Genomic DNA, 115,343 nt, shown 5'->3' with positions numbered 1-115,343 from the left:
CATTTGCAAGGCGTACGGTGATACGGTCTTCTAATCCATCTTTTTTGACTTGCTTACGTGCTGATTCATAAGGACCTTGAACGACTTCGCCAGCAACTGCATATTCGATTTTTCCTCTTAATATCAATGCAACGGGTAAGTAAGCGTGATCTGATCCAATGTCTGCTAAACGAGCGGATTCAGGGACAAAGTCACCCACTGCGGCTAAGCGCTGAGATAAATCTAAATGGTTCATAGCTTCACTCCTTCTAGATAATTATAGCATTTTCCAAATAAAATAAGGAGACTAGGAATAAAAAAATTCCCATATCTCCTTAAAAAATATACCTTTTCGTTCTATAAAACAACATTTTCTTATTTTTGAAAAAATGTTGTTGGTTATTTGTTCAATAAAACATCAATAATCGAATCTCCAGGAACTTGCGGTGGGATAGACATCGTCATGATCGGCATCTCAACTAATGTAAATTGGACTTTGTCACCGATTTTTAATTCATTTATGTCCACGCTTATTTTTTCAGCAGTAGCATTTAAGATCACTCCGTCATTGCTGAATGACGTTCCCATATTCGCTGGATCTTCTTTGGCCATGACATCGACGAGTTTCAACTGAAGCGTTTCTTCTTCTGCTTCTACTTGAGTAATACTTTCAATCGTTCCGACAAATATGCTTTGTCCCTCCGTTTTCGTACTGCTTGTTTTTACTGTTTGACCCGCATCAATCGAATCAACAGAACCTGTGTTGCTATCTGCGCTACCGCAGCCTGCTAAAAGAAAAAATAGACCAACTACAGATATACTAGAAAAAATAGCCCTCATAAAAAATCCTCCGTTTAAGTTTCTGCATTACTTGTTGCGGTGATTGTCTCCGGTCATTTCTGTCCATATAATGATTCGCTGACCTGCTTTTACTACTAGGTCAAATGTCAGTTGGACTTGTCAATTGTTCAACCATTGCGTCGGTTGCGACCAGTCATTTCGATTTCTTTTGTCAAATAACGTATGCGTTCCATTATCCGTTTCGCTTTTAGCGGCTCTTCATCTCCACGTTGAGTGACGGACAAATGCTGTTCCAATTCATCCATTGTAAAATTCGATGAGAAGAAGGTTGGTAACTGTTCTTGCATCCGATATTGAAGGATAACACCGAATACTTCGTCTCGTATCCAACTACTCATCGCATCTGCACCAATATCATCGATCATCAAAATAGGTGAACGTTTCACTGCATCTAACTTTTCTGCCACTTGATCTTTTCCGATTGCCTGTTTCATCTCAACGGCAAATGTCGGAAAATGGACTAGCGTCGTGGTGAATCCAGCAATCGCTAATTCTCTCGCTGTTGCTCCTAATAAATATGTTTTTCCAATACCAAAACTTCCTACTAGATACAGTCCTTTATGATACCCTTTTGGATCAGCAGTATATTTCTCTACAAAATCTAGGGCTTCTAAGCTCGCATATCCTCGTCCATCTGTACGTTCAAAGTTTTCAAAAGAAGCCGATTGAATATCTTTTGGCATATCCATTGCTTTTACTCGGCTTCTGATTTCTTCTTGTCTTTGCCGTGCTAACAATGCTTCCGTTGGTACATAAGTGACATCCACATAATGAAAATTCAACGTCAGCTTCGGCTCATAGCCGGGAGCGATCATCGTTGGATCGTTTTTTTGATATTTACGCTTTTCTTGCACGAATTCATACAATTTAGCGTAACTTTTTTCAATATCCGCTTGTGTCAATTCTTCTTGGTGTGCGCTTAGAAAAGCTTGAACATCCGCATCATTTAAGACTTCAGCGATCATTTCAGCATACTTTTCTTGATAATTGCGTTTGCTGATGATCCTCTTCAATTCTTTGCCTACGTCTTCCATTAGATGTCACCCTCCTTTTTTGCCAGGTATTCTTTAAAACGGCGGTCAATCTCTGCTTTTTTCTCGCTGCTGATCTGTTTTTCATCTTTTGGCTGGTTGACCCAATCAGGAAGCTTTTCCCGTCGAACATTTCGCTTGCCAGTTTGATAATTTGTTTGCTTCTTTTGTTTTGATTGTTTTGCTTGATTACTTATTTGCCGAATGTGCTGGATCGCTTCTTCTGCTGTGGCGATTTTCTTTTGTGCCCATTCATTTGCCACTGTATTTACATAACTGGCATTTAAGCTAGCATTATTCTTGATAACTAGTACATAATTCAGCAAAACATTGATCACGCTACTGGAAAGACCTGATTGAGAAACAAGATCTTGCAGTAACCAGTTTTCTTGTTTAGAAACATATCCGCCTTTTTCTGACTTGATTGCTTCCAGATATTTCATCGGTGGAATGCTCTGTGCTTCTTTTATCAGCTGAAGCGCTGCGTTTGTCAAATGTTCGTTTGACGAGGGTTCATTACTGTTTTCAGAAACCGCAACTGTTTCTTTTGTTTGCTTCACCGGACGTCTCTGCATTGCCAAAATGGCTTTTTGCAGTTCTTTTTCAGATACTTTTTGTTCACTAAAGTCATAAGATTGACTGATCAGTTCGCCAAGTGTCAATTCATCGAAACCGTAAAGCTGATGATACATGTCGACTTGTTTGATGATTGGATCATCAAGACTTGCAATATGTTTTTTTGCCAGCCAATCATTCAAAAACTGCCAATCGAATGTCGAATCTGCTTCAAGTAATGCTACCGATTCAGATTCTTCAAAAGATTTATTCAGTGATTCGATGTTTTCTTGATTAGCAGCGTACACTGCTTCATTGAAGCGATAAACATCTAAAAATTTTTTTGTGATTTTTTGATATCCCTCTGCTGTATGCCTTTTAGGTTCAAACAATTTGGTAAGCTTCTGGAATCGTCGTTCACCAACTTTTTCCAGAAGAAGAAAAGCCAGAACAGAGTCTTTGAAAAATGCTTTAGGAATGAGTGGTTCTAACAGCTCATAAATAAAACGAGGTCCCAGATCACTATCTTCTTTAAAATAAACATCCAGTAAGCCGATTCCTTCTAGCTTTTTTCTTGCATCATAAAATTGCGGGATACCACAGCCTAGACTACTAAGCAGATCTGCATGCATCCCTTCAGGACCTTTGCCAGATTCTTGAGAGATTTCTGATAACAGGGTGAAATAGATACTCAAGGCTTCTCCGCCGATTAGTGGCTGATAAAGATACAGCAAGGCGTTCTTGCTGTCTTCTCTCAGCGGAGCCGCTTTTCTTCCTTGGTAAATATTTTTTGGTTGAAGCTCTTTCCAAGCATTTTCCAAGGAAATGCCTCCTTTTTGTTTCTTAATTGTTTTCTTTATTGTTTTCTTTATTGTTCTCTTTATTATTTTCTTTTGCTTTATCCACGATATCTTGCAATTCTTTTAAGAAAACAGACATATCTTTGAACTGGCGATAAACACTTGCAAAACGAATATAAGCGATTTCGTCTAAATCAACTAAATCTTCCATCACATATTCACCAATTAGATTCGTCGATACTTCGTTTTCTCCGAGACTGCGTACGCGGTTTTCGACATGGTTGACGATTTGTTCCATTTGTTCCATAGCTACAGGTCTTTTTTCTGCTGAACGGATGAGTCCTCTTAAAATTTTATCGCGATTGAACTCTTCGCGTTCCCCGTTTTTCTTGATTACTAATAACGGAGCAGCTTCAATTCGTTCAAATGTAGTGAATCGGAACGAACAATTCTCACATTCGCGACGGCGACGGATCGCACGTCCATCATCTGCTTGACGGCTGTCGATTACTCGTGAATTATTATGTTGACATCTGGGACATCTCATTTTGTCTCACCTCTTGCATCGCATTTTTATATAAAGGGTGTGTCTTTCTTTACAACTAGTTGTATTATAACACGAAACAAATCACAAACGCGACTGTCCTACCAAAAAAACACGGATATAAGAACAATTTTTTCTACTTTCATGCGTAATTGTGTTCCCTGTCCTTACCAAATTTCAATTTTCCAATACTGATCACCTTGATTACTGAGAAATAACTTACACAAAAGCTGATTTAGTCATCTAGCACAAAAAACTTGAAGCAGATGAACACCTTCTCATCTGCTTCAAGTCACATCTCGATTTTTTACTATTTTATAACTTCTCTTCGATTCCTGTATAGTGTTTCATTCGCTGTTCCTCGATTTTTTGCTCATCGGGAATGTGGTCACTTTCTGGGAGCGGTGTTTTACTACGATCAGGTGTCGGATTTTTTCGTTCTTGAGTCAAATCTTGCCGCTTCGCTTCTTCTTCTGCCTGCTGGTCTTCTATTTCATCGATTCTTGCTTGGTACTGCTTTTCTTTTTCTTCTGCTGTTTCTGATTGCGTACGACCTTCATCGATTAGATTTTCTTTATTGAGTATCTCGCCGATTTTTTCTTTTGCGTTACCTACGACTTTATCCTTTTGATTTTTTAATGATCCCATCGCTATCCCTCACTTTCTATACTCAGGATAGCAAAATTGACACAGATACTCAAAGAAAGCGATTAGCAAAAAGCCAATTTTCGATTTGTCCCACAAGTTTTTCTTTTGTTCCATTGTTGTCGAACAAAATATCCGCACGCTGCTTTTTTTCTTCGATTGGAAGCTGACTACTAATTCTCTGCTGCGCTTGTTTTAGCGTCAGTTGATTACGTTTCATCAAACGCTGAAGCTGAGTTTCTGGCGTAGTATAAACGACAGCTACTGCATCCATATAGTGGTCATAATGACCTTCGTAGAGCAATGGGATATCTACAATTACTAAAGGATGATTGGAACTTAGAGAGGCGATTTGATCTTTTATCGCTTTTCGGATAAACGGATCTAATAGCTGATCAAGTTTTTGCCGTTTTTCCTTTGATGGAAAAACAATCATCCCAAGTTTCCCTCGATCTAGCTGCCCATCAGACTGCAATACCTCTTGGCCAAACACTGATACAATTTTCCTCAGAGCAAGCGTTCCAGGCTCAACAGTTTCTCTGGCAATCACATCGCCATCGATCAAAGGAAATCCATGAGACTGAAAGACTTTGGCTGCCGTACTTTTACCGGTAGCTATTCCACCCGTCAAACCTAAAACAAATCCTACTTTGCGATTTTTAGCCTTTGACAATTCGGACAATAGTGCGTCCCCCTTTGTGCCACTTTTGTTTTCACGATCGGCGTCCCACAACGTATACATGGTTTGCCAGTTTGCTGATAGACATGCAGTGCTACTTGAAATCCGCCTGATTCTCCTAATGCATTCAAATAACTGCGAATCGTGGTACCTCCGGCTTCTATTGCACGATCCAAAACATCAATGACCGATAGACGTAATTGTTCTACCTCTTTGGGGCGCAGTGTGTTCGCCGGTTGTTCTGGATGGATCTTCGCTTCCCATAATGCTTCATCTACATAAATATTACCTAGACCAGTCACTAGACGTTGGTCTAGCAGCAATGGCTTGATTGCTTTGTGGGACTTTTTCAGTCCATTTGCAAAATCTGCTAATAAGAAGCTATCTGGCAAAGGCTCAGGTCCCAATTTCATGATTCCTCGGTAAGTTGCACTTGCTCCTTTTTCGACGATTGTCATACGACCAAATTTTCGTACATCGTTGTAGCGAAGTTGGCTTCCATCCTCAAAAAAGAAAAGTACATGCGTATGTTTATCGATTGGTGTATTTTCTTTCGTAAATTGATATTTTCCTTCCATTCGCAAGTGTGAGATCAGTTCATAATGATCGAGATGAAAAATTAAAAACTTCCCTCTACGTCCAATGGATTGGATGGTTTCGCCAACAAGAGAAGCCTCAAAGATGGGTGTCTCTGGTTGCTCGATGATCTTGGGCCACAAGACCTGAACTTTTTGAATCGTTTTTCCTACTACTAACCGTTCCAATCCTTTACGAACGGTTTCTACTTCTGGTAATTCTGGCATTTTTTCTTTTCACCTTCATTATATTGCTCTGTCTTAAACAATGTTTATTTTGCTTCGTACCACGTTTTTCCCCAACTGCTGTCAGTGATCAGTGGTACATGAAGAGAAACAGCTTGTTCCATAACTTCCTTCACCAATTTATCTAATGATTCAAGTTCTTTTTCCGGTACCTCGAAGACAAGTTCATCGTGAACTTGTAACAGCATCGTAGCTTGAAGACCTGCTTCTTTTAATCGTTTATCCAATTCGATCATCGCGATTTTCAAAATATCAGCAGCACTTCCTTGGATTGGTGTATTGATAGCTGTTCGTTCCGCAAAAGAACGGATATTGTAATTTCTTGAATTGATGTCTGGCAGATATCGACGGCGGTGATACAGCGTTTCGACGTAGCCTTGGTTTTTTGCTTCGCGTACGATTCTTTCCATATATTCTTTGACACCTGGGTATTTTTCAAAGTACGTATCGATGTATTGCTGTGCTGCTTTTCGGCTGATTCCTAGATTTTGTGAAAGTCCGTAATCAGAGATGCCATACACGATACCAAAATTCACTGCTTTTGCCTGCCTACGCATATTTGGTGTGACATCCTCTGCCTTTTCGATTCCAAATACACGCATCGCTGTGCTGGCATGGATATCTTGACCTTCTAGGAAGGCAGCTTTCAAATGTTCATCATTTGAGATATGCGCAAGTACGCGTAACTCGATTTGTGAATAGTCAGAAGAATAAATCAGCCAGTCTTTTTCTCTAGGAACAAATGCCTGACGTATCTTTCTCCCTTCATCTAATCGAATCGGGATGTTCTGCAAATTAGGATCAACAGAGCTTAATCGTCCTGTTTGGGTCAATGTCTGGACATAACGGGTATGCACTTTCCCATCTGATTGGATCACTTTCAGCAGTCCCTCGACATAGGTAGATTGAATTTTTGCAATTTGACGATAGGTGAGGATATCCTCTACGATTGGTGCTTGTTCACGAAGCTGTTCCAGTACATCTACAGCTGTGGAATATCCAGTTTTTGTTTTTTTGATAACGGGTAATCCCATTTTTTCAAATAAGATCACTCCTAATTGCTTTGGTGAATTCAAATTGAATTCTTCGCCGGCTTCTTCGTAGATTTTTTGTTCGATCTCTCTTAAGCGAGCAGAGAACTCGCCCTTCATTTCTTGTAAGCGAGTCGCATCTACTTTGATCCCGCTTATTTCCATCTCTGCCAAAATGATAGACAATGGCAGTTCCATTTTCCGGAAAAGATCTTCTTGGTTTTTATCTGCCAGTTCTTGGCTCAATTTTGGTGTCAACGCATTGATTGCAGCTACTTTTCGCGCTAAATGAGCAAAAAAGAGTTCCTCTTCTTCTGGTAAACCTTTTTTCGCCCCTTTGCCGTATACAGCTTCATCTGATTGGATATCGTTGTATCCGTAATGAGCAGCTATTCCTTCGATATCTGTGCTTTTTTCATTCGTATCGAGAAGGTATGCACCTAGCAAGACATCAAAATCGATTCCTTTCGTTTTTCCAGTATAGCGGTTTAAAGCAACATAAGTTCGTTTCGCATCATATACCTTTTTCAGCCGAGTCGGATCAGTGATCCAAGAATGGAACGCTCGGTTTTCGAATACAGATAGATCGTTCGTGACATAAATTTTCTTTTCTGTCCCCCACGCTACTCCGACGATTTCCTCTGTATGATAATTGTCGCCCATCATTTCCACGTACAACGCCATATCCGTAGTAAACATTTCCTCTTTGAATTCATGAATGACTTCAAACAAAATATCATCCATTTTTACTTCTTCTTCTACGATATTCAATTTAGAAAGGAACTGATTGAAATCCATTTCTTTATAAAACGGAACGAGTTTATCGAGATTTTTCCCTTCATACTTCAATGAGTCGATAGAGACATCCACAGGCGCTGAAGTATTGATGGTCGCCAATTTTTTCGATAAGAAAGCCTGCTCTTTGTCATTTATCAGATTTTCTTTCATTTTGCTTTGCTTCATTTCATCGATATGTTCATAAATTCCTTCGACTGAGCCATATTGTTTCAATAGCTTGATAGCTGTTTTTTCACCGATTTTAGTCACACCGGGAATATTGTCAGAGGCATCTCCGGCTAGTCCCTTCATGTCAATAATCTGTTTTGGCGTCAACCCATCATATTTTTCCGCTACATGTTCAGGTGTATAGCTTTCGATATCGCTGACACCTTTTACAGTGATATCCACTTTTACTTCTTTACTAGCTAATTGAGTCAAATCCCGATCACCTGAAAGCACGACGACATCAAATTGATCTTTGTCTACTTTTTCTGCCAAAGTACCGATAATATCATCTGCTTCATAATTGGGCAATTCGTAATACTGTACCCCTAGTCCTGTCAACAAATCACGTATATATGGCATTTGTTCTTTGAATTCGCCAGGTGTTTTGGATCTTCCACCTTTGTACTCCGCATACATTTCTGTCCGAAAAGTCGTTTTTCCTGCATCGAACGCAACCAGAACATGAGTCGGTTGCTCTTTTTGCATAACATTTTCAAACATCGTATTGAATGCATAGATTGCATTTGTATGAAGACCGTTTCTATTTTTGAAACGTTCAAGAGAATTGTGAAGCGCAAAGAATGCGCGAAAAGCCACACTGTTCCCATCAACGAGTAATAATTTATTTTTTGTCATCTTCTTAACTCCTTACTGTAAAGTTCTTATTCATTCTAACAAAGAATCCTGCGGAATGCGAAAAGAAAAAGCGGGACCATACCAAATAATTCGGTATAGCCCCAACTGATGAATTTTTTTCTTTTTTAGTTGTTCCGTCCAAAGATTCTCAGAAACGCCAAGAACAAGTTGATAAAGTCCAAATACAGCTTCAATGCCATGAATACAGCAATTCCACTATGTGCTGTTCCGTTTGTCTGGACATAGATATTACGGATGCTTTGGTTATCATAAGCTGTGATCCCTGCAAAGATGACGACTAACAGTAGGGAGATGAACAGCTCAACTGCGCTACTTCTCAAAATGAAGATGTTCAAGACTAGTGCAATGATCACTCCGATTAAAGCTGCCTGTCCTGCTCTTCCAACCCCGCTAAGATCTCTTTTTGTTGTTACTCCGACAACAGACATCCCCATGAACATCAAAGTAGCTGTCAAGAAAGCTTGCGTTACTGTTCCAATATCGTAGTATGCAAGAGTAACCGCTAATGTTACGCCATTCAAAAGAGAGTAGGCAATAAAACCACCGATTGCTAAGCTCGGATTCTTTTGTGCTTTTACGCCTAGAACCATTACTAAAATCAGTTCAACGATCCACAGACCCATAAAGCCTAATGGAAAGTTATTGATAAAAGTTGCTAGTTGCAAAGGAAATACCCAAAGAGCCAAGTAAGAAGTGACTGCGCTAAGGGCAAGTCCCATACCTAAAAAGCCATAAACTTTTGCATAAAAACGATTGATACCTGACATTGATGTACTTGGATTATTCATTTAATTCACCTTCACTTTCGATTGCTATTTCCAATTCAGGAACTTGTGGCGGTTGGACCATAACAACAGCATCCAACACACGATCTTCGTTCGTGTTTTCCGCTTCTACAGAAATCGTCACCACATCCTTCATCTTATCTACTTTTATGACCTCAAACTGAAAAGTCAGTGTTTCATAATGGAAAACTGGTTCAATAAAATTGACAGAAAAATTGACAACATGTGATCCTGGTCCAGGAAGATGCTTTGAAATTGCACTTGTGATGATCCCCATCAGCATCACTGATGGAACGATTGGCTGATGATATTCTGTTTTTTGTGCAAAGTCATGTTGGATATACAAAGGATTTGCATCATTCGTCAATCCCAAATACAGCAAAAGCTGGTTATCTTCAATAGATTCTGTTAAGGATAACGAGTCGCCTTCCTCGATTTCATTTATTGTTTTTCCTAGTTTTCTCGGCTTACCTATGTTCAAGATAGAAACCCTCCAGTTTATTTTTAATCATACATTATTGTACCAAAAGCAGCGCAAAAGGCAAGTTCTGCTCCTTTGATTTAACAGATTCCTATAGTTTAAAGAGGTCGTGAAAAAGCTGTCCTGCATCAAGTAATAAGAACAGTCAAGAAAAAACAGCTTCTCATGTTTTTGATTTGGCTGGGCTTATTACCGCAGATGCAAGCTTTTGAACGCCGTTTATCAAAAGTTGTAAAAAAGGGAGCATGACAAGAATTTTGCCACTCTCCCTCTTTCTATTTTTATAAGGACACTGCAGTAATTGTATTACAGTACATTTTTCGTCGTGCTGCTTAAAAGTTTTTCATACGCTTGTTCAAATTTTTGAACATCTCCAGCACCCATGAAGATTACTACTGCATCATGATAATCTAATAATGGAGATACATTATTTTCTTTGATGACTTCTCCACCTTTTTTGATTTTCGCTCCAAGGTCTTCAATCTTAACGTTTCCTTGTTCTTCCCGAGCCGAACCAAAAATATCGCATAAGTAAACTTTATCAGCTAAATCAAGTGCTTCTGCAAATTCATCCATCAATGCAATCGTACGCGTAAACGTATGGGGTTGGAAAACTGCAATTATTTCTTTATCTGGATATTTTTGGCGTGCGCCATCGATCGTTGCTTTGATTTCTGCAGGGTGATGCGCATAATCATCGACTACAGTCATGTCTGCTACGATTTTTTCACTGAATCGACGTTTTACTCCTGGGAAAGTCAGCATTTCTTCCGCAACTTCCTTCAGATCCAGTTTTTCGAAATACGCGACTGCAATAACACCTAAAGCATTTAAAATATTGTGTTTGCCGAATGCTGGTACAGTGAAATGTCCAACAAATTCATCCCCATGATAGACATCAAAAGCAGAACCGGATGTTGTACGTTCGATGTTTCGTGCTTGGATATCATCATTTTCTGTGACACCATAATAATAAATCGGCACATCTGCTTCTAATTTGCGTAAATAAGCGTCATCACCGTACGCAAAAATAGCTTTTTTCACTTGTCCAGCCATTGTTTGGAAAGCTGTAAATACATCGTCGATACTTGTATAATAATCCGGATGATCAAAATCGATGTTTGTCATGATCGCATAGTCTGGTGAATAGGCAAGGAAATGACGGCGATATTCACAGGCTTCAAATGAAAAGAATTCCGCTTGCGGATCACCATGCCCTGTCCCGTCTCCAATTAGATAACTTGTTGGACGGACACCACTCAATACATGAGAGAGCAGACCAGTCGTACTTGTTTTTCCGTGAGAACCTGTTACAGCGATACTCGTATAGTTTTGGATAAAATGACCAATAAAGTCGTGATAGCGAATCACTTCCAAACCTAATTCTTTTGCTCGCTGGATTTCTTCATGTGAATCAGGAAATGCATTTCCTGCAATAATCGTCATACCTGGTTTTACATTCTCTGCGTTAAATGGCAGAATCGTGATATTTGCTTTTTCTAAATCTCTTTGTGTAAAGAAATATTTTTCAATGTCCGATCCTTGGACATTTAAACCTTGTTCATGTAAAACAAGAGCCAAGGAGCTCATTCCTGAACCTTTGATACCAACGAAATGATACAATTTATTTTGATTTTCCATTTGAATCCTCTTCTCTTATCTAGCGTCCATTCTTTTAGCTATTACATTCAACACGCTCCTCATTATCTTATAAACGATTGAAAATTTCAACCAAATTTATTTAGAAAGGAGGATTCGTCTGCTAAAAAGGTCATGTACGGGAAAAATCCGTTTTTATTGACTGTTTGATTCTTGTATAAGAAGACCAAACTTCTTCTGATATATCAATATGAGGAATAAAATCTTTTCCTTTCGGACCATAGCCATTCTCATCGTCGTGGAGTCGCTCCATTTCTCCTAACACCAGTGCATAGAAATATTCCTTCGGCCATTGGTGGTTCAGTTCTTTTACTGTAAAGATGATCTCCTCAGAAAAGTGAAGGATTTCCGGCACAAATGGCACAGCATTTACGAAAACAGTTTGTTCATTTTGCCATACTTTCTCAAAAGTTGCTCGAGTCCTGCGTTGCAGTGTCGGATCATTCATCAATAGGACTTTTTCTGGTACAGCATCTAAGGAATGAAGAATCTCCAGTGAAAAAGTGGCGTTCTCTCCAGAATTTGTAGACTTCGATTCTATCAGGAAAGCCTTATCGGGCAAATCATAGACTTCTTTTAGATACTGACGACAGATTTCACTTTCACTCATGCCTTCTTCAAAATGAAATCCTTGCTTTTCAAAATTCTCATAAAGGATCCTAGTCGCATGACCCACACCGCCGACCAAAAACAAACGTTCTACTTGACCATTTACATACATTTGTGCTGCTTTATCAGCTAAGATAGGAAGACCGTTTCCAGCTAAAATAAGTGTAGGTGCCGACAATTTCTCAAAATCTTTCTCATCAGGTGCGGCTAAAAAGGCTAATAACTGATTCCAGTCTTTTAGATTTCTCTGCTCGTTTTTTTCCAAAAACGCTTCATCCTTTCATCTGATTTTTTATACTTCATTGAGGCTTTCTCTCTTTGTCTCAATCCATTTGATTTCCCCATGACATCTTCCACAACGATATTTGTGTACATCGATTCTTCTTTTGCGGCAGATTGTGGCAGAACAATCTTGGCATTGATAATATTCGATCTTTATCTGTTTCTTCGTCAAGGCTGGCGCATAGCGCAACCCGCCTGTTTTTTTCAAAAGATACTTGAAATCCATATCTTTATGACGATATCCTCTTCCAGTGAGATGAAGATGATAATGGCAAAGTTCATGTTTGATGATTCCTGTAATCGTTTCTTTGTCTGACTCTTCAAACAGCTTTACATTAAAATCTAAATGATGATCGTTTAAATGATAGCGCCCGCCAGTTGTACGCAAGCGTGGATTGAACATAGCTTGGTGCTTGAAAGGACGCTGGAAGCTTTTTAATGATATCTCTTCTACTAACTGCTGCAGTTCTTCTTGTGTCAATTTTTGTTACTCCTCATTGTTACTCTTCATAAGGGGAAAGCATCGTCAAACTGATTCTGCCTTTTTTCGTATCAACTTGTTCTATCCAAACCGTCACGATATCTCCGACTGACACGACGTCTGTAGGATGCTTGACAAATTTTTTGCTGAGTTTTGAAATATGGACAAGTCCGTCTTGTTTCACACCGATATCGACAAATGCGCCGAAGTCGATGACGTTACGGACCGTTCCAGTCAATTCCATCCCTGGTTTCAAATCTTCCATACTCAACACATCTGTACGCAATAGGGGCGCTGGCATCTCATCACGCATATCTCGTCCAGGTTGTGTCAGCCCAGCTAAAATATCGGCTAACGTTTCTTCTCCGACTGATAAACTTTCAGCCAGTTTCTCCGCGGATAACCGTGTCAATTTTTCTACTGCTTCTTCTGTCCCAAGCTCTTTTTCTGAAAGATGGACGGTCATTAATATGTCTTTCGCAATAGAATAACTTTCGGGATGGATACCGGTGTTGTCCAAAATGTTTTTCCCACCAGGAACTCGCAAGAAGCCGATTGCTTGTTCATATGCTTTTGGTCCTAAACGTGGCACTTTTTTCAGCTGAGTTCGTGCAGTAAATTCTCCATTTTCTTCACGATAACTGACAATGTTTTGGGCAGTCGTTTTATTCAATCCTGATATGTGCTGCAAGAGCTGTGGACTAGCCGTGTTCACATCCACGCCTACTTGGTTGACCGCTGTTTCCACGACAAAATCCAATTGTTCAGCCAAACGTTTTTGCGAAACATCATGTTGGTACTGTCCTACACCGACAGCTTTAGGATCGATCTTGACTAATTCAGCTAAAGGATCTTGCAGACGACGGGCAATAGAAACAGCACTTCTTTCTTCTACTTGTAGATGCGGGAATTCTTTTCGTGCAATTTCGCTAGCGGAGTAAACAGAAGCGCCAGCTTCATTAACAATGGCGTAATAGGCTTTATGGTCGGCTGATTTCAATTGCTCAGCCACAAAAAGTTCTGATTCCCGACTGGCTGTTCCATTCCCGATAGCTACCATATCTACTTGATATTGATTGATTAATTGGATAAAAGCTGGACCAGCAGCTTCCCTTTTCGCTTGTGCTGCAGGTTTATGCGGATAAATGACTTCGATTGCCAAAACTTTTCCTGTCGCATCTACGACTGCTAGTTTACATCCAGTACGATAGGCAGGATCAAATCCCAGTACGACTTTACCTTTTAGCGGCGGTTGCAACAAAAGATTGCGAAGATTTTCTCCAAAAATAGCGATGGCTTGCTCATCCGCTTTTTCAGTCAATTCATTACGCAGTTCTCGCTCGATTGCCGGCTGTATAAAACGTTTATAACTATCTTGATAGGCTTCTCTTACAAAGGAAGAAGAAGGAGAGGCAGGGTTTTTCACTAATTGGCGATCCAAGTAAGCTAAAATTGCTGCTTCGTCTACTTGAAGGAATACTTTGAGAACCTCTTCTTTTTCTCCTCGATTAGTGGCCAATATCCGATGAGAAACCATTTTATGGACAGGTTCTGCAAAGTCATAATACATTTCGTATACGCCTTTTTCATCTGCTTGCTCATCCTTGACTTGGCTGACATACATGCCTTTGTTATACGTATAAGACCGAATCCAAGTCCGAAATTTTGCATTATCGCTGACTTGTTCAGCAATGATCTCATGCGCACCTTGCAACGCTTCTTCAGCAGAAGAGACTTCTTTTTCTTTATCGATATATTTTTCTGCTTCCGATTGCACCTCTCCATCTGTAAGCTGCATCAGCCACAGCGCGAGTGGTTCAAGTCCTTTTTCTTTAGCAATCGTTGCTTTTGTCCGTCGTTTCTGTTTGTATGGACGATATAAATCTTCCACTTGTTGCATTTTTACGGATTGCGTGATTTCTGTTTCTAACTCAGGGGTCAGTTTCCCTTGTTCATCGATCAGCCGAATCACTTCGTTTTTTCGTTTTTCTAAGTTTTCAAGATAGGCATACCGCTCTTCGATTTCACGAATCTGGACTTCATCAAGACTTCCCGTCATTTCTTTTCGATAACGCGCAATAAAAGGAACGGTGTTTCCTTCATTTAACAAATTAAGTACAGTCGTCAATTGCTTGGGACGATAGTCTGAAAGCTCTTTTTGTACAAGCTGAATGATTGTCTGGTTCAAATTTTCCGTCATTAAAATGCCTCTTTTCTGCTAAAAATTGCTTCTTTATTCTATCATACTTTTTATCATGGGTTAAACTGTTGAAAGAAACAATATTCTCTATACAAATAAAAAGAGCCGCAACAAAGTCGCAGCTCCTTCATTCTTTCCATTCGTCAGATTCCTTGCCAAGATCCTTCGTTGTTCTGATATTCAATGTCTTGAAGGATACTTTCCTTGTCAAAAACAACCCCATGCAATGACCCTCCGAATACAGCTCCACCGTCCATTCCGATTTTATGATCCTGAATCCAGAGGTCTGTTGTCTGCATATCTCCATGGAGCATTGGTGTAATCGTATGTCCAAATACAATTGTCTTACCTGTATTGTTTTTCCCTTCATGAAAGGGTTCCCGTATCCAAATAAAGTCTCTTGGACTTGTCTTACGCCAGTCTTTCTTTGTCAAATCCACTCCAGCATGGACAAACAGATAATTTTCCCATTCATAATACAAGGGGCGCTGGACTAAAAATTCAATCAGTTCTGGGTATCTTGATTGGATCATCATTGAGATTTCAGTCGGGGAGTATTCCTCCGACGCACCTGGGTGAAGTAGGCTTTCAAATGTTTCTTTTCCACCATTTCTGATATAAGGCGCATACCAGTCCTCCGGCGCTTGCAGAAATTGCAAAAAATATTCTTCATGGTTGCCCCGGAGATAAATGGCTCCTGTTTCTTCGACTAATTGCTTTCCTAATAGAAAACATTCCTTTGTACGAGGTCCTCGATCATTGAGATCTCCTAATAAAACAAGCTGATGGATCGTCGGATCATAATAGTGAATAAGTTTTTCAAAAAGATCATATTTACCATGGACATCGCCAATAGCATAAATCAATGATTTCATGTGGATCACCATCCTCAACGATAGTATAGCGCATATCGGAAATGGTCGACAATCAAAACTATTGTTTTCTATTTATTTAAAGCTGCAAATCGCAGTTCTGCTTCTTCTGGAGAGATTCCATGGTCTTGAACATAGCGGTTGCGTGGATGTTTCGCACACTCTACGCTACATGCTCCTAAATGTTTTTCTTCATTTTCAATAGAAGCAAGAATCTGACGATTGCACTCAGGATTGCTACAATTGATATATCGTTCACATGGTGTTCCGTCAAACCAGTCGCGACCGACGATTTGTTTATCTACTTGGTTGATATCGACAGCGATCCGTTCGTCAAACACATACATCTTGCCGTCCCATAATTCCCCTTTAACTTCAGGATCCTTACCATAAGTAGCAATACCGCCATGCAGCTGTCCGACATCTTTGAATCCTTCACGGACAAGCCAACCAGAAAACTTCTCGCAACGAATACCACCAGTACAGTAGGTCACTACCCGTTTTTCCATAAATTCTTCTTTGTGCTCGCGAATCCAGTCTGGAAGCTCTCGAAAACTGCGTATATCTGGGCGTACAGCCCCTCGAAAATGCCCCAAGTCATATTCATAATCATTCCGTGCATCAATCACCACTGTCTGTTCGTCTAAAATAGCTTCTTTAAATTCTTGCGGTGAAAGATAAGCACCTGTCACTTGGTTTGGATCAATGTCCTCTTCTAGCTTTAAACTTACAAGCTCTGGACGGTATCTTACAAACATCTTCTTAAAGGCATGTCCTTCGCTTGGATCGATCTTGAACATCGTATCAGCAAATCGAGGATCAGCTTTCATTGCTTCCATATAGGCAGTCGTGTTTTCAACGGTTCCAGACACAGTACCATTTATTCCTTCTTCAGCTACTAGAATACGACCTTTAAGATCTAAAGATTTGCAAAAGGCTAAATGATTTTTGGCAAATTCCTCTGGTTCTTCTATTTTTGTATAATTGTAATAAAGCAGTACTTGATAATCCATGTATTTCTTCCTTCCTTCTTTTCGTTCCTAAACAGTATAAAGAAGGCGTTCGCATTTGACGATTTATTTGCTTGTGTATAATTACGCATGCGTTTTTTTATTTACATAATATTATTATTTGAATTAAAAAGACTTTGCTTTTCTGTTTCGCACAGAAAAACAAAGTCTTTGTTTCTATTATTTACCTGTAACCGCAAAGTAATTGCCATCAGGATCAGCAAAGTTGAAGACATATTCTTCTCCAAGCTGTACCATATCACCTAATGTGACTGATTGCGTCTGCATTTTTTTATATAGTCCAAAGATATCTTTGCTGTAAAACATCAAAGATGGGGCACTAGTAGCTGTGCCAGGTGAATGGGACTCAACAAACGCTCGATCATATAACACGAATGAGGTTTGACTGTCCTCAACTCCTACTTCAATTACAAGCGTCCCATCCATTTCTTGACGATCTTTTTCCGCAAAGCCAATTGCTCTCCAAAACGCTACATTTTTTTCTACATCGTCCACATAAAGCATGATTTTTATTTCATTCGTAAACATCTGTTTCCTCCTAAACGATCTGTTCTAACATTCCCCACTTTGTCAGTTTACCATAGGAAAATGGGGAAATCTACGAAAGCCCTCAACAGAATCATCCTACTTAAATACGCTTTTCTTTAATAATAAATAAGTTGGTTGTTTTTATTATTCACGCTTTCACTTTTCGGAATAAATATTTTGTACTTATATGGAATGAATAAAAAAACATACTAAGAGAGGAGAACATCATTTATCAATGATGTTCCCCTCTAATCTTAGTATGTTTTTAACTATGCATTCACATCGATCACTTTAGAATCATCATTGATGACATCGCGATCTAAATCTTTGATGCTTGCACTTGTCACGATACCAGCTACCATGCTACCGCTGACGTTTACTGCTGTGCGTGCCATATCGATTAATGGTTCAACAGAGATAACTAACCCAACGATTGCTACTGGCAAGTTCATTGCCCCTAAAACGATCAGTGAAGCAAATGTTGCGCCCCCACCGACTCCAGCTACACCAAAAGAACTGATTGTTACAATTGCCACAAGCATCAAAATAAATTCCAAACTAAAGACATTCACTCCAGCTGCTGGTGCGACGATCGTTGCCAACATAGCTGGATAAACGCCAGCACAGCCGTTTTGTCCAATAGACAAACCAAAACTTGCTGAGAAATTAGCTGTTGCATCATCTACTCCTAAAGCTTTTGTCTGAGTCTCGATGTTCAATGGCAAAGCTCCAGCACTTGAACGTGAAGTAAACGCAAAGCTCAATACCGGAAAGGCTTTTTTGAAATAGTTGATTGGATTAACTTTTGCACCAATCAAAATCAGTGAGTGGACAATCAAAACAGCAAGCAAGGCTACGTAAGATGCAACGACAAATTTACCTAAATTGACGATAGCTGCAAAATCACTTGTTGCCAAAACGTTTGTCATCAAAGCAAATACCCCATATGGTGTCAAACGCAGAACAAGCGTCACGATCCGCATAATGATTTTATACAGACTGTCGACTAAATCTGAAAAGAATGCTGCTTCTTTTGGCGCTTTTCTTTTCACACCTAGATAAGCGATACCGACAAAGGCTGCAAAAATAACGACTCCAATCGTACTAGTTGCACGGCTACCTGCTAAATCAGCAAATACGTTTTTAGGGATAAAGGATAAAATCTGCTGCGGAATCGATAAGTTTTCAACCGTTTCCTGACGTGTCGCCAATTCAGAGATCCGTGCTGTTTCTGCTGCTCCTTGTGTGAATTTAGCTCCTTGAAGACCGAACAGCATCGTTGAACCGATTCCGATCAATGCTGCAATAGCTGTTGTACCAAGTAAAGAAGTCAGTACAGTTGCACTAATTTTCCCCAGCTTTTCAGAAACTTTCATTTTTGTGAATGCACCAATGATCGAAATGAACACTAGAGGCATAACTAGCATTTGCAAGAATGATACATACCCTTGTCCTACGATCCCGATCCATTCCATTGATTGAGTAACGACTTTGTCTTCTACACCAAAGATCAATTGAAGCAGACCGCCAAAGACGATACCAACTCCTAATGCTGTAAAGACGCGTGTTGAAAATTTTGTATGGCGCTTTTGCATACGATAGAACACATATAATAATGCCGCAAAAACTAGAACCACTAAAACTGTGATGAGTGTTGTCATTTTTCTCCTCCTCATATTATTAATGACAAGTCCATCGAAGGAAGTAAAGGTTCCCGAGAATGATTCTTCAACCATCCTCCTGAAAAATTTTTTTCAGTGACTTTTACATTTTAGACGATTTTTATCGAAATGACATTCTTTTTGCTTACAATTAGTAATAAAAAAACATACCTGCGATAGATTAAAACTATCGCAGACATGTTTTTACTGTCTATTCTTGTTTTTCTGATTGAAAATTCAATTTTACCCCAGGCTGATCCAAGGCGATCTCTGTCACCTCATAAGACATCCGGCGTACGATATCAAATAACGGTGCTACTAGCTCGTCCACCTCTTCTTGTGTGACATCATTTTGTCCTTCAATTTTCCGATTGAGGATATGATTGATCTGACTCACACTTCCAGATAAAACATATGTATCAAACACTAAACGGAACTCTAAGCGTGCTCCTACGATGCTATGTTCTTTCGGATAGTTTTCGATCGTTTCTTTCAAAGGCGAGAAGCCCACTTTCAAATCTGTTTCTACTTCTTGGTTCGGTAATCTCATATCATAATGAAATGCTTCTACTACTTCTTTTTGTCTTCTGATTTCCATATAATTTTATCACTCCTTTATAAAAATTATAACATATCTCCTTTGTAAGGGGATACTATTTTTTTACGTTACTCTGCAAGGATAGGATTTCATTCAAATTTCCTACCACATGATCTGCAGGAATCTCCCCCAGAAAATGATCAATATCGTAAAGACAAGTAACGACTCCTGCGTTTTTCCCCGCTTCGATATCTAAACGGCGATCGCCGATCATCATCGTGTCTGTTCTTTCTAAATGAAAAGTATCGATCAAATAATTTAACGATGCTGGATTCGGTTTACGAGGAAAATCCTGATCAATCCCTACTACTTCCTCAATCAGATGGGCTAATTGATACTCTTTCAGCAGTTCCCATGTCGATTCTGTCAAACGGTGGGTCAAGATGAAGTGACGTCCTCCATTGATTTTTAGACTTTCAAGTACTTGTTTCGTTTCTGGAAATGGACGGGAAGCTTCCTTGCTTTTTTTCTCATACCGATGAAACCATTCATTAAATTCATTGGCGTCCAAATTTGATTCATTGATCAAATAACTGGTGGAATATTTTTTCATTTTGAAGTAGATTTCTTTTTTATCCATACTGATACCAAAATCTTTTAGTGCTTGCCATGCACCATCTACCATTGCGGGATACGTATCAAACAATGTACCATCAAAGTCCCATATATAATTTTTCATGTTCTTTTTGTTCCATTCCTTTGCTTCTTTTTTCTATCTTTCACTATAGATAAATACGTTGATTAAAGTATTGTTTTCTCTAGAATCGTCAAATCGTCTGCTAATGTATATTGGATTGGTTGTGCGTTCGGGATATCAATTGTATCCATTTGATCCTCAGGAATATTTTCTAAATATTTTGTCAGTGCTCGGATGCTATTCCCATGACCCACAACTAGTAAATCTTTCCGATCTTTCAGTTTTGGTGCCAGTTGATCTTGCCACAAAGGAATGATCCGATTCACTGTCATTTCTAGACTTTCTCCGTACGGAATCAAATATGGATCCAAATGATCATATCTGCGGTCAAATCGGTTTTCTGCGGTTAACGGCGGAACTTCTGTATATCCTCTGCGCCATTTCTTTACTTGATCTTTTCCGTATATTTCTTTCATCTGATCCTTGTTTTTACCAACAAGATCCCCATAGTGCCGTTCATTCAGACGCCATGTTTTTACTATAGGAAGCCACAACTGCCCCATTTCTTCTAGTGCGGCTTGACCGGTAAGAATCGCGCGTTTTAAAACAGAGGTGTAAACCGCATCGAATTGAAGACCGGCTTCATACATTTTTTGACCGGCTACTGCTGCTTGTTCTTTTCCTTTTTCTGTTAAGGCGACATCTAGCCACCCTGTCCAGTAATTTTCAAAATTTGCTTCGCTTTCGCCATGACGCAATAATACTAATTTCATTTTTTTCTCCCTTAAACATTCGTTTCGAATTTTATGCCACATGTTTTGCATGTCACGCGTATTCGTCCTTTTCCTCTAGGCGCACGCTGCTTTTGATGACAATTCGGGCACTCAAAAAAAGTATAGCTTTTTCGTTCCGTTTTAGCTTGCTTTTTGTTTCTCATCTGATGATATTTTTCTTTGACTTTATCAAAATATTCCAAATAACGTTGATTTTCATTTAGTCTAGGATAGATTTTTTTTGATAGAAAACGAAATAGCATCCATCCGAAAAAGACGATGAACAACAATTGCCCGATCCTATATGGCAACCACCGACTTAGTAAACTAAAAAAAAGTGCGATAATCAATAGAACACGATTCAATTGATCAAATTTTGCATATCTTCCCTGCATAAGTTTTTGATAGTTCTGCTGAAACCGTATCAGTCTTTCTAACCATGTTTGCATCCTGTTATCTCCTCCATCATCTATCATTCATTATGACAAAAAAATCAAAAAAGAAAAAGCCTTAATTGGCCTTTTCCATTGCGACTTGATGAAGGACATTCCGATTTCTGGTAAAGTCGATCACAATCACTTTCTTTTTATCTTCTCTGTTGACTACACGGAATGTGTCCGTCAATGGCAAAAACAGCTTCTTAGATGGTAGCTGTTGCATACGTATAAAACGATGGATCATCGTAATCAATTGAGGGAATTGAATGGACGTATGAAGCAGATTTGGATATTTTTTCAACAGTTGAGTCGTTTTGATCAAATTCCGTTTTTTACTGATTACTTTTAAAAAGCTTTTTAGAATCTTTTGCTGACGTCTAAAAATAGAAAAAGAATTTTCATCATCTATTTGATAACGCATTTGTTTCTGTAGTTCTGCTGCAGTCAAATGAATCTTCTCATCGTTCGTATCGATCATCAAACCTTCTGGGAATAGCTCAACGACTGCTCGATCCCAAGATTCAAGAGAAAGCTCGATATAATCTTTTACCGGTAATTCCAATTCTGCCTCAAAAAAGTGCAAAACAGCCGATAGCCCTTCTGCTTGATAAATTTCTCCTAATGTTAGTCCCTCTAGATGGAACTCTGGTGAAAAATGCAGCAATGTTTTATTTTCCTGCAATTGAACATATAGAAATGTTGACCGCTCAATCAGAGTATCTTTTAAAACAACTAAAAAATTCATTTTTCTCCCCCTTTTTTCATCATTTTTAAAATAGCATATTTTGAAAAGAAAGTCTGATGCTTAGAGAAGAATTTCATAAAAATTTACTATTTCATAAGTATTCACGAAAAAAACATAAACAAAAAAGCGGAAATAACGTTCATCCGCCTTCTTGTTTAGGTTTATTTCTTCTTCAAATGCTTGTCTATGATTCAGGATTTTCTCTATCGTTAGTTTCATCCAAAAGTTCCTGCATCCCGATAATTTCCCGATACTGATGAATCTTAGTGATACCAATTACTTTATCTACATCAATACTAAAACAAATCCCGTTACCTGGAACATCGATGTTGATGCCTTGACCAATCGCATCCATCACTTGATTCGTCAAACTATCTGGTACTAATGTCAAAACAACATCTTTTTCTGGCGAGATGTCCAAACCTAAAAATTTCCCTGAATCATGTACACCAGAACCACGACCATGCAAGATTGTTCCGCCAGCTGCACCTGCTTCTTTTGAAAAGTCGATGACATCTTCACCTGTTCCTCCGTCCACGATCGTCACAATCATGTGAAGATTCAATGCTACAAGATCTTTCATTTGCTTTCCCCCAATTTTCGCAATCTTTCTTTTTCGATTCTGTCTTTTTCATCTTTTCGTTTATAAATATATCCTAGTACTAAAGTGGATAATATTGGTGTCAATGCAATCATTGCAACCACACCAAACCCATCAATGATCGGATCTCTTCCCTCAATTTGTGCAGCGATCGCCACGCTCATTGATAAAATAAATGTCGAACACATCGGACCCGTTGCTACTCCACCGTTGTCAAAAGCCATTGCTAAAAAGATCTTGTCCACTTTTCGTCCTAAAATAAATGCTAGCCCATATCCTGGGATCAAGAAATAATAAAGAGAGAATCCGACGAGCAAACGCCACATAGACAATCCTACTGCTGCGCCAATCCCAATCGAAATCACCATCAGCATGATTTTCGACCGGATCCTCCCTTCACTCAATTCTTCAACCTGTTTTACCATTACATGAATCGCCGGCTCAGCAAACCCTACTAGGAACCCCATCAAAAAGCCAAGGGGAACCAATATATAATTATAGGGCAATCCAGCGATCGTACTACCTAAATGCTGTCCTACCGGAACGTAAGCCATATTGACTCCGTGCAGGAAAAGAATCAACCCAATAGTCGTTATCAAGAAGCCTTTCATAATGTCAAAGAAACGCTTCTTGCGCATACGAAAACTAATGATATTCATCAAAACAAATAGAATCACGATAGGTGCCACTGCTAAAATAACTTCCATAGTAACGATCTCGATACCATCTATCACTTGCTGCCAGAAACTCATTGGAAGATCACCCCCAAAATCATTACGGCAAGAATTGGCCCTAATGAAGCAATACCAACCATTCCAAAGCTGTCATTTTCATTTTTCTTTTGTTTGATCATACTAGTCATCCCTCCGGCAAGGGCCAAGATAAATGGAACAGTTACTGGACCAGTAGTCACTCCCCCCGAATCAAAAGCAATCGGCATGAATTCGGAACTAGTGAAAAACGAGGCGAACAAAACGCCTATGTAGCCTATAGCCATCAATTGATAATAGGATAGCTTGAATACGACCCGAAGCAGCGCAAAGGCTAGAAATACTCCAGTGCCGACGCTGACGATCCCAATCAGCAACACTCTGCCAATCTCTCCGTCAGATATATCATATACTTGTTGTCCCAAAACTTGCACGGAAGGTTCGGCAATCGTGATCACGATCCCGATAGCAAACCCCAAACTGACCAAAACAGCCAAACTTTTCTTTTTGATCATATATTTCCCTACTAGATCTCCGACTTCCATCATGGAATAGTCTGCCCCAAACAAAAAGAGCGTCATTCCGATCATCATGATAGCCGCACCTACCAAGAATGAAGCGAGGTCTTCTCCTTCTAACGGCGCAAAAACAAACGTTAAAATGACAATCAGGACGGTCATCGGCAATATGGCAGCAATCACTTCTTTAAAATTTTTTAGCATGTATCCTCCTCCTTTACTCTTTAAGTTTACCTTAAAATGAAAGAGTTTTCGAGTATAAACTTAAAACGTTATCATTTAATTTTTCTCACCATAAAATAACACACGTCCCAAAAGTATCTTTTTACTTGGAAAAGATGACTTTGTAGGGACGCACTTACTGTTGTTTTTTATTTTACAGAGCCGATCATTCCTTGAACGAATTGCTTTTGCAAAACAAAAAATACGATGGCAGTTGGTAAAGTAGCAATGACTAATCCAGCCATGATCATTCCATAGTCTGGTGTATAGGAAGCACCCATAGCAGATAAAACAAGCGGGACCGTCCGTTTATCAGGAGACTGCAAAGCCACTAAGGGCCATAAATAATTGTTCCAGCTGCTCATGAATGTGATGATTGCTGCCGCTGCATAGGTATTTTTAGCCGTCGGCATATATACTCTAAAAAAAATACTTAGTTCTTTTAGACCGTCTAATCGAGCTGCTTCTACTAGATCTTTTGGAAAGGATTTAACATTTTGTCGGAAGAAGAAGATCAAAAAAGCAGTGCTGATAGATGGTAAGATTACAACTAAGAAACTATTGATTCCCAAAATCGTTCCGTTCAATTGTGAAAACATTCGATACAAAGGAATCATCAATGCCGCAAAAGGAACCATCATCGATAGCAGTAGAATATTGAAAATCAAGTCTTTTCGCTTGCTTTGATAAATCTCAAATCCATATCCTGCCATTGACGAAATCAGCAATGCAAACACAGTGGTCACTAGAGCGATCATTGCTGAATTCCAAAGGGAACGAGTAAAATTCAGTTCATTGGAAAACAAATTTTGAAAATTGATGATCAAGTTACTGCCAATCTTTATTTTTCCCGATGTGATATCCACGGGTGTATTCGTCATTCCCAGAATCATCCAGACAAAAGGGAAAATGGAAATAAATGATAGGATGCTTAATGCTGTATACTTTAATGCTGACCCAATTGCCGAACGAAGTCCTAAGGCTTGTTTTTTGACGTTGGGGTGTGCAATCGTTTCTTTTTCTACCATGCTTTTCATCGACTCTCTCCTCCTACTTTCGTTTGGATTATCGACAATATCACAATAAAGGCAACAATAACAAAGGAAACTGCTGCCGCATATCCAAAATTAGGCGTGAATTTATAACTCAAATTATAGATGTATTGAGACAGGGTGGTCGTTGCATTTGCTGGACCCCCGCCAGTAATATTTTGTACTTCATCAAAAAGCCGCAATGCCCCGATCGTCGAAGTAATGGAAGTAAACAAAATAATCGGTTTTAAATTCGGGATCGTCACTTTGATAAATTGCTGCCATTTAGAAGCACCATCAATAGATGCTGCTTCATAAATCTCCGAATCAATATTTTGCATGCCTGAAAGGAAAAAAATCATATTGTATCCAGTCCAACGCCAAGTGATCGAAAGAATGATCAGAACTTTCGCCCAAATTGGATGAGTCAGCCAGCCAATCGGTGTATCAATCATACCAATGCCCAACAACAAGTTGTTTACAAGGCCAGATTGAGAAAATAGACTTTTCATGATCAGAGAATAACTGACCATCGAAGTGATACACGGAAGAAAAATAGCTGTTCGAAACAACCCTTTATGTTTCAGCTTTTTATCATTTAAAAGGTTGCAAATAAAAAGCGCTAGAAACAGCATGATTGGTACTTGAACTAGTAAATACAGGAACGTATTGAAAAAAGCTTTTTTAAAAGTAGCATCTGTCAGCATCCGCTGATAATTACCTAATCCGTTAAATGTCATATTGACAGGGGGACCACTTTGAAAAGACGTGATCAAAGCCAAAACCATCGGAATAAAAACCATGATCGATATCAAAATGACTGGCAAGATTAAAAAAGCATGCCCGTTTTTGAATAAATCTTTCTGCTTCATTCTTTTCCCTCCAATTCTATCATTGATTATCTACATGAAAAGACAAGAAAGACAACGTCTGTAAAGCAGCCGCCATCTTTTTTGTCTTTTCGGTTGTCTGATAAAAAAGCAAAGAAATTTGCTTTTTCATCACCAATCAATTAGCCAACTGTGCTTCTACTTGTTTTTGTGTATCCGCTAGTACCTTGTCTGTCTCTTCTCCATTGATGTTTCGATGAAGAGCTTCGGCTACGACTGCTTCAATTGCATAGGTCTCATGTCCGTAATTCACTTCTGGAATTTCTGATGTTCATTTGGAAAAATCATCAAATACCTTTTGGCCACTGTAAAATTCTGAAGCTTCTTGATAAGCTTCTTGTTCATTTGCACTAAGCATCGTAGACACCAGTCCGATTTCTTTCGCAAGAGTGCCCATCAGTTCTTCATTCGATGCAAACGTTGCTTCGAGGAAATCTTTCGCTGATTCTTCTCCAGCTACTCCTTTGAGCACATACCAGCCAGCTCCGCCAAGGTTAGAAGCTTGCGCTTTTTGTAAATTTTCTGGCAGTGCAGGTATTGGCGCAATCTTCCATTTTCCAGATTGGTCTTCTGCTCCTTGGATCGTTGAAGAATACCAAGCGCCAGTTGGGCTAGAAGCTACTGCTCCTGATTGTATCGCAGTTACTCCAGCATTCCAGTCAGAAGTTTGTTCGACTAAGTCTTCTTTCAAAAGAGTGGCAAATAATTCAAGACCATACTTTAAAGATGCATTGTCTTGGATCGTGACCGTCTCCCCATCTTTGGACGTATACCATTCTCCCGCCTGTTGCATCATCATTCTTACTCGACTAAGATCAGAAGGATTGACTTCAGCGATTTTCTTTCCCGTCTTTTCTTTGACATCTCGCGCCACTTGAATATACTCTTCCCACTTCAGATTCTCCATATCCTCTTCTGTATAGCCTGCTTCAGCCATCAGATCCGTACGATAGAAGTTTGCTGTTACGCCCGAATCGAAAGGAACACCGTATATTTTTTCTCCTACTTTGTTTACCGCAAATTTATACGGTGCAAAATGATCTTCCTTTACAATAGCAGACAAATCAGCGAATGCATCTGGATAAGAAGTCAAATAGCCTTGTATCCTATAATCTTCAATCAAGACGATATTGGGCAATCCTTCTGTATTCCCACTTGCTAAAGCGGTGTTCAGTTTCTGAACGATATCATCCTGAGACATCGTAACAACTTCTATCTCTGTTTCTTCGTTCTCATAAATTTTTTTTGCTTCATTCACTGCTTTGATATTGAATGTCTCATCCCACGCCCAGACAGTGACTTTTTCTTCGTTGTCTGCTGTGCTACTAGCACTTCCACATCCTGTTAAGAAACCTGATGCTGCCGCTAAACAAACGACTCCAGCAATTAACTTTCTGATGTTCATTTTTATCCGCTCCTTTTCCATCCATTAGTTGTTTATGTTTACTACATTCATCATACCAAAATTTGAAAACGGTTTCTTTATTATCCAGATACTTCAAAAATTTCTCCTAAAATAATAAAAAAATACAAATCAACTATGACAAAAGGAATAATCTTAGCATCTAGACCAAAGATCGAAAGGGTGGAGGTTTCTTTAAAATAAAAATATCCTTGCATTTTCTCCTAGAAATAAGTATTTTTAAATTACAAGACTATTCTTAAGGCGGGTAAAAAAATGCCAATACGCGTAATTCTTATCGATGATGAACAGACGATTTTAGACGGAATGAAACAGTTGATCAATTGGTCTGAGCACGGGTTTCAATTAATAGGAACTTTTTCCAGCCCATCGAAAGCGCTTGACTTTTCTTTGGCACATGCAATCGATATCGTGGTCACAGATGTAATGATGCCTGAACTAAATGGAATCGAATTATCGCGGCTATTAAAACAGCAACAACCTGAAACACAGATCCTTATCCTCTCTAGCTATGATGAATTTGATATGGTTAAAGATTCTTTTAAAGAAGGCGTCGCTGATTATCTTTTAAAGCCTCGATTGAGTCCTGATTTTTTTCTAAATTCCTTAACTGCCGTTTCACAAAAAATCAAAAAAAAGCCCAATCACCGATCGTTATGAGCAGATCTGCGAGAATCTTTCACAGCAGATTGCTGGACAAACTCGTCCATTGCTTGACCCTCTTCTTTTTGAACACACCTTGTTTTTTCTGTTATATACCGAAAAACGGCCATTCAGTTCAAAACAAGGCTCTAAACAAAAACAGTCGATTATCCATTCATTGATGGATAGCGACGATTTGTTTACTATTTATCCCTTTTCTACCTTTTCGGAAGAATCCGGCTATGTGATCAATACTGATTCCAAAAATACGCTTAGGAAGTTTGTTCAAAAGTTTCGTCAAGAAATTTTTCCAGGTGATTTTTTTGTTGTTTCTGACTCTTTTGCAATCCAAGATATCAATGAAATATTCCAAGAAATCAGAAATTGCACCAAAGGACAACGTTTCTATCATAAGGCAAAGAACCTTGCTTATCAGCATGAACTTCTTCCGTTATCAACCAACCACGAGCAGCAAGCAAGTAGCTATTTAACAAAAATCGTTCATAAAGACTACGCTTTAGCTGTCAAAGAACTTGAGGGTTTCTTCACGACAATATTGGAACAGCCTATTGATCCAGCTTATTTGAAACATGAGGCAATCAATCGTTTCTATGCATTACTCAACGCTTTGGCTGACGAATATGTTGGGAATGAAGAACTTTCTTTGCTCAAGATCGCCCTTCCTTCTTTATTAGCCGATGCTGAGTATTTCGAAGATTTTTCTATTCTTGTCAAAGAAACACTTGAGAAACTCACCCACTTTTCTGCAAATGCAATAAAAGACAATTTCGATATCTTGACTTTGATCTACGAGTTCGTCCAGGAAAATTATGAGAAAGAAATCAATTTACAACTTCTATCCGAAAAATATCATTTTTCATATAGCTATCTCTCAGCTATCTTTACTGAAAAATTTGGTATCAACTTTTCAAAATATCTAAAAAAAGTCCGTATTAGTAAAGCCAAGCTCTTTTTAACGGAAACACGGCTTACTTTGACGGAAATCTGTGAGAAAGTCGGCTATACCGAACTGGGTTATTTCTCCAGAGTTTTTAAAGAAGAGACAGGAATGACACCTTCTCAATACCGTAAAGGAACTTTTGTAAAATGAGAAAAAAAATCAAAGAGCATGAACTCTTTACCAAACTTCTGTTCATTTTGTTCATCGGTCTTTTTCTGCAGGCCATCGTCATCTCTTTGTTTATTTATCATCGATCAAGGCATGCCTATATCCAGCTGTTCAATCAATCGAATGATGTGGTACTAAAAAAGATCCAATCTGAATTTGAAAGCTTGAATGATGCAATCGAGAATACATTAGCCGCTTTTGATTCCAACCCAGCTGTCGAAAGCTATTTTTCCAATGGTCCAGTCCAACATATGGAACAGCTTCAGCAACTAAGAACAATCCAAAAAATGAATGACTCGCTTTCAAAAATCCATCCAATGATCGATTACGATATATTGATCTTTGGAGAAAATGGAAGAACTTTTGTCGGAAATGACATGCTCACTGCCGTATCTGCCGATTCTTTTTTTCAATCTGCGATTGCCCAGAGAGTGAATGAACGTGCTGCGGATACACAAATGCTTTTTGCACAATACGGATTGACTCTTCGAGATAAGAAAGCACCCAGCGTCTTTTTTGTCAAAAAACTGAAAAACACATTGAATCATATTTACGGATATGCTGTTTTATCGATCTCATCCAAGCAACTAGCGAATCTTTTTCAATCTGTAGTAAATCCTGAGATATCGAAGATCTCCTTCATGAACGAAGAACAGACGATCATCGCATCAAATGAAGAAAATACAATTGGGAGCCGATCAATGATTTTCAAAAAACTAACAGTAGGTGAAACAACGATTTCAAATGGACAGCAGTTGACCCGTCTTCCTTTGTACCGCCAGGATTGTACATTACTCAGTCAAGTCGATCTTCATTCTTTGTCTAACCAAATGGGCGTGATTTTTCCGATTATTTTGTATAATATCGTGACACTTGCTTTTGCTGGCTCATTGGTATTTATGTATTTGGATCGACACACAAAATCGATCTACTGCTTGATTGATTCGCTAAAACGGCTAGAGGAAGATGGCTTAAAAGCTACTGTTCCTGTACAAGGAAGCCATGAAGTCCAATTGCTAGGGAATACGATCAATCAATTGCTAAGTAATGCTCAGCATCATTATGAACAGACGATCCAAGACGAAAAGAAGAAACGTTCGCTTGAAATCCAAACTATGCAAGCACAGATACAGCCCCATTTTATTTATAATACGCTGACTAGCTTGAAATTTTTGATTTGGCAGAAAAAAACAGATGAAGCAGTTCAAGGAATCGACAGTTTCATTACTTTACTAAGAAGTACGATTGGGAAAAAAGAAGAAGTGATTCCAGTCAAGGAGGAAATCAAAAGCGTACAAAGTTACATCGATCTTTTGAGTATGCGATATGGCGAAAGAATCTCGGCTAAAATAATGATTCCTGATGAACTGCAGTCATTATCTATGCCGAATATGATCCTTCAACCAATTATCGAAAACGCCTATCTTCATGCTTTTCACAATAAAACGCAAGGATTCATCACGGTGTACGGCAAAACAAAAAATCAGCTTCTTTTATTCGAAGTGATTGATAACGGCGATGGCTTCGATACTGAAAATACCAAACAAAAAAATGATCATTTCTCAGGAATCGGCATCAGCCATGTAGATGAGCGGATACGCCTAATGTATGGCGATGCATATGGCTTAACGATCCAATCAGTGATTGGGACAGGAACGACTGTAACGATTTGTCTACCGCTTCTTCCTAAAAATCAATCAGAATATCAAAAATAAAGAATAGCCAAGCACTGATTTTTTTATTTTAAGTTAAATAAATCAATCAGTATTCTTGACTTTCATCTACGCGTCTATTCTACTGTCAGCACTGGATAACAGCCCAATATTTGACTTTCTCCTCCGAGCATCTTGATTTCTTGGAGCGCATTCTCTACTAATGTCATTGGACGGTCCAACAACAAATCGATCACGAAAAAATATTCTCCCAAACTGGTTTTCAATGGTCGGGATTCAATCTTACTTAAGTTGATCTCCCGCCATCCGAAAGCTGCCAGCATTTTATGAAGCATCCCTGGCCGATTAGCAGGTAGTGTCAAGATGACACTCATTTTTACTGGAGCTGGCTGCTGGCTGGTCATCTTTCGGTCACCTATGATCCAAAAACGTGTCTGATTCAACTCATTATCTTGGATATTCTCAGCTAAGATCTCCAATCCAACATGCTGTGCTGTTTCTAATGAAGCAATCGCTGCTGCGTCTTCTTTCGGATGTTCTGCTACATACATTGCTGCAGCAGTTGTTGATTCTGTTGCTACTAAAGGTACATTTGGATAATGCGTTTCTAAAAACTGTTGTGATTGTGCTAGTGCTTGGGGATGAGAAAGGATTTTTGTAATCTTTGTTGCTGGATTGCCTAAAAGCTGCTGCTTGATAGGAAGAACGATTTCACTTTTAACTTCGACTTCTGGATGTTTGGAAAGAAGATCGATTGTGTGATGAACAGATCCTTCCAATGAATTCTCTACAGGAACGACAGCCAGATCGACTTGTTTGCGAAACAAAGCGCGCAAACAAGCAGGGATCGAAGCATACGCAGTCAATTGTTCTGTAGGAAATAGCTGACAAGCCGCCTGATAAGTGAATGAACTTTCTGGCCCTAGATAGCTGACGTTCATATGCTTTTGATCCTTTCTATAATGGTATCGATGATCTTTTCTGGTGTTTGATTGGTCGTGTTGATTCGATGTGTCGCACTTTCTTCATACCAAGAAAGTCGTTGTGCCAATAATGCTTTTATTTCTTCTCTTGTTTTTCCAAGAGCTAAAGGTCGAATAGCTGTTTTATCTTGTTGGATACGATCTACTAGACAGTCCGCTTCTGCCTCTAAGTAAAGAACAATCGGCTGTGTTTTTAAAAAACGCCGATTTTCTGCACTTTGGACAATCCCTCCACCAGTCGCGATAATTTTATCTTCATTTGACAGCTTTCTTAAAATATCTGACTCTACTTTTCGAAAGCTTTTTTCACCGTAATAGTGAAAATATTCGGCAATCGACAATTGGATATGTTCCTCAATCTTTGTATCTAAATCTACATACTCTTTTTGTAAACGTTGAGCTAACCCTTTACCGATTGTTGTTTTTCCAGCGCCCATGAAACCAATCAGCAAAATGCTAGCCATGAGCTTCTCCTCCTGACACAAGTTCTGCTAAATCGTCAAAAAATGCCGGATAAGAGATTGAAACAGCTTCAGCTCCTTCTAGTTCGCAAGGTCCATCAGCTATCAAAGCAGCTACTTGCAGCATCATACCGATTCGATGATCGCCTCTGCTGGACACTTTTGCGCCCTGCAGAGGTGTCGGCCCATGGATGATCAGACCGTCTGCTGTCGCTTTTATCTTTGCTCCCATTTTCTGTAATTCTTCTGCCACCGCATCAATTCTGTTGGTTTCTTTTACTTTTAATTCTTCTGCGTCTTTGATGATCGTGATTCCTTCTGCTTGAGTAGCCACCAAAGCTAGAATAGGCAATTCATCAATCAGACGTGGAATGATTTCTCCACCAATCGTTGCTTTCTTCAAATGACTCGTCTTGACACTTAAATCAGCCGATTGGTTCTGTTCATTGTGATTCGTCTGGGTAATCGCTGCGCCCATCTCCTCCAACACATCTAAGATACCGGTTCTTGTTGGATTGACCCCGACATTTTTTAACAACAGTTGGCTTTCCGGAACAAGAAGCCCTGCTGCTAGAAAGAAAGCAGCCGATGAAATATCGCCTGGAACAGTTATCTGTTGACCAGTTAATTTTTGTGGTCCTGTTACCGTGATTGTTTTACCTTCTACTGAGATCCTTCCGCCAAATTGACGAATCATTTCTTCCGTATGGTTACGGGAACGTTCTTTTTCAACGATTACGGATGTGCCTTCTGCTTGTAATGCCGCAAACAGCAAAGCAGATTTGACTTGCGCACTGGCTACAGGCATATTGTATCGGATAGGTGATAAAGAGTTGGTTCCTGTCACAGTGATTGGTAGATACTGCTCATTCTCTTTTCCTTGCAAGTCAGCGCCCATCTCGCGTAAAGGTTCCATCACTCGCCCCATTGGACGTTTAGACAACGAAGCATCCCCGAACAGAGTAGTCGTAAAAGGCTGTCCAGCCAAAATACCCATCAATAAACGTATGGTCGTACCGGAGTTTCCCATGTCGATTGATTCGGTTGGTTGGACAAATGAGTGGCTACCGCGACCATGAATCTTGATCATCTCTTCCTCTTCTTCGATTTCAACGCCTAATTGCTGGAAGGCATGTAAAGTACTCAGACAATCTTCTGCGCGCAAAAAATTTTGTATAGTCGTCGTTCCTTCCGCAATTGCCCCAAACATGATGCTGCGATGAGAAATTGATTTGTCTGCTGGTATCCTAACAGTTCCTCTTAATCCATGTATTTGTTGTAATAATTGCATTTATCCAGCCTCCTATTTGATCCAGCAATGATAACTGGTATTAGACATAATGATTCTTTTTGCTTGTAACAAATCCTGTTGGTTTTTAAAACTGATTTGCAGTATTCCTAAAATATCTTCCCTGGTCTCTTGGATCTTCAAATTAATCAAAGAAACTCCCGCTTTTCCGATCAGTCCAGTTACTTCTGCAATAACGCCAGGTTCATCTGGCACATCGATAAATAAATCAAAAAAGGCAGGAATCGCGCCTTGCTTATGGACAGGCAACTGGTCTCGACTTTCTTTTGCCCGATTGAAAAAAGAAAAGATTTCCGATTGGTTCTCAGTCATGATCCATTCTGCTATTTGTGTCATTTCTTGTTGCCAATCTGCCAATCGTTCCAATAATATCTGCTTATTGCTCAACAAAATATCTGTCCACATGACAGGATCTGAGGAAGCGATCCTAGTGATATCTCGAAAGCCTCCTGCTGCCAGTTGTTTGGCTCGCGGATATTCTTGATTGAATTGTTCTGCCTGATTGACTAAACCGGCTGCCAGAATATGTGGAAAATGACTTAGCATTCCTGTTATACGGTCATGTTCTCCTGCTGTAAGAGTTACATATTTTGCTTTGGTTCCGCAAAATAGTTCTTGCAGTTTTTCAACATCTTTTTTCGTCTTTTCCAAAGGTGTAAAGATGTAATAGGCATTTTCAAATAGTTTAGCATCGGCTGCCTGTATACCTGATTTATGAGAACCAGCCATTGGATGTCCACCGACAAACCGAAGATTTTTCTGCTCAGCAGATGTCACGACTTGCTGCTTCGTACTGCTGACATCCGTAATGATGACGTGATCAGACAAGTTGATTCTTTCAAGGACATCAAGATAAGCTAAGGTTGTACGGACGGGAACGGCTAATAAGATAACGTCTGCTTGTTCTGCACCTGTTTCAAAATCATTTGCAACGTAATCAACGATCTGCTGTTCTACTGCTTGCTCACGGGTTTTTGACTGACTATCCCAACCAACTACTATCAGTTCTGGATTGGTCTGACGAATACAAAGTGCCATAGAAGCACCAATCAGTCCAAGCCCCACGATAAAAACATGTTGTGCCATCTTATTTGCCCCCTTTTTAATAATGTTTCAAGTAGTCACGGTACTCCTTCACTGCAGCTTTCAACTCAACAAGCGAATCACTTGGGAATTTTGACAATAGCTCTGTCGCTACCACAGTAGCTACAACATTTTCCGCAACGACGCTAGCTGCAGGAACTGCTGTACTATCCGAACGTTCTACACTTGCTTTGTAAGGTTCTTTTGTATCGATATCAACACTTTGAAGTGGCTTGTACAATGTAGGAATGGGTTTCATGACCCCGCGAATGACAAGTGGTTCGCCATTGGTCATTCCGCCTTCGAAGCCGCCTAGATTATTGGTACGTCGGAAATAGCCTCTTTCTTCTTCCCATAGGATCTCATCCATCACTTCTGAGCCTGGTAATGAACCAGAAGTGAATCCGACCCCAAATTCTACGCCTTTAAAGGCATTGATACTAACCACAGCTTGTGCGATTTTGGCATCTAGCTTCGTGTCCCATTGTACGTAGCTTCCTAATCCAGCTGGAACGCCTCCAACGAGCACTTCTACAATTCCTCCGATCGTATCTCCATTTTTCTTTGTCTGATCGATCAAATCTTTTATTCTTTGCTCAACTGCTGGATCAACAACTCGTACTTCTGACGCTTCAGAAATTTCTTTGATTTCTTGAATCGAGATATTTCCAGGTATTTCTGCTTGGATTCCACCAAAACAAATCACGTGTCCTGCTACGATGATGTCAAGTTCTTCCAGAATTTTCTTGGCAATTGCGCCGATTGCTACACGCATGGTCGTCTCTCTTGCAGAGGACCGTTCAAGCACATTCCGAAGATCTCGATGATGGTATTTCATACCGCCTACCAAATCCGCGTGTCCTGGACGCGGACGTGCAACTCGCCGCAGTGATTGGTCTTTTTCAGGCACTTCTGCTACAGACATGACAGTTGTCCAATTTTTCCAATCTTTATTTTCTACCACTAAAGTGACAGGTGAACCAATTGTTTTGCCGTGACGGATGCCAGACGTGATCCGAACACGATCTTTTTCGATCTTCATCCTTCCTCCTCTGCCGTAACCAGCTTGTCTGCGAGCGAGTTCATGATTGATTTCTTCTTCTGACAGAGGTAATCCTGCTGGTAGTCCTTCAATAATCGCTGTTAATTCTGGTCCATGGGATTCTCCCGCAGTCATATAACGCATTTTACAGTCCTCCTAAGTAATCTTTGAATGTCTCTGTGGGAACAGGAACGATTTTTGCTTGCCCAATCTTTTCTAGCAAGATGATATTCAATTGGCTTCCTCTTGCTTTCTTATCATGGGTTATCGCGTGGAATAATTCATCTGGATGACTTAGATCGTACGTAATCGGCAGATAGAATTTTTGAAGTATCCTTTCTAAAGCAGCTGTCGATCCAGTTGGAGACAAGCCGATTTTTTCTGCATGAGAAGTGATGGCTACCATTCCAATAGCTACTCCTTCTCCATGACTGACTACCCCATATCCTGCTGTATTTTCAATTGCATGGCCAATTGTATGACCAAAATTTAAAATAAGTCGATTTCCTTGGTCAAAGACATCTTCTTCCACTACTTTTCGTTTGATTTCCAACGTAGCAGTAATGATTGGAACAGCATGTTCCAGAAGATCTTTTTCGTCTTTCAGCTCGTTCAGCTGTTTCCAAAGCGTTGCATCTGCTATAGCTGCTGATTTGATGATTTCAGCGATTCCTTCTCGTAAACGACGTACCGGCAAAGTTTTTAGAACCTCAGGATCAATCAATACACCAGCTGGCTGGCTAAATGTTCCGACAAGGTTTTTCGCTTTGTTTGTATTGACTGCTGTCTTCCCGCCAATACTAGAATCTACTTGTGCAAGTAGCGTAGTCGGAATTTGAACGAAATGGATCCCACGCATGAACGTCGAGGCCACGAATGCGGCTAGATCACCCACCATTCCTCCACCAAGTGCAAGTATCCCATCGCTGCGGGTAAAATCATTATCTGCTAAAAAATCGTATAACTCAGCTGCTTGTTCTAAAGATTTACTGGTCTCACCCGCCGGTACGATTGAAAGGACTGGTTCAAAATTAGCTTGTCTCAATTGGAACATGATTTTTTCTGCATATAGTGGAGCAACGTTTGTATCAGTGATCACAGCTACTTTTTGAGGTCTCCAAATCGTTTGAAGCCATGATCCAGCCTGTTCTAGTGCGCCTTTTTCAATATGAATATCGTATTTTTGGTTATCAACATGTACAGTAAGCATTCATTTCACTTCTTTCTTTTAAAAAGCTGGAATTAATCGAGTGTCTGAATCTTCTCCATTGCTTCTTTCATGATCGCAACTTCTTTCATCATGCGTGAGTAAGTCTTTTCATTCAACGATTGGGGACCGTCTGACCAAGCATTTGCAGGATCAGGATGGATCTCTACGATCATGCCATCTGCTCCGCTTGCCACACCCGCACGAGCCATTGGTGGTACAAGATCCCAAATTCCTGTACCATGACTTGGATCAACAATCACAGGGAAATGAGTTAATTTTTTCATCAATGGGACAGCACTTAAATCAAACGTATTACGTGTCGCTGTTTCGTAAGTCCGAATCCCACGTTCGATAAAAATGACAGGAGATTTGTCTTCGACTGCAATGTATTCTGCAGCATTAAGCCATTCATTGATCGTACCGGAAATTCCACGTTTCAATCCAACAGGTTTACCTGTTTTACCGACAGCAGATAGCAGTTTAAAATTTTGCATATTACGTGCGCCAATCTGTAGGATATCGCTGTACTCAGCCACCATGTCGATATGCCCTTCATCCATCACTTCAGTAATCACTTTCATTCCAAATTCATCAGCCGCTTGATGGATGTATTTCAATCCTTCTTCTTCTAAACCTTGGAAAGCATATGGAGAAGTACGTGGTTTGAAGGCACCACCTCGCAGAATTTTTGCGCCCCCGGCTTTGGCCATTCGCGCACATTCTCTGATTTGGTCTAATCCTTCGATAGAACAAGGACCAGCCATCGTCACGAAACTGCCGTCACCAATTTTTACTCCGTCTACATCCACGACTGTATTGCCAGGATGGAATTCTCGAGAAGTCAATTTGTATGTGTTTAAAATACGCACAGCATTTTCTACTCCTTCATAGCGTGTAAATGCTCCTTCTTGTAAACTTCGCGTATCACCTTTTAGTCCAATCACTACTCGTTCTGTTCCTTGATCGATTGAGACTTTGAATCCTTCTTTTTCGATATGATCGACGACTTTTTTTATTTGTTCTTCCGTTGCTTCTTTTTTCATAATTACTATCATTGTTTTTCCCGCTTTCTTTTGTTTACTTATCTATCTTGGCTGATTTTCTCTACTTTTTCAAGGTGGTTTTACATTAATTCCTACTAAATGACCGTGTCCTGTTGTTCTCATTTTCGCTCCTTCTTTCCTACTTATGACCCAGATAATCAACAAAAAAAGATGTCCCTGTAGGAAATTGCCTCTACAGTGAACATCTTCAACGAGCCTTAAAAAGCGCTGCAAAAATATAAAATAGCCACTATAGATGAATTTCTCTACGTGGCTGTAAGTCGTGTTTAAAAATCTTTAGCCATCATAGATACAAACCTGGTTTGTTTGTACCCACGAAGTCATGAATACAAACCTATCTAAAATAGCTAAAGTAATACGTATTCAGTTTTGTAAGTTTTCTAGATTTCATAAAAAATCGCTCCAAACTGATGTAAGAATTGTACCTAGTATAGACATAAAAAAATCGACTGTCAATCATTTTTATGAAACTTTTTTTAATTTTCTGATAGTTAACTTTGTTTTTCAGAAAAATAACAATTGGTTTTATTAAAGAAAATAGTCATGAACAAAAGTATCTGAGAACTTTTTTACTCTCTTGTTCATGACATATAGAATAAAGCAGCTTTGTCTTGTACACTCCGTTTTTCAAATAATAATCTAAAGATTGCTACTGAATAATAAAGCCGATTTCATGGTCCTCTTCGCTGCTGATTCGGTAAGGTGACTCAATATCCGCTCCCCAGCTATTGATACCCCCGACTCCTCTTACTTTTGCAAAAATCGTAAGAACCGTTCGTCTTTCTGGCGGTAGTTCTTCTATATGTGTTGCCTGTTCCAGTTCTTCTGCTTTGAATGGTAAAGCGGAAAAAGCAAATGGCGTATCCTGCTGTTCAAATCGCAACGAAAAATCTTCTTGATCTTTATCCGTATTATCCAACGTTTGATTTCTTGTTAGTTCTACCCATTTCGTTTCCATATGCATGCCGCATTCTTGGGGAACAAGGTATGGGGAAACGGGGAGTCCTGCCACTTTATAAATACCTTCGACACCACCAGCCATCCGATCCGGATATGTTTCCCCTGATAGGCCTTCATACTCAAAAAATTTTGCTTTCGTTGGCATAATGAACCTTAAACCCAATGCGGGTAATTCCGGTAATCCTTTTTGTCCATAATAATGCATATTGACAAGCATTTTACCCTCTCCAGCGATTTGGTAGGAAATTGTCACTTGGGTTTTTGGTACTGTGTTGATTTCCAGTGTAAAAATGATTTCAACCGTTTCAGCGTATTCATTACTTGAATATTGATTATTTACTGGAGCAATCGGCAAATCGATCTTTTTATTGTCCACCAGTACTTCTATTTCTTTGACTTTTGGATACAATCCGGCTCCTAACCACATACCGGATTTAAATCCAAATCCGCTACCTCTGTCATTATCGGTCGTTGCTCGCCAAAAAACTGGAAGTGTTTCCCGGTATAGCCATTCTTTTCCGTTTTTATTGAGCGATTCCAGTCCGCCTCTTGTATAAGAAAAAATATAATGCGTATTCCCCGATTTGACACCTAATGTACAGTCGCCGAAAACGATTGCAACTTTTTCCGTATCCATATGACTTTTATTTACTGTATTTTTCATAATAATATCTTACCTCCTGCATGGCGGGTTTTTCTTGTCCATCTGCAAAAACGATCCCATTCCCTGAGAATTCATAGTCACTTGGTTTATCGTCAAAGTCACCGCCATAGCGCATCACTTCTCTACCAGTGATTGGATCAGTCACTTGGATCGCCTGATCTTTAAAATCCCATATATAGCCTCCTTGGTACATTTCATAACGATCAAGCAACGTCATGTAAGAATCCATTCCACCTAACGAATTCCCCATGTCATGCATATACTCGCATAGGATGAACGGTTTTTCCGCTTTATTTTCAAGGTAGTCAATGATCTCTTCTGGTGGCGCATACATGCAGCTTTTTACATCTGAAATCGAATCTTCGAATGCTGGATTTGGAAAATTCCCTTCATAATGGACAAGTCGATCGGGGTCTACTTTTTTGAAGTAATCGTTCATTTGTCGAATGTTTTCTTCTGCATAAGATTCATTTCCAAGAGACCAAAAAAGAATACTTGGATGGTTTTTTAATGTTTCGAAATTCGTTTTTGCTCGATCAAGAACAGCCGCCTGCCACTGAGGTACTGCACCTGGTACGTTGTAAGAAGGCTCAAATGCGCCCATTTTTTGCCATGAGCCATGGGATTCGAGGTTCGTTTCCGCCATCACATGGATTCCTGCTTGGTCGCATAAATAATACCAAGTGATCTGGTTGGGGTAATGAGATGTCCGTACGCCGTTGATCTTTGCATTTTTTATGATAGCCAAATCTTTTTCCATATCTTCTATAGTGATGGCGCGTCCTTTTTTCGGATGCCACTCATGTCGATTTACTCCGTTGATGATCATTCGCTTTCCATTGAAGTATATGATTTTATCTTTGATTTCGATTTTACGAAAACCGAAGGAATAGTCAATATATTCTGTTACTCTTTTTTCTTCGTCTATCGTCTCCAATTCAAGCTTATATAAATTGGGCTGAAAATGCCCCCACAGTGCCACATTTTCAAATCCATCGATGCGAATCGTCATTTGCTCTTTTAACGGATATTGCTGTTGATAGATTTCCTTCCCATCAGGATCTAGTATCGCTACATTCAGCTGACTGTTTTTGGCTACTTGCTCAAAAGACAAATCTACTTCAAGTTTGCCATTTTGACATTTGTCATCTAAGCGAGGTTTGATCCAAAGATCTTCTAAATGGTTTTGTCCTCGAGCAACTAAGAAGACATCTCTGAAGATCCCAAAAAATCGGAAAAAGTCCTGATCTTCCAAGAATGCAGCTGTACTTCTTTTGTAAACCTCCACAGCTAGAATATTTTCTTCTTCCAAATAAGGTGTTAAATCAAATTCAGACGGAGTGAACGAATCTTCGGCATACCCGATAAAATGACCATTCAACCAAATAAACATTGCTTGTTCTACACCAGCAAAATGAATCGAGATTTGTTTTCCCTTTAGACCTTCTTCTAATCGAAAAGTCGTCAAATACGAACCAACCGGATTGTCTTTAGCAGCTGAAAAGATCCCTTCCGCCTCTTTCTCAGGGCTTGTCGTGAAAGGGGGACGGCGAAATACATGTCTCTCCCACGGATACATCGTATTGATGTAATGGATCTTGTCATAATTTGCTAATTCAATATGACTAGGAACAGTGATTTCATCAAAAGAACAGGCATCAAAATCTTTTTTATAAAATGTTTTTGGACGTACCGAAGGATTTGGCGAATAACAAAAACGCCATGTTCCATTTAAAGACTGTTTAAGGGAGGATGTGGTTTCTACTTCTTCCCTTGTTGCATAGCAAACATGATCGCTATGTGCATTTGATTGGTTCACTCTAAAAACTTGTGGATCATCTAACCATTTTATATTTGCTTTCATACTTTTTTCCTTCTCTCTCATAACTTTTTGAAATGAAGCAGTTCTGTTTGGAAATCACCTTGAAAATCGGGGAAGTAAAGTCCAACTGTCATCAATTCGGCCCCCGAAAATATCCGCTTCGAGGTCTGTTCCTGATAAAGTGCCTCATCATCTAACCCCATCAGATATACTTCATGGAACGCTGGTTGAGCTGAAGCTAGTATCCTCCCTAAAAACACAATAGCTTCATCTTGTTTAGGAGACACAAACATCCATGCGGCAATATTTTCTTCAAAAGGACTCGCCAAACGATAATAATGGCCATACTGGATCACCGGACGAATCGTTTAATAGGATATAATTTGGTCTTTGACTTGCTTTTTTTCTTCAGGAGACAACTTTGTCAAATCCAGTTCATAACCAAAAACAGCGCTCATAGCTGTTTCTCCTCTTGTTTTCAACGAAGTAGATCTGTCGGTCTGATGATTTGGCACAGCTGATACATGAGCTGTGATGGACGAAATCGGATAAGCAAGACTTGTTCCATATTGGATTTTCATACGCTCCACTGCATCCGTGTTATCACTTGTCCATGACTGCGGCATATAATAAATAAACCCGGCATCAAACCGTCCACCTCCACCAGAACAGCCTTCCCATAAGATTTCCGGATAATCAGTTGTCAAATGTTCAAGTAGTTCATAAAGCCCGAGCATATAACGATGCGCTACTTCTCCTTGTCTCTGTGGGTCAAGGGTAATCGAATAGACATCTGAAAGCGAACGGTTCATATCCCATTTGATGTAGTCAAGAGGAATCGTATCTAAAATCTTTCTCATTTGTTTCTCAATCGTCTGCCGAACATCTAACCTTGTAAAATCCAGTACATGTTGTGATCTGGAAGCAGAAGGCATTCTACCTGGCTCCTGCATAAGAAAATCAGAATGTGTTCGATACAGTTCAGAATCAACCGAGATCATTTCAGGTTCAAACCATAAACCAAATTTCAACCCTTTGCTATGAGCATAATCTGCTATTTCACGTAATCCATTTGTCAACTTGCCTTCATACTCGAACCAGTCTCCTAATGAAGAATTGTCCGCATCTCTTTTTCCAAACCAGCCATCATCTAATACGAACATTTCGATGCCTAGCTCCTTTGCTTCATCAATGATCGCCTTGATTTTTTCACTATTGAAGTCAAAGTAAGTGGCTTCCCAGTTATTGACCAGAATCGGCCGTTCAGCAAATTGATGACGACCTCTTGCGATTCTTTCACGTAGCAACTCATGGTGGATCTGACTCATTTTGTTCAATCCCTGACTTGAGTAAGAAAGGATCATTTCAGGTGTTTGAAAAGACTGGCCTGCATTCAATTCCCACGAAAAACGATGGCTGTTGATCCCACCGACGACTCTCAATTGATTGATTTGATCTTTTTCAAGTTCGAAAGAATGGTTGCCGGAATAAACAAATTGAAGTCCGATCGCTTCTCCAGTATTTTCTGTCGTATGATGATGAACTAAAGCAATAAAGTTATTCATATGGTGACTGCTCGTTCCTCGACGGCTTTCAAATACTTTTGTTCCAGATAAAACAGATTGCCGTGAAATCTGTCTTTCATTGACATGTGCTCCTGGCAAAGCAATGACTTCATCAAATCGCCTAGTATGGGCAAAGTCTAGCTGGAAACTAGCTGCTTTTTCTAGTTTGATTGTTTCTCCGGTTTCATTTCTTATCTTTACAGATCGTGTGATCACTGCTCTATCAGTAAATATGGTATAGAACAAATCGAAATAAATCGCTGTTTCTCTATCCTTAAGTGAAATCATCAACGTTTGTGCCTCTGACTTGTCCATCACATAAGTTTGAGGCAAGCCTTCGATCTCTGGCTTCCCATCTGTAATATAATGGCTGTCATATCTCAGATCCAGTAAGTCTGACCCATTCTTGCGCTGAATGATCGATGCGGGCGTTCGAAAGTCCATGCTGCCATGAGAAGAGTATTCTTGCGGTAGTGTATCTTTCGACAGAGACCGGTCAGTATTTAAGGGAACATTTCCTGAAAATCCACGATCTCTTCGGGGATAATTTTTATTGTCTTTGTACTGCTTGACTGGTTTGCCAAAATAAATATGCGCCAATACATTGCTTTCTTCTATCTTTATCAGATAAGAAAGAAATGTATTTCGTAAATGGAAGACTCGGCTCTTTTCATCAAATAAGATGAAATTTTTATCTGTTTTTCTATGCGTAATATCCATCATTTCACTCCCATCAAAACGGAAACCGTTTACTTTTTTTATAATTCCTGTATACTGTTTACTAAACAATTTTGTCAATAGAAATTTTTTATTTTTTTGAGGAGTGTGTAAAAATGGTTGGAATTAGAGATGTCGCACGAAAGGCAAATGTCTCTCCTGCTACAGTTTCCCGCGTGTTGAATAACGATCAGACGATCCATGTGGCTCAGGCTACTCGGCAACGGATAGTAGAGGCAGCTGCTGCGTTGGATTATGACATCAGTACTCGTAAATATATCAAAAAGAGAATGCCTTCGATTGGTGTGATCTCTACGATCGGCAAAGCGAGCGAAGAACAGGATATCTATTACAAACATTTGCGAGTAGGGATGGAAGAAGAAGCTCGCCGTCTGCATTTAGGGATGAATCGAATCTATAATCTATCTGATAATCCTAAACAATGGGAAGATCTAGATCAGTTAGGTGCGGTGATCGTTGTTGGGACTGTTACGAAAGAATCGATTACCGCTTTGTTAAAACAAAACATGCAAATAGTCGTCGTGGATAACCCTGACATCCAGCAAGAGGTCGATATGGTCTATGCAGATCTTGAACGGATGACTAAAACCGTACTGGAATTGTTCTTAGAAAATGGCCATAAAAGAATAGCCTATATCGGGGGATATAAAGTCAATATGGATGAATTCGGTGGTAAGCAGATTTCTATAAATGAAAAGAGGATGCGTGCCTATCAGCATTTTATGATCGATCATCACTTAGAAAAATATATGTCTTATCGTCTAGGTGGCTGGACAGAAAAACAAGGTGAGGTACTTGCGACTAATCTATTAGAAAATGAATCCCCTCTTCCTACTGCCATTCTTGTCGGGAGCGATCCAATGGCAATCGGTGTCTATCGGGCATTGAAGCAAAAAAACATCCAAATTGGAGAAGAGATTGTTGTAGCAAGCTTCGATAATATCGAGACAATTGCAAACCTCTCCCCTAGCTTGACCAGTGTTCAAATCAATGCAAAATCAATTGGGCAAGCAGCTGTTCGAATGGCATTGGAGCGAATTGACGGTATACGTGATGAACCGATCATTTTGACTTATCCCGCGCGATTGATTGTTCGGGATAGTTTTATCCCAAGAACAAAAAAATATTGAAAAAGAGGTTGTGAAAAAGCCGCTTAGTTTCTTCATACTCAAAACTAAACGGCAGGATCACAGCCTCTTACTTATACTTATTCACAAAATCCAATGTCTGCTGGTAACAATTTTGCGATTCTTTTAACGTGTAATCAAATTGATATTCATGAGTAATCTCTTTTTTTGTATCTGTATAAAACAAGGATTGCACGGGTACTTTTAATTCTGTCAATCGGTTTTCTAATGCTTGACCTTGTTCTTGGAATGAGTAAGCATTTCCGTCAGTTATATACGTTGGCGGAAATTCCTTAGAAACATGGTCAGCCACACTGGCTTCTTTCAATTGCTCACTCGTTTTCCAATCTTTTGTTCCAATCAACGACCACGCAACGGTTTTGACGAAAAACTTCATAAATCGATCATCCGAATGCTGCTGTGCTGTTAGCTTCAAATCAACAGGTCCGCAATAAGAAATGGTTCCTTTCAGACTATCTTTTGGAAGTAGCTGTTTGATTTTCATTTGTTTAGCATACGCGTCATTCGTTTGTATAGCTGCATATTGCAATGCGATTTGTGAACCTGCACTATCTCCACCAAAAAATAGTTGTTCCATGTCTAGCAATTTGTCGTCTTTTTCTTCAGCTAATAAATCTTTGATCAGTTCATTCACTTGAAGAACTTGATTAGGGTATTCTGAATCAGGCGCTAATTCATAATTCATCGCAACTACTGCGATGTTGGCGTCTGAAACTAATTTTGTCGCAAATTCTTTGACACCCGATTTATCTCCGCCGACGAATCCTCCACCATGTACCCAAAATAGAACAGGAACAGGCCCCTTGCTGTTTTTTGGATAGTAGATGTCATAGGTATTCTCTTTATACTTGGACTCATACGTCAAATCTGTTTTTTTCGCCACGTTTTTTTCTGCTTGATCGAACGTTTTTTTATCAGTGATTTGAACAGTATTTGAAAACATATGGTTGATCAAGAATGCTCCAGGTCTGGGGGAAAGCTGGAAGGCAAGAAAGATTGCAAACGCGATCCCAAGAATGATTCCGAAGAACCATCCGATAAATTTAAGAATTTTCTTTTTCATAAGGCTCCCTCAGTAGTTAGTATTAAGCATTCTGATTATACCATAGTGTTATTTCCTATCAAGCTCTCCTAGATGATTTAATGATTTTACCCAAACTTCTTCTGCAATGCTTTTGACAAAAGAAATTTTTTCCATTGTTCTTCAAACAAAACATTTTCTTCTGTTGAAGCAAATCCACATTGAGGACTTAAGCACAAACGATCCAAAGGCAGATATCGTGTCGCTTCGTAGATCCGGTCAATCACTTGCTGGTGCTCTTCCAGTTCGCCATTTTTCATTGCAGTCAAAATCTAAGACAACTAATTTATCTTCAGAGACTTTCTCTAAAAGAACAAAACTCCCAGCACGTTCACTATCGTATTCTAAATAATAGGCACGGACATTTTCTTGAGTAAAATAATGGGTCTGCTACGTCGTCATAACCTCCTGATGCCGCCCAAATCGAATAATAATTTCCGCGTCAAACATGTATATTTAGTGTTGAATCATTTGAGAATATGAAAATAAAAATCTTTTTGATCAATCAATTAATCAAATTGAAATAACGAAAAATCTGAGACAGAATGACGTTCATTCTGACCCAGATTTGATTTTGCACAACTCAAAAGTCCTTATTGGCAAATCGCCAAAATAATGTAGACTAACTAAAAAGACTAAGAAACAATAACAAAAGTTAACGCTTCTTAGTCTTTCTTTAGCACGTCTATTTATTAAAGATTTTAGGGCCTTTTCTCATGTTTTTACGATCATTCTTAGGTGTTTCCATTTGTTTGGATCGGCCTCCACCTTGTTTCTTTTTGATCAATTCTTTCATTTTTTCTTTTTGGTCCATTTTTATTCTCCTTTAACGAATGAAGCGACTAATTCGATATGATGGGTTTGCGGGAAAAGATCTACAGGCTGAACTTTCTTCACAACATAACCTGCTTCTGCAAATAACTTAGCATCTCTTGCAAAAGTTGCTGGATTACAAGAGATATAGACGATTCGTTCTGGTGACATTTCGATTGCTGATTCAATAAAATGATGATCTAATCCTTTACGTGGAGGGTCTACTACGATCACAGATGGTTTGACCCCTTTTTCTTGCCATTTTTTCATGACTTTTTCTGCTTTTCCGACTTCATAATGAACATTTTCGATTTTATTATTTAAGGCATTGAACTGTGCATCTTCAATTGCTTCTGGAATAACTTCCATCCCATATACCTTATCTACTCTGTCAGCTAGAGACAATCCGATTGTACCTATTCCTGAATAAGCATCGATCACAATGTCTTTTTTATCCAACTCGGCAAATTCGATGGCTGTTTGGTACAAATACTCTGCTTGTTGAGTATTTACTTGATAAAATGACTTCGCTGAGATTCGATAGGTTTTTCCTAATAGCTGATCTTCGATATAGTCTCTGCCGTATAAAACTTTTTCTTTGTCTCCTAAAATCACATTTGTTTTTTCTTCATTGATATTTTGGATGACCGAAACCACTTCTGGCAATTCTTCATGAATGGCTTCAGCAATTTCCTTGGATTTAAAGAATTTTTCTTTACGAGTAACTAAAACGACCATCATTTCATGGGAATAATGACCACGACGGATAATGATGTGACGAAGCTGTCCTTCATTTTTTTCTTCATTATATCCTCGTACTTGGAACCGTTGCAAGATATCTCTGACTACTTTGATTGCTTGATCGATGACAGGATCTTGGATATAAAAATCTTCGATAGGGACTAGATCATGGCTATTCTTTTTGTAAAAACCGGTGGCTAACTGTCCATCGATACGGCGAACAGGGATCTGTGCTTTATTACGGTAGCCAAATGGTTCTGCCATTCCGACCGTTGGAAGTACAGGAACTTCTGGCATCTTAGCAATCTTCGCCATTACATGCTCTACTTGTTTTTGTTTGAAGACAAGCTGTTGTTCATACTTCAAATGGGCTAAAGGTGCGATACCTGTGCGAAGTAATGTATTGTTTTCTACAGGCTGACGATCAGGTGATTGTGTAATAAATGTTTCGACTTTTCCATATCCAAACTTATTGCCTGCTTTTACTACTAGTATTTCTACTTCTTCTCCAGGGAGTGCATTTTCGATAAATAATGGATAACCATCGATTTTTGCTACCCCCATTCCTTCATAACTCAAGTCGACGATTTCGACTGTATATCGTTCGTTTTTCTTTACTATTTGCTGTTCTGTCATATTTTGCTCCTTTAAGCCTATTTTTCAATCCTACTGAACTCTACTATAAATCAGCTAATTACACAACTAAAACCGGCACTGACCTTACTACGTTCAGCACCGGCTTTTGATTAATTCTTTTGATTAGGTGTTTCGTCTGCTATTTTTCCGTCACCGTCGATATCTTCATCCGTTAAACGTTCGACTTCTTTTACAAATTCTTTGCTAACAACCTCTAATTCTTCTTCATCTGTGCCTGTGATTGCTTCATCAGGAATCTGATCGGTATTGGCAAAGAACTCAATATGCTGATGAAGATTTTGGAAATGCATCGGTGCTTCCCCGCCATATTCACCATCTAAGTTGATCATTACTGGTCGATTGATATCATCTTCTGTTTCGACGAACAAACTGCTTGTTTTGGTATAGATTACTCTTGGATCATCGACATGTCGACCGCCATTCAGCATGAGTGCCGCAATATGCAAGATCTCAAAGATATTTGCTGTCTTCACAATGATTAAAGAAAACTTCCCATCATCCAATTTGGCATCTGGCGCGATCTGTTCGAATCCTCCAACAGAGTTCGTCAGCCCTAGGAAAAACATCGAAGCATTTCCGATATATTCCCCTTCATCATACTTCAAGCGCATTTTGATGGGCTTTACTCGAGGGAGCATCTCTGCTCCTTTTGCAAGATAAGCAAGATAACCAAAAATACTCTTTAGTTCTGATGGAACTTCATAAGTCAATTCTGTCAAATAGCCACCGGCAGCGATATTGATGAAGTAACTGTTATCAGAAAGGCCGATGTCCATTTTTACGGTTTGATGCTTTTTAATCACTTCTGCTGCTGCTTTAATATTATCTCTAGGAATTTTTAATGCTCGAGCATAGTCGTTCGTTGTACCAGCTGGGATGATGGCCATTTTAGGACGGTGTTCAAGCGGAGCGATTCCATTAACCACTTCGTTGATTGTACCATCGCCACCAGCTGCCACTACTAGATCAAAACCTAGTTCTGCGACTCTACGTGCTTCATTCTTGGCTGAATCAGGTTCTGGTGTAGTTGCATAGGCGCTGGCTTCAAATCCTGCTTCTTCTAATGCCTGTAGGATATCCGCCAAATTTTTTTTCAATAATTCTTTTCCCGAGGTGGGGTTATAAATTACGCGTGCTTTTTTCATTTTCAGCCTCTATCGTTTCGCTAATTCATCTTTAAGTAGCTTGTTCACGACACCAGGATTTGCTTGTCCTTTAGTTGCTTTCATGATTTGACCGACTAGGAAGCCAACCGCACGATCTTTTCCATTTTTGAAATCATCGACAGATTGTTGGTTGTTATCCAAAATTTCATTAATGATTGGCAGTAGTTTGTTCGGATCAGATAATTGCACCCAACCATTTTTTTCAACTACTTCTTGGGCTTCTCCGCCATTTGTGATCAATTCACGGAAGACTTTTTTGGCAATTTTTGAGCTGATCGTTCCATCGGCGATCAAACGAATCATTCCTGCTAAGTTCTCAGGTGTCAATTTTGTCTCAGCTAATTCCAGTTTCTCACTGTTCAAGTAAGCAGAAACTTCACCCATCAACCAGTTAGATGCTTGCTTGGCATCTGCACCATTTTCCAAAACAGCTTCAAAGAAATCAGACATTTCTTTTGTAAGTGTCAATACCATTGCGTCATACTCTGGAAGACCAAACTCACGGATATAGCGTTCGCGACGAGAAGCTGGCATCTCAGGCAAACTAGCTTTTACTTTTTGAATCCATTCGTCATCGATCACGAATTTCGGGATATCAGGCTCTGGGAAGTAACGATAATCACTAGACCCTTCTTTGACACGCATCAAAACTGTTTTATTCGTTGTTTCGTCAAAACGGCGTGTTTCTTGTTGGATTTCTCCTCCTGAAAGAAGAACTTTTGCTTGACGTTTTTCTTCAAAAGCTAAACCTTTTTTCACGAAAGATAAAGAGTTCAAGTTTTTCAATTCTGCTTTCGTACCGAACTCTTCTTGTCCATAAGGGCGAAGAGAAATATTGGCATCACAGCGCATAGAGCCTTCTTCCATTTTCACATCGCTGACTTCTGTAAATTGGATAATTGATCGCAATGCTTCTAGATAAGCGTATGCTTCTTCTGGTGAACGCATATCAGCTTCAGAAACGATTTCGATCAAAGGCGTGCCTTGTCGGTTCAAATCAACGTAAGAATAACCGCCAATACCATGCATGTTTTTTCCAGCATCTTCTTCTAAATGGACACGTTCGATCCGGATTTTTTTCTTTTTACCTTCTACTTCGATTTCAATCCATCCGTCATGACCGATTGGTTGATCAAATTGGGAAATTTGATATGCTTTTGGATTATCTGGGTAAAAGTAATTTTTCCGGTCAAAATGAGTATCTTTAGAGATTTCACAGTTTAATGCCAAAGCTGCTTTCATCCCGAATTCCAGCGCAGCTTTATTCATTACTGGCAGCACGCCTGGATAACCCCAGTCGATCACGTTTGTATTGCTGTTTGGTTCTGCACCAAAATGAGCTGGCGCTGGAGAGAAAATTTTTGAGTTGGTTTTTAACTCGACGTGGACTTCTAGTCCAATGACTGTTTCAAAATTCATTCGTCTTTCCCTCCTAAAATAGCTGGTTGTTGTGTGTGGAATTCTGTTGCTTGTTCAAACGCATATGCCGCTTGATACATCGTTTTTTCATCAAAATAATTACCGATGATCTGCAATCCAACTGGTAATCCTTCTGATAAACCTGCCGGTACAGACATACCTGGAAGCCCAGCCAAGTTGACAGGGATCGTTAAGATGTCACTCATGTACATTGTGATTGGATCGTTAATGTTCTCACCGATTCCGAATGCAACTGTTGGTGAAGATGGCCCGATGATCAAGTCATAATCTGCAAAGACTTTTTCAAAATCTCGTTTGATCAATGTACGGACTTGTCCTGCTTTTTTGAAGTAAGCGTCATAATAACCCGCACTTAAGGAGAATGTACCTAACATGATACGGCGTTTTACTTCTTCACCGAATCCTTCTGAACGTGAGTTGACATATACATCATCTAATGATTTCACATTTTCAGAGCGATAACCGTAGCGGATACCATCGAATCGTTGCAAGTTGGAACTTGCTTCTGATGAGGCAATGATATAATAAACAGCCACACCGTATTTTGAATGAGGCAAGCTGACTTCTTCCACAACAGCACCTAATGAACGGAATGTTTCTGCTGCTTTCAATACAGCTTCTTTTACGCCAGGGGCCACACCTTCGCCTAAGTATTCTTTAGGTAAAGCAATCTTCATTCCTTTGATGTCGCCTGTCAGTCCCTCTGCAAAATTAGGAACTGAAACGCCTGAAGAAGTACCGTCTTTTTCGTCATAACCGCTGATAGCTGTCAATGCTAATGCATTATCTTTCACCGTACGGGTCATTGGTCCAATTTGGTCAAGAGATGAAGCAAAGGCAATCAAACCAAAACGTGAGACACGGCCATAAGTAGGTTTCATCCCTACGATGCCGTTAAAAGCTGCTGGTTGGCGGATACTTCCCCCAGTATCACTACCTAAAGAAACTGGAATTTGTCCAGCTGCAACTGCTGCTGCAGAACCACCAGAAGAGCCACCAGGTACTTTTGTTGGGTCCCAAGCATTTTTTGTTTTCTTGAAATAAGAAGTTTCTGTACTTCCACCCATAGCAAATTCATCCATGTTTAGCTTACCAACAGGGATCATATCTGCTTGATAGATTTTATCCATGACCGTTGCATCATAAATTGGTTCAAAATTGTAAAGGATCTTAGATGCAGCGGTTGTCAAGATATCTTTTGTTACGATATTATCCTTGATACCAATTGGAATACCAGCAAGGACGTTGCTTTCATCAATCCCTTTTTCATCTAAAGCTTTTGCCTGTTCCAATGCTTTTTCTTCGTTCAATGTAATGAATGCTTCGACCTCAGGCTCTGTTTCTTTGATTCGTTCAAATGTTGCTTTTGTCAAATCTTGTACAGTGATTTCTTTCGATACAAGCATATGATGCAGTTCTTCTAGAGAACGATTGTGTAATTCTGTCATTATGCGCCAGCCTCCCCATTATCGATGATTGCGGGTACTTTGATAAAGCCGTCTTCTGTTTCCGGCACATTTTTCAATAATTCATCGCGGTTCCATCCAGCTTGCGCCCGATCTTGTCGCATCACGTTTACTGTTTCAACCACATTCGACGTAAATGGAACACCTTCTGTATCTACTTCTTCCAGCATTTCAACCATATCGATGATTTTACCTAATTGGTCGGTAAAACTTGCAAGTTCTTCATCTGCGAACGCAAGTTTTGCTAATTTGGCAACGTGTTTCACTTGTTCTTCACTAATCGCCATACTACCCCTTCTTTCTAAACGAGTTAAAAACTTTGCTCTCTATTTTAACACAAGAGTGCCGTGTCTGAAATTGTTTATTGAAATTTGTCTGAAAAAACTCATTTTTCATTCTTCTACTGAGCGACTTTTAGCCAATGCATCTGCCATTTGATCTTCTGTCCAAACTTCGATTCCTAATTCTTGTGCTTTGGTCAGCTTGCTGCCAGCATCTTCTCCTGCTACCACGATATCCGTTTTTTTCGATACGCTACCAGTCACTTTCCCGCCAAGATTTTCGATCGTCTCTTTTGCTTCTTCACGAGTAAATCGTGTTAGTTTACCAGTAAGGACTACTGTTTTTTCTTTAAAAGGAGACTCGACTTCTTGCAATTGGGCATTTCGAAGCCCTTTGTATTCGAAATTGACGCCTGCTTGTTTTAATTCATTCATCAATTCATGGACTTCTTCGTTACTGAAATAAGTGACTACACTGTCGGCAATGATATCACCGATCGTATCAAGCGCAATAATCGACTCATAGTCACTTTTACTCAATGTTTCTAGATCACCGAAATGTTCTGCTAAAATTTTTGCTGCTTTCGCTCCGACATGTCGGATTCCTAACCCGAAAATCAACCGCTCGACCGAATTATCTTTGCTGTTGTCGATTGCTGTCAAAATATTATTTGCTGATTTTTCTTTTATTTTGTCCAACGTCAATAACTCTTCTTCTGTCAATTTGTAAAGATCAGCAACATCTGCTACTAGTTTTTTATCATACATCTGTTCAAGTACGCGCGGCCCCAACCCATCGATATTCATCGCATTTCTTGAAACAAAGTGGTTCAAACCTTCTTTCATTTGAGCAGGGCATTTAGGATTGATGCACCGTAAGGCTACTTCTTCATCCAAATGGACAAGTTCACTTCCACAAACTGGACAATGTGTAGGCAATTGGTATTCTTCGCTGTCTTTAGGTCGTTTATCTAACACGACTTGCGAAACTTCTGGGATGATGTCTCCCGCTTTATAAATCAGAACTGTATCTTTCAAGCGGATATCCTTCAACTTAATATAATCACCGTTATGCAGGCTGGCACGGCTTACTGTCGTTCCTGCTACTCGGACTGGCGTCATGATAGCTGTTGGCGTTACTACCCCTGTTCGACCGACTGTCCATTCGATGTTTTCGATTAGCGTTTCAACTTCTTCTGGCGGAAACTTGTAAGCTGCTGCCCATCTCGGTGCTTTGACAGTAAAACCAAGTTGATCTTGTAGCGAGAATTCATTCACTTTGATGACGATTCCATCGATTTCATAGGGCAAATCCACACGTTTGTCATGATATTCTTCAATGTATGACCACACTTCATCAATCGAATGACATAGACGTTTTTCCCGATTCGTGTGGAATCCAATTTTTTCTAGCTCTTCTAGCGCATCATACTGGGTTTTTGCTTGCATAGGACCGAAATCAGCTACTGTGTATAAAAAAGTGTCCAGATTTCTTTTCGCTGTGATTTTAGAATCTAACTGACGCAAAGAACCAGCTGCGGCGTTCCGAGGATTCGCAAAGATATCTTTTCCCTCTGCTTCTCTGTCTTGGTTCAATTGGACAAATGACCGTTTTGGCATGAAACATTCGCCTCTTACTTCGATGTTCATTGGTTCTTTTAATTTGATTGGGACCGACCGGACAGTTTTTAGGTTTTCAGTGATATTTTCTCCTACAGTTCCATCCCCGCGAGTCGCACCTCTCACGAAATTTCCATCTTCATAACGCAAAGAAACGGAAAGTCCATCTATTTTTAGTTCACAGCAATAGTCAACTACACGTCCCACTGCTTTTTGTACACGTTGATCAAAAGCTATCAGCTCTTCTTTGCTGAAAACGTCGTTCAAACTGTAAAGCGGAATATCATGAGTGACTTTTTCAAAACCTTCTAATACTTTTCCGCCTACTCGTTGAGTGGGAGAATCAGACGTGATCAAATCAGGATATTGTTCCTCGATTGCTACTAATTCTGCGTATTCTTTATCATAAACATAGTCTTCCACTGTTGGTTTATCTTCTACGTAGTATTCGCGAGACCATTGGTTCAGTCTTGTACGAAGTTCTTCTGCTCGTTTAGCAGCTTCGTCAATCGTCATTTCATGTTCCATCATTTACCCTCCACTACTAAGCTTTTTCAATTGGCGCAAAGGCAGCCAAAAGACGTTTTACTCCTTGACTTGGGAAAGCCACATCTAGTTCTAGATCCTTCGACGTCCCGCTTACTCGGACGACTGTTCCTAGACCCCATTTTTTGTGTTTGACTTTATCTCCAGGTTTCCAGCTGTTATTTTCCCCTCCAGTAGCACTTTTAGAGGGAACAACCGCTGTCTCTGGCTGTTTATAGCTATATGCTGTTTTTTTAGCGAATACAGGTGTTTTTTTAGGCGTAGGACGCATGCCTTCGATTTCCAGTAACTCCTGATCGATTTCTTCTACAAAACGAGAAGGTCGGTTATATTGCGTCCGTCCATATAATGTTCTGGAGAAAGCATTTGTTAAATACAACGCTTCTTCTGCTCGCGTGATCCCCACATATGCGAGACGGCGTTCTTCTTCCAGTTCGCTTTCTTCCATCAATGCTCGAGATAAAGGAAAAACCCCCTCTTCTAGACCAATCAGGAATACAACTGGGAATTCTAATCCTTTGGCTGCATGCAAAGTCATCAATGTCACTTGGGAAGCATCTTCTTCTAAATTGTCAATGTCGGAAACAAGTGCCAGATCATTTAAGAAGACCGTTAGTTTTTCTTCTGGTGCATCAGCGTCTTCTTCATTTTGCTGTTCGAATTGTTTGTCGAATTCTTGTGTGACCGTTAAAAATTCCTCCAAGTTTTCGATGCGTGCTTGTGCTTCTAATGTATTTTGGATTTTTAAGTCTTCTAGATATCCGCTACGATCCAAAACCTCTTTCGTCAATTCTGTCACTGTCAAGTATGGGATCATCTGAGTGACTTCTTGGATCATCTCTCCAAATGCACCTAATTGCTGTCCTGCTTTTCCACCGATATTTGCCAGATCCACATTTTGCGCTGCTTCAAGCAGTGGCCATTCATGAAGAGAAGCAAAACTGCGTAGTTTTTCGATAGATCCTGGTCCAATGCCTCGTTTGGGCGAATTAACGATACGCTCAAAACTGATTGAATCTTGAGGATTTGCCAGCACATTCAAATACGCTAAAATATCTTTGATTTCTTTACGATCGTAGAACTTGTGCCCTCCAACCATTTTATAAGGAATATTTGCTTTCAACAGAGTTTCTTCCATTACACGAGATTGTGCGTTCGTCCGGTACAAGATGGCAAAGTCGCCGTAATTCCGATGATTGCTTCGAATCTCTTCTTGCATCCGGTCTACGATAAAACGGGTTTCGTCTCGTTCATTATCTGCACGGTAGTAAGTGATTTTGTTTCCTTCTTTGTTTTCTGTCCACAAGTTTTTTGGTTTTCGATTGCTATTGTTTTCAATGACTTGGTTTGCTGCGCTAAGGATGTTTTTCGTGGAGCGATAGTTTTGTTCTAGCAAAATTACTGCAGCATCTGGATAATCTTTTTCAAAATCCAAGATGTTCTGCATATCTGCACCGCGCCAGCCGTAAATACTTTGATCTGCATCTCCCACGACGCACAGGTTCCTAAATCTACCTGCCAATAAATTGACTAGCGTATACTGTGCGTGATTTGTATCTTGGTACTCATCTACATGAATATAATGGAATTTGTTTTGATAATATGTGAGTGAATCAGGATGTTCTTCAAATAATCGAATCGTATTCATGATCAGGTCGTCAAAGTCCATACATTGATTATATTGAAGCTCTTTTTGATAAGCAGCATAACATTTTGCCGCAATCTCTTCGTAATAACTGCCTTGCATTTTTGTAAAATCCTGAGGGGTCTGCAGGCTGTTTTTTGCTTGAGAGATTGTTCCTAATATACTTCGAGGATCATATTTTTTCGGATCAATGTTCAGTTCTTTTAGTATCCGTTTCATCAAGGTCAGCTGTTCAGAAGAATCGATGATTGTAAAGTTCCGGTTATACCCGATAAAATCAACATCTCTTCTTAAAATACGCACACACATCGAGTGAAAAGTCGATACCCAGACATCTTCGCCTCCAGATGCGAGAATCGCATTGACACGTTCTTTCATTTCTTTTGCAGCCTTATTGGTAAAAGTAATCGCTAGGATGTTCCAAGGATTGACTTCTTTTTCCTCAATCAAATAGGCAATGCGGTGTGTCAGCACTCTCGTCTTTCCACTTCCTGCACCTGCCATTAGCAGTAATGGTCCGTCAGTGTGAAGAACAGCTTCTTTCTGACGGGGGTTCATCCCGTTTAATAATTCAGCTTTGGATGACATTAACAACATCCTTTCTTTTATCAATCTTGTTAATTATAGCATTTTCTTGGCTTTCATTAAACTAGCTAGTTCAAAATCATTTGTTTCTTTTATGGATTTTTCCTTGTCAATTCGTTGATTTCGCGCTAAATTAAAAGAAAGCGAGGCGTTTGAATGGAAAAAAAAGGAAAAATCAAGAAATTAGATAAGACTCAGATATATTTTATTCTAAAAGGAATATTTGTTGGACTGCTGACAGGAATCGTCGTTAGCCTGTTTCGATTATCTATCGAAAAGCTAAGCGATTTAGTTCGAAGTATCTATGAAATGAGTCGGGAACAGCCGATTTACTTAATTGGCGTAGCTATTTGCTGCATCCTTGCAGCATTTTTCGTGGGTTATCTGGTCAAAAATGAACCGGATATCAAGGGAAGCGGGATTCCACAAGTAGAGGGACAGCTTCGCGGGGAATTATCAATGAACTGGTTCTCTGTTTTATGGAAAAAGTTCATTGGCGGTGTACTTTCAGTTGGTGCGGGCCTTTTTCTAGGTAGAGAAGGACCTTCTATACAGCTTGGCGCATCCATTGGACAAGGAGCTGGACAATTGTTTCGGAGTCCATCTTCAGAAGAAAAGATTTTAATTTCTAGCGGTGCAAGTAGCGGACTTGCAGCAGCATTCAATGCTCCTATCGCAGGATTACTCTTTGTTTTAGAAGAAATCCATCACTCCTTTTCTCCACTTGTTTGGCTGACATCATTTGCTTCAGCAATCACTGCTAACTTCGTCTCTCTTTACTTTTTCGGCTTGAGACCTGTTTTATATCTAGGTGATCTTCCTTCTTTGCCGTTGAAATATTATGGTTCTTTAGTGGGATTAGGAGTACTTCTAGGCGTCTTAGGTTTTATTTATCAGAAGGTCTTGCTGGCTTTGCCAAAATTTTACAACCGATTGCCTTTACCAGCTTATTTTCACGGGTTCGTTCCTTTCTTGCTGATTTTGCCAATTGGTTATTTATGGCCTAATACTCTAGGCGGAGGCAATCAAATTGTTTTAGCTTTTGGACATGCTTCCTTGCCAATCATTATGATTATCGGTTTGTTTGTTCTTCGATTCGTTTTTTCCATGATTTCTTACGGTGGTGGTCTTCCAGGGGGGATTTTCCTTCCGATATTGACATTGGGGGCTTTAATCGGTAGCTTTTATGGAAACATTATGGTTGATTTCGGGATGGATCCAATCTACATCAAGGATTTTGTCGTTATTGCCATGGCTGGTTATTTCACAGCGATTGGAAAAGCACCGCTGACAGCAATTATTTTAGTGACAGAAATGGTTGGCTCTCTTAATCATCTGATGCCTTTAGGATTGGCTGCTCTTGTTGCTTATATCGTCAATGACCTTCTCGGCGGTAATCCAATTTACGAATCATTATTGGAACGTCTACTTGGAAATACTCAGACCGCCTCACTAAAAGGTGCAAGGACAACTTTTGATTTTCCAGTAACGGCAGAGAGTTCTTTAGACGGTTTAATGGTACGAGACTTCAATTGGCCTAAAAATATGCTGCTAATCTCTATACGCAGAGGAAATCAGGAAATCTTGACTCACGGTGATACGATCATGAATGTAGGAGATATTTTGGTTATCTTGACTGATGAAGCAAACTTGCCAAGAATCAAGCAGGAAATCGAGGCTAAATCTTCTATCACAAATTTGAAGCAATCATTTTAACGAACATGGAAAAACTATTTTACAACAACTATTCATCTACACTACTTGATTCTATAAAAAAGAAGAGACTGGGTTTTCCCAGCCTCTTCTTTTTTATTTCTATGCTTCTGCTGCTGCAGGAGCTTTTCTCAATAACCCATAAATCACACCAGATACGACTGCTCCGATAGCAATAAACACCAAATACATGACCGGGTGACTCAGTAAGAATACAACGAAAATCCCGCCGTGAGGAGCCAGTAATTTGATCCCGAAAGCTCCGACTAATCCGCCAGTTAAAGCAGAACCAATAATAAAACTTGGAATGGCACGAATCGGGTCAGCTGCTGCAAATGGAATCGATCCTTCCGTGACAAACGATAGTCCCATCACGATGTTCGTCAAACCAGCATCTTGATCTGTTTTGCTGAATTTATTCTTAAACAAACGTGTAGCAACGAAAATTGCCAATGGAGGTACCATTCCTCCAGCCATAACAGAAGCCATCACGACACTTCCGCCAGTTGCAACAGTCGTAGCTAAAGTTGCTGTACCAAACACATAAGCGGCTTTGTTGATTGGACCGCCTAAATCTGCCGCCATCATTCCAGCTAATAATGCACCAAGTAAAGCAGCATTCGAACCACTCATACTTGTCAAGAAACCGTTCAATGCATCATTGATTGCTTTCATAGGGACATTGACCAGCAACATCAAGAAACCAGTAATCAGTAAGCCAAACACTGGATAAAAGAGGATCGTTTTAATTCCATCCAATGATTTTGGTAAGTTCTTGAATAATTTACGTAAAAATACGATGACATAACCAGCTAAGAATCCACCAATCAGTGCACCTAAGAATCCTGCACCGCCTGTATTAGCTAATGCACCAGCAGCAAATCCAACGATCAAACCAGGGCGGTCACCGATACTTGAAGCAATAAATCCTGCTAATACCGGCAGCATGAAACCAAATGCAGCTTGTCCGATTTGGTTGAACCAGCTAGCAACTTGATTGTAATTCCCTAGATTTGATAATTGATCATGTGGCACGCCAATAAATTGGTCGATCATGAAAGAAAGCGCAATAGCGATTCCTCCACCAATAACGAAAGGTAACATGTGTGATACGCCGTTCATCAAATCTTTGTAAATTCTTTGTCCGATAGTACCATCCGCATTTCCTTCTTCTGAACTGCTTTCTTTTCCATCACCATGGAATACTGGTGCAGTACCACTAAGGGCTAGATTGATCAGCTCTTCTGGTTTACGGATACCATCACTGACAGGACGATTGATCAGTTCTTTTCCGTCAAAGCGATTCATCTCTACTTTTTTGTCTGCTGCAACGATTACACCTTCTGCACGGGCGATGTCTTCAGCAGTCAATCGGTTTTTGATTCCTTCTGAACCGTTCGTTTCGACTTTGATCTCCACACCCATTTCTTTCGCTTTTTTCTTCAGAGCATCTTCTGCCATGTAAGTGTGAGCGATCCCTGTTGGACAAGCTGTAACGGCAACAACGAATTTTCTTTCTGGATGAGCAGAAGCTTCTGCAGCTTGTGTTTCTTGTTCTGCTTTTTCTTCTGCTTCTTTTTGCTCTTCAGCTGTTTGGAACAAGTCTTGGACTTCTTCTGGTGTATTTGCTTCTTTTAATTTTCCTACGAAATCTGCATCAATCAGCAATCGAGATAGTGCTGCTAATGCTTGCAAATGTGTATCGTTTGCGCCTTCTGGAGCTGCGATCATGAAAAACAGATAAGTTGGCTGTCCGTCTAAGGCTTCATAATCTACTCCTTTTTGGCTTTTTGCGAATAAAACTGTTGCTTCTTTAACTGCACTGTTTTTCGCGTGAGGCATGGCGATTCCATCACCAAGACCTGTAGAAGTTTGTGCTTCGCGGGCTAGAATTCCTTCTTTATATGTGTCGATATCGGAAATCCGGCCGGCATCAAACATTTTTTGGACCATTTCATCGATTGCGCCTTTTTTATCAGTCGCTTGCAAATCCATGATCATCGCTTCTTTGACCATTAAATCCTTGATATTCATGATTATCCTCCTTGAAACTAATCAATTTTTGTGATTTCAACTTCTGGCAGCAACTCATCAATCAATTCGCGAGCTGCCAAGTCATCAGAAAAAGCTGTTGCGCTTCCGCAAGCAACTCCCCATTTAAAGGCTTCGATTGGATCTTTCGTACGGCTGTAAGCCCCAATAAAGCCGGCAATCATTGAATCCCCTGCACCTACTGAATTTTTCAATGGGCGAACTAATACATTCGTTTTATAAGTTCCTTGTTCCGTGAAGAGCAAAGCACCGTCTCCAGCCATTGAGATCAGCACATTCTGTGCCCCTTCAGCTAGTAATTTTTTCCCATACGGAATGATTTCTTCTACAGATTGGAAGGTTGTGTTGTAAAGCTCAGCTAATTCGTGATTGTTTGGTTTGATCAACAACGGTTTCTTAACAAGTGCATTTTTTAGGTCATCACCTGTTGTATCAATCACGAAATCTGCACCTTTTTCTCGAATGATATCAATCAGTTCTTGATAAAATCCTTTTCGCAGGCTAGCTGGCGCGCTTCCTGACAATACGACGATATCTCCTTGTCCTACTGTTCCTAATGCTTGCTTCAACTCATCGATTTCTTCATCTGAAATAGATGGGCCTAAGCCATTGATCTCAGTTTCAGTGTCTGATTTTAGTTTGATATTGATTCTTGTATCTTCTTTTACGGTTGTGAACAAAGACTGGATTTGTTCTTTTTCAAGCCACTTCGAAATAAATTCGCCAGTGAACCCTCCTAAAAACCCTAGTGCTGTAGATTGAGAATCGATCCGTTTCAAAATACGGGAAACATTGATCCCTTTTCCTCCAGGTAACTTGAAGTCTTCCTTCATTCGGTTCAAATCGCCTAGTTTTAACCCATCTACGCGTACGATATAATCAATTGATGGATTAAGTGTTACTGTGTAAATCATTGTATTGCCTCCTTAATTGTTGTCTTTTCACGGAATTCATTAACGAATTCTAATGGACAACGCTCGGTTATGATCGTGGCTGCTTCCAAAGGTGCAACAGAGGTGAAGGACAACTGGTTGAATTTGGTATGATCAATCAATACAAATGTCTCTTCGGAATTTTTCATGGCTAAACGTTTAACAGCTGCCTCTTCTGGATCCGGAGTCGTGAATCCTTGTTCAAGATGGGCACCGTTCATTCCCATAAATGCTTTATTAAAATGAAAATTTTTTAGTTGTTCTATCGCATTAGATCCTAAAACAGCATTAGTTGCCAGCTTGATCGTTCCACCTAAAATAATGGTAGCAAGCTCCAAATCAACTAAATTTGCCGCATGTTGAACGGAATTTGTCACTACTGTGATCTGTTTTCCTTGCAGAAAAGGAATCATTTCTAACGTAGTAGAGCCAGCGTCTAAATAAATGACATCTTCGTCATTAATGGTTTCAGCTGCCGATTTGGCGATTTGCTGTTTTTCGTGAACGTTTTTGAGTGATTTTTCACTCATATTCTGCTCAAAATTCAATAATTGCTCTTTCTTAGCTCCGCCATGAACTCTTTCTAGAAACCCACTATTCTCCAGCTCTTGTAAATCACGTCTTATCGTTGATTCAGAAGCATTCAAAAGGTTTACAAGATCTTGTGATTTCACGATTTTCTGCTGTTCAAGCAAGTCTAGGATTTTTTGTCTGCGTTCCTCTGTAAGCATTTTCACGATCACCTCAATACAAATAATAGCATATTTTTTTTCTACTCGCAATATAAATCAGTCAAAAACGTTCATAAAAATTATAAATCAGTCAAAAAAAATAAAAAACCAGTCAAAAAGACTGGTTTTTTATTTTTTTGTCTATCATCAAGCCGTTTTATCGTTTTTTATTTTCGCTTCTTGTTTTTTTCATATAAACAGAAGCAGGTTTTCTTTCCTTATGAAGAAGATAATAATAAAGTCCCATCCCGCCAAACATGACCAAAAAACCGATGACTGATCGAATAGGAAAATTAGGAACAAAAAAGAGACAGACGGATAATAATGATGCCGGAACCATTATTCGATAATAGAGTTGTTTATCCATTTTCTTCACCTCATATTTTTTGTAAAGTAATCAATTGTTCTAATTCTCGGTAATCTAAAAATTGCACACGCAGATGCTGCTCACCTTTCTTGACATCGAATTGGATACTTCGCCGCTTTTTCTTTATTCGTTTGAAGGTAACATCAGAGAGTCTATGTTTGATTTCCTTTAACGGTAATTCTGACAGGGATTCTGAAGGAACATAGATTCTTAAGGATAAAAGATACTCTTGATATTTTTCATCTGTTACCTCTACTTCTAGATATTCCCTAATATAATAACAATAAGCTTCGATTCCATTATCCAAAGCAACAGTCGGATCGATAACTTTATAGCACATCATGCGCGAGCGATTCTCGTCAACCCAAGGAAAATACGCCTGAGCATTTAGTGTTCCGCGAACACGCCTTTCTTTATAATCTCCTTGTTGAATATCATAACTTTTTGTTACAAAAAATGAAGCATTCTTTTTAGGAACAGGTTGCATTTGTGCATTCTGATACTGGACAGATTGGATCGTATGGTCAGTGTAAATGTATTCAACGAATGGCGGTTTCAATAAACCGACACCATTGTCCCAAGCAAGATGATCAAACCCAAGCTGGTCCCTAAAATAGGATTGAAACATTTGATTGTTTGGCTTTTGCCAGTTAAAGGGGTCTCGATAAAGCTGGATACATATGACTTCGTTTTCTAATTCCTTCACTTTTTCTACTTGTTGGATGTCGAGAAAAATCGGTTTAGGGATGATTTGATGATAATAGCGACTATAATACATTTCCCAACACGAAGTGAAACATAAACCTTGGTAAAAAAGATCGTATCCTGGAAATTGGTTGCAATCGACTACTACTTCCCCGTTTTGTTGTTTCATTTTAGGTAAATGTTCGATTTCATCCTTTTTCTCAAACAATAGCCGTTGAGAGATCTGTTTTGTATTGTGATAGATAAACTCGCTATAAGCTCGCATATAGGCGAACACCCCATGAGCAATCATTTTTTTCTGAATGAAGTCTCGAATCAAAAATTGCTTTTCTTTGAAAACAGAGATAGACAATACATTTTTTATCAATAATTGATTATCTTCCAAGCGAAAACTACATTCGTTCTCGTCATTTCCTACAACTAACCAACTTTCGTCTCTTACCGATGCTAGCATTATTTTTTCTTGAAGCTTTCGAAGATCATACGGATCCGCTTGTTGTGTGAAAGAGCGGATAAATGTTGGCTGGATCAACAGACGTGTCAAAATAGCCCAATCGCTTATTTCCTGTTTTTTTTCTTCTTCATTTAAGTCTGTGAGCTGGATAGTCATCAATAATTTATCTTCGCCAATCATTTTCTCACCTCTTTCAAATCTTTTTATAATTCAATTATAACCAATGATAAAGAAAAACTAAAACTTTATGTCTTAGAAACCAATTTGGACGATTACATGATAGACTAAGTAAAAAGAAACAAAGAGGTGTTTACAATGGGGCTGAAATTTGAACGTACAGATAATTTAGATAAACTTTTCGAATCATTTGCTGTCGATCCGGAAAAAACAGTTGCACCAAAAGAAGAGATCGATCGATTTCTAAAACCACAGCCACAAAATGAAAAGAAAAAAGACAAGAAACAAAAGTAAGTTAAGCTCAAAAAAAGACTTACCAGCCAAACTTTTATGAAAGAGTTTGACTGGTAAGTCTTTTTTATTCTTTTTATGATTCAATTGCTTGTTCGATTGCTGCCCACGCTTCTTCTTTTCCCTGTTTTGTAACGGAAGAAAAGAGAATAAACGTGTCATTGCGATCAAAATCCAACGCTTTTTTGATTTCGCTCTCATGCTTGTTCCATTTACCACGAGGGATCTTATCTGCCTTAGTGGCAACAACAATTACAGGGATATCATAATACTTCAAAAATTGATACATCTGGATATCTTCTTGAGAAGGCTTATGACGCAAATCTACTAAAGAAACGACCGCACGCAGCTGGTCTCTAGTCGTTAAATATGTCTCGATCATCTTTCCCCATTTTGCTCGCTCAGTTTTGGATACTTTTGCATACCCATATCCCGGAACATCGACAAAATGTAATGTGTTCTCGATCAAATAAAAATTCAATGTCTGGGTCTTTCCTGGCTTACCGGAAGTACGGGCTAAATTCTTTCGATCAATCAATGTGTTGATAAAAGAAGATTTCCCTACATTTGATCGTCCTGCCAGAGCTATTTCTGGCAATTGTGTATCTGGATATTGTTTTGGTGCCACTGCACTTATGATAATTTCAGCTTGATGGACTTTCATGGTCTCTCTCCTTAACAAGGTGATGAATAAAGCAAGCGGCTGTCGCAAAAGCCAAAATGACTTTTACGGCAGCCTCTTTTCATCAACCCGCTTTTTTCTCTGAATCTTTATAGATTACTGTTGGCTCACCAGACAATTCAGCTGCTTCTTTTGTGATAATCACTTTTTCGATGTTTTCATTTGAAGGGATATCAAACATCACATCCATCATGATTTCTTCAATGATGGAACGAAGTCCTCGAGCGCCGGTATTGCGTTCGATTGCTTTTTTCGCAATGGCTCTCAACGCTTCAGGTTCGAATTCAAGTTCGGTATCATCTAGAGAAAGAAGTTTTTGATATTGTTTGACTAGCGCATTTTTCGGCTCAGTCAAGATCCGTACCAGATCATCTGTTGTCAATTTCTCTAAAGCTGCCATAACAGGTAATCGTCCGATAAACTCAGGGATCAATCCGAATTTTAGTAAATCTTCAGGAATGATATGCTGCATGACACTTTCGTCTTCAGAAAGTTTTTGGTTTTGTGTACCAAATCCAATCGTCTTTTCGCCCATACGATTCTTCACAATCGTTTCGATGCCATCAAATGCACCACCTACGATGAACAATATGTTCGTCGTATCAATCTGAATAAATTCTTGATGTGGATGTTTACGTCCGCCCTGAGGTGGCACACTTGCAACAGTTCCTTCTAGAATTTTCAGCAAGGCTTGTTGGACACCTTCGCCGGAAACGTCACGAGTAATGGATACATTTTCGCTTTTACGCGCAATTTTATCGATCTCATCAATATAGATGATCCCTTTTTCTGCACGTTCCACATTGTAATCAGCAGATTGAAGCAATTTAAGCAAAATGTTTTCTACATCTTCCCCCACATAACCAGCTTCTGTCAAACTTGTCGCATCTGCGATTGCAAAAGGTACATTCAATGTTTTTGCTAATGTTTGTGCTAAAAATGTTTTACCAGACCCTGTAGGTCCGATCAAGCAGATATTGCTTTTTTGCAGTTCAACATCATCTGTGTTTTCTTGTGCTTGCTGATTGACACGTTTATAGTGATTGTATACGGCAACAGCTAACGAGCGTTTTGCGCGATCTTGTCCAATCACGTAGTTATTCAATACTTCAAGAATTTCTAGTGGTTTAGGGACTTCAGTGAATTCGCGTACAGCTTCTTCATAAAATTCTTCATCAATGATTTCTTTACATAGGTCGATACATTCATTACAGATGTAGACCCCTGGACCAGCTACGATCTTTTTCACTTCTTCTTGGGTTTTCCCGCAAAAAGAACAGCGTACGGTCTCATTGCTACTTGGATTGTCATACATGGTCTTCACCCCTTAACTTGCAAAAAGTATGCAAGAAACTATCAAAGACTTTACAGTCTTTTACTATCATAACATAGTTTAGTAAAAAGAAAAAGTGTTTAACAAAGGATCAACTGACCTATACCTTTGCATTTTTTACTCTTAACAAAAAATAAGGAACTGTGACAAAATCGTGTCACAGTCCCTTATTTCGAATAAGCAATTTTCTAGAAGCAGCTTCTTCAGAAATGATTTATTACTTGATTTCTATTCTTTCGCTTCTGTCGCTGTACCTGTGATCAATTCGATTGCTTTTTTCATTGTCACATCATGTTCCAGCATATCTTCTGTCAACACGCGTTTGATTTGTTCGATTGGCATGTTGTATGTTTCTGATAATTCTTGGATTTCTGCATTGATTTCTTCTTCTGTTGCTTGAAGATTTTCAGCAGCTGCAATTGCTTCGATCACAAGATTTGTTCTTGTGCGCATTTCTGCTTCACCTTCGAATTGTTTATGCAAGTCTTCTTCTGTAGAACCAGTTAATTGATAGTACATTTCAGGAGAGATACCTTGACGTTGCATGTTGTTCAAGAATTCGTCCATTGAACGATGTACTTCATCATGAACCATCACGTGTGGCAATTCAACGATTTCTGCGTTTTCAACAGCCATACGGATCGCTGCTTCATCTTTTGCATCGTCCGCTGCTTTTTCTTTTGTTTCTACTAATTCTTTGCGATATTTTTCTTTCAATTCGTCTAATGTTGATACTTCGTCATCAACATCTTTTGCGAATTCGTCATCTAATTCAGGCACTTCTTTTGCTTTTACTTCATGGATTGTCACTTTGAAGACTGCTTCTTTTCCAGCAAGATCTTCTGCTTGATAATCTTCTGGGAAAGTTACATTTACATCTAGAGTTTCACCTGATTTATGACCAACTAATTGATCTTCAAAACCTGGAATGAATGAGCCTGAACCTAATTCAAGTGAGTAATTTTCGCCTTTTCCGCCATCAAACGCTTCGCCATCTACAAAGCCTTCGAAGTCGATTACTACTGTATCGCCATTTTCAGCTTCAGCATCTTCTTTGATAACTAATTCAGCTTGTGCTTCTTGTTCACGTTTGATACGTGCATCCACGTCTGCATCTGTTACTTCACGGTCTTGTTTTTCAACAACTAGATCTTTATATTGTCCTAATTTTACTTCTGGTTTCACTGTTACTTCAGCAGTGATTACCCAGTCTTGACCTTTTTCCATGCTTTCAACATCGATTTTTGGTTGAGAAACAGGATCGATGCCAGCTTCTTTGACAGCAGCTTCATAAGCTTCTGGTAATACAGCATTCAATGCATCTTCATATAAAGCTTCTTCACCGTACATACGGTTGAATACTTGACGAGAAACTTTCCCTTTACGGAATCCAGGTACGTTCAAGCTTTTTTTCACTTTATTAAACGCAGTTGTTAATCCTTTTTGGATTTCGTCTTGCGCAATCGTAAATTTTAAAACACCATCATTCGTGCCTTTTTTTTCAAATGTTGCAGTCATTTAATTCCCTCCGAGTTTAGAAATTCATTTTATACATCAAAAACGTTTCATGCATACCTTTAAATAGTACACTAACCCTTTCAAATTGTAAACATATTGAATGGATAGAATCCTTGTTTTTCATAACATTTTTATCTTTTTCACTGATAAAATCTAATGGAAGAAGATCATTTGCTGCAAAATTTTTTCTCTTTTTTTTAAAAAATCTTGTTTTTCATCTTCTGTACCTTCATACATCGTTTTTCCTGTACACGCCTCTACAGTCAGTTGAAACCAGCGCTTCGGGTCTTCGATGTATGTATCATAGACAGGATAAACAATTGCAGATTGCAACGTGAATTCTTCTTTTAACACGGAACTAAGCAGCGCATCTTCATTACCGTAACGATCTGAAAACACACATAATCGCTGGTAACTTGCCTGCTGCTGCGGCTTTGGCAGATCTTTTGGTATGACTTTGACTAACTTTTCTTCAATCGTCAAATAGAAAACAGGATGGCATTCGTTCAATTGCCTAAGTGTCTCCAGTAATTTTGCCCTTGCTAAAATATGGACCTCTGGCGATACAATAAGTTTACTCGCTGTTTGGATAAACTCATGATAAGGAAGCTGTTCGATCTCATCAATAGACGCAAGCTGACGTGCAGGTTCCAACGAAGGAAGTTCCTCCGATTTATTGTGGAGTGCCTTGATCTTCTGCCTCTCCATTTGTCCGGATAATTCTTCTGCAAATTGGATTTTTTCAATGACCCGCTGCTCGAAAGCTTCATAAAAATCTGTACTTGCTATCAATTTTCTAGCATATAAAAAATCTTGTGTACTGATTAACAAGTCAAAATAAAATTCAGCAAACTCCTCATTTTGAAGATACTGTTTTTCATGCAAGAGTGCTTGCTTCAATGCTTCTTTTTTCTCGTCCAACTCGTAAAGACAAAAAACAAGCAGGCTATTAGCCTCAAAGCTTTCTTTCAACTCGTAAGCTCGTTGAAATAATTCTTTTGCCTGCTGATATTGCTGGTTTGCTAGTGCTTGTTGTGCTACTCGCATTAAATTCTCATATTTTTCTGGAAAATCAATCGGCTTCACGCAGTGTCCTCCTCTTGCTCATGTTCAGCTCATGTTCAATAGTAGCAAAACAAAAAAAGCATGACAATTAAAAATAACTGAAGCACCCTCTAAAAGCTAGATTTTAGATCTGACTTTTAGAAGGTGCTTTCAACTGTTACTGCTTTTTATTGCTCATCAGCTGTTGACTTCCTGGTTAAATGCTTTGATCAGATTGATCGTAACAACACTTGTATTAGTGAAAAAATCGCCTAGATGTTGCTTTTTCTGATTAAAGACTGCTGGAAGATACCCTAACATCAGCAAAGGAAATTTTAGAATGAACCGGCAAGCACCTTCTCTAACTAAAACGGTTGACCAGCTAAGTTCTTCTTCATCAAAGCTGATGACTCGAATACCAAAGATCATTTTCCCAATCGTTTGACCATGATTGAATTTCGTCAATAAAATAAAATACGCTAGATAAATAAGTAAGGCTGTGAATCCGTAGAGACTCAGATAAGAATCTGAAAAATTAAGCCAACCTAGATTTTTGGCAATACCAAGTGTTAAACGCGTAATAGCTCCGATACACAAAAGATCGACCAAGAAGGCAAACATTCGGATAAAAAAACCTGCATAGAAATACTTAGGAAAATCATTTGCTTTTGGCGGTTCATTTCTTGTGTCCGTATACTTTTTCCATTTACGTTGTTTCTTTTTGATTTCTTCGGGCGTCAAAGGCTCTCTTTCAAAAGAGCTCAGTACCTTTTGGGAAAAGTTGGAGTCAGGTCCTACAGCAGGCTGCTGTTGCTTATCTTTTTCTTGTTCCTTATTTTCATTTGAAAGCTCTGACATGCTTACTCACCTCCGTAATAATACATTGCTTTTGGTGATTCCGCTGTCCCTAGATTCTCAAGAACGGATAAGATCTGACTAGTCTCAGAAGGCTTCAATCCCTGGAATTCTGCTAGTTTACTTCCTAACCATGTACTAGCAAACCCAGATGGCGTGGAAGAATATTCTACTAGTTCCGCATCTTCAAGCTGTTGTTCCTTTCGCATAGCTTTTAAAGCATCTTCAGGAAATCCCAATTCATCGACTAAACCTACTTCTTTTGCTTGGACACCATCATAAATCCTTCCATCAGCAATTTTTTTGACTTCTTCTTCAGATTTATTCCGTCCCTCGCTGACGATTGCTACAAAACGACTATATGCGCTGTCGATATATGCTTGAAGCACCGCTTCTTCTTCTTTTGTCTCTGGTCGCGTTCCTGAACCCATATCTTTCAACGCTCCGCTTTTAACTGTTGTATCTTCCACACCCAGTTTTTCTAGAAGTCCTGAATAATTCAATCCTGACATGATCACACCAATTGAGCCGGTCACTGTTTCTTCTGTTGCAAAGATTTTATCTGCTTGAGCAGAAATATAGTAGCCACCGCTAGCTGCCATGTTTTTCATGCTGACATACATTGGGATATCATATTCTTTACGAATCGTATCCAATTTCTTAGCGATTTCCGCACTTTCGTAGACACCGCCACCAGGAGAATTTACTTCTAAAAAGATACCTTTGACTGTTGGATCTTCTTCAATCGCCTTCAGTTGTTCCATAAAATTTTTATGATTGTAACCTTCAGAAGCAAATAACCCTGAAGACCCTCCCGCAGCAATCGTTCCATCTACTGATAATTTTACGATTTTTTGCGTACTGTCTCCCTCTTCCAGCACATTTGGAGCTAGTTCTTCATCCCCATATAACCAACTGTTCAATCCCTCAATTTGATCGTTTTCCTGAGGCTTAGTCGAACTAGCTGAAACTAACGAAACCACAAATAATCCTGCAGCAATCAGAACTGCTGCCCAACGTCTTTTATTCATTCTTTCTCCTTTCTAATACAAGTTTTTTATGACGATCACAGTTTCTGACTGCTCAGAAGTGTCGAACCGCTCTGCTTTTTCTTCCCGCGCATACCCGGAAAACGACTCTTTTGTCAATTCATCTTCTACCGTAAACTCACGAGCTTGAGCAACTTCCAAGGCATCAGGTGCGATTTCTTGGATGCTATCCCAGTCAGTATCTAAAAATATTTTCGTATCATCTGATACACCAGCTGATGCTTCGAATTTGGACAATTGTTTTTTTAACATTCCCAGTGTCATGATCTCAATTTTTGAATCCATTTTTACTCCTCCTCTATCCGATTACTTTCTATTGTACCGAACTCCTGAAAAAGATGATAGATAAAAACCCATTATTTTTTGACATAAAAAGAGCATTTGACAAAGCATTTGATATATACCAATTTATTTTTTATTCTTTTTTTGTTGACAAGAACATTCGCAAAAGGTTATGATTTTAAATGTTTCCAGATAAAAAACAAAAAGGAGGATAGTTATACCTTTTAGGATAGCGCCAGGTCTGTGTAAACAGATGACGAGGAGAGGGTTTATCGAAAGATTCGGCGGATGGCCCTAGGGACTGCACTCTACAGAAAATCCACAAAAAGTATCTGCAAAGATAAAACAAAAGGATTTTCCTGCAGCTGGAAGCATTCATACGAATTCATTATAGAAAGTAGGATGTTTTTTATGTGCGGAATTGTTGGAATGATTGGTTTAAAAAATGTAACACCAGGATTGATTGACGGTCTAGAAAAATTAGAATACCGTGGTTATGATTCAGCTGGTATCTTTGTCTCAGATGGCACAACTGATTATCTGGTCAAAGCACAAGGCAGAATTCAAAATTTGAAAAACAAAATAAATATTGATACTACAGGAAATATAGGTATTGGTCATACACGTTGGGCAACTCACGGGCAACCTTCTGAAGAAAACGCCCATCCACATACTTCCCAAAGTGGACGCTTCGTGCTCGTTCACAACGGCGTAATCGAAAACTTTGAAGAACTTAAAATTGCTTATTTAGCAAATGACCACTTTATTGGTGAGACCGATACTGAGATTATCGCTCATCTAATTGAAACTTTCGCGAAGGATACTACAACGCAAGAGGCGTTTTTGAAAGCTTTGCGGGTCATCAAAGGTTCTTACGCTTTCGCTTTGATTGATCGGACAGCACCTGATGTTATTTACGTCGCTAAAAATAAAAGTCCACTATTAATCGGACTCGGCGATGGATTCAATGTGATTGCCAGCGATGCAATGGCTATGCTTGCTCATACGAAGGAATTCGTTGAGATTGAAGATAAAGAGATGGTTACTGTCACATCAGAAAAAGTTATTATTCAAAATTTTGCAGGTGACATCGTAGAACGTTCTTCATTCGAAGCACAAGTAGATGCTTCAGATATCGAGAAAGGTACCTATCCTTTTTATATGCTGAAAGAAATCGACGAACAGCCTATTATCATGCGTCGTATCGCTCAAAAATACGTAACAGAAGACAATCGTGTCTCTCTTGATCAAAAGCTGGTCGATACATTGTCTGATAGCGATCGAATCTATATCGTTGCTTGCGGAACTAGTTACCATGCGGGGTTAGCAGGTAAACAGACTTTGGAAAAATTGACACAGATCCCTGTTGAGGTTCATTTAGCCAGTGAATTTGGCTATAACACACCTCTTCTTTCAAAAAAACCATTCTTTATTTTCTTGAGTCAAAGTGGCGAAACAGCAGATAGCCGCCAAGTACTGGTAAAAATCAACCGTCTCGGCTACCCTTCACTTACGATTACAAATGTTGCTGGTTCTACTCTTTCGCGGGAAGCATCCTTTACACTGCTATTGCATGCTGGACCCGAAATCGCAGTAGCATCAACGAAAGCTTATACTGCACAAATAGCTGTACTAACTTTATTAGCCAAAGCTATCGGTGATAAAAAAGAATTTGAAACTTCTCTTGTATTCGATATCACTCATGAATTGAGTTTAGTTGCTAATGCGATGGAATCGGTCATCGCCCAAAAAGATTATTTAGAAGAGTTGGCAGAAGTATATCTCAGCGATACAAGAAATGCCTTTTACATTGGACGTGGCGCTGACTACAACGTTTCTCTTGAAGCTGCTTTGAAATTGAAAGAAATCAGTTATATCCAGGCAGAAGGTTTTGCCGCTGGCGAATTGAAACATGGAACGATTGCTTTGATCGAAGAAGGAACACCAGTGATCGGAATCATCAGTGAAGAAGTGACTGGTGCGCATACTCGAGGAAACCTGAAAGAAGTCGAAAGCCGTGGCGCTAAAACACTAGTTATTGTCTCAGAGGGATTAGAAAAGGAAAGTGACCAGCTGGTGCTACCAACTGTCCACCCTTATCTAACTACTCTAACCACAGTCGTACCGACTCAATTACTTGCATATTACGCAACGCTATTACGGGGATTCGACGTTGACAAACCACGTAATTTAGCGAAATCAGTGACAGTAGAATAATAAAAGAACAAGGACCAGTGTCAGACATCTGACACTGGTCCTTGTTCTTTTATTTTTTATGAAAATATCTCTTAATCCAGTCCAATTTCTTCTTTGACTACTGCTGCGATTTTATCGACATAGTAATTGACTTTCTCATCAGTAGGCGCTTCTGCCATCACTCGAAGTAATGGTTCTGTACCGGAAGGACGAACTAGGATTCTTCCTTCTGATCCCATTTCAGCTTCTGCCTCTTCAATCACTTTTTTGATTGCCGGAACATCCATCGCACCGTTTTTATCACTTACGCGGATATTCACTAATTTTTGCGGATAGATTGTTACCTCTGCTGCAAGCTCTGATAATTTCTTACCTGTCTGTTTCATGATATTCAGTAACTGAATTCCTGAAAGCATCCCATCTCCAGTTGTGTTAAAATCTAAGAAAATCATGTGCCCAGACTGCTCGCCGCCAAAGTTATAATCGTTTTTGCGCATTTCTTCTACAACGTAACGATCACCAACTTGTGTAACGACATCTTTCAAACCGATTCCTTCCACCGCTTTGTGGAATCCTAAGTTACTCATGACAGTCGTAACGATCGTATCTTTTTTCAACCGATTTTTTTCTGCCAAATATTTAGCACAGATAAACATGATTTTATCACCGTCGACGATGTTTCCAAGTTCATCCACCGCAATAATACGATCGCCATCGCCATCGAAAGCTAGTCCAGCATCTGCTCCTTTTTCAACGACCATCTCAGCTAAACGTTCTGGATGGGTAGAGCCTACGCCGTCATTGATATTTAACCCGTCTGGATTTGTGCCCATTGTATAAAAATCTGTTTCAAGATCGGCAAACAAACGATTAACACTTGTTGAAGTTGCTCCGTTTGCTGCATCGACACAAATGGTCAAACCGGAAAGGTCACCGTTGATCGTTTGTACAAGGAATTGAGAATATTTCAATAAGCCTTCTGGAAATTCTTCTACAGTTCCCAATCCTTCAGCTGATGGACGAGGCAATTCATCCACTTCAGCATCTAATAATGCTTCAATTTCTAGCTCTTGGTCATCTACTAATTTAAAACCATCTGCACCGAAAAATTTGATTCCATTATCTTGTGCTGGATTATGAGAAGCAGAAATCATGACCCCTGCGCTTGCTTTTTGCAAACGTGTCAGATAAGCAACACCTGGTGTAGAGATCACACCTAGCTGGAACACTTCGATACCCACCGATAAAAGTCCTGAAATCAGCGCTTCTTCTAACATTTGACCTGAGATTCTTGTATCCCGCCCTACTAACACGCGTGGGCGTTTTCCTTCTTCTTCATGCTGGCTTAGGACATAACCTCCGCACCGTCCCAGCTTAAATGCAAGTTCTGGCGTAAGTTCCTTGTTGGCTTCACCGCGTACGCCGTCTGTTCCAAAATATTTACCCATAGTTGTAAAATTACTCCTTTAACTTAATTTTCTGAGGAATTTGTTCTGCTCATTTGCGTTGATTCGCTTGTTTCTGATGTTTCTTCTGTACTTGTGGTCGAGCTGCTTGTCCCAGATTCCGAACTGGAAGAAATGGTTGTTGTCGATGGTTCCGTTCCTGAATCAGCAGATGAAATACTTCTACTCGTACTTGTATTTTCTTGTGTCCGACTGCTCGTCGAAGCAGAGCTGCTGCTTGACGTTTGCAACACGGGTGTAATCTCCACACTAACTGATTCGGGCTTGATACTTAACCCCTCTTCTACTGGTATTTCAATTTTACGAGTTGTTCGATGATTGATACCTGAGACATTGATCGGTACAGCAATACTGTCACCGATCGATGCAAGCAAATCGCTAGAGCCGCTTACTTCTGCTTCCAGTTTTGAAAAACTGAAATCATAGCTTTCTACCCCGGCAGCTGGTGTTCCTTGCTGTATCCCATAAAGTCGTACCGACTTGCTTGGCTTGATTGAATCAGCTTTCACTGTTACTTGCACTGGATCAGAGACGATACTTAATACTTCCCCTGCTGCATTCAGCGCCTGTATTGGGACCTCACTATTAATCCCATCATCTGTGACCATCGAAGCGTCCACATCAGCTACTACTTGTTTGATTTCTGCCAATGTTTTGTCACCTGTAGTGATAGAGACTTTTTTAGGACTAACGGAAGTATCATCAAGTTCATATCCAGATGGTGTGAACGTTGAAGGAATCAACGTTTCCACATCGAAATCTTTTATTACCTTTTTCTCAACCGTTACTGTAATAGTCGATGGTTCGATCTTTGCTGTGACAGCACTGCTCAAATTTTGAATTTTTAGCGGAACTTCATGTGTTCCTTCGCCCAGCTTAGTGATATCTGCTGTGACGCGGAACATACGTGTATCTTCGTTTGCCTCTGCATTCAACTGAACTCGGTTTGCACTGGAAAGTTTGACAGTCACTGCATTTTCATATCCATGGATATAGTAGCGCTTTGAATCATAAGAAATCTTGATAGGCACCCCAGTAACTGTTTGATTATACGCTTCATTTCCAGAAAGCGTATTTGGAACGGACTGGCCATTTGCATTGAAGTACAGCGCAATACTGAACAGCAATGCAATAAAACTGTAAAGAATGCTTGTCCGTTTCTCTTTTGAGATCATTTGCGATCCCCTCCCTTAGTCATACCGTCTAGGAAAGATTGAATCACGTTTTTCTTGTTTTTTGTTTTCTCTTCAGCAATCAGTTCTCTACGCAAAATTGCCAAATATTCTTGCTGGGATAAGCCAGCCATCAGTTCATTATCTAATGTAATGCTGACATCCCCGGTTTCTTCAGAGACAACGATGGTAATCGCGTCGCTGACTTCGCTTATACCGACAGCTGCCCGGTGTCGAGTCCCGAATTCTTTAGGAATCAACATACTTTCTGATAGAGGAAGATAGGCGCTTGCTACTGCGATCTTTCCTTCTTTTACAATAACTGCACCGTCATGCAGCGGTGTATTAGGAATAAAGATATTGATCAGCAGCTCTCCAGTGATATCTGCATCTAATGCAATTCCTGTCTCAATATACTCATCTAATCCAGTATGCCGTTCGATAGTAATTAGCGCACCAATTTTTCGCTTGGACATATATTGGATGGCTTTGTCAAAAGACAAGATCATCTTCTCATCTTCCTGCTGTTCGCTTTTTGATTGTTTGAAAAGCGAACTGCGTCCAAGATGTTCTAGTCCTCTCCGGATTTCCGGCTGAAAAATCACGATAGCAGCTATCACCCCATACGTGATGACTTGGTTCATCAACCAAGACAAAGTGTGCAGACCAATGATTTCCGCTACGATTCGGATAACAATAAAGATAGCTACACCTTTCAGAAGCTGAATCGCTTTTGTGCCACGTAGCAGTTGGATCAGTTTGTATACAAGATACCAGACAACCAGAATATCAAGTATGTTCACCAAAAAATTCAGAGAGAACAAGTCACCGGAAAACATTTGCTGCCAATAGTCCAAATTGAAAAGTTCCCCGATTTGAAATGACATAAAAAGCCTCTCTTCTCTTTTGAGATTTCCTCTTTAGTATATCATATGTTTTAATTTTAGAGGCTGATCTGCTCGTTTTTTTATTGATAAAAACGCATAATTTTCAAGAAAATTGCAAGTATGCGTTTTATTTTTCTCTGCAATCCTGAATAATTCATACTTTGACTTCAAACCGTCTGAAACTGCCTAACAGCAGTCTTCATTTACTTTTTCATTTTCACCTGTTAAGTGATGCAAAAAGAACCCCATTCTGATATGGTAAAGGTGTCGAAACCAACCATAAGAAAGGAGTTCTTCTCATGACTAGCTTACACAAAAACCAGGTAAAATTCAATTCAAATTTGACTATTTCACATACAGGTGGTCGCTTATCGAGTGATTCGGGTTTGGTCTTAGTTAAAGAGGTGATGAATACCTTCGACTTTTCACACGTAGCTAAACAGTGGCTCCATATTAAAGACAAACGTGTTTACTTCACACATGATAACTTAGCGATATTAGAACAACTCATTATGCAGTTAATTGCTGGGTACTCGGCAGACTCATCAGCTAATCTATTAAGACAGGATCCAGTCTTTCAAGCTGTACTCGGTAAAAAAGAGTTGGCCTCACAATCGTCAATCTCACGGTTTTTAGATCGTTTCACCGAGGAGAACATGGATCAACTCCAAGCATTAAATCAGTCGCTGATTGATAAAGCGCGTTTGATTCGCAATGACACCGAGTTAATCATTGATGTCGATTCCACACATTTGGATACCTTTGGACGCCAAGAACAAACAGATTATAATGCCCATTATCAAACCTACGGCTATCACCCATTAGTTGCATTTGACGGATTGACCGGAGATTTCCTAAAAGCTGAACTGCGTTCAGGCAATCAGTACACGTCTAAAGGGGTAAAAGCCTTTATCGACCCGCTGTTACACCACTACAAGAGCACGTTACCTCATACCGAGATATTGGTTCGGGGTGACAGCGGCTTCGCCACACCAGAGGTGTATGAATCTTGTGAAGCAACTGAAAGCCAGTACGTTATCCGATTAAAGAGCAATCGGAGGTTAAGTCAGTTAGCTGAACACTCTGTTCTTTATGGGGATAATAAAAAATGGGAAGACCGAGAAATACAGTATTTTTCACTCCCTTATCAAGCACAATCCTGGTCAAAACCCCGTCGCGTTTGTATTCGATCAATCCGTGAAGCAGGAGAGCTTCTTTTTCACCACGCATTCATTGTGACGAATCTATCCGATAATGTCTCGCCTGAAGTCATATTCTCTCTTTACGGCAAGCGTGGAACAATGGAAAATTTCATCAAAGAAGCGAAATCAGGCTTTTATTTTGACAAAACAGATAGTCCGCGTTTCCTGGAAAATCATGTCAGAATGATGATCAGTGTCCTGGCTTACAACCTCGTCAATTTTTTAAAGACCATTGGATTTGAACAAGTGAATCGGGGGATGACGATTCATTCTATACGATTGACATTGCTTAAAGTTGCCGGAAAACTCGTTAAAACAGGTAGACAAGTCTATCTCAAACTGTCGAGTTATCATGTGTATCAAACTGAATTTTATAAGGTTTTTGAACGCCTACGGCGATCTAGGCAATGGATTTAGGCTAGTTATCGTAAAAATTTTTAACCTATTTTTCCAAGGGGTCAGTCTGCCCTTAAATAGACAAATAATTTTTATTATAGCCTTCTTCCGTATATATCCTGTTCGAAAACACATTATTTTGGAAGAATGTATCTGCCTAATTTAAATGTAGGCACTTTGTTCAAAAAAATAGCTTAAATTTAGAGCTATGAATTATTCAGGGCAATAAATATTTTTAAACTTCAGAGAATTATTCATTATATTTTTTCTGTTATTTTTCCTTTTTTTCTTTTGTAGCTTGTTCCATTTTTTTACGTCGTTCTGCTCTGGCAACTCTTCTAGCAGCTCTTCTTTCTTCTGCTTCAAGGTCCGTCGTTTTTTCTTTTCTAGTCTTAACGGGTACATCGATAGATTCCTCTGGTTCAAGTCGTTTCTTGATTTTTTCTAATTCTCCCGTCAGTGCAGCATAATTGTAAAAACGAGTTTTAGCATCTTTGACAGTCTTTTCAAATAAAGCTTTCGCAAGACTTGGATTAGCATTTTCTAGCGAGGAAAAACGAACTTGTTTCCTCATGAAATTAGGCATAGTAGAAAAATCAGGTTTTTTGTAGTCCAAAGTCATTGGGTTCTTGTTTTTTTCGACCATTGCAGGGTTATATCGATATAATGACCAATAGCCAGAAGAAACAGCTTCTTTTGCTTCTTTAAGCGATTCTTTCATTCCACCAAGCAAACCATGTGTGATACAAGGCGTATAGGCAATGATCAAAGAAGGACCAGGATACTTTTCTGCTTCTTCAAATGCCTTGATCGTTTGCATTTGATTGGCACCTGAAGCAATTTGCGCCACATAAACATTTCCATATGTCATCGCCATCATTCCTAGATCTTTCTTTGAAGCATACTTTCCACTAGCCGAAAATTTAGCGATTGCCGAAGCTGGTGTTGCTTTTGAGGTTTGACCGCCAGTATTGGAATAGACTTCGTTATCCAAAACAAGGATATTCACGTCTGCTCCGCTGGCAAGTACATGATCGATCCCGCCAAAACCAATGTCGTAAGCCCATCCGTCTCCACCAATCATCCATTGGCTGTTTTTTACGAATAGATCCTTTCTCTTATATATATCCTCCAGTTCAGGGACAATTGATCGTTCGCTTTCGATCGCAGCTTGCAGTTTTGCTGCTCTTTGCTGCGTTCCTTCACTCTCAAACATGTGTACCAACCAGTCTTCCATCAATTCTCGTAGTTCTTCTGATACTTTTGGCAATACTTCTTTGATTGAACTTGCCAAAGCCTCGCGACGAGTCTGTGCCGCTAGAAGCATACCATAACCAAATTCAGCATTATCTTCCAATAAAGAATTTGACCATGCAGGCCCTTGACCACATTCATTTGTCGTATAAGGAGAAGCAGGAGAAGCACCGCCCCAAATAGAAGAACAGCCTGTCGCATTCGCGATCATCATTCGATCACCGAACATTTGTGTCAATAATTTTACATAAGGTGTTTCGCCACAGCCTGAGCAAGCGCCCGAGAATTCAAGAAGCGGTTGATTGAATTGTGTAGACAAGACAGTATTCTTTCCTTTGACTGGATTTGCTTTTTGTCTTAATGTCATTGCAAAAGCCCAATTCACAGCTTGTTCTTTCTGTTCTTCATAAGGCTTCATCACTAAAGCTTTTTCTTTTGCGGGACAAGCCTCTACACACAGACCACAACCTGTACAGTCTTCCACTGAAACTTGGATACGGTATTTTACGCCGTCTGCGCCTCGCATTTCTCTCACGATAAATCCTTCTGGCGCTTCTTCCATTTCCTCTTCATCTGCTAAAAATGGACGGATGGCAGCATGAGGACAAACAAAGGCACATTCATTACACATCGTACAGCGATCACTAATCCACTCAGGTACTTCTAAAGCGACGCCCCGCTTTTCCATAGAAGCCGTTCCTAAAGGCATCTCTCCTGTTGTCATTCCATTTGCTACAAGTGTACCAACAGAGAGTTGATTTCCTTCCTGTGCATTCACTGGTTCAAGTATTTCTTGTACATAACCAGTGTTCCTTTTATTGATTTTTTCAGGCATCTCCAACGTTCTCCAATGTTCTGGGATCGCGACTTGATGAAGCAGTTCGGTCGTCCGGTCGATTGCTTGTATGTTTTTTTCTACGATAGCCATTGATTTATGTCCATAGCTTTTCAGGGCTTCTTCTTTTAGCAGCGGAATCACTTCATCAAAAGGAATGATGTCAGCTAATTTAAAAAATGCCGTTTCCATTGCCGTATTGATCCGGCGTCCCAAACCGACTTCTTGGGCCAATCTCATGGCATTGATCGTATAGAATCTAATGTTATTTTCAGCCAAGTAACGTTTTAATTTTAAGGGCAGATGCGTTTCTAATTGTTCGTCGCTCCAAAGAGTATTCAATAAAAAAATGCCACCTGGCTTCAATCCTTTGACCAAGTTATAGCTATGCAGGTAAGCTGGTGTGTGACAGGCAACAAGGTCCGCATGCTCGACAAGATACGCAGAATGTATCGGCGTATCTCCAAAACGAAGATGAGAGACAGTCAGACCACCAGATTTTTTCGAATCATAATAAAAATAGCCTTGCGCATATTTATCGGTGTGATCTCCAATAATCTTGATAGCTGATTTATTTGCTCCGACTGTTCCGTCAGATCCAAACCCCCAAAACTTGGCCTGGAATGTTTGCGGTTCTGTCAAATCCAGACTTTCCTTTGGTTCCAAAGATTGATAAGTCACATCATCAACGATACCTATGGTGAAACGTTTTTTGCGTATGCTTGGGTCTTTTTGCAATTCATCAAAAACTGCTGAGATTTGGTCAGGAGTCACATCTTTAGAACCCAATCCGTAGCGACCACCAATAACAGCCGGGCGAAGTTCAGAATCATATAACGCACTTTGAACGTCTAATAAGAGAGGTTCTCCACCTGCCCCTGGTTCTTTACTTCGATCAAGAACAGCAATTGTTTTTACTGTATGAGGCAACTTTTGCACGAATGTTTCCACTGGAAAAGGACGATAAAGATGGATATTCAAAAAACCTGTTTTCCGTCCGTTTGCATTCAAGTAATCAATCGTTTGTTCAATCGTCTGTGCAACTGATCCCATAGAAACAATGACTTCTTCCGCATCGTCTGCTCCGTAATAAGTCACCAAGTCATAAGAAGTTCCTCGTAATCGGTTGATCTCTTTCATATATTTTTGAACGATTTCAGGTAATTTATCATAATAGGGGTTGATCGTTTCCCGTTGTTGAAAATGGATGTCTGGATTCTGGTTCGTACCACTAACAGTCGGATGATTGGGATTCATCCCTCGTTTACGAAATGAAGCTAATTTCTCCTGATTGATCAGAGGAGCTAATTCTTCATATTCCAAAACTTCGATTTTTTGAATCTCGTGACTCGTACGGAATCCATCAAAGAAATTCAAAAAAGGTACTTCTCCTTCAATAGAAGCAAGATGGGCAACAGGTGCTAAATCCATCACTTCTTGTACACTGCTTTCAGCTAACATAGCAAATCCTGTTTGTCTTGCAGCCATCACGTCTCCGTGATCTCCGAAAATATTCAACGCATTTGTCGTCACTGCCCGACTAGCAACATGGAAAACACTTGGCAGTAGTTCCCCAGCAATCTTGTACATATTCGGTATCATCAAAAGCAGCCCTTGAGAAGCGGTATATGTAGTTGTCAGTGCACCAGTTTTCAATGATCCATGGACCACACCAGCTGCTCCTGCTTCGGATTGCATTTCTACTACTTTTACTGGTTGACCGAATACATTTTCTTTTCCTGCTGCTGACCATTGATCTACTAATTCGGCCATGGTCGAACTGGGTGTTATTGGATATATTGCAGCAATCTCGGTAAATGCATAAGAAATATATGCGGCTGCCGTATTGCCATCCATTGTTTTCATTTTTCGCATGATTCATCATCCTTGTTCATATTCTCTCTTATTATCTGTTCCATTATAACGTAAAACATTCCATTTTTTTCTTTTATTTATAAAAATATTTCACATATGTCTATTTGAATTGGTCATCTAATTTTTAGACAAACAGTCTAAATCGTTGCCTTTTTTTGTCAGACATGTATAAACTATAAGTGAAAGAGGTGTTTTAACATGGATATATCAGTGATTGATGCAACGAAAACAAATACACAAAAAGGAATCCTTTATGGTTCATCGAATGCTCCTAAAAAAATGGTCGAATTCATCAACCTAGCTTGTCCGTATTGCCGACAATGGTTTGAAGAATCTTATGAGCTATTAGAAGAAGCAGTCCAAAGCGGGCAATTGCAGCGAGTGATCAAATTGTTCGATAAAGAAAAAGAAAGCTTGCAGCGAGGAAACGTGATGCACCGGTATCTCACAATCAGCGATGGTCAAAAAGCGATCAAAGAGATCAAACAAATATTCGATACTCAATACGAGTGGAAACATCTTTCTCTCCAAGAAGTAGCGGATTTTGCAGTAGATAAACTAAAGCTGACAGAACAAAAAGACGAACAGCTGAGCCAAGCTGTCATCAACGAAGCTGAGCAAGCACATATTCGATTTGTTCCGACTGTCATCTTGGGTAAAGAAATCTTTGATGAATCTATTTCAATAGAGGAATTAAAAGAATTGATCCAAACAAAATAAAAAAATAAGGAGCGTGGGACAAAAGTAAAGAACACTTTTGTCTCACGCTCTAAACACCTATAAACGGCGGAAGCAGAAGCAACTCCTTCTTATTTCTTGGAGTTAAACGCTTCTGTCCCAGCCTCCTTATTCCGAATAAATGGTGTCCAAAAGCTTGCATCTGCCAGATTATCTCATTTCTTATGACAAGCTGAGCAAATTATCTCCACCAAATAATTTATTCATATTTTTGACTTGCGCATACTAACTAATTCTTAAATTTTCATACAAAATTTCTCAAATTCCCTTAACGAGTAATATTTATGTACGGTGATTCACACTAGTATCCCAATCACTTTTTAAGTTATCCCGATTTCAATTCTACTTCAAAAATAGTTGCTTTTATGTATGCTGTTAGTTGATTAGATGGACGTTTGTTGAGCTAGGTCGTTTATTTTAAACAAGTTATTTCTTTAGCTTATACCTATCTCGTCTACCAAATGCAAGATGGCAAACACAAATGCATACGCATCTATATTTGCCACTTTGATTCGTATAAAGCTAACAACTCCTAACTCCTCTCATTTAATAGTTGCTCTCTTTTTTATTCAGATACATTTTTGCTGATCACAGCCTAGTATTTCAATGGTTTTGAACACTAAACCAAATTGTTCCATTACAACATTCACTGGCTGATGAAATGGATTAGCAGATTTCGATTATTCAAAACGATTTTCTATTGGTGGATCGTGTTCCCAACTAACAAGACGGATTCCAAACCTATCGTACAGATCTTCTAAACCACTTATAAATTTTGCACCTATTTCAGGTGTTTTATTGCGTGGATATTCTATTGTTACGCCATTAAATGGATACCAATTAGGATTAGGCTCTCTTTCTTTCTGTACATCTCCCATAAAATAGTTAGCACTTTCTGGGACATAAGATATTCTTCGACCATCCTCTAATTCATCTAATAAGATATTTCGTGATCGTCTATCACTTGCTAAATGTAGACGCCACGTGCGATACCATGCCATGCTACCTGCATCTGCAGAAAATCCATCAAATAATGCAACAATTGTATCTTCTATCACAATCCTTTCCCCATCTACTTCATATTCTAATCTAAAATCAAACTCCCCTCGGGTAATTTCTGGCCTTGGTGGCTTAGGACCCAATATTATTCTACTTAAAGCCGCATTCGTTCCCAGATGAAACACAGCTATAACAACAATAATGATTAATATTTTGTTTCTATTTGATAAATTTCTCATTATTCGCAAATCACCTCTACATTCTCACATACTAGTTCGTAATACTCCTTTAATATCAAAATATCTACTGATCGTAATAATATTCGCTATGAATTCCTACTACTCGTATAAGAAAGGCCAAATCATCAGCTTTTACTTGCTGATGATTTGGCTTGTTTCTATTTATCGTAATTGTTTTCTAATCACCAAAATTGTTAACAATCGGTTCAGATATTTCCCAATTCACTAGCCTTATATTATATTAATTTAACAATTCTTCTTCATTTATTGTATTTTGATCAAGCGGACCAAATTGTTCTAATAATTCTTTGTCATGTAAAATATCCCTTCTAATAATGCCTCTTTCCCTTTCATTGAAAGAAGCACTAGGAAAAGTATGATTATAACCATTCAACCTATCTCCCATGTAATAATTAGCAGGTCCTGGAAAATAAAATATTTGCTTATTATCACTAACTTCTAACAGCAACACTAAATCTTCTCCGCTGGCTAAACGACTTGTCCATCTACGATATCTCCCTATGCCTTCGTTCATTCCAAATCCATCAAATTCAACTATTAACGTGTCTTCTATCACATGTAATTCTTCATTCAATTCATACTCAAGTCTAAAAGGAAATTCTCCATATGTAATCTCTGGCAATGGTGGTGCTGGAGTTCTCCAAATAAATACAATAACTGTGAATAGAAAAAATCCAACGATCGATATAAATGTTATGAGACCTACTCGAAGTAAAACCCGATATAATAAAAATGCTGTATTTCGCTTTGCTATATCTAGAAAAATAAAAAGTACTGCAATCATAATGATAGTAAAAGTTGTAAAAAAACGCATTTTTGCCCTCCCTTTATAAACATCGATTCTCAAATTCTAAACCAAATCTTGGTAGTTCAAGTTCAGGTATAACGTATTCCAACCATACATCTCAATTACTATTTATGAACTTATGATTATCACTGAATAAATCACTCCATCCCCTTGTTAAAACTTCTACATTAATTACACCTGGTTGTTTTCGACTAGCTAATCCAATGAACTTATCAACCATCCTTATCCACCAACCACGAGAATCTTGACCAGAAGTAAGAAGAGCAGTTCTCAAGGATGATCGAGCAGTTCCTTCCAGTTTTTTAATTAATCAGGCCAGTTATAGATAAATACTTGATCTTATCTATATCAGGACTTCTATATTAAGCAAAAATTTATGTACAAATTAAAATCTTCATTCAGTTGTCTCCCCGCTTTTTATACGATTGTATTAAAAACAATAGAAGCCTTTCCAAATTATGTTACTCCAGTAAAGATGGAATTATAGTTTGACGGAAGAAAAGCAAGTATAACTTTTAAAAAAAACTGATACATTCGCATCTCCTGCTTCATGTATCAGTTTTTTCTTTGGATTAAACTGCTTCTTCACGCAGTTTTTCCGCAAATTCATTTATTTTGCGAATTCGGTGATTAATTCCCGATTTTGATATCGCACCTGAGGGAATCATTTCCCCTAATTCTTTCAAGCTGACCTCTGGATGTTGAAGCCGAAGTTCTGCGATTTCCTGAAGTTTTTCAGGAAGGGCATGTAGACCGACCTTTGCTTCGATCAATTCGATGTTTTCGATTTGTTTAGAAGCCGCATCAATCGTCTTGTTCAGATTTGCTGTCTCACAATTGACTAGACGATTGACCGAATTTCTCATATCCCGTACGATTCGAACATCTTCAAATCGGAGCATTGAGTTGGTTGCACCAATCAATGTTAAGAAATCAGCAATTTTTTCTGCTCCTTTTAAATAAGAAATATAGCCATTGCGCCGTTCAAGCGTTCGAGCATGTAGACCGTAATAATTTAACATATCGCAAATGTCTTGGTTATGCTGTTCATAAATAGAAAATATTTCCAAATGATAACGGCTCGTTTCCGGATTATTGACTGAACCTGAGGCCATAAAAGCACCACGTAAGTAAGAACGCATTTTTTGCGAATTTCCCATAATCTCGTCCGAAACGTGTCCATTGAACATCATACCATCCATGATATCAAGATCCATCAACACATCTTTTGTGCCTTGCTTCAACCGGACGATATAGACATTGTTCTTTTTTAATTTCATTTTTTTACGAACGAGTAGCTCACTTCGTACCTGATAATGATCTTTCAAAAGAGAATAGATACGTCTGGCAATTGCAGCATTTTCTGTTTGGACGTTCAAAATAAACTGCTGGTTCACAATACCTAAAGAGCCGTTCATTCGCAGCAAAGCAGCTAATTCCGCTTTCGCATGTTCTCGATGAACTTCCAAACCAGTTAGTTCTTTCTTCACATCTGCAGCAAATGACATCCTATTCTCCTCCTTTCTCCAACAATAAATTGCTTAATATTTTGAACCGAAAACTAAACGGAACAATTCTTCTACTACTTTGTCTCCATCGTGGAAGACACCACCATCTTTCAATTCCAAAAAGTCGGTGGAAATCACTCGACATCCTTCATTTCTCAATCCGTTGAAGTCGTGTGCGACTTGTACTAGATACTCATCATAGATCTCTGGGTCCATATAATCTTCAGGCACTTTTTCCGTATTGACCAATACTGTATCGATAAAAGGCTGATTCAAATGCTTGTGTAAAACACGTATATGATCGGCATCTGTGAAATGTTCCGTTTCCCCTTTTTGGGTCATGATATTACAGATATAGACGGTTTCAGCAGTTGTCTTGAGCATTGCTTCGCCGATTTCTGGTATCACTAAATTTGGAAGGATACTGGTGAATAAACTTCCGGGTCCCAAAACGACCATGTCGGCGTCCATAATTGCTGAAACGACTTTTCGAGCCGCTTTGGCTTCACTTTTATCATTTGTGTTGCAGACATACACACGGTCAATGGTTTTACGGTCGATCGCGATTTTAGATTCTCCTACTGCAGTCGTTCCGTCTTTAAAGACAGCATGCAAGGTCAAAGGAGTTTCTGAAGAAGGATAAACATGTCCATCTACATGCATCATTTTTGCTAATAATTGAATCGCCTCATAAGTGCTTCCCCGCATCTCGGAAACTGCGGCAATGATCAGATTACCGATCGTATGATTGGCTAAAAACTGATCTTCCTTTTTGAAACGGTATTGGAAAATATCTTCATAGAATTGTGGCATATCCGATAACGCCACTAAGACATTTCTCAAGTCACCAGGAGGAGCCATAGCGATCGATTCTCTGATTGCACCGCTGCTTCCCCCATCATCTGCAACAGTCACTACTGCTGTGATATCTGCTCCTTGATTTCGCAAACTTTTCAGGATAACTGGCAGACCAGTGCCACCGCCGACCACTACGATCTTTGGTTTTCTTATCCGGTAGGTTTTCATTTTCACGACCGGTTCACCGTCTCTTTCCTTTTATCCTTGTCCCGATGTGTCACATTGACTTTATAGTTTTTCCCTAAAGCATTTGCCAAACGTTCAGTCAATGCCACAGAACGGTGTTGACCGCCTGTACAGCCGATTGCAACTGTCAAGCTGCTTTTTCCTTCTTTAATGTATCCAGGCAATACAGTTTCCAGAAGATCCAAAAATTTATGGTAGAATGATTGCGTTTCATCAAAGGACATCACATAATCATAGACTGGCTGATCTTTTCCGGTCAATGGTCTTAGTTCCGGGATATAATGAGGGTTGGGCAAAAAACGCACATCCATCACAATATCCGAATCGATCGGCAACCCGTATTTAAAACCAAATGATACAAATTCGATCCGAAATCCTTGGTCTCCCTTTGATTTGAATGACTCATTGATTTTTTCACGTAATTGTCGTGGTGTCAATGTCGTCGTATCAATGATCACGGAAGCTTGGGCTTTCAAGTCGTCTAGTATCGCCCGTTCTTTACGTATCCCTTCAGTGATCAAACCGTCCATCGCCATTGGATGTGCTCGTCTTGTTTCTTTGTAGCGAGCCACTAGTTCTTCGTCTGAAGCATCTAAAAATAAGATAGAAGTGTCGATGAAGTTCGTATTTTCGATTTCGATCAGCATGTTTTGGATTTCTTCAAAGAAGGAACGAGAACGTAAATCCACTCCTAAAGCCATTTTTGTGACTTTGCCTGATTCTTTGATTAATTCCCAGAATTTTGGAATCAATCGAGGCGGCATATTATCGATACAAAAATAGCCCATATCTTCAAAACTTTGGATAGCTACTGTTTTCCCTGCACCGCTCATACCTGTTATGATGACTAATTGCAAATTATCTGTCATAATTACGAACTCCTCTCACATTGTGCATAGTAAAATTATATCATTCCGGGCGTATCATTACCAGTTTTCTTTTTCTTTTACAAAAAGATTTGGACCAAATATCTTTTAGGATATTTGCCCCAAATCCAATTTTTTTACTTTTCCGATGCTGTATCCAATGCCTTGCTTCTTTCAGCTAGCGCTCGTTCAATCGTCCGATCTGCTAAAATAGATTGGGCATCGATCACTGGATAATGGTTATCTTCAGCAAATTCATGCATCAATGACAATTCTGTGCAACCTAAGATGACTTTTTCACAGTTTAGGCGCTCTACCGCTTCTTCTAAGATTTCGTAATATAGCTCTTGATTCAAATAATCCGATTCCTTGATCTCATGATAGATCAGATAATTGATTTTTTCTTGAAGAACAGTATCAGGAATCACTGTTTCGAATCCAAGATTTTTGACTTCGCGTTCATAGATTCCAGCTTTCATACTTCCTTCTGTTCCTAGAATCGCTACTCTCCCTGTCGTATGCTGACGGACAAGTTCATTTGCTGCTTCTCTTGGCATATGCAGGATAGGAATATCCGTTGCCGCTTGTAATTCTTCAAAAAAGTAGTGTGCGGTGTTACAAGTCAACACAATGAAGTTCGGCTGCAATAAATTTTGTTTCTCAATATCATCCAGCAGAAACGGCATTGGATTTTCTTCTGATCGATCTAAAATATAAGCTGTACGATCAGGAACTGTTGCATGATTGAATAAGACATAATTCAAATATTCTTGATCTTTTGTAGCTTTCGTTCGGTGGTTGATCAAGCGAACAAAACTTTCTGTCGCCATCGTGCCCATTCCGCCTAAAATACTGAAAAAATTCTCCATGAACTAGCCTTCTTTCACATGAAAATACTTTTTGAATCTTGGAATATAGTTATGGAACATATATTTCATCAACAACCAGCGCTTGATTGACCGGTCTTTTTCATAAAACACAGTAGTACCGTAACGATTTTCTTTGATCATTTGCTCAGCTAGTTTTTTGTCTTCATTTTCCCTAGCATATTCTAAAAAGATTTTTTTGGGCACACCCATCCATAATCTTGCTTTATCTGATTGATTCGTTCCATAGGTCGTTTCAACAAAGGGTTTGTTGAACACTCGATCTTCTGTGACAAAACGAGCCAGATTCAAGCCGTTCAATGTCACAAAGAAACTGCTACGACCTTGTCTCAAATTGATTTCAAATAATTTATATTCTCCATCTCTAGGATCATACTTCATATCGAAATTGGCAAAGCCTGTATATTCGATTTTTTCCAAAAATGCCTTAATGGTTTGATAGATTTTTTCGTTATAATCTGGCATGATCACAACGTAATTACCAATCGATGCTGGTGTAGGATCTTCTAACAGTGGATGACCAAGACACATCATCCGAACTTGATGATCTTCATCTACATACGCATTTAGCACACGCATATTACTATCATCACCCGGGATAAAATCTTGTACAATCATTTCACTTTTATAACCGGCTTCGTATATCCGGCCTAATATTAAATCGAACTCTTCTCTAGTCTCTAAAATAAAAGCTTTTTTTCTTCCTTCAAATTGGACAGAAAGATACTCCACACTGTTTGCAGGTTTCAAAGCAACTGGGAATTCAAAAGGCAATTCCTGTTCCAAATGTCCATTTACTAACATTTCTTCTCTGACGATCAATGTTTTAGGATACGGAAGATCATATTCTTCACAAACTTCATAAAAGCTTACTTTATTGATCAGTCTTTCAAATAAAGAATAATCAATATATGGACAGATAAAATATTCTGACAGCTCTTGTTTATGTTGGGAGATCAATTCTGCATATCCATCACCACAAGCAATCAAAAGATATTTTTTACTCTTATCAGAATATCTTTCTTTTGCCAAACGAAGCATCGTCTCGATAAATACAGGGTCTTTATCAAATCCTGGAATAACTTCTACATTGACAATTTTACTGTAGCGGGTAGGGGCTAACTGATCCGAAGCATATGCTTGGCAGATTTTGCCGTATGCTTCATTAAAAGAACGTGCCATACCATAAACGTTCATGTCGCTTCCTAATAATATAGGGATAAATTCTTCATTTTCAATACTGTTCATCATTATCTCTCACTTACTCATAATCTCTTGTTTTTCTTTTCCAACTACACAAGGAATATCATACCATAAAGAAAAAAGCAATCAAAGGAAACTCCTCCGATTGCTCAATTCTTTTTTGAACGGATTGAACTTATAGGAAGTTTTTATCTATACCAATCAGTGTAGAAAGAACTACCATGTAATGATTCTAGAACACTGATATTAATAAAACAAGCAAAAATTCATTTTTTTATGTTTTTTTAACTATCTCAGCTATCTATCCTCTTTATACCATTATTTTTTTCAAATATTGACCTGTATAACTTTCTTTTACGTTAATGATTTCTTCTGGTGTTCCAGTCGCAAGGATCGTTCCTCCACCTTCTCCACCTTCTGGTCCTAAATCAATGATATAATCTGCTGTTTTGATTACATCTAGATTGTGTTCAATCACTAAAACTGTGTTACCAGCATCTACTAATCTTTGTAATACATGCAACAAGCGGGCGATGTCATCGCTATGAAGTCCTGTCGTTGGTTCATCTAGTATATAGAAATTCTTTCCATTAGAGATTTTGTGCAATTCACTGGCAAGTTTCATCCGTTGTGCCTCACCACCGGACAATGTCGTTGCTGGTTGCCCCATCGTCACATAACCTAAGCCAACATCAACAATCGTTTGCAGTTTGCGATGAATCTTTGGAATGTGCTTGAAGAATTCTACAGCATCTTCTACTGTCATTTCCAAAATATCAGCAATGCTTTTTCCTTTGTAATGCACTTCTAATGTTTCAGAGTTATATCGTTTGCCATGACATACTTCACAAGGAACATAGACATCAGGCAAAAAGTGCATTTCGATCTTAATAATTCCATCCCCGCGACAAGCTTCACAACGACCGCCTTTTACGTTGAAACTAAAACGCCCTTTCTTATAACCCCGCATTTTTGCCTCGTTCGTTTGAGCAAATAACCCACGGATATCATCAAATACACTTGTATAAGTCGCTGGATTACTTCTCGGCGTCCGGCCGATTGGGCTTTGATCGATATCGATGATCTTTTCGATACTTTCGTAGCCGGAAATTGTCTTGAATTTACCTGGCTTAGCAGAATTCTTATTTAATTTTTGCGCTAACGATTTCTTTAAGATACTATTGACCAATGTACTCTTTCCAGAACCAGACACACCTGTGACTGCTACAAATTCTCCTAATGGAAATTCAACACTAATATTTTTCAGATTGTTTTCTGAAGCACCAGTGATCTTGATTGCTTTCCCATTACCTTTACGGCGTTCTTTTGGTACAGGGATTGATTTTTTCCCTGAAAGATATTTCCCTGTCAAAGAATTTTCATCATTAGCTACTTCTTCAGGAGTGCCTGCAGCCACGATTTGTCCGCCTTGTTCTCCGGCCCCAGGTCCGACGTCAATCAGATAATCTGCTGCCCACATCGTATCTTCATCATGTTCGACTACAACGAGGGTGTTGCCAAGATCACGCATTTTCTTTAATGAGCCAATCAGTCGATCGTTGTCGCGTTGATGCAATCCGATCGATGGTTCATCTAAAATATACAAAACTCCAGAAAGATTCGATCCAATTTGTGTAGCCAATCTGATTCGCTGCGCTTCTCCCCCAGATAATGTTCCGGAAGCGCGACTCAAAGTTAGATAGTCTAGTCCCACATTTTCCAAGAATGAAAGTCTGTCATTTACTTCTTTTAAAATCGGTTTGGCAATTACTTTCTCTTGTTCAGATAACGTTAAGTTTGAGAAGAAATCTACTGCTTTTTGAATAGACAACTCATTTGTTTGCCCGATATTCGTTCCATTGATTTGAACAGATAGAGCTTGGGGATTCAATCGATAACCTTTACATGTCTGACAAGTTAATTCTGTCATATAAAGACGCATTTGCTCACGCGTGAAATCACTGTTCGTATCATGATAACGACGCTCGATATTCTTCAATACCCCTTCGAAAGTCGTTTCTACATCGCGAACGCCACCAAAATCATTTTCATAATGGAAATGGAAAAGATCATCTGTCCCATTCAAGATGATCTCCTGATGCTCTTCCGGTAATTCTTCGAATGGTGTATCTAAATCGATACCGAAACTTTCACAAGCCTGCGCTAACATTTGAGGATAATACTGAGAGCTGATTGGATTCCATGGAACGATAGCACCTTGACTAAGTGTCTTCGTTCTATCTGGAATCACTAAATCTTGATCGACTTCTAATTTGACACCTAAACCATCACAGTCTGGACAAGCTCCAAAAGGCGCATTGAATGAGAACAGTCTTGGTTCTAGTTCGCCAACAGTAAATCCGCAATAAGGACAGGCATAGTGTTCGCTAAACAACATTTCTTCTTCACCGATCACGTCAACCAGAGCATAGCCGTCTGCCAATCGCAGGGCCGCCTCTAAAGAATCAAATAGACGAGAACGAATCCCTTCTTTCACAATGATCCGGTCGATGACGATCGCGATATCATGTTTTTTGTTTTTCTCCAGCTCAGGCACTTCACTTAAATCATAGATCTCCCCATCGACTCGAACGCGGACGTATCCCTCTTTTTGGATTCGTTCGAATATTTTTTTATGTTGTCCTTTTTTCTTTACCACGATCGGTGCCAACACTTGGATCTTTGTGCGTTCAGGCAAAGCCATTACTTGATCTGCCATTTGATCTACTGATTGACTGGTAATCTCGATATGATCGTTGGGACAAATCGGATGTCCTACACGTGCAAACAACAAGCGTAAATAGTCATTGATTTCCGTCACAGTACCTACTGTCGACCGAGGATTTTTACTTGTTGTTTTCTGATCAATAGAAATCGCCGGACTCAATCCGTCGATGCTATCTACGTCCGGCTTATCCATTTGTCCTAAAAACTGACGAGCATAAGCAGAAAGGCTCTCTACGTATCTCCGCTGCCCTTCAGCGTACAGCGTATCAAATGCTAGGGAACTTTTTCCAGAACCGGACAAACCTGTAACGACCACGAATTTATCTCGTGGAATCGTTACATCTATATTTTTCAAGTTATGGGCACGTGCACCGTGAATCGTAATTTTATCGTTAGCCATGTTGTCCTCCTACTTTGAAGCTTTTAATTCTAAAATCATATCTCGCACATTAGCGGCTGTTTCAAAATCCAATGCTTTCGCCGCATCTTTCATTTCTTTTTCTAATTTCATCAATAACGTATCTTTTTCTTCTTTCGTCATTTCTTCATACGAGACTTGTACCGCTTCTTTTGTATCATCTTCCGATTCTTTCGTAATAGAAATCAAATCTCGGATTTCTTTAATGATCGTTTTTGGAACGATCCCATGTTCTTCATTGTACTTCTGCTGAATCGTACGGCGTCTTGATGTTTCATCCATCGCTAGACGCATAGAATCTGTTACTTTGTCTGCGTACATGATTACTTTACCTTCTTCATTCCGAGCAGCTCGTCCAATCGTTTGGACTAAGGAACGTTCACTACGTAAAAAGCCTTCTTTATCCGCATCCAAGATAGCAACAAGGGAAACTTCAGGTACGTCTAATCCTTCACGAAGCAAATTGATTCCAACTAACACATCAAATTCACCTAATCGAAGATCTCGAATGATTTCTGTTCGTTCCAGCGTTTTGATATCACTATGCAAATATTTGACTTTGATCCCTAATTCTTTGAAATAATCTGTGAGGTCTTCTGCCATTTTTTTCGTCAATGTCGTTACAAACACCCGCTGGTCTTTTTCGACTCGTTCATTTATTTCGCCTACTAGATCATCGATTTGTCCCATGATTGGACGAACTTCGATCACTGGGTCAAGCAGCCCTGTCGGACGGATGATTTGTTGGATAACGGTATCTGTTTGTTCATGTTCATATGGTCCTGGCGTCGCAGAGACATAAATGATCTGATTGACATGTTTTTCAAACTCTTCTAACCGAAGTGGCCGATTGTCTAAAGCAGATGGCAAACGGAAACCGTAATCTACTAGCATCTGTTTTCTCGCTCGGTCACCATTATACATTCCTCTGATTTGAGGCATGGTTACGTGCGATTCGTCCGCCACGATCAAAAAATCTTCAGGAAAGAAATCCAATAGCGTATAAGGCGGTTCACCTTCTTTACGTCCGTCCATATGCCGAGAATAATTTTCAATTCCCGACGTGTAGCCCATTTCTAACATCATTTCAATATCGTAATTGGTTCGCTGTTCTAAACGTTGAGCTTCCAGAAGTTTGTTTTCATTTCGCAAGACAGTTAAACGCTGTTCTAATTCCGCTTTGATATTCGCTACGGCATGCTCCATATGTTCATCATTCGTCACAAAGTGAGTCGCCGGGAAGATTGCTACGTGTTCCGTTTCTCCCAAAACTTCACCTGTCAGTGCATTGACTTCTCGGATACGTTCGACCTCATCTCCAAAAAACTCCACACGTAAGGCACGTTCATCTCTTGAAGCCGGAAAAATCTCCACGACATCACCGCGCACTCGAAAACGACCGCGCTGAAAATCTATATCATTTCTTTCGAATTGGATACTGACTAAGTCACGAATCAGCTGATTGCGATCTAGTTCTGCTCCCTGTCGAATCGAAACTACTTGTTTTTGGTACTCAAAAGGCGAGCCTAATCCAAAAATACATGAAACGGATGCAATGACGATCACATCATTTCTTTCTAATAATGAACTAGTAGCCGAATGTCGTAATTTGTCGATCTCATCATTTACACTTGAATCTTTTTCGATATACGTATCGCTTGAAGGCACATAAGCTTCAGGCTGATAATAATCATAATAAGAAACAAAATATTCAACAGCATTGTTAGGGAAAAATTCCTTGAATTCCCCGTACAGCTGACCAGCCAATGTTTTGTTATGAGCAATAATCAGTGTTGGTTTATTCACTTTCTCAATAAGATTGGAAATCGTATATGTTTTCCCTGTTCCAGTCGCACCTAATAAGATTTGTGCTTTTTTCCCGCCGACTACGCCATCCACTAATTGGTTAATCGCTTCAGGCTGATCACCAGCCGGTTGGTATTTCGAGACAAGCTCAAAGTGTCGGGAGGTATCTCTCTCAATCATTCTTCGTCCTCCTTTTCATTCATTCCTTTTCATTTTACGACCAATAAAAAGAAAAGGAAAGCAAAGGCATTCCTTACTAAAAAATTATACCACACCGAACATACTTTCGCCACTTTTTTATCTTATTATACATGTTACGTTTTATAACATAAAATGTTAGAAACTCGCATTTTTTTCATTTTTTCGAGCTTACAGTCTTGTCTGATTCAGCACTTTTCGCCTATAATAATAAAATATTGGAAATTTAGGAGGTTGATTATGAAAAGAAAGCATTTATTTCACTCATTTGTTTTCTTAATGACAGGACTTGTGACACTTGCGTTTGGTCATGTTGCACAAGCTGACAACACTACAACGGCAGAGTCAAGCACAAGCGAGACAATGCAAAAAATAGAGCCCAAAAAAGACGTATACGTAATTGCCAGTGACTCTGCTTTTGCTCCATTTGAATTTCAAAACGCAAAGGGCGAGTACGAAGGCATCGATGTAAAATTGATGGAAAACATCGCCAAACTGCAAGGATTTAACATCCGAATGGACTACCGTGGTTTCTCTGCTGCTTTGCAAGCTTTGGAATCAGGACAAGCAGACGGAATGATTGCCGGAATGACTGTAACAGATGAACGAAAGAAAAGCTATGATTTTTCTGATTCTTACTTTGATAGCGGGATCCAATTAGCTGTCAAAAAAGGAGATACTTCGATCAAGTCTTATGAAGATTTGAAAGGAAAAACAGTCGGAGCAAAAGTTGGTACCGAAAGTGCTGAATTTTTAAGCGACCATGAATCTGAATATGGCTATTCTATCAAATATTTTGATGCTGCTGATCAATTGTACGACGGGTTAAAAGTTGGCGCAATCGATGCAATGATGGATGATTATCCGGTAATCGGTTATGCGATCAAACAAGGACAAGAATTGGAAACACCGATCAAAAAAGAATCTGGCGGAAAATATGCATTTGCCGTTAAAAAAGGACAAAATCCTGAGCTTCTTAATATGTTCAATGAAGGATTGAAAGAATTAAAAAGAACAGGCGAATACGATAAGATTATTAAAGAATATGTAGCGGATGGTTCAGAAACTTCCAGTGAGTCTTCCACTGCTGATGAATCAACATTTCTTGGACTTATCCAAAACAACTATCAAGCATTGTTGAAAGGACTTTGGAGAACAATTCTCCTAACTTTGATCTCCTTTGCTTTGGCTATAGTAATCGGTGTGATTTTTGGATTATTCAGTGTAGCACCAATACGCGCTCTTCGCACAATTGCTAGTATTTATGTCGATATCATCCGAGGAATTCCAATGATGGTTCTTGCGTTCTTTATTTTCTTTGGGTTGCCTGGTATCGTTGGATTTACGATTCCTGACTTCCTTGCTGGTGTTATCACCTTGACTCTTAACGCAAGTGCTTATATCGCAGAGATTGTTCGAGGCGGGATCAACGCCGTTCCTGTCGGACAAATGGAAGCTTCCAGAAGTTTAGGTCTTTCTTATAATCGGACAATGCAAAAAATCATTTTGCCGCAAGCGATACGCATCATGATCCCATCATTCGTCAATCAGTTCGTTATCTCATTAAAAGACACAACGATCATTTCCGCAATCGGTGTAGTCGAATTGCTGCAAACTGGTAAGATCATTGTTGCACGTACAACACAAAGTACGTATGTTTACTTGATCATTGCGATCATGTACTTGATTTTGATCACAGCATTGACAAAATTAGCAAAAGTTTTAGAAAAGAAGGTGAAGTAAGATGGCAGAAAAAATCTTAGTTGAGCATTTAGTCAAAAAATACGGCGATAACACAGTATTAAACGACATCAATGTATCCATCAACGAAGGAGATGTCGTCTGTATCATTGGCCCTTCAGGTTCAGGAAAAAGTACATTTTTGCGTTGCTTGAATCGTTTAGAAGAACCTTCTGACGGTGAAATTATTATTGACGGCGCCCACTTGATGGATAAAAGCACAGATATCAACTTGGTGAGACAACATATCGGAATGGTATTCCAACACTTTAACCTATTCCCTCATCTTTCTATTTTGGAAAACATCATTTTAGCACCGATGGACCTGAAGAAAGAATCTAGAGAAGAAGCAGAGAAAAAAGCAATCAAATTACTGCAGACAGTTGGTCTAGAAGATAAAAAAGATATGTATCCTGAAATGCTTTCTGGTGGACAAAAACAGCGTGTGGCTATTGCTCGTGCTCTAGCGATGAACCCTGACATCATGCTTTTTGATGAGCCTACTTCTGCACTCGATCCTGAAATGGTCGGTGATGTCTTGAACGTCATGAAAAGGTTAGCAGAACAAGGTATGACGATGGTTATCGTTACGCACGAAATGGGGTTCGCTAAAGAAGTGGCCAATCGCGTCATGTTCATTGACGACGGAAACTTTTTAGAAGACGGAACGCCTCAACAAATCTTTGAAAATCCGCAAAATGAACGGACAAAAGATTTCTTGAATAAAGTATTAAATATTTAATAAAAACCAAAAATGCACGGTCGCCATGAAGGGACCGTGTATTTTTATCTTCTTATTTTCTCACCTAATCGTATCATCAGCCGCATCGCTTGTTTTCCTGCACAAACAAGCAATCGCTCTACCTGTTCCATCGCATAAGAAAGTACCATCGGTTCATTGACGATATCAAGTACATAGTCGATACCACCTTCAGAAACTATGATGATTATCTTATTCTAAAGTTGGCTTTTTTGTTGGTACAAACATGACAACTACAAAAAAACCAGGCGAACGTATGATTGTTCGTCTGGTTTTTAATTATTAATGACTTAGCGTTTTTACTAGAAATAGAAAATTTGGGCAAGTCTACTTTATATTTTTACTAGAAAAACTACTTCCGCTTTTTCCCGCCAAAAGCATCTTTAAACTTATCGAAGAAACCGTCTTCTTGCTGTTCTTCAACTTTGATGCCGCCAGCTTCAGCGAATGCACGTAATGCTTCTCTTTGTTGTTCATTTAGATTTTTCGGTGTGATCAGTTTTACTTTGACATGTTGGTCGCCTGTTGCACCACCACGTAACTTCGGAGCGCCTTTTCCACGTAAACGGAAGTTCGTACCTGTCTGTGTTCCAGCAGGGATCTTCAATTTCACATCTCCATGGACAGTTGGTACTTGGACTTCATCCCCCAAAGCTGCTTGTACAAAACTTAAAGGCAATTCATAGTAAATTTCAGAACCTTCACGATCAAAGATATCACTTTCTTCTACACGGAAGATCACATACAAATCACCAAATGGTCCGCCGTTTTCTCCAGCTTCTCCTTGACCAGCTAAACGCATTTGTTGTCCTTCTTCTACACCAGCTGGTACATTCACTTTAACTGAATGTGCTTTCTTCTCATGTCCTGAGCCATGACAGGTTGGACAAGGTTCTTTGATTTCTTTCCCTGTGCCATGACAAACATCACAAGTTTGACGGCTCATCACTCGTCCAAGTGGTGTTTGGCGTTCTACATTGATCGTACCTGCACCATGACATTTATGACAAGTAGTTGGTTGTGTGCCTGGTTTTGCACCGTTCCCACCACAAGTATGACAGATTTCTTCCCGATTATACTTGATTTCTTTTTCTACACCAAAAATCGCTTCTTCAAAAGACAAGTCGACCGTATATTGCAAATCAGCACCTTGACGAGGCGCATTTGGATCGACTGACCGACCGCCTCCTCCAAAGAAAGAGTCGAAGATATCTTCAAAACCACCGAAGCCGCCACCAGAGAAGCCGCCGAATCCACCAAATCCGCCACCAGCTCCACCAGCACCGTAATTTGGATCTGTGCCTGCATGCCCGTATTGGTCATATGCAGCGCGTTTTTGCGGGTCACTTAAAATCTCATATGCTTCTGATACTTCTTTGAATTTTTCTTCCGCATCAGGTTCTTTATTGATGTCAGGATGGTATTTTTTCGAAAGCTTACGATAAGCTTTCTTTATTTCATCTTCTGATGCTCCTTTTGAGAGCCCTAAGACTTCATAATAATCACGTTTTGTTGCCATAGGCTTTCCTCCTATTGGTTCTCATCATTTTCACGTCGCTTGTTATCATATCATATTTTGTTTGAAACAAAAACCGATACTTCAAACTATTTTTCAAAAGAAAAAGCCAAAGTAGCAACTTTGGCCTTCTCTCGAAATTCAGTGAACTGACTATTTATCGTCGCCATCGACTTCTTCAAAATCAGCATCAACGACATCATCTGCTCCGCCTTGAGCTGCTTCTGGATTTTCTTGAGCTTGTTGTTGTGCAGCTTGTTCGTATAGTTTAACAGTCAAGTTTTGAACGATTTCGTTCAATGCATCGCGTTTAGTTTTCATTTCCTCGATGTTGTTTGCTTCAACAGCGGCTTTTAATTCGTCACGAGCTGTTTCTGCTTTTTTCACTTCTTCTTCGTCCACTTTGCCTTCTAATTCTTTCAATGTTTTGTCCACAGAGAATAGCAATGCGTCTACATCATTACGTAGGTCAACTTCCTCTTTACGAGCTTTATCTGCTTCAGCGTTTGCTTCTGCATCTTTCACCATACGTTCGATTTCTTCGTCTGTTAGACCTGAAGAAGATTTGATCGTGATTTTTTGTTCTTTTTGTGTACCTAGATCTTTCGCAGATACATTTACAATCCCGTTTTTATCAATATCGAATGTTACTTCGATTTGTGGAATACCACGAGGAGCTGCTGGAATATCTGTCAATTGGAATCTTCCTAGAGTTTTGTTGTCAGCAGCCATTGGGCGTTCACCTTGTAATACATGGATGTCTACTGCTGGTTGATTATCTGCCGCAGTTGAGAATACTTGTGATTTACTTGTTGGAATCGTTGTATTGCGGTCAATCAATTTAGTGAACACTCCACCCATTGTTTCGATACCTAATGACAATGGTGTAACGTCAAGTAAAACAACATCTTTCACATCACCAGTGATCACGCCACCTTGGATAGCAGCACCCATAGCAACTACTTCATCAGGGTTAACTGATTTGTTTGGTTCTTTTCCTGTTTCTTTACGTACTGCTTCTACAACTGCAGGGATACGAGTAGATCCACCGACTAAAATAACTTCGTCGATTTCTGATTGTGATAAACCTGCATCTTTTAGCGCTTGACGTACTGGTACTTTTGTACGTTCTACTAAGTCAGCTGTTAATTCATCAAATTTTGCACGTGTCAATGTCATTTCCAAATGCAATGGTCCAGATTCTCCTGCTGTGATAAATGGCAAGCTGATTTGTGTGCTTGATACGCCAGATAAATCTTTTTTCGCTTTTTCAGCAGCGTCTTTCAAGCGTTGTAAAGCCATTTTGTCTTGAGACAAGTCAATGCTGTTTTCTTTTTTGAATTCTGCTACCATGTAGTCGATGATTTTGTTATCAAAGTCGTCCCCACCTAGATGGTTGTCGCCAGCTGTTGACAATACATCAAAGACACCGTCTCCTAGTTCAAGGATAGATACGTCAAAAGTACCGCCACCAAGGTCGAATACTAAGATTTTTTCGTCGCGATCTGTTTTATCTAAACCATAGGCAAGAGCAGCTGCAGTTGGTTCATTGACGATACGTTCTACTTCTAGACCAGCGATCTTACCAGCATCTTTTGTTGCTTGACGTTGTGCATCATTAAAGTAAGCTGGCACAGTGATAACTGCTTTTTCGACTTTTTCACCTAAATAGTCTTCTGCGAATCCTTTGATATATTGAAGGATCATTGCTGAGATTTCTTGTGGTGTATATGATTTACCTTCTACATCTACTTTGTAACCTGCTTCACCGATATGGCGTTTGATTGATGAAATCGTATTTGGGTTTGTCACAGCTTGACGTTTTGCAACTTCCCCTACTTGGATTTCTCCATTTTTGAATGATACAACAGAAGGTGTTGTACGGTTTCCTTCTGGGTTAGCGATGATTTTTGCTTCGTTTCCTTCCAATACTGCTACTGCAGAGTTAGTCGTACCTAAGTCAATACCGATAATTTTACTCATAATTAACGTCTCCTTCTTTAATTGAAAGTGTAAGTTTTATATCCGCACAATTATTGTGCAACAATGACCATAGTTGGTCTTAACACGCGATCATGTAATTTGTAGCCTTCTTGTAGTACTTCTACAATCGTATCGGCTGGTGTATCTTCAGTCGCTGGAACAGTTTGTACTGCTTGATGAAGATTAGGATCAAAGGCTTCTCCTTTAGCAGGGATTTTTTCAATTCCTTCTTCTTCCAGTGCGTTACGCAAACTTTCCAAGACCATTTCCACGCCTTTTTTCAAACCTGCCCCTTGATCATCTGACACTTCTGTGGCTAATGCACGTTCCAGGTTGTCAATTGATGGAAGTAATTTTTTGGCTAAATCTTGTGAACGGTATTTTTGTAATTGCTCACGCTCATTTTTTCCTCGATTTGCCATATTTGCGATTTCAGCACGAGCCCGCAAGTATTTATCTTCCATTTCTTCTAACTCAGCTTTTAATTTCGCTGTTTCGAATTCTTCCGCTTCAGCTTCTGAAATACCCGAATCTTCTGCAGCTTCGACATCGATTTCCGGTTCTGGCTGAGCATCTGTCATTTCTTTATCTAGTTCTTCTTGATTTTCTTTCACGATACAGTCTTCCTTTCATTATTCAGTCAGCTGTTTGATTGCTCTTACTAAGAAAGAGAGAACGATCAGCTGCAAATAGCTTCGTTATTCACATTACGAGTTTGACAAGTCAAGCGAGCGGTAGTAATCAGCAAGTTTAGCTGCTAGTTCTCTTCGATAAACATCGACTAGACCGAACATCCGAGAATAAGGCATACTAGTAGGCCCTAACAAGGCTATTGTACCTCTTCCATGACCATTTATCTCGTAACTTGCTTGAATCATACTCATATTCTGCAATAAATCATTGCCTAATTCAGCACCAATCTTGATATGAATATTGCTATCCATCGGAGTGATCATTTGTGTAAGTCCGTCTGAGTCTTTCATAAAAGAAAACATCGATTTGAACTGATCAAGATCTTGACGGGGCTCATAATCCAAGAGATTCATTTGTCCACTGACATAAACCTTTTCTTCAAAAACATGACCAAGAACGGTGTCAAATAACTGAGACATCCCTTCTGTCGTCTGGAAATATTTATGAAGAATCATCGGAATCTCCGTACGAAGTTTATGGTACACCGTCATCAGAGGATCTCCGACTAGACGGTCGTTTACAATCTGTACCATTTTTTCTAGTTCCTGACTTCCCATATATTCGGGAAGAGTGAATACTTGGCTTTCTACATTCCCCATATCTGTTACGACGATAGCAATAATCTGTCGATTATTCAAGGGTACGATACGAAAGCCAGTCAGTCGGCGGTCTTTTATTTCAGGTCCCAATGAAAAAGTCGTATAGCTTGTCAGCTCAGATAATATCTCAGCAGATTGCTTAATAATCTCATTGATTTCATGAAATTCTCTGCCTAGAGACTGACGAATCAGCAGCAAATCATCTTCTGCTACGCGAGCAGGTTTTAACAAATGATCCACGTAATAACGATAGCCTAAAGCAGATGGAATCCGCCCAGAAGAAGAGTGAGTCTTCAACAGCAATCCTTCATCTTCTAATGCTTTCATATCATTGCGAATCGTTGCTGAGCTGGCCTTGACTCCCTCAGACATTAATGTTTTGGAACCAACGGGCACGCCACTACTCGTATAGTGTTGGATGATCAGACGTAAAATGTCGTTTTGTCGCTTTGTTAACATCTTCCTCACCTCTCATTAGCACTCATATATTCTAAGTGCTAATTCACTTATAAATATAGCAAGAAGCCCTTCTCCTGTCAAGAGAAAGACTCCATTTTTTAGCACTCTAAACACAAGAGTGCTAATTCTAAATAATTGATGTAAATCCAGTTATATCAATACTTCAATACCTCATTGTCAAACTTTCTAAACTTTTTCTTTTCAAGTTTCGATAAAAAACAAATATTCTTCAAACTATTTTTCAAATAAAAAGCGCTCAAACACATTGTTCCCCAAAAAAGTCCCTCTTGGTGTCAAATAAACACGGTCTTCTTCATTAACAAGTAACCCTTCTTGCTCTAATTCCCTTAGCACATCACCGTACACCGATTCAATTGTTTTTTGATAGCGATCATAGAAATGTTTTTTAGTAATCCCTGTTTTTTTTCTTAGTCCTAAGAACATTTCTTCTTCTATTTGATTTTTTCGTGTCAATTTTTCTTCTTCCAATACCGGGCGTTCATTTGCTCGTAATGGGCGTAAATAGTGTTGGATCGGTCCTTTGTTGCGGTAACGAATATCTCCAAGATAACCGCTAGCACCAGCTCCAAACCCAAAATAGTGGTCATTGTTCCAGTACATGAGGTTATGTTGAGATTCATGTCCGGAGAGCCCAAAGTTACTTATTTCATATTGGTGACGTCCATGCTTTTCCATTGCTTCAATCGTCTCTTCAAACATTCTGGTTTCCGTTTCCTGATCAGGCAGTTCGAGTCTTCCTTGTCGTACCCAGTTCATGAACATTGTTTTGTTTTCGAGGATCAATGAGTACAAAGAATAGTGAGGCAGATCCAAAGCCAAAGCTTTTTCCAAAGTATCCCGATATCCTTCTAGTGTTTGTCCCGGTAATGCATAAATCAAATCGATGCTTACATTGGTAAAATTTTCTGCTTTTAAAAATTGCATTGTTTGATACACATCTTCTGCAGTATGTTTACGTCCAATTTTTTTCAATAAGCGATTGTCAAATGTCTGCACTCCCATGGATAAACGATTGACGCCATAGTTTTTCATCACTTGAAGTTTTTCACGGGTCAAATCACCAGGATTCGCTTCTACAGTAAACTCATTACCATTTTGAAAAGGCAGGATCTCTCTAGCACCTGATAATAGTCGATCAAGTTGTTTAGCAGATAAAGAAGTTGGTGTTCCGCCTCCTACATAAAGTGTTTCCAAATTCGCTGTAGGATGACTTTCCAGCATTAATCTCATTTCATTCAGCAGCATTTCCACATACTCATCTACTGGCTGCCCTTCTAAAAAAACTTTATTAAAGTCACAGTAATAGCAGATATGCTCGCAAAATGGGATATGAATGTACGCAGAAACCTTGTTTTCTGCGGGATTTATTGTTTCTATCATTGAAATTCTTTCTCCTTACGTCGAAAAGTCGTGCCTGTTTTCGACCTTCTTAAAATCGCGTTCAAGCACCAACTCATTGAAATAAGCCGCATATTTAGAATCAAGGAAACCTAGCACTAAAAATGCTTGCTTATTGTCATCGGAGCTACACGGTGCTTTTACAGCCTCTCGATAAACGGTAATTGCAAAGCTGACCTTCGGCATTAAGTCAAAATCTGCAAAAATATGAAAAGCTATTTTCACAGATTCCTCCTTAAGTGCTCAGACCACAACGCTTTGCTTACAACCTCTCATATACGCATACTAAACGTATTTGGCGAACAAATCCACTAAAAAATCCAAGAATCGACTTCTTGGATGATTTTTTTACACTCATGATTCTTCCTAAACAATTTTGTCCTTATTTTATTCATAAAAAAATCTAGTCAAATCTCTCACTTCAAGAGTTTTAACTAGATTCCAATTATTATTTTTTTGTAAAAATAAACAGTCTCTTAATCATAGACATTTCTTCGGTGCCCTACTTGAATAGCGATAACAACGAATTGATTATCTTCTATCTCTACCAATACACGTATTTGCCAATCAGAGCTGCTTCTGAATTTCGGGCGTGAATTTTAAACGGCAGGTCATTCCAGCCCACCAAATTCATTAAGGATTCTTCCATGAATACTGTTGTTTTCCCACTTCTTATCCAATGTTTATGGGCAATTTCAGCCGTTTGACGATTGTATTCATCTTCTAGTTGTTCCATCGAATAGTTTTTTAGAAGTTCAGATAAAGTAATCCCATAAAATTCAGCCATATAAGAAAGCCATTCTTTTTTGGCGTCACTTACACGAACCGTAATCATAGCCCTATAATTGCCTTTCTTAAAGAATCTCATGCATTTCCTGATGTGATTTTAGAAAAATTTACTTGCTAAAAAACTGTGAAAATGTAGGAGCTAGCATCCTTGTAGTAAATGATCGAGCTCTTTATTATACACGCCGATTGTAAAATTAAGCTAGACAACTAAAAAAGTCATTTGTGCTACACTCAAAATAGTTCCGTCCAAAGAATTATAAGGAGTGAGTACAAATGACCTATACCCATCTTACAACGGATGAACTTGTAATGATAGAGTCTTATTTCAAAATAAATCAATCTGTTGCGAAAACTGCGCATTGCTTGAATCGTTCAAGACAAACGATCCATAAAGTATACCTGTTCTTCAAGCAAGGAAAATCAGCCTTAGAGTACTATCAACAGTATAAGAAAAACAAATCAAACTGTGGTAGACGCCCGCTTGTTTTACCTGAGGAACAATCAGAATATATTCAAAGAAAGGTTGTTCAAGGATGGACACCCGATGTGATTGTTGGTCGTGCAGCGTTTCCTATTCGTTGTTCTGCTCGTACCATTTATCGTATGTTCAAAAAGGGGCTATTTAATCCTTCTGACTTACCGATGAAAGGCAAGCGTAAACCAAATGGACATCAAGAAAGACGTGGAAAACAAGCTTTCCGTCGCTCTATTCATGAACGTGAAAAAGATTATAGCCAATTCTCAAATGAGTTTGGTCACCTTGAAGGTGACACTATCGTAGGTTTGAAACATAAAAGTGCTGTAATTACCTTAGTTGAGCGATTATCAAAAGTTATCATCACATTGAAACCGTGTGGTAGACAAGCGATTGATATTGAAAACAAATTAAATCATTGGTTTGAATCTGTACCGAAAAATCTATTCAAATCCATCACTTTTGATTGTGGAAAGGAATTTTCAAATTGGAAACAGATCAGTAATGCCAATGATATTGCCATTTATTTCGCTGATCCAGGAACGCCGTCTCAAAGAGGCCTAAACGAGAATTCTAACGGATTGTTACGTAGAGATGGTTTATTGAAATCTATGGATTTCAATTCAGTAGATGAATCTTTTATTCAATCTGTCGCATCGAAACGAAATAATATTCCTAGAAAATCACTGAATTATCGAACACCTTTGGAAGTATTTTTGAGTTACGTAAGTATTGATGATTTGTCTAACTTAATTTGACAATTAAGAACATTAAAAAAGTTCAGAAATTTTGATGAAGTAGCCAACTACTTTTTCATGAGTAAAGCAACACTAGAAAAAGAATCCTCCAGTACTTAGAATTTACTGGAGGATGTACTTTTGAAGAAGCCTATAGGTTATTTAAAAAATATTACTACAGGAAGGAACGAGAATTACTTCGTTACTTATAATAGAACTTAGTCTTATATAGAAGGCATAGCTCACATTAGCTTATTTGTCCTATAAAAATAAATTACGGTATTTTAGAAAAGCTATTTTCTCTTTTTTCAACGATCTTCAGCAATTTTTCTTTATCGTCAGGTAACTCAAGTTCATGAATTCTAGCATGACAATTGGGACATAACGCGATACAGTTTTCAATCACATCTTTTCCACCTTGCGACAAATATTCTATATGATGACAATGTAAATAAGGTACACCGTCTTTTATAAATGGCCCTTTTTCTTGGCAAAGTTGACAAATACCTTTTGCAAGTCGTTTAACATATTCAGATACGAAGGGATTACGTTTATATATTTTTGTTTTTGAGAAGCAAAACTCCTCTTCGTTAACATATTTTGCAGCCATTTTTTTATTATAATTACTAACTTTTCTTGCTTCTTCCTCTAATTTAGCATCAGATAAATTACGAATATGTCTAGTTTGATTTTCTTCCTGGTTATATATATCTTTATCTTCAATCAATTGCTCTTGGATAGGCTACAATTAACTAGACAGAAAAATTAAGGTGTGTAGACTAGAAGAAAACATACCAGGAGGAATTTTTATGTCTAAGAGAACACGAAGAACTTTTTCACAAGAATTCAAGCAACAAATCGTCAATCTTTACTTAGCTGGAAAGCCACGTGTAGAAATCATTCGAGAATATGAACTAACGGCTTCAGCATTTGACAAATGGGTAAAGCAATCTAAAACGAGTGGTTCATTCAAAGAAAAAGATAATCTTACGCCTGAACAAAAAGAATTGTTAGAACTACGTAAAAGAAACCAGCAATTAGAAATGGAAAATGATATTTTAAAGCAAGCAGCGCTGATATTCGGACGAAGAGACAAGTAATCGATGCGAATAAGCATCTTTACCCTATATCAGCGATGTGCAGAATATTAGGTCTATCACGTCAGTCCTATTATTATCAATCAAAACCAAAGAAAGACGAATCAGAACTTGAAGAAGTAGTCGCTGAAGAATTTATCCGCAGCCGAAAGGCCTACGGCTCAAGAAAAATAAAAAAAGCCTTATCAAAACGAGGCATTCAGATCAGCCGACGAAAAATTAGTAGAATCATGAAAAATAGAGGATTAAAATCGAGCTATACTGTTGCTTATTTTAAAGTACATCATTCTACTTGCAATGAAGCCAAAACGACAAACGTATTGAATCGTAAATTCTTAAGAGACAACCCATTAGAAGCGATCGTAACAGACTTGACTTATGTACGAGTCGGGAAAAAATGGAATTATGTCTGTTTCATTTTGGATCTGTTCAATCGAGAAATTCTCGGCTATTCTTGCGGAGAACATAAAGATGCCGTTCTAGTAAAAAAAGCATTTAGCCGTATCAAACAACCTCTGACAGAGGTTGAGATTTTTCATACTGATCGTGGAAAAGAGTTTGATAACCAAGCTATTGATGAATTATTAACAACTTTTGACATCAATCGATCATTGAGTCATAAAGGCTGTCCTTTTGATAATGCCGTAGCTGAATCAACTTATAAGTCGTTGAAAGTAGAATTTGTCTATCAATACACATTTGAAACCTTACAACAATTGGATTTGGAGTTATTTGACTATGTCAATTGGTGGAACCACCTTCGGTTGCACGGTACACTTGGCTACGAGACACCGGTTGGTTACCGTAACCAGAGATTGGCGCAGCGAATCCTTGATAATGAGCTCGGATGTGCTAACGCTAGCGAGGCAGTCTAACTTTAACTGTTAGCTCCTGCCGAAGATCGTCACATCCGAGGAGGCTCATTGTCAAGGACAATCGGAATAGCATACGGAAAGAAGTTCTGCACCTTATAAAATTTGTCAAAAAAACTGTTGCCATTCCATTTCGAACTACATGTTATTCATTATCCTGCAGGAACACCTATCGCCCCTTATGATGCAGGGAGTGCAGTCTATCCGAAAGATGTGGTTATGCTCACTGGGAAATACAGTTACCAGGGAGTTTTAGTGTATTCAAGTAACCATGACGGGACAATCACTAGTTATCCAGTTCCTTCACATTGGCAAATGCCTGCAGATCAAACATCTTATCCAGCGTTCATTAGAGAAACAACTCAAGAAATTATTGATAATGCATCTGTAGTAGCTATTCCTACAGGTAATCCAAATGATGTGAAACAGCTGATCAATGTAATAGTTATGGATAATTAAAATTTCTAATAGATCATACAAAAAGAAGCTGGCAAAATACTGTCAGCTTCTTTCATTTTCTTTTCTATTTAGATTTGTTGGTCTTTGATAAACTCCAATTTTAAATAAACGTTTGCAAAACAGTCGCTTTTCTATCTTCTACCGCTACTTCTGCATAGGCACCATTGATCAATGTCAGTTGTGGCGGTACATGACCACAATCAATATCATACAAGATCGGTAGTTTTAATTCCTTTGACAGATCTTCGTATACATCCTTCATTTTATAATCTAACAAATCCTCTGCTGCACTTCTACCGAACATGATCCCCGAGCTGCCATCAAACCATCCTGCCAGTTTCATCTGAACAAGTGATCTTCTTAAATCAACTGACGATAGCTCACAATTTTCTAGAAACCACAAGATCGGCTTTCCATCATTATACTTTCTTTTAAAAGATTGGACATCTCCATAAGGGGTACCGATTAAATGACTGATCGTATCAATACAGCCACCTAATAATCGTCCCTTCATCCTTACTGCATCTCCGCTGACTGATTGCCAATTTGTTGGTTCAGTGAGATGGAAAACAGAAGATGATGAATGCTCATGGGGCCACTCTTTTTGATACTTTTCAGAAGGTTGCTGTAGAATCGATTCTCCTTCTCTTGTTTTCAGTACACTTTCCCACATTGCTGTCGTTTCATCCAAGTACTCTCCTCTTAAATCAATAAGGTTGGTTCCATGTGCAGTGGCTATCCCTGTTTTTAATGTGACAGCAAGTAGCAACGTACTAATATCTGAATAACCTACTATCCATTTTGGTTGTAGAGCATCAAAATCGACAAAATCGAGAATCTCAATCAATAATTCTCCTCCCCAAGGCGGAAAGATCATTTGGATATTTTCATCTTGCATCATTTGATTGAATTCATCTGCTCGTTTTCTTGCTGGACCTGATTTTTCCTTATCTTGCGTCCAAAGCGTCTTTCCAGTAACTACTTGGAAAGATTTTTCTTCCATTCTCTTTAAAGCTGATTCGAGTAACGAATGGTGTTCCTCTGATACGCCTGAGGATGGTGCAGTAACCCCAATCGTTGCATTTCTTTCTAATAATGGATAACTTATCATGTTGCTTCACCTCCAAGTATGCACTATTTTACTTGGTTAATTGTTTTTTTCGTTTGCCGGCATCAAAAATATCGGCATCTCAAGTAGCTGGATGATTTTGTTTAAGTCAACCGTTTGGATGACCATCGTTTGATCTGGTCTACCTGGTGCAAAAACAAGTTTTTCATTTGATAAGAGCTCTTCATCAATAATAATCGGAATCTGTTTTTCATAACCAAACGGAGAAACAGCGCCCTGCTTTTGTCCCGTTTGTTCTTCCATGCGTTCTGATGAAACAATAGAAAGCCTTTTACCGACGATCTTCCCTAATGCTTTGAAATCCGTTTGTTTCGTAGTAAAAGTCAGATATACGTAGTTATTATCTTTTTTATCTTTTAAGAATAAGCTTTTGGTCTCTGTACCTGTAAATCCTTGTTCTTTCTTTATTACCAAAGCATCTTCATTTGTATAAATGGCTCGATGATGATACAACTCAAAATATATATTTTCGTGTAAGAATTTCTTTGCCAAGTCAATCATTTTTATGTCTCTTTTCTATTTTATTATTTGAGACATCTTATCATATAAATATAGCGGTTACAACATTACTTGTGTTTTGTTCGTTTTTTATACATAACTATTGTTTTTCTGGTAAAATAAATCAAACCACTTAATGGAGGCGTTTTAGAATGGAAAAATTTCAGCCGATCATCAATCAGATCAAAGAAAAAGAACATCAACAAAAGATCAAAGACCTTTTTGCTAAGATAACAGAAACGTATCCCCAGCTAGACACAACTGTAAAATGGAACCAACCTATGTTTACTGACCATGGTACCTTTATTATTGCATTTAGTTTTGCTAAAAATCATTTTTCTATCGCACCGGAAAAAGCAGCGATTCGTGCCCTTGAAAAAAATATCCAAGAAGCAGGCTACGTATATACGGATAACGTCATCAAAGTTCCTTGGAAAAGTGTAATCAACTGGGAATTGATTGAACAATTGATTTCATTTAATATTGAAGATAAAAAAGGTCATGATAAATTTTGGCGATAAAGCTTTATACGAATAAACCTTTTACTGGCGAGGAAACTATTCATCAGCTTATACAGGTTTTGTTCAATCCTATCCTTTTTATCATCCCTGGTTAAACACTTAATTGACAAAGTATCTGCTATTTTTATAAGGAGTCTTTCTTGTGCTGAAAAAAATCACTGATTGAATGGCTTTGAATTTTCCACTTAGTAAAATTATTTTTTCAGCAATTTTCCTGCAAAACTTTTGAATAAGGAAAAAATACGAGAAAATATCAGTGATCTTTCATAATACTGCCCATTATTTTCAGGTATATTTAAATATAATATCACTTTAGGAGAGAACGAATTTCTTTAGAGAAAGAAAAGTTAGAATTTTCTGACTTGATTTTTACAATGACCTTAATTAAAATCGTTCTTTCTACATTTCGTGATTAAGCAAATATCAACTAAGTCAGTAGAACCATTCACATAGGAGGGTGAACATTGAAAGATTTTTACTCAGTAAATGAATTAGCCGAACAATTAGGTGTTACTACACGTTCTATCAGAAATTATCTTCATGAAGGAAAACTAAAAGGAACAAAGGTTGGCGGGCAATGGAAATTTTCTGAACGTAATCTTTTTGAGTTCCTATACGGAGATCAAGCAGAGGAAGCAGCAAAAGAAATGCAGCGATTCATGCTAAATGCACCAATCACGATGCGTTTCAACCTTCAGTATCGTGATTTTACAGCAATCAATCAATTCCGAGAACAATTAGTCCAGTACCATAACGATGTTTACGCAAATAAAAAAGACCGTCTTTTACAATACGATCTTTATAAAGACAATCATGCGGAGATACTAATCGGTGGTAACTTCAATTATGTCGTAAACTTTAGTCAATGGATCAATGAAAAATTATTGATGCAGACAGATATTTCACTTGTATCTTAAACAATTAAAAAGCGCTAGAAATTCCAGAGATGTTGGAAATTCTAGCGCTATTTTTTTATAAGTACTTACTGTATGGTTCAAACAAATATTTTTTTAATAAATGAGATTTTACCATCTTTATCCTCAAATAAAGACCGTGACCATGCTTCCTACTACGATCAGCAATAATCCGATAATCGTTAATTTTTTTTCTTTTGGTGTCTTATTTTCATGCAGGATGTACATACCGCCTAATGTAGAGATAACTACGTTTAGCTGTGTAATGATATATGCAGTAGCAACCCCATTTTCATTTGCTGAAAAAATATAAGCCAATGCTGACACACTGAAGATGGCTCCAACTATTGTTGCTTTCCAACTCTTGTCTTCAGAAAATGCGGTTGGTTTTCGGAAAATCACATAAATCACTGCCCCTAAAAAGACACCGATCATTTGCGGAAAGAAAATGGAAAGTCCGCTTGCATCAACTAGTTTGGGCAATGCACTGTAAACCCAATAACCAATACTTGTTGATGCTAATAGACTGATTCCTTTTGTGATACCGCCTTTTTTTCCAGGATCATCACTGATTGCCGTTAAAGCAGAACCAAATACAAGAAGAATGATTGCTGCTGCACCAATGATTTTTCCCATACTTCCAGACCATTCTCCAAAAGCGAAGACACCAATCAATGAGGTTCCGACTAACTGTAATGCAGTCGAAATTGGCATCGTTTTAGAAACACCAATCAAGTTGAAAGATGTATACTGTCCTGTTTGTCCGATGACCCAGAATGCACCAGAAAGTAAACTAATCAAAAATGTAGTCACTGAAATACCAGCTGGAGAAGCGAATAATTGAACAAGTAAGCCAACGAGCACGGCTCCAATACCAGTTCCTAATATCTCATTTGTTGGTCTGCCACCAATCTTTTTCAAAATCAGTGGCTGGATCCCCCACCCAACTGCCGGGATCAATGCAATCAATAAACCCATTTTTATTCACCCTTATCCTTTTCCACCTTGGAAAGAAGGATATAAAGTCATCCCACCATCTGCAAATAGTGTAATACCTGTAACATAACTGGATTCGTCTGAAGCCAACCATGCAGCTGTCGCCGCTATTTCTTTTGGTTCACCTACGCGTCCCAGTGGGATCATACTTTCCAAGAGTTCTTTTTGTTCAGGATCATCAAATTTTGCCGCATTAATAGGTGTACGGATAGCACCAGGTCCTATACTATTGATTCTGATTCCCTTTGGTGCGTACTCCATTGCTACCGTTTCGGTGAATAGTTTTACTCCGCCTTTTGAAGCAGCGTAATGAGCAAACGTTGGCCATGGGATTTGTTCATGAACAGAAGACATATTGATGATATTTCCTTTTTTATCATTCTCTGTAAAGTAATTTAAAGCCGCTTTCGTTCCGATAAAAACGCCAGTCAAATTGACTTTTAATACTCTTTCCCAATCTTCAAGGCTAAGTTCATGGGTTGGATGCTGATTTTCCATCCCAGCATTATTAATCCAAACGTCCAGTGTCCCAAAATTTTCTAAAGCCGTATCAAGTAAACGCTGTATTCCTTCTTCAGAACTGACATCTGCTTGTACAGAGACTGCTTTTCCGCCTGCCTCTTCGATTGCTTTGACTGCTTTTTCTGCTCCTTCTTTATCCGAGTTATAGTTGACAACTACATTCATTTTTTCTTTCCCGAATCGTTGAGCAATCGCTGTTCCAATCCCCTTTGAGCCACCAGTTACTACTGCGACTTTGTTTTCTAATTCCTTATACATAGTACCCACTCCTTTTTCATACCTAAACCTGTTATTACGGATAACTTTTATTTCCATCTTAAAGTGAGTGTACACCAAGATATATAGTCTAAAGCAAATGATACGCTCTAGCAATCGTTTTCATGAATTGCTAGTGTCCTTTTATTTCTATAAAGAAAGAGGTTGTGACAGAAGTGGCCAGCTTCAAGAAATAAGAAGTAATTTACAAAAATTACTTCTCAAATTTTTGTGAAATTTCGGCTTATTTCCGAAGAAGCTACTTCTGAAAAACCATTTATTTGGAAAAAAAAGGCTGTGACAAGACTTTTGTCACAGCCCCTTTCCTGGGCTTATTTATCACCCATTTTATTGAAATTGCTAGTTATACATAAACAAGAGATTTTATGCATAATGTTTTATTGCTGAGAAAAATATTCAGCTGTTGCTTGTTCATCCTTTTTGAGTTGTTCAATCAATTCCTCTACACTAGAAAATTTCACTTGATCTCTTAAAAATTGATTCCAGCGTACTGCGACATGTTCACCATAGATATCTTGATTAAAGTCCAAAATATACAATTCTACAGTCAGCTCCCGTCCTTCACCGAATGTATCATTATGTCCAATTGAACCCATGGCTGGATACCAAGTTTCCCCAATTTTTATTTCCGATACATAAACAC

At 39.1% G+C, this 115,343-nt stretch carries 99 protein-coding genes and 7 pseudogenes (2 of these 106 running past the window's edge); 16 read left to right on the top strand and 90 right to left on the bottom strand.

Features of this window, described 5'->3' with window-relative positions; all coding sequences use genetic code 11:
* The 30 genes and pseudogenes from IGJ87_RS05425 to IGJ87_RS05280 all read right to left on the bottom strand — a co-directional run.
* Positions 1-235, bottom strand: partial view of a tRNA (adenine(22)-N(1))-methyltransferase gene (locus IGJ87_RS05425; RefSeq protein WP_002319139.1) — the start only. It extends 467 nt beyond the left edge of the window; 235 of the gene's 702 nt are visible here — the first part of the coding sequence; its start codon is at positions 233-235; its stop codon lies beyond the left edge, outside the window.
* A 143-nt stretch (positions 236-378) separates the two neighbouring features.
* Complete coding sequence (locus IGJ87_RS05420) at positions 379-819, bottom strand: hypothetical protein (protein WP_002319138.1); 441 nt, start codon at positions 817-819, stop codon at positions 379-381.
* Between the two features lie 128 nt (positions 820-947).
* Entirely contained in the window at positions 948-1,874 is a 927-nt protein-coding gene (dnaI, locus tag IGJ87_RS05415; protein WP_002288331.1) for a primosomal protein DnaI, read from the bottom strand.
* Complete coding sequence (locus IGJ87_RS05410) at positions 1,874-3,247, bottom strand: replication initiation and membrane attachment family protein (RefSeq protein WP_002319137.1); 1,374 nt, start codon at positions 3,245-3,247, stop codon at positions 1,874-1,876. The genes dnaI and IGJ87_RS05410 overlap by 1 nt, the downstream gene beginning before the upstream one ends.
* A 22-nt stretch (positions 3,248-3,269) precedes the next feature.
* Positions 3,270-3,773 (bottom strand): transcriptional regulator NrdR, encoded by a 504-nt coding sequence (nrdR, locus tag IGJ87_RS05405; RefSeq protein WP_002291966.1) that lies wholly within the window; start codon positions 3,771-3,773, stop codon positions 3,270-3,272.
* Between the two features lie 312 nt (positions 3,774-4,085).
* A complete protein-coding gene (locus IGJ87_RS05400) occupies positions 4,086-4,418 on the bottom strand; it encodes a hypothetical protein (protein WP_002319136.1) in 333 nt (110 codons plus the stop codon).
* A gap of 49 nt (positions 4,419-4,467) precedes the next feature.
* On the bottom strand, positions 4,468-5,097 hold the full coding sequence (coaE, locus tag IGJ87_RS05395; RefSeq protein WP_002319135.1) for a dephospho-CoA kinase: 630 nt from the start codon (positions 5,095-5,097) through the stop codon (positions 4,468-4,470).
* A complete protein-coding gene (mutM, locus tag IGJ87_RS05390) occupies positions 5,061-5,897 on the bottom strand; it encodes a DNA-formamidopyrimidine glycosylase (RefSeq protein ID WP_002325743.1) in 837 nt (278 codons plus the stop codon). Before mutM ends, coaE begins: the two co-directional genes overlap by 37 nt.
* Positions 5,898-5,941: 44 nt before the next feature.
* On the bottom strand, positions 5,942-8,587 hold the full coding sequence (polA, locus tag IGJ87_RS05385) for a DNA polymerase I (protein ID WP_002319133.1): 2,646 nt from the start codon (positions 8,585-8,587) through the stop codon (positions 5,942-5,944).
* Between the two features lie 125 nt (positions 8,588-8,712).
* Positions 8,713-9,396, bottom strand: a complete 684-nt coding sequence (locus IGJ87_RS05380) for a Bax inhibitor-1/YccA family protein (RefSeq protein ID WP_002319132.1) — start codon at positions 9,394-9,396, stop codon at positions 8,713-8,715.
* The gene (locus IGJ87_RS05375) at positions 9,389-9,874 is read right to left on the bottom strand and encodes a MaoC/PaaZ C-terminal domain-containing protein (protein WP_002291977.1); all 486 of its coding nucleotides are present in this window, start codon (positions 9,872-9,874) and stop codon (positions 9,389-9,391) included. Before IGJ87_RS05375 ends, IGJ87_RS05380 begins: the two co-directional genes overlap by 8 nt.
* Positions 9,875-10,180: 306 nt before the next feature.
* The gene (murC, locus tag IGJ87_RS05370; RefSeq protein WP_002319131.1) at positions 10,181-11,515 is read right to left on the bottom strand and encodes a UDP-N-acetylmuramate--L-alanine ligase; all 1,335 of its coding nucleotides are present in this window, start codon (positions 11,513-11,515) and stop codon (positions 10,181-10,183) included.
* A gap of 130 nt (positions 11,516-11,645) precedes the next feature.
* Positions 11,646-12,407, bottom strand: a complete 762-nt coding sequence (locus IGJ87_RS05365; protein WP_002319130.1) for a YdcF family protein — start codon at positions 12,405-12,407, stop codon at positions 11,646-11,648.
* Positions 12,408-12,434: 27 nt separating this feature from the next.
* On the bottom strand, positions 12,435-12,905 hold the full coding sequence (locus IGJ87_RS05360; RefSeq protein WP_002291983.1) for a SprT family protein: 471 nt from the start codon (positions 12,903-12,905) through the stop codon (positions 12,435-12,437).
* A gap of 19 nt (positions 12,906-12,924) precedes the next feature.
* Positions 12,925-15,105, bottom strand: coding sequence for a Tex family protein (locus tag IGJ87_RS05355; RefSeq protein ID WP_002319129.1), 2,181 nt, complete (start codon positions 15,103-15,105; stop codon positions 12,925-12,927).
* 143 nt (positions 15,106-15,248) lie between these two features.
* Positions 15,249-15,980, bottom strand: a complete 732-nt coding sequence (locus IGJ87_RS05350) for a metallophosphoesterase (RefSeq protein WP_002319128.1) — start codon at positions 15,978-15,980, stop codon at positions 15,249-15,251.
* A 68-nt stretch (positions 15,981-16,048) separates the two neighbouring features.
* Positions 16,049-16,990: a rhodanese-related sulfurtransferase gene (locus IGJ87_RS05345; protein ID WP_002327859.1), complete on the bottom strand. Its 942-nt coding sequence runs from the start codon at positions 16,988-16,990 to the stop codon at positions 16,049-16,051.
* Between the two features lie 177 nt (positions 16,991-17,167).
* Positions 17,168-17,536 carry a VOC family protein gene (locus tag IGJ87_RS05340; RefSeq protein ID WP_002319126.1) on the bottom strand — a complete coding sequence of 123 codons (369 nt, stop codon included), beginning with the start codon at positions 17,534-17,536 and terminating at the stop codon, positions 17,168-17,170.
* 269 nt (positions 17,537-17,805) lie between these two features.
* Positions 17,806-19,197 (bottom strand): L-cystine transporter, encoded by a 1,392-nt coding sequence (locus tag IGJ87_RS05335; RefSeq protein WP_002346344.1) that lies wholly within the window; start codon positions 19,195-19,197, stop codon positions 17,806-17,808.
* A gap of 211 nt (positions 19,198-19,408) precedes the next feature.
* Positions 19,409-19,795: a DUF1149 family protein gene (locus IGJ87_RS05330; protein ID WP_002291995.1), complete on the bottom strand. Its 387-nt coding sequence runs from the start codon at positions 19,793-19,795 to the stop codon at positions 19,409-19,411.
* A 55-nt stretch (positions 19,796-19,850) separates the two neighbouring features.
* Positions 19,851-20,474 carry an HAD-IA family hydrolase gene (locus IGJ87_RS05325; protein WP_002319125.1) on the bottom strand — a complete coding sequence of 208 codons (624 nt, stop codon included), beginning with the start codon at positions 20,472-20,474 and terminating at the stop codon, positions 19,851-19,853.
* Positions 20,475-20,536: 62 nt separating this feature from the next.
* Positions 20,537-21,205, bottom strand: a complete 669-nt coding sequence (locus IGJ87_RS05320; protein ID WP_317726769.1) for a 2,3-bisphosphoglycerate-dependent phosphoglycerate mutase — start codon at positions 21,203-21,205, stop codon at positions 20,537-20,539.
* Positions 21,206-21,216: 11 nt separating this feature from the next.
* Complete coding sequence (locus tag IGJ87_RS05315) at positions 21,217-21,654, bottom strand: hypothetical protein (RefSeq protein WP_002319123.1); 438 nt, start codon at positions 21,652-21,654, stop codon at positions 21,217-21,219.
* Positions 21,655-21,715: 61 nt separating this feature from the next.
* Positions 21,716-22,387: a hypothetical protein gene (locus IGJ87_RS05310; protein ID WP_002327855.1), complete on the bottom strand. Its 672-nt coding sequence runs from the start codon at positions 22,385-22,387 to the stop codon at positions 21,716-21,718.
* A 184-nt stretch (positions 22,388-22,571) separates the two neighbouring features.
* Positions 22,572-22,970, bottom strand: coding sequence for a P-II family nitrogen regulator (locus IGJ87_RS05305; protein WP_002292005.1), 399 nt, complete (start codon positions 22,968-22,970; stop codon positions 22,572-22,574).
* Positions 22,967-23,740 (bottom strand): DUF1538 domain-containing protein, encoded by a 774-nt coding sequence (locus IGJ87_RS05300; RefSeq protein ID WP_002319120.1) that lies wholly within the window; start codon positions 23,738-23,740, stop codon positions 22,967-22,969. Before IGJ87_RS05300 ends, IGJ87_RS05305 begins: the two co-directional genes overlap by 4 nt.
* Positions 23,737-24,420, bottom strand: a complete 684-nt coding sequence (locus tag IGJ87_RS05295; RefSeq protein ID WP_002346345.1) for a DUF1538 domain-containing protein — start codon at positions 24,418-24,420, stop codon at positions 23,737-23,739. The genes IGJ87_RS05300 and IGJ87_RS05295 overlap by 4 nt, the downstream gene beginning before the upstream one ends.
* Positions 24,421-24,587: 167 nt before the next feature.
* Positions 24,588-25,475: a carbohydrate ABC transporter permease gene (locus tag IGJ87_RS05290; RefSeq protein WP_002327853.1), complete on the bottom strand. Its 888-nt coding sequence runs from the start codon at positions 25,473-25,475 to the stop codon at positions 24,588-24,590.
* The gene (locus tag IGJ87_RS05285) at positions 25,472-26,341 is read right to left on the bottom strand and encodes a carbohydrate ABC transporter permease (RefSeq protein WP_010721891.1); all 870 of its coding nucleotides are present in this window, start codon (positions 26,339-26,341) and stop codon (positions 25,472-25,474) included. The genes IGJ87_RS05290 and IGJ87_RS05285 overlap by 4 nt, the downstream gene beginning before the upstream one ends.
* 136 nt (positions 26,342-26,477) lie before the next feature.
* Positions 26,478-27,764: pseudogene (locus IGJ87_RS05280) on the bottom strand (ABC transporter substrate-binding protein).
* Between the two features lie 273 nt (positions 27,765-28,037).
* Here IGJ87_RS05280 and IGJ87_RS05275 point away from each other — a divergent pair.
* From IGJ87_RS05275 to IGJ87_RS05265, 3 genes and pseudogenes are all read left to right on the top strand, one after another.
* A pseudogene (locus tag IGJ87_RS05275) lies at positions 28,038-28,606 on the top strand (response regulator).
* Positions 28,606-29,535, top strand: coding sequence for a helix-turn-helix domain-containing protein (locus IGJ87_RS05270; protein WP_002346348.1), 930 nt, complete (start codon positions 28,606-28,608; stop codon positions 29,533-29,535). Before IGJ87_RS05275 ends, IGJ87_RS05270 begins: the two are co-directional and overlap by 1 nt.
* The gene (locus IGJ87_RS05265; protein WP_010721894.1) at positions 29,532-31,268 is read left to right on the top strand and encodes a cache domain-containing sensor histidine kinase; all 1,737 of its coding nucleotides are present in this window, start codon (positions 29,532-29,534) and stop codon (positions 31,266-31,268) included. Before IGJ87_RS05270 ends, IGJ87_RS05265 begins: the two co-directional genes overlap by 4 nt.
* 74 nt (positions 31,269-31,342) lie before the next feature.
* On the opposite strand, the gene pheA is transcribed toward IGJ87_RS05265, so the two are convergent.
* The 10 genes and pseudogenes from pheA to IGJ87_RS05215 form a co-directional block, all read right to left on the bottom strand.
* Complete coding sequence (pheA, locus tag IGJ87_RS05260; protein ID WP_002324965.1) at positions 31,343-32,167, bottom strand: prephenate dehydratase; 825 nt, start codon at positions 32,165-32,167, stop codon at positions 31,343-31,345.
* Positions 32,164-32,673: a shikimate kinase gene (locus IGJ87_RS05255; protein ID WP_002324966.1), complete on the bottom strand. Its 510-nt coding sequence runs from the start codon at positions 32,671-32,673 to the stop codon at positions 32,164-32,166. The genes pheA and IGJ87_RS05255 overlap by 4 nt, the downstream gene beginning before the upstream one ends.
* On the bottom strand, positions 32,666-33,961 hold the full coding sequence (gene aroA, locus IGJ87_RS05250; protein WP_002325755.1) for a 3-phosphoshikimate 1-carboxyvinyltransferase: 1,296 nt from the start codon (positions 33,959-33,961) through the stop codon (positions 32,666-32,668). Before aroA ends, IGJ87_RS05255 begins: the two co-directional genes overlap by 8 nt.
* Before the next feature lie 12 nt (positions 33,962-33,973).
* On the bottom strand, positions 33,974-35,065 hold the full coding sequence (locus IGJ87_RS05245; protein WP_002324968.1) for a prephenate dehydrogenase: 1,092 nt from the start codon (positions 35,063-35,065) through the stop codon (positions 33,974-33,976).
* A gap of 16 nt (positions 35,066-35,081) precedes the next feature.
* Positions 35,082-36,248: a chorismate synthase gene (gene aroC, locus IGJ87_RS05240; protein ID WP_317727204.1), complete on the bottom strand. Its 1,167-nt coding sequence runs from the start codon at positions 36,246-36,248 to the stop codon at positions 35,082-35,084.
* Position 36,249: 1 nt separating this feature from the next.
* Positions 36,250-37,314: a 3-dehydroquinate synthase gene (aroB, locus tag IGJ87_RS05235; protein WP_002324970.1), complete on the bottom strand. Its 1,065-nt coding sequence runs from the start codon at positions 37,312-37,314 to the stop codon at positions 36,250-36,252.
* Positions 37,315-37,346: 32 nt separating this feature from the next.
* Positions 37,347-38,369 (bottom strand): 3-deoxy-7-phosphoheptulonate synthase, encoded by a 1,023-nt coding sequence (gene aroF / locus IGJ87_RS05230; RefSeq protein ID WP_010721896.1) that lies wholly within the window; start codon positions 38,367-38,369, stop codon positions 37,347-37,349.
* Between the two features lie 658 nt (positions 38,370-39,027).
* On the bottom strand, positions 39,028-40,002 hold the full coding sequence (locus IGJ87_RS05225) for a beta-galactosidase small subunit (RefSeq protein ID WP_002324972.1): 975 nt from the start codon (positions 40,000-40,002) through the stop codon (positions 39,028-39,030).
* On the bottom strand, positions 39,983-41,866 hold the full coding sequence (locus tag IGJ87_RS05220) for a glycoside hydrolase family 2 TIM barrel-domain containing protein (protein WP_231476922.1): 1,884 nt from the start codon (positions 41,864-41,866) through the stop codon (positions 39,983-39,985). The genes IGJ87_RS05225 and IGJ87_RS05220 overlap by 20 nt, the downstream gene beginning before the upstream one ends.
* Positions 41,867-41,883: 17 nt before the next feature.
* A pseudogene (locus IGJ87_RS05215) lies at positions 41,884-44,109 on the bottom strand (alpha-galactosidase).
* A gap of 113 nt (positions 44,110-44,222) precedes the next feature.
* Between IGJ87_RS05215 and IGJ87_RS05210 the strand changes: the two are divergent.
* Positions 44,223-45,257 (top strand): LacI family DNA-binding transcriptional regulator, encoded by a 1,035-nt coding sequence (locus IGJ87_RS05210; protein WP_002324974.1) that lies wholly within the window; start codon positions 44,223-44,225, stop codon positions 45,255-45,257.
* A 67-nt stretch (positions 45,258-45,324) separates the two neighbouring features.
* On the opposite strand, the gene IGJ87_RS05205 is transcribed toward IGJ87_RS05210, so the two are convergent.
* The 10 genes from IGJ87_RS05205 to pcrA all read right to left on the bottom strand — a co-directional run bounded on the left by IGJ87_RS05205 (position 45,325) and on the right by pcrA (position 57,319).
* Complete coding sequence (locus IGJ87_RS05205; protein WP_002296415.1) at positions 45,325-46,338, bottom strand: alpha/beta hydrolase; 1,014 nt, start codon at positions 46,336-46,338, stop codon at positions 45,325-45,327.
* Between the two features lie 86 nt (positions 46,339-46,424).
* Complete coding sequence (locus IGJ87_RS05200) at positions 46,425-46,616, bottom strand: methionine synthase (RefSeq protein WP_033603396.1); 192 nt, start codon at positions 46,614-46,616, stop codon at positions 46,425-46,427.
* Between the two features lie 425 nt (positions 46,617-47,041).
* Entirely contained in the window at positions 47,042-47,170 is a 129-nt protein-coding gene (locus IGJ87_RS05195) for a 30S ribosomal protein S9 (RefSeq protein WP_002295229.1), read from the bottom strand.
* A 2-nt stretch (positions 47,171-47,172) separates the two neighbouring features.
* The gene (gene rlmD, locus IGJ87_RS05190; RefSeq protein WP_223617297.1) at positions 47,173-48,546 is read right to left on the bottom strand and encodes a 23S rRNA (uracil(1939)-C(5))-methyltransferase RlmD; all 1,374 of its coding nucleotides are present in this window, start codon (positions 48,544-48,546) and stop codon (positions 47,173-47,175) included.
* 110 nt (positions 48,547-48,656) lie between these two features.
* Positions 48,657-49,712, bottom strand: coding sequence for a diacylglycerol kinase (locus tag IGJ87_RS05185; protein ID WP_002295235.1), 1,056 nt, complete (start codon positions 49,710-49,712; stop codon positions 48,657-48,659).
* Positions 49,713-49,721: 9 nt separating this feature from the next.
* Positions 49,722-51,152 carry an Asp-tRNA(Asn)/Glu-tRNA(Gln) amidotransferase subunit GatB gene (gene gatB / locus IGJ87_RS05180; protein WP_002288473.1) on the bottom strand — a complete coding sequence of 477 codons (1,431 nt, stop codon included), beginning with the start codon at positions 51,150-51,152 and terminating at the stop codon, positions 49,722-49,724.
* Entirely contained in the window at positions 51,149-52,621 is a 1,473-nt protein-coding gene (gatA, locus tag IGJ87_RS05175; protein WP_002295237.1) for an Asp-tRNA(Asn)/Glu-tRNA(Gln) amidotransferase subunit GatA, read from the bottom strand. The genes gatB and gatA overlap by 4 nt, the downstream gene beginning before the upstream one ends.
* Positions 52,621-52,926, bottom strand: coding sequence for an Asp-tRNA(Asn)/Glu-tRNA(Gln) amidotransferase subunit GatC (gatC, locus tag IGJ87_RS05170; protein WP_002288477.1), 306 nt, complete (start codon positions 52,924-52,926; stop codon positions 52,621-52,623). The genes gatA and gatC overlap by 1 nt, the downstream gene beginning before the upstream one ends.
* A 105-nt stretch (positions 52,927-53,031) precedes the next feature.
* Positions 53,032-55,068, bottom strand: coding sequence for an NAD-dependent DNA ligase LigA (ligA, locus tag IGJ87_RS05165; protein WP_002323115.1), 2,037 nt, complete (start codon positions 55,066-55,068; stop codon positions 53,032-53,034).
* A 16-nt stretch (positions 55,069-55,084) separates the two neighbouring features.
* The gene (gene pcrA, locus IGJ87_RS05160) at positions 55,085-57,319 is read right to left on the bottom strand and encodes a DNA helicase PcrA (protein ID WP_002323985.1); all 2,235 of its coding nucleotides are present in this window, start codon (positions 57,317-57,319) and stop codon (positions 55,085-55,087) included.
* Positions 57,320-57,472: 153 nt separating this feature from the next.
* Between pcrA and IGJ87_RS05155 the strand changes: the two genes are divergently transcribed.
* Complete coding sequence (locus IGJ87_RS05155) at positions 57,473-59,032, top strand: ClC family H(+)/Cl(-) exchange transporter (RefSeq protein WP_002295244.1); 1,560 nt, start codon at positions 57,473-57,475, stop codon at positions 59,030-59,032.
* Positions 59,033-59,131: 99 nt separating this feature from the next.
* Here the strand turns inward: IGJ87_RS05155 and IGJ87_RS05150 are convergent, their stop codons facing one another.
* The 5 genes from IGJ87_RS05150 to IGJ87_RS05130 form a co-directional block, all read right to left on the bottom strand.
* A complete protein-coding gene (locus IGJ87_RS05150) occupies positions 59,132-61,063 on the bottom strand; it encodes a PTS fructose transporter subunit IIABC (RefSeq protein WP_002323984.1) in 1,932 nt (643 codons plus the stop codon).
* Between the two features lie 17 nt (positions 61,064-61,080).
* Positions 61,081-61,995, bottom strand: a complete 915-nt coding sequence (gene pfkB / locus IGJ87_RS05145; protein ID WP_002288484.1) for a 1-phosphofructokinase — start codon at positions 61,993-61,995, stop codon at positions 61,081-61,083.
* Positions 61,992-62,744, bottom strand: coding sequence for a DeoR/GlpR family DNA-binding transcription regulator (locus IGJ87_RS05140; protein WP_002288485.1), 753 nt, complete (start codon positions 62,742-62,744; stop codon positions 61,992-61,994). The genes pfkB and IGJ87_RS05140 overlap by 4 nt, the downstream gene beginning before the upstream one ends.
* 157 nt (positions 62,745-62,901) lie before the next feature.
* Entirely contained in the window at positions 62,902-63,111 is a 210-nt protein-coding gene (locus IGJ87_RS05135; RefSeq protein ID WP_002294422.1) for a hypothetical protein, read from the bottom strand.
* Between the two features lie 10 nt (positions 63,112-63,121).
* Positions 63,122-64,450, bottom strand: coding sequence for a hypothetical protein (locus tag IGJ87_RS05130; RefSeq protein ID WP_002288487.1), 1,329 nt, complete (start codon positions 64,448-64,450; stop codon positions 63,122-63,124).
* Positions 64,451-64,585: 135 nt separating this feature from the next.
* On the opposite strand from IGJ87_RS05130, the gene IGJ87_RS05125 reads away from it, so the two are divergent.
* Positions 64,586-64,741, top strand: coding sequence for an SPJ_0845 family protein (locus tag IGJ87_RS05125; protein WP_002288488.1), 156 nt, complete (start codon positions 64,586-64,588; stop codon positions 64,739-64,741).
* A gap of 73 nt (positions 64,742-64,814) precedes the next feature.
* On the opposite strand, the gene yihA is transcribed toward IGJ87_RS05125, so the two are convergent.
* The 7 genes from yihA to IGJ87_RS05090 form a co-directional block, all read right to left on the bottom strand.
* Complete coding sequence (yihA, locus tag IGJ87_RS05120; RefSeq protein ID WP_002323982.1) at positions 64,815-65,402, bottom strand: ribosome biogenesis GTP-binding protein YihA/YsxC; 588 nt, start codon at positions 65,400-65,402, stop codon at positions 64,815-64,817.
* A gap of 82 nt (positions 65,403-65,484) precedes the next feature.
* The gene (gene clpX, locus IGJ87_RS05115; protein ID WP_002292068.1) at positions 65,485-66,735 is read right to left on the bottom strand and encodes an ATP-dependent Clp protease ATP-binding subunit ClpX; all 1,251 of its coding nucleotides are present in this window, start codon (positions 66,733-66,735) and stop codon (positions 65,485-65,487) included.
* A gap of 246 nt (positions 66,736-66,981) precedes the next feature.
* Positions 66,982-68,271: a trigger factor gene (gene tig / locus IGJ87_RS05110; RefSeq protein WP_104866125.1), complete on the bottom strand. Its 1,290-nt coding sequence runs from the start codon at positions 68,269-68,271 to the stop codon at positions 66,982-66,984.
* A 153-nt stretch (positions 68,272-68,424) separates the two neighbouring features.
* Positions 68,425-69,357 (bottom strand): hypothetical protein, encoded by a 933-nt coding sequence (locus tag IGJ87_RS05105; RefSeq protein ID WP_002323980.1) that lies wholly within the window; start codon positions 69,355-69,357, stop codon positions 68,425-68,427.
* 156 nt (positions 69,358-69,513) lie between these two features.
* A complete protein-coding gene (locus tag IGJ87_RS05100) occupies positions 69,514-70,173 on the bottom strand; it encodes an RDD family protein (protein ID WP_002296311.1) in 660 nt (219 codons plus the stop codon).
* A 2-nt stretch (positions 70,174-70,175) separates the two neighbouring features.
* Positions 70,176-71,201: a signal peptide peptidase SppA gene (sppA, locus tag IGJ87_RS05095; RefSeq protein ID WP_002323979.1), complete on the bottom strand. Its 1,026-nt coding sequence runs from the start codon at positions 71,199-71,201 to the stop codon at positions 70,176-70,178.
* A 12-nt stretch (positions 71,202-71,213) separates the two neighbouring features.
* Complete coding sequence (locus IGJ87_RS05090) at positions 71,214-71,504, bottom strand: hypothetical protein (RefSeq protein WP_002323978.1); 291 nt, start codon at positions 71,502-71,504, stop codon at positions 71,214-71,216.
* 408 nt (positions 71,505-71,912) lie between these two features.
* On the opposite strand from IGJ87_RS05090, the gene glmS reads away from it, so the two are divergent.
* Positions 71,913-73,718: a glutamine--fructose-6-phosphate transaminase (isomerizing) gene (gene glmS / locus IGJ87_RS05085; protein WP_002300367.1), complete on the top strand. Its 1,806-nt coding sequence runs from the start codon at positions 71,913-71,915 to the stop codon at positions 73,716-73,718.
* 71 nt (positions 73,719-73,789) lie between these two features.
* Here glmS and glmM read toward each other — a convergent pair whose 3' ends face one another.
* From glmM to cdaA, 3 genes are read right to left on the bottom strand one after another with little or no spacing between them, the layout of a single operon-like run.
* Positions 73,790-75,145, bottom strand: a complete 1,356-nt coding sequence (gene glmM, locus IGJ87_RS05080) for a phosphoglucosamine mutase (RefSeq protein ID WP_002287824.1) — start codon at positions 75,143-75,145, stop codon at positions 73,790-73,792.
* 23 nt (positions 75,146-75,168) lie between these two features.
* Positions 75,169-76,338, bottom strand: coding sequence for a CdaR family protein (locus IGJ87_RS05075; RefSeq protein ID WP_002323977.1), 1,170 nt, complete (start codon positions 76,336-76,338; stop codon positions 75,169-75,171).
* Positions 76,335-77,222 carry a diadenylate cyclase CdaA gene (cdaA, locus tag IGJ87_RS05070; RefSeq protein WP_002287821.1) on the bottom strand — a complete coding sequence of 296 codons (888 nt, stop codon included), beginning with the start codon at positions 77,220-77,222 and terminating at the stop codon, positions 76,335-76,337. The genes IGJ87_RS05075 and cdaA overlap by 4 nt, the downstream gene beginning before the upstream one ends.
* 299 nt (positions 77,223-77,521) lie before the next feature.
* Between cdaA and IGJ87_RS05065 the strand changes: the two genes are divergently transcribed.
* On the top strand, positions 77,522-78,841 hold the full coding sequence (locus IGJ87_RS05065) for an IS1380 family transposase (RefSeq protein WP_002292716.1): 1,320 nt from the start codon (positions 77,522-77,524) through the stop codon (positions 78,839-78,841).
* Positions 78,842-79,091: 250 nt separating this feature from the next.
* Here IGJ87_RS05065 and nifJ read toward each other — a convergent pair whose 3' ends face one another.
* Entirely contained in the window at positions 79,092-82,784 is a 3,693-nt protein-coding gene (nifJ, locus tag IGJ87_RS05060; RefSeq protein WP_139901212.1) for a pyruvate:ferredoxin (flavodoxin) oxidoreductase, read from the bottom strand.
* Between the two features lie 198 nt (positions 82,785-82,982).
* On the opposite strand from nifJ, the gene IGJ87_RS05055 reads away from it, so the two are divergent.
* The gene (locus IGJ87_RS05055; protein ID WP_002323975.1) at positions 82,983-83,504 is read left to right on the top strand and encodes a DsbA family protein; all 522 of its coding nucleotides are present in this window, start codon (positions 82,983-82,985) and stop codon (positions 83,502-83,504) included.
* Positions 83,505-84,202: 698 nt separating this feature from the next.
* Here IGJ87_RS05055 and IGJ87_RS05050 read toward each other — a convergent pair.
* From IGJ87_RS05050 to uvrB, 9 genes and pseudogenes are all read right to left on the bottom strand, one after another.
* Positions 84,203-84,760 (bottom strand): hypothetical protein, encoded by a 558-nt coding sequence (locus IGJ87_RS05050; RefSeq protein ID WP_002323974.1) that lies wholly within the window; start codon positions 84,758-84,760, stop codon positions 84,203-84,205.
* 178 nt (positions 84,761-84,938) lie between these two features.
* A pseudogene (locus tag IGJ87_RS05045) lies at positions 84,939-85,595 on the bottom strand (hypothetical protein).
* Between the two features lie 566 nt (positions 85,596-86,161).
* The gene (gene whiA / locus IGJ87_RS05040; RefSeq protein ID WP_002289698.1) at positions 86,162-87,097 is read right to left on the bottom strand and encodes a DNA-binding protein WhiA; all 936 of its coding nucleotides are present in this window, start codon (positions 87,095-87,097) and stop codon (positions 86,162-86,164) included.
* A 33-nt stretch (positions 87,098-87,130) separates the two neighbouring features.
* A complete protein-coding gene (locus IGJ87_RS05035) occupies positions 87,131-88,129 on the bottom strand; it encodes a gluconeogenesis factor YvcK family protein (protein WP_002306471.1) in 999 nt (332 codons plus the stop codon).
* Positions 88,126-89,010: an RNase adapter RapZ gene (rapZ, locus tag IGJ87_RS05030; RefSeq protein WP_002289695.1), complete on the bottom strand. Its 885-nt coding sequence runs from the start codon at positions 89,008-89,010 to the stop codon at positions 88,126-88,128. Before rapZ ends, IGJ87_RS05035 begins: the two co-directional genes overlap by 4 nt.
* Before the next feature lie 134 nt (positions 89,011-89,144).
* The gene (locus tag IGJ87_RS05025; RefSeq protein WP_002294440.1) at positions 89,145-89,876 is read right to left on the bottom strand and encodes an aspartate racemase; all 732 of its coding nucleotides are present in this window, start codon (positions 89,874-89,876) and stop codon (positions 89,145-89,147) included.
* 3 nt (positions 89,877-89,879) lie between these two features.
* Positions 89,880-91,145: a D-aspartate ligase gene (locus IGJ87_RS05020; protein ID WP_002294441.1), complete on the bottom strand. Its 1,266-nt coding sequence runs from the start codon at positions 91,143-91,145 to the stop codon at positions 89,880-89,882.
* Between the two features lie 262 nt (positions 91,146-91,407).
* On the bottom strand, positions 91,408-94,224 hold the full coding sequence (uvrA, locus tag IGJ87_RS05015; RefSeq protein WP_104876505.1) for an excinuclease ABC subunit UvrA: 2,817 nt from the start codon (positions 94,222-94,224) through the stop codon (positions 91,408-91,410).
* Positions 94,225-94,233: 9 nt separating this feature from the next.
* Positions 94,234-96,228, bottom strand: coding sequence for an excinuclease ABC subunit UvrB (uvrB, locus tag IGJ87_RS05010; RefSeq protein ID WP_002294444.1), 1,995 nt, complete (start codon positions 96,226-96,228; stop codon positions 94,234-94,236).
* Positions 96,229-96,486: 258 nt separating this feature from the next.
* Between uvrB and IGJ87_RS05005 the strand changes: the two genes are divergently transcribed.
* Both IGJ87_RS05005 and IGJ87_RS05000 read left to right on the top strand, forming a co-directional pair.
* Positions 96,487-97,989, top strand: a complete 1,503-nt coding sequence (locus IGJ87_RS05005; protein ID WP_002296521.1) for an amino acid ABC transporter substrate-binding protein/permease — start codon at positions 96,487-96,489, stop codon at positions 97,987-97,989.
* A 1-nt stretch (position 97,990) separates the two neighbouring features.
* Positions 97,991-98,728, top strand: coding sequence for an amino acid ABC transporter ATP-binding protein (locus IGJ87_RS05000; protein WP_104876506.1), 738 nt, complete (start codon positions 97,991-97,993; stop codon positions 98,726-98,728).
* A gap of 44 nt (positions 98,729-98,772) precedes the next feature.
* Here the strand turns inward: IGJ87_RS05000 and IGJ87_RS04995 are convergent, their stop codons facing one another.
* The 9 genes and pseudogenes from IGJ87_RS04995 to relB all read right to left on the bottom strand — a co-directional run bounded on the left by IGJ87_RS04995 (position 98,773) and on the right by relB (position 106,283).
* Positions 98,773-98,937 (bottom strand): glycerate kinase, encoded by a 165-nt coding sequence (locus IGJ87_RS04995; protein WP_137206225.1) that lies wholly within the window; start codon positions 98,935-98,937, stop codon positions 98,773-98,775.
* Between the two features lie 161 nt (positions 98,938-99,098).
* On the bottom strand, positions 99,099-100,265 hold the full coding sequence (dnaJ, locus tag IGJ87_RS04990) for a molecular chaperone DnaJ (protein WP_002323970.1): 1,167 nt from the start codon (positions 100,263-100,265) through the stop codon (positions 99,099-99,101).
* Positions 100,266-100,415: 150 nt separating this feature from the next.
* Positions 100,416-102,245: a molecular chaperone DnaK gene (dnaK, locus tag IGJ87_RS04985; RefSeq protein WP_002292134.1), complete on the bottom strand. Its 1,830-nt coding sequence runs from the start codon at positions 102,243-102,245 to the stop codon at positions 100,416-100,418.
* 50 nt (positions 102,246-102,295) lie between these two features.
* Entirely contained in the window at positions 102,296-102,859 is a 564-nt protein-coding gene (grpE, locus tag IGJ87_RS04980; RefSeq protein WP_002296525.1) for a nucleotide exchange factor GrpE, read from the bottom strand.
* A gap of 93 nt (positions 102,860-102,952) precedes the next feature.
* Positions 102,953-103,996: a heat-inducible transcriptional repressor HrcA gene (gene hrcA / locus IGJ87_RS04975; RefSeq protein ID WP_002326925.1), complete on the bottom strand. Its 1,044-nt coding sequence runs from the start codon at positions 103,994-103,996 to the stop codon at positions 102,953-102,955.
* Between the two features lie 234 nt (positions 103,997-104,230).
* On the bottom strand, positions 104,231-105,397 hold the full coding sequence (gene hemW / locus IGJ87_RS04970; RefSeq protein ID WP_002326924.1) for a radical SAM family heme chaperone HemW: 1,167 nt from the start codon (positions 105,395-105,397) through the stop codon (positions 104,231-104,233).
* Positions 105,398-105,412: 15 nt separating this feature from the next.
* The gene (locus tag IGJ87_RS04965) at positions 105,413-105,640 is read right to left on the bottom strand and encodes a hypothetical protein (RefSeq protein WP_061573497.1); all 228 of its coding nucleotides are present in this window, start codon (positions 105,638-105,640) and stop codon (positions 105,413-105,415) included.
* A 251-nt stretch (positions 105,641-105,891) separates the two neighbouring features.
* A pseudogene (locus IGJ87_RS04960) lies at positions 105,892-105,972 on the bottom strand (type II toxin-antitoxin system RelE family toxin); the annotation flags it as partial.
* Positions 105,960-106,283 carry a type II toxin-antitoxin system RelB family antitoxin gene (gene relB, locus IGJ87_RS04955; RefSeq protein WP_002303913.1) on the bottom strand — a complete coding sequence of 108 codons (324 nt, stop codon included), beginning with the start codon at positions 106,281-106,283 and terminating at the stop codon, positions 105,960-105,962. The pseudogene IGJ87_RS04960 and the gene relB, both read right to left, overlap by 13 nt.
* A gap of 194 nt (positions 106,284-106,477) precedes the next feature.
* Here relB and IGJ87_RS04950 point away from each other — a divergent pair, with 194 nt between their 5' ends.
* A complete protein-coding gene (locus IGJ87_RS04950; protein ID WP_000222573.1) occupies positions 106,478-107,437 on the top strand; it encodes an IS30 family transposase in 960 nt (319 codons plus the stop codon).
* 253 nt (positions 107,438-107,690) lie between these two features.
* Here the strand turns inward: IGJ87_RS04950 and IGJ87_RS04945 are convergent.
* Positions 107,691-108,152 (bottom strand): annotated as a pseudogene (locus IGJ87_RS04945) (HNH endonuclease); the annotation flags it as partial.
* A gap of 73 nt (positions 108,153-108,225) precedes the next feature.
* On the opposite strand from IGJ87_RS04945, the gene IGJ87_RS04940 reads away from it, so the two are divergent.
* Positions 108,226-109,388 (top strand): IS3 family transposase gene (locus IGJ87_RS04940; RefSeq protein ID WP_086956687.1). Its coding sequence is split into 2 segments (ribosomal slippage): positions 108,226-108,502 and positions 108,502-109,388, totalling 1,164 coding nucleotides; the frame shifts between segments, so codons are not numbered across the junction.
* Between the two features lie 129 nt (positions 109,389-109,517).
* A pseudogene (locus tag IGJ87_RS04935) lies at positions 109,518-109,844 on the top strand (hypothetical protein); the annotation flags it as partial.
* A 100-nt stretch (positions 109,845-109,944) separates the two neighbouring features.
* Here IGJ87_RS04935 and IGJ87_RS04930 read toward each other — a convergent pair.
* Positions 109,945-110,955 (bottom strand): S66 family peptidase, encoded by a 1,011-nt coding sequence (locus IGJ87_RS04930; protein ID WP_002294465.1) that lies wholly within the window; start codon positions 110,953-110,955, stop codon positions 109,945-109,947.
* Between the two features lie 36 nt (positions 110,956-110,991).
* The gene (locus IGJ87_RS04925) at positions 110,992-111,474 is read right to left on the bottom strand and encodes a YbaK/EbsC family protein (protein ID WP_002294466.1); all 483 of its coding nucleotides are present in this window, start codon (positions 111,472-111,474) and stop codon (positions 110,992-110,994) included.
* A 149-nt stretch (positions 111,475-111,623) separates the two neighbouring features.
* Here IGJ87_RS04925 and IGJ87_RS04920 point away from each other — a divergent pair, with 149 nt between their 5' ends.
* Together IGJ87_RS04920 and IGJ87_RS04915 are read left to right on the top strand one after the other, a co-directional pair.
* Positions 111,624-111,992 (top strand): iron chaperone, encoded by a 369-nt coding sequence (locus tag IGJ87_RS04920; protein ID WP_002294467.1) that lies wholly within the window; start codon positions 111,624-111,626, stop codon positions 111,990-111,992.
* A gap of 464 nt (positions 111,993-112,456) precedes the next feature.
* A complete protein-coding gene (locus IGJ87_RS04915) occupies positions 112,457-112,909 on the top strand; it encodes a helix-turn-helix domain-containing protein (RefSeq protein ID WP_002300528.1) in 453 nt (150 codons plus the stop codon).
* A gap of 123 nt (positions 112,910-113,032) precedes the next feature.
* Here the strand turns inward: IGJ87_RS04915 and IGJ87_RS04910 are convergent, their stop codons facing one another.
* From IGJ87_RS04910 to ribF, 3 genes are all read right to left on the bottom strand, one after another.
* A complete protein-coding gene (locus IGJ87_RS04910) occupies positions 113,033-113,884 on the bottom strand; it encodes a GRP family sugar transporter (protein WP_002288523.1) in 852 nt (283 codons plus the stop codon).
* Positions 113,885-113,896: 12 nt separating this feature from the next.
* On the bottom strand, positions 113,897-114,682 hold the full coding sequence (locus IGJ87_RS04905) for an SDR family oxidoreductase (RefSeq protein WP_002294471.1): 786 nt from the start codon (positions 114,680-114,682) through the stop codon (positions 113,897-113,899).
* A 395-nt stretch (positions 114,683-115,077) separates the two neighbouring features.
* Positions 115,078-115,343 carry the end of a riboflavin biosynthesis protein RibF gene (ribF, locus tag IGJ87_RS04900; RefSeq protein WP_002301258.1) on the bottom strand. The gene runs 676 nt beyond the window's last position, so the window shows 266 of its 942 coding nt (coding positions 677-942); its start codon lies off the right edge, out of view; it ends in the stop codon at positions 115,078-115,080.

The organism is Enterococcus sp. DIV1411a, assembly GCF_050531945.1.
In the GTDB taxonomy this organism is placed as follows: Bacteria; Bacillota; Bacilli; order Lactobacillales; family Enterococcaceae; genus Enterococcus_B; species Enterococcus_B faecium.
The sequence above is the reverse complement of the archived record's forward strand: the minus strand, read 5'-3'. Positions and strand labels throughout refer to the sequence as shown.

Excerpts from the sequence above, each read along its gene's own strand:
- IGJ87_RS05420 (WP_002319138.1), bottom strand. The coding sequence starts at position 819 with ATGAGGGCTATTTTTTCTAGTATATCTGTAGTTGGTCTATTTTTTCTT.
- dnaI (WP_002288331.1), bottom strand. The coding sequence starts at position 1,874 with ATGGAAGACGTAGGCAAAGAATTGAAGAGGATCATCAGCAAACGCAAT.
- nrdR (WP_002291966.1), bottom strand. The coding sequence starts at position 3,773 with ATGAGATGTCCCAGATGTCAACATAATAATTCACGAGTAATCGACAGC.
- IGJ87_RS05400 (WP_002319136.1), bottom strand. The coding sequence starts at position 4,418 with ATGGGATCATTAAAAAATCAAAAGGATAAAGTCGTAGGTAACGCAAAA.
- mutM (WP_002325743.1), bottom strand. The coding sequence starts at position 5,897 with ATGCCAGAATTACCAGAAGTAGAAACCGTTCGTAAAGGATTGGAACGG.
- polA (WP_002319133.1), bottom strand. The coding sequence starts at position 8,587 with ATGACAAAAAATAAATTATTACTCGTTGATGGGAACAGTGTGGCTTTT.
- IGJ87_RS05380 (WP_002319132.1), bottom strand. The coding sequence starts at position 9,396 with ATGAATAATCCAAGTACATCAATGTCAGGTATCAATCGTTTTTATGCA.
- murC (WP_002319131.1), bottom strand. The coding sequence starts at position 11,515 with ATGGAAAATCAAAATAAATTGTATCATTTCGTTGGTATCAAAGGTTCA.
- IGJ87_RS05355 (WP_002319129.1), bottom strand. The coding sequence starts at position 15,105 with ATGACGGAAAATTTGAACCAGACAATCATTCAGCTTGTACAAAAAGAG.
- IGJ87_RS05350 (WP_002319128.1), bottom strand. The coding sequence starts at position 15,980 with ATGAAATCATTGATTTATGCTATTGGCGATGTCCATGGTAAATATGAT.
- IGJ87_RS05345 (WP_002327859.1), bottom strand. The coding sequence starts at position 16,990 with ATGGATTATCAAGTACTGCTTTATTACAATTATACAAAAATAGAAGAA.
- IGJ87_RS05340 (WP_002319126.1), bottom strand. The coding sequence starts at position 17,536 with ATGTTTACGAATGAAATAAAAATCATGCTTTATGTGGACGATGTAGAA.
- IGJ87_RS05335 (WP_002346344.1), bottom strand. The coding sequence starts at position 19,197 with ATGACAACACTCATCACAGTTTTAGTGGTTCTAGTTTTTGCGGCATTA.
- IGJ87_RS05330 (WP_002291995.1), bottom strand. The coding sequence starts at position 19,795 with ATGGAAATCAGAAGACAAAAAGAAGTAGTAGAAGCATTTCATTATGAT.
- IGJ87_RS05325 (WP_002319125.1), bottom strand. The coding sequence starts at position 20,474 with ATGAAAAATTATATATGGGACTTTGATGGTACATTGTTTGATACGTAT.
- IGJ87_RS05320 (WP_317726769.1), bottom strand. The coding sequence starts at position 21,205 with ATGAAATTAGTATTATTGCGTCATGGCGAAAGCGAAGCAAATTTTGAA.
- IGJ87_RS05315 (WP_002319123.1), bottom strand. The coding sequence starts at position 21,654 with ATGCAAACATGGTTAGAAAGACTGATACGGTTTCAGCAGAACTATCAA.
- IGJ87_RS05310 (WP_002327855.1), bottom strand. The coding sequence starts at position 22,387 with ATGAATTTTTTAGTTGTTTTAAAAGATACTCTGATTGAGCGGTCAACA.
- IGJ87_RS05305 (WP_002292005.1), bottom strand. The coding sequence starts at position 22,970 with ATGAAAGATCTTGTAGCATTGAATCTTCACATGATTGTGACGATCGTG.
- IGJ87_RS05300 (WP_002319120.1), bottom strand. The coding sequence starts at position 23,740 with ATGAGTTTCTGGCAGCAAGTGATAGATGGTATCGAGATCGTTACTATG.
- IGJ87_RS05295 (WP_002346345.1), bottom strand. The coding sequence starts at position 24,420 with ATGCTAAAAAATTTTAAAGAAGTGATTGCTGCCATATTGCCGATGACC.
- IGJ87_RS05290 (WP_002327853.1), bottom strand. The coding sequence starts at position 25,475 with ATGAAAAGCATGGTAGAAAAAGAAACGATTGCACACCCCAACGTCAAA.
- IGJ87_RS05285 (WP_010721891.1), bottom strand. The coding sequence starts at position 26,341 with ATGAAGCAGAAAGATTTATTCAAAAACGGGCATGCTTTTTTAATCTTG.
- IGJ87_RS05270 (WP_002346348.1), top strand. The coding sequence starts at position 28,606 with ATGGATAGCGACGATTTGTTTACTATTTATCCCTTTTCTACCTTTTCG.
- IGJ87_RS05265 (WP_010721894.1), top strand. The coding sequence starts at position 29,532 with ATGAGAAAAAAAATCAAAGAGCATGAACTCTTTACCAAACTTCTGTTC.
- pheA (WP_002324965.1), bottom strand. The coding sequence starts at position 32,167 with ATGAACGTCAGCTATCTAGGGCCAGAAAGTTCATTCACTTATCAGGCG.
- IGJ87_RS05255 (WP_002324966.1), bottom strand. The coding sequence starts at position 32,673 with ATGGCTAGCATTTTGCTGATTGGTTTCATGGGCGCTGGAAAAACAACA.
- aroA (WP_002325755.1), bottom strand. The coding sequence starts at position 33,961 with ATGCAATTATTACAACAAATACATGGATTAAGAGGAACTGTTAGGATA.
- IGJ87_RS05245 (WP_002324968.1), bottom strand. The coding sequence starts at position 35,065 with ATGGCACAACATGTTTTTATCGTGGGGCTTGGACTGATTGGTGCTTCT.
- aroC (WP_317727204.1), bottom strand. The coding sequence starts at position 36,248 with ATGCGTTATATGACTGCGGGAGAATCCCATGGACCAGAATTAACAGCG.
- aroB (WP_002324970.1), bottom strand. The coding sequence starts at position 37,314 with ATGCTTACTGTACATGTTGATAACCAAAAATACGATATTCATATTGAA.
- aroF (WP_010721896.1), bottom strand. The coding sequence starts at position 38,369 with ATGATAGTAATTATGAAAAAAGAAGCAACGGAAGAACAAATAAAAAAA.
- IGJ87_RS05225 (WP_002324972.1), bottom strand. The coding sequence starts at position 40,002 with ATGAAAAATACAGTAAATAAAAGTCATATGGATACGGAAAAAGTTGCA.
- IGJ87_RS05220 (WP_231476922.1), bottom strand. The coding sequence starts at position 41,866 with ATGAAAGCAAATATAAAATGGTTAGATGATCCACAAGTTTTTAGAGTG.
- IGJ87_RS05210 (WP_002324974.1), top strand. The coding sequence starts at position 44,223 with ATGGTTGGAATTAGAGATGTCGCACGAAAGGCAAATGTCTCTCCTGCT.
- IGJ87_RS05205 (WP_002296415.1), bottom strand. The coding sequence starts at position 46,338 with ATGAAAAAGAAAATTCTTAAATTTATCGGATGGTTCTTCGGAATCATT.
- IGJ87_RS05200 (WP_033603396.1), bottom strand. The coding sequence starts at position 46,616 with ATGAAAAATGGCGAACTGGAAGAGCACCAGCAAGTGATTGACCGGATC.
- IGJ87_RS05195 (WP_002295229.1), bottom strand. The coding sequence starts at position 47,170 with ATGGACCAAAAAGAAAAAATGAAAGAATTGATCAAAAAGAAACAAGGT.
- rlmD (WP_223617297.1), bottom strand. The coding sequence starts at position 48,546 with ATGACAGAACAGCAAATAGTAAAGAAAAACGAACGATATACAGTCGAA.
- IGJ87_RS05185 (WP_002295235.1), bottom strand. The coding sequence starts at position 49,712 with ATGAAAAAAGCACGCGTAATTTATAACCCCACCTCGGGAAAAGAATTA.
- gatB (WP_002288473.1), bottom strand. The coding sequence starts at position 51,152 with ATGAATTTTGAAACAGTCATTGGACTAGAAGTCCACGTCGAGTTAAAA.
- gatA (WP_002295237.1), bottom strand. The coding sequence starts at position 52,621 with ATGACAGAATTACACAATCGTTCTCTAGAAGAACTGCATCATATGCTT.
- gatC (WP_002288477.1), bottom strand. The coding sequence starts at position 52,926 with ATGGCGATTAGTGAAGAACAAGTGAAACACGTTGCCAAATTAGCAAAA.
- ligA (WP_002323115.1), bottom strand. The coding sequence starts at position 55,068 with ATGGAACATGAAATGACGATTGACGAAGCTGCTAAACGAGCAGAAGAA.
- pcrA (WP_002323985.1), bottom strand. The coding sequence starts at position 57,319 with ATGTCATCCAAAGCTGAATTATTAAACGGGATGAACCCCCGTCAGAAA.
- IGJ87_RS05155 (WP_002295244.1), top strand. The coding sequence starts at position 57,473 with ATGGAAAAAAAAGGAAAAATCAAGAAATTAGATAAGACTCAGATATAT.
- IGJ87_RS05150 (WP_002323984.1), bottom strand. The coding sequence starts at position 61,063 with ATGAATATCAAGGATTTAATGGTCAAAGAAGCGATGATCATGGATTTG.
- pfkB (WP_002288484.1), bottom strand. The coding sequence starts at position 61,995 with ATGATTTACACAGTAACACTTAATCCATCAATTGATTATATCGTACGC.
- IGJ87_RS05140 (WP_002288485.1), bottom strand. The coding sequence starts at position 62,744 with ATGCTTACAGAGGAACGCAGACAAAAAATCCTAGACTTGCTTGAACAG.
- IGJ87_RS05135 (WP_002294422.1), bottom strand. The coding sequence starts at position 63,111 with ATGGATAAACAACTCTATTATCGAATAATGGTTCCGGCATCATTATTA.
- IGJ87_RS05130 (WP_002288487.1), bottom strand. The coding sequence starts at position 64,450 with ATGATTGGCGAAGATAAATTATTGATGACTATCCAGCTCACAGACTTA.
- IGJ87_RS05125 (WP_002288488.1), top strand. The coding sequence starts at position 64,586 with ATGGGGCTGAAATTTGAACGTACAGATAATTTAGATAAACTTTTCGAA.
- yihA (WP_002323982.1), bottom strand. The coding sequence starts at position 65,402 with ATGAAAGTCCATCAAGCTGAAATTATCATAAGTGCAGTGGCACCAAAA.
- clpX (WP_002292068.1), bottom strand. The coding sequence starts at position 66,735 with ATGTATGACAATCCAAGTAGCAATGAGACCGTACGCTGTTCTTTTTGC.
- tig (WP_104866125.1), bottom strand. The coding sequence starts at position 68,271 with ATGACTGCAACATTTGAAAAAAAAGGCACGAATGATGGTGTTTTAAAA.
- IGJ87_RS05100 (WP_002296311.1), bottom strand. The coding sequence starts at position 70,173 with ATGTCAGAGCTTTCAAATGAAAATAAGGAACAAGAAAAAGATAAGCAA.
- sppA (WP_002323979.1), bottom strand. The coding sequence starts at position 71,201 with ATGAATAAAAGACGTTGGGCAGCAGTTCTGATTGCTGCAGGATTATTT.
- IGJ87_RS05090 (WP_002323978.1), bottom strand. The coding sequence starts at position 71,504 with ATGGATTCAAAAATTGAGATCATGACACTGGGAATGTTAAAAAAACAA.
- glmS (WP_002300367.1), top strand. The coding sequence starts at position 71,913 with ATGTGCGGAATTGTTGGAATGATTGGTTTAAAAAATGTAACACCAGGA.
- glmM (WP_002287824.1), bottom strand. The coding sequence starts at position 75,145 with ATGGGTAAATATTTTGGAACAGACGGCGTACGCGGTGAAGCCAACAAG.
- IGJ87_RS05075 (WP_002323977.1), bottom strand. The coding sequence starts at position 76,338 with ATGATCTCAAAAGAGAAACGGACAAGCATTCTTTACAGTTTTATTGCA.
- cdaA (WP_002287821.1), bottom strand. The coding sequence starts at position 77,222 with ATGTCATTTCAAATCGGGGAACTTTTCAATTTGGACTATTGGCAGCAA.
- IGJ87_RS05065 (WP_002292716.1), top strand. The coding sequence starts at position 77,522 with ATGACTAGCTTACACAAAAACCAGGTAAAATTCAATTCAAATTTGACT.
- nifJ (WP_139901212.1), bottom strand. The coding sequence starts at position 82,784 with ATGCGAAAAATGAAAACAATGGATGGCAATACGGCAGCCGCATATATT.
- IGJ87_RS05055 (WP_002323975.1), top strand. The coding sequence starts at position 82,983 with ATGGATATATCAGTGATTGATGCAACGAAAACAAATACACAAAAAGGA.
- IGJ87_RS05050 (WP_002323974.1), bottom strand. The coding sequence starts at position 84,760 with ATGAGAAATTTATCAAATAGAAACAAAATATTAATCATTATTGTTGTT.
- whiA (WP_002289698.1), bottom strand. The coding sequence starts at position 87,097 with ATGTCATTTGCTGCAGATGTGAAGAAAGAACTAACTGGTTTGGAAGTT.
- rapZ (WP_002289695.1), bottom strand. The coding sequence starts at position 89,010 with ATGACAGATAATTTGCAATTAGTCATCATAACAGGTATGAGCGGTGCA.
- IGJ87_RS05025 (WP_002294440.1), bottom strand. The coding sequence starts at position 89,876 with ATGGAGAATTTTTTCAGTATTTTAGGCGGAATGGGCACGATGGCGACA.
- IGJ87_RS05020 (WP_002294441.1), bottom strand. The coding sequence starts at position 91,145 with ATGATGAACAGTATTGAAAATGAAGAATTTATCCCTATATTATTAGGA.
- uvrA (WP_104876505.1), bottom strand. The coding sequence starts at position 94,224 with ATGGCTAACGATAAAATTACGATTCACGGTGCACGTGCCCATAACTTG.
- uvrB (WP_002294444.1), bottom strand. The coding sequence starts at position 96,228 with ATGATTGAGAGAGATACCTCCCGACACTTTGAGCTTGTCTCGAAATAC.
- IGJ87_RS05005 (WP_002296521.1), top strand. The coding sequence starts at position 96,487 with ATGAAAAGAAAGCATTTATTTCACTCATTTGTTTTCTTAATGACAGGA.
- IGJ87_RS05000 (WP_104876506.1), top strand. The coding sequence starts at position 97,991 with ATGGCAGAAAAAATCTTAGTTGAGCATTTAGTCAAAAAATACGGCGAT.
- dnaJ (WP_002323970.1), bottom strand. The coding sequence starts at position 100,265 with ATGGCAACAAAACGTGATTATTATGAAGTCTTAGGGCTCTCAAAAGGA.
- dnaK (WP_002292134.1), bottom strand. The coding sequence starts at position 102,245 with ATGAGTAAAATTATCGGTATTGACTTAGGTACGACTAACTCTGCAGTA.
- hrcA (WP_002326925.1), bottom strand. The coding sequence starts at position 103,996 with ATGTTAACAAAGCGACAAAACGACATTTTACGTCTGATCATCCAACAC.
- hemW (WP_002326924.1), bottom strand. The coding sequence starts at position 105,397 with ATGATAGAAACAATAAATCCCGCAGAAAACAAGGTTTCTGCGTACATT.
- relB (WP_002303913.1), bottom strand. The coding sequence starts at position 106,283 with ATGAGATTCTTTAAGAAAGGCAATTATAGGGCTATGATTACGGTTCGT.
- IGJ87_RS04950 (WP_000222573.1), top strand. The coding sequence starts at position 106,478 with ATGACCTATACCCATCTTACAACGGATGAACTTGTAATGATAGAGTCT.
- IGJ87_RS04930 (WP_002294465.1), bottom strand. The coding sequence starts at position 110,955 with ATGATAAGTTATCCATTATTAGAAAGAAATGCAACGATTGGGGTTACT.
- IGJ87_RS04925 (WP_002294466.1), bottom strand. The coding sequence starts at position 111,474 with ATGATTGACTTGGCAAAGAAATTCTTACACGAAAATATATATTTTGAG.
- IGJ87_RS04920 (WP_002294467.1), top strand. The coding sequence starts at position 111,624 with ATGGAAAAATTTCAGCCGATCATCAATCAGATCAAAGAAAAAGAACAT.
- IGJ87_RS04910 (WP_002288523.1), bottom strand. The coding sequence starts at position 113,884 with ATGGGTTTATTGATTGCATTGATCCCGGCAGTTGGGTGGGGGATCCAG.
- IGJ87_RS04905 (WP_002294471.1), bottom strand. The coding sequence starts at position 114,682 with ATGTATAAGGAATTAGAAAACAAAGTCGCAGTAGTAACTGGTGGCTCA.